This window comes from Acidimicrobiales bacterium, assembly GCA_016716005.1.
Classification (GTDB): Bacteria; Actinomycetota; Acidimicrobiia; order Acidimicrobiales; family JADJXE01; genus JADJXE01.
The window spans coordinates 1018253-1131555 of the sequence record JADJXE010000001.1 but is presented as its reverse complement, the minus strand read 5'-3'; the positions used below and the strand labels follow the sequence as shown (position 1 = coordinate 1131555).

The 113303-nt window shown below is 74.5% G+C and carries 109 protein-coding genes and 3 pseudogenes (2 of these 112 running past the window's edge); 71 read left to right on the top strand and 41 right to left on the bottom strand.

Annotated elements, in window-relative coordinates:
- Window positions 1–247, top strand: partial view of a MaoC family dehydratase N-terminal domain-containing protein gene (locus IPM45_05470; protein ID MBK9179013.1) — the 3' end only. The gene continues 614 nt to the left of window position 1, outside the view; 247 of the gene's 861 nt are visible here — the last part of the coding sequence; its start codon lies beyond the left edge, outside the window; the stop codon is at window positions 245–247.
- A gap of 33 nt (window positions 248–280) precedes the next feature.
- Here the strand turns inward: IPM45_05470 and nucS are convergent, their stop codons facing one another.
- Window positions 281–940 carry an endonuclease NucS gene (gene nucS / locus IPM45_05465; protein MBK9179012.1) on the bottom strand — a complete coding sequence of 220 codons (660 nt, stop codon included), beginning with the start codon at window positions 938–940 and terminating at the stop codon, window positions 281–283.
- An 8-nt stretch (window positions 941–948) separates the two neighbouring features.
- The gene (locus tag IPM45_05460; GenBank protein MBK9179011.1) at window positions 949–2685 is read right to left on the bottom strand and encodes an AarF/ABC1/UbiB kinase family protein; all 1737 of its coding nucleotides are present in this window, start codon (window positions 2683–2685) and stop codon (window positions 949–951) included.
- A gap of 68 nt (window positions 2686–2753) precedes the next feature.
- On the opposite strand from IPM45_05460, the gene IPM45_05455 reads away from it, so the two are divergent.
- The 3 genes from IPM45_05455 to IPM45_05445 are packed head-to-tail and all read left to right on the top strand — an operon-like array spanning window position 2754 to window position 5973.
- Window positions 2754–3011, top strand: a complete 258-nt coding sequence (locus IPM45_05455; protein ID MBK9179010.1) for a hypothetical protein — start codon at window positions 2754–2756, stop codon at window positions 3009–3011.
- Between the two features lie 34 nt (window positions 3012–3045).
- Window positions 3046–4758: a phosphoenolpyruvate-utilizing protein gene (locus tag IPM45_05450; protein ID MBK9179009.1), complete on the top strand. Its 1713-nt coding sequence runs from the start codon at window positions 3046–3048 to the stop codon at window positions 4756–4758.
- 12 nt (window positions 4759–4770) lie between these two features.
- Window positions 4771–5973, top strand: coding sequence for a CoA transferase (locus IPM45_05445; GenBank protein ID MBK9179008.1), 1203 nt, complete (start codon window positions 4771–4773; stop codon window positions 5971–5973).
- Window positions 5974–5984: 11 nt separating this feature from the next.
- Here IPM45_05445 and IPM45_05440 read toward each other — a convergent pair whose 3' ends face one another.
- Both IPM45_05440 and IPM45_05435 read right to left on the bottom strand, forming a co-directional pair.
- Complete coding sequence (locus IPM45_05440; protein ID MBK9179007.1) at window positions 5985–6833, bottom strand: enoyl-CoA hydratase/isomerase family protein; 849 nt, start codon at window positions 6831–6833, stop codon at window positions 5985–5987.
- Between the two features lie 13 nt (window positions 6834–6846).
- Window positions 6847–7614 (bottom strand): 3'(2'),5'-bisphosphate nucleotidase CysQ, encoded by a 768-nt coding sequence (locus IPM45_05435; GenBank protein ID MBK9179006.1) that lies wholly within the window; start codon window positions 7612–7614, stop codon window positions 6847–6849.
- A gap of 137 nt (window positions 7615–7751) precedes the next feature.
- On the opposite strand from IPM45_05435, the gene IPM45_05430 reads away from it, so the two are divergent.
- Genes IPM45_05430 through IPM45_05420 form a run of 3 tightly spaced genes read left to right on the top strand, consistent with a single transcriptional unit; the run spans window position 7752 to window position 10489 of the window.
- Entirely contained in the window at window positions 7752–9053 is a 1302-nt protein-coding gene (locus IPM45_05430; protein ID MBK9179005.1) for a dienelactone hydrolase family protein, read from the top strand.
- A 12-nt stretch (window positions 9054–9065) separates the two neighbouring features.
- Entirely contained in the window at window positions 9066–9332 is a 267-nt protein-coding gene (locus tag IPM45_05425; GenBank protein ID MBK9179004.1) for a DUF1876 domain-containing protein, read from the top strand.
- Between the two features lie 5 nt (window positions 9333–9337).
- Window positions 9338–10489: a site-2 protease family protein gene (locus IPM45_05420; GenBank protein ID MBK9179003.1), complete on the top strand. Its 1152-nt coding sequence runs from the start codon at window positions 9338–9340 to the stop codon at window positions 10487–10489.
- A gap of 25 nt (window positions 10490–10514) precedes the next feature.
- On the opposite strand, the gene IPM45_05415 is transcribed toward IPM45_05420, so the two are convergent.
- The 3 genes from IPM45_05415 to ettA form a co-directional block, all read right to left on the bottom strand.
- Window positions 10515–10754: a hypothetical protein gene (locus IPM45_05415; protein MBK9179002.1), complete on the bottom strand. Its 240-nt coding sequence runs from the start codon at window positions 10752–10754 to the stop codon at window positions 10515–10517.
- A gap of 116 nt (window positions 10755–10870) precedes the next feature.
- A complete protein-coding gene (locus IPM45_05410; GenBank protein ID MBK9179001.1) occupies window positions 10871–11212 on the bottom strand; it encodes a hypothetical protein in 342 nt (113 codons plus the stop codon).
- Window positions 11213–11226: 14 nt separating this feature from the next.
- On the bottom strand, window positions 11227–12993 hold the full coding sequence (gene ettA / locus IPM45_05405) for an energy-dependent translational throttle protein EttA (GenBank protein MBK9179000.1): 1767 nt from the start codon (window positions 12991–12993) through the stop codon (window positions 11227–11229).
- 62 nt (window positions 12994–13055) lie between these two features.
- Between ettA and IPM45_05400 the strand changes: the two genes are divergently transcribed.
- The 3 genes from IPM45_05400 to IPM45_05390 all read left to right on the top strand — a co-directional run bounded on the left by IPM45_05400 (window position 13056) and on the right by IPM45_05390 (window position 17963).
- Window positions 13056–13799 carry a YceI family protein gene (locus tag IPM45_05400; GenBank protein MBK9178999.1) on the top strand — a complete coding sequence of 248 codons (744 nt, stop codon included), beginning with the start codon at window positions 13056–13058 and terminating at the stop codon, window positions 13797–13799.
- 124 nt (window positions 13800–13923) lie between these two features.
- A complete protein-coding gene (locus IPM45_05395; GenBank protein MBK9178998.1) occupies window positions 13924–17472 on the top strand; it encodes a multifunctional oxoglutarate decarboxylase/oxoglutarate dehydrogenase thiamine pyrophosphate-binding subunit/dihydrolipoyllysine-residue succinyltransferase subunit in 3549 nt (1182 codons plus the stop codon).
- A 38-nt stretch (window positions 17473–17510) separates the two neighbouring features.
- Complete coding sequence (locus tag IPM45_05390) at window positions 17511–17963, top strand: nuclear transport factor 2 family protein (GenBank protein ID MBK9178997.1); 453 nt, start codon at window positions 17511–17513, stop codon at window positions 17961–17963.
- 7 nt (window positions 17964–17970) lie between these two features.
- Here IPM45_05390 and IPM45_05385 read toward each other — a convergent pair whose 3' ends face one another.
- From IPM45_05385 to IPM45_05345, 9 genes are all read right to left on the bottom strand, one after another.
- Window positions 17971–18972: a VWA domain-containing protein gene (locus tag IPM45_05385; protein ID MBK9178996.1), complete on the bottom strand. Its 1002-nt coding sequence runs from the start codon at window positions 18970–18972 to the stop codon at window positions 17971–17973.
- On the bottom strand, window positions 18969–19961 hold the full coding sequence (locus IPM45_05380; protein MBK9178995.1) for a DUF58 domain-containing protein: 993 nt from the start codon (window positions 19959–19961) through the stop codon (window positions 18969–18971). The genes IPM45_05385 and IPM45_05380 overlap by 4 nt, the downstream gene beginning before the upstream one ends.
- The gene (locus IPM45_05375) at window positions 19958–21145 is read right to left on the bottom strand and encodes a MoxR family ATPase (protein ID MBK9178994.1); all 1188 of its coding nucleotides are present in this window, start codon (window positions 21143–21145) and stop codon (window positions 19958–19960) included. The genes IPM45_05380 and IPM45_05375 overlap by 4 nt, the downstream gene beginning before the upstream one ends.
- Window positions 21142–22371, bottom strand: a complete 1230-nt coding sequence (locus IPM45_05370; protein ID MBK9178993.1) for a trypsin-like peptidase domain-containing protein — start codon at window positions 22369–22371, stop codon at window positions 21142–21144. Before IPM45_05370 ends, IPM45_05375 begins: the two co-directional genes overlap by 4 nt.
- Before the next feature lie 861 nt (window positions 22372–23232).
- A complete protein-coding gene (locus tag IPM45_05365; GenBank protein ID MBK9178992.1) occupies window positions 23233–23748 on the bottom strand; it encodes a hypothetical protein in 516 nt (171 codons plus the stop codon).
- A gap of 1008 nt (window positions 23749–24756) precedes the next feature.
- Window positions 24757–25920, bottom strand: a complete 1164-nt coding sequence (locus tag IPM45_05360; protein MBK9178991.1) for a HAMP domain-containing histidine kinase — start codon at window positions 25918–25920, stop codon at window positions 24757–24759.
- Complete coding sequence (locus tag IPM45_05355) at window positions 25917–26609, bottom strand: response regulator transcription factor (protein MBK9178990.1); 693 nt, start codon at window positions 26607–26609, stop codon at window positions 25917–25919. Before IPM45_05355 ends, IPM45_05360 begins: the two co-directional genes overlap by 4 nt.
- A gap of 50 nt (window positions 26610–26659) precedes the next feature.
- Window positions 26660–27307, bottom strand: a complete 648-nt coding sequence (locus IPM45_05350) for an HAD-IA family hydrolase (protein ID MBK9178989.1) — start codon at window positions 27305–27307, stop codon at window positions 26660–26662.
- A gap of 10 nt (window positions 27308–27317) precedes the next feature.
- Complete coding sequence (locus tag IPM45_05345) at window positions 27318–28772, bottom strand: M20/M25/M40 family metallo-hydrolase (protein ID MBK9178988.1); 1455 nt, start codon at window positions 28770–28772, stop codon at window positions 27318–27320.
- Between the two features lie 213 nt (window positions 28773–28985).
- On the opposite strand from IPM45_05345, the gene IPM45_05340 reads away from it, so the two are divergent.
- The 3 genes from IPM45_05340 to IPM45_05330 all read left to right on the top strand — a co-directional run bounded on the left by IPM45_05340 (window position 28986) and on the right by IPM45_05330 (window position 32249).
- Entirely contained in the window at window positions 28986–30590 is a 1605-nt protein-coding gene (locus IPM45_05340; GenBank protein ID MBK9178987.1) for a S1 RNA-binding domain-containing protein, read from the top strand.
- Between the two features lie 106 nt (window positions 30591–30696).
- The gene (gene xth / locus IPM45_05335; protein ID MBK9178986.1) at window positions 30697–31506 is read left to right on the top strand and encodes an exodeoxyribonuclease III; all 810 of its coding nucleotides are present in this window, start codon (window positions 30697–30699) and stop codon (window positions 31504–31506) included.
- Window positions 31503–32249, top strand: coding sequence for a PaaI family thioesterase (locus tag IPM45_05330; protein MBK9178985.1), 747 nt, complete (start codon window positions 31503–31505; stop codon window positions 32247–32249). The genes xth and IPM45_05330 overlap by 4 nt, the downstream gene beginning before the upstream one ends.
- A gap of 57 nt (window positions 32250–32306) precedes the next feature.
- On the opposite strand, the gene IPM45_05325 is transcribed toward IPM45_05330, so the two are convergent.
- The 3 genes from IPM45_05325 to IPM45_05315 all read right to left on the bottom strand — a co-directional run bounded on the left by IPM45_05325 (window position 32307) and on the right by IPM45_05315 (window position 35258).
- A complete protein-coding gene (locus IPM45_05325) occupies window positions 32307–32621 on the bottom strand; it encodes a hypothetical protein (protein ID MBK9178984.1) in 315 nt (104 codons plus the stop codon).
- Between the two features lie 112 nt (window positions 32622–32733).
- Window positions 32734–33225, bottom strand: a complete 492-nt coding sequence (locus IPM45_05320; GenBank protein MBK9178983.1) for a DUF2505 family protein — start codon at window positions 33223–33225, stop codon at window positions 32734–32736.
- Window positions 33222–35258, bottom strand: a complete 2037-nt coding sequence (locus IPM45_05315) for a UvrD-helicase domain-containing protein (protein MBK9178982.1) — start codon at window positions 35256–35258, stop codon at window positions 33222–33224. Before IPM45_05315 ends, IPM45_05320 begins: the two co-directional genes overlap by 4 nt.
- A 378-nt stretch (window positions 35259–35636) precedes the next feature.
- On the opposite strand from IPM45_05315, the gene IPM45_05310 reads away from it, so the two are divergent.
- The 5 genes from IPM45_05310 to IPM45_05290 are packed head-to-tail and all read left to right on the top strand — an operon-like array spanning window position 35637 to window position 38386.
- Entirely contained in the window at window positions 35637–35903 is a 267-nt protein-coding gene (locus tag IPM45_05310; protein MBK9178981.1) for a metallopeptidase family protein, read from the top strand.
- The gene (locus IPM45_05305) at window positions 35904–36440 is read left to right on the top strand and encodes an ACT domain-containing protein (GenBank protein ID MBK9178980.1); all 537 of its coding nucleotides are present in this window, start codon (window positions 35904–35906) and stop codon (window positions 36438–36440) included.
- Window positions 36424–36948 (top strand): peptide deformylase, encoded by a 525-nt coding sequence (gene def / locus IPM45_05300; protein ID MBK9178979.1) that lies wholly within the window; start codon window positions 36424–36426, stop codon window positions 36946–36948. The genes IPM45_05305 and def overlap by 17 nt, the downstream gene beginning before the upstream one ends.
- Before the next feature lie 56 nt (window positions 36949–37004).
- Entirely contained in the window at window positions 37005–37619 is a 615-nt protein-coding gene (locus tag IPM45_05295; GenBank protein MBK9178978.1) for a PH domain-containing protein, read from the top strand.
- Between the two features lie 14 nt (window positions 37620–37633).
- Window positions 37634–38386, top strand: a complete 753-nt coding sequence (locus tag IPM45_05290) for a cobalamin-binding protein (protein MBK9178977.1) — start codon at window positions 37634–37636, stop codon at window positions 38384–38386.
- 38 nt (window positions 38387–38424) lie between these two features.
- Here the strand turns inward: IPM45_05290 and galK are convergent, their stop codons facing one another.
- The 3 genes from galK to IPM45_05275 are packed head-to-tail and all read right to left on the bottom strand — an operon-like array spanning window position 38425 to window position 41743.
- Window positions 38425–39432: a galactokinase gene (gene galK / locus IPM45_05285; protein ID MBK9178976.1), complete on the bottom strand. Its 1008-nt coding sequence runs from the start codon at window positions 39430–39432 to the stop codon at window positions 38425–38427.
- Window positions 39429–40319: a galactose-1-phosphate uridylyltransferase gene (locus IPM45_05280; protein ID MBK9178975.1), complete on the bottom strand. Its 891-nt coding sequence runs from the start codon at window positions 40317–40319 to the stop codon at window positions 39429–39431. Before IPM45_05280 ends, galK begins: the two co-directional genes overlap by 4 nt.
- A 14-nt stretch (window positions 40320–40333) precedes the next feature.
- Window positions 40334–41743, bottom strand: coding sequence for a glycoside hydrolase family 1 protein (locus tag IPM45_05275; protein ID MBK9178974.1), 1410 nt, complete (start codon window positions 41741–41743; stop codon window positions 40334–40336).
- Window positions 41744–41859: 116 nt separating this feature from the next.
- Between IPM45_05275 and IPM45_05270 the strand changes: the two genes are divergently transcribed.
- A complete protein-coding gene (locus tag IPM45_05270; protein ID MBK9178973.1) occupies window positions 41860–42573 on the top strand; it encodes an SRPBCC family protein in 714 nt (237 codons plus the stop codon).
- Window positions 42574–42579: 6 nt separating this feature from the next.
- Here the strand turns inward: IPM45_05270 and IPM45_05265 are convergent, their stop codons facing one another.
- The gene (locus IPM45_05265) at window positions 42580–43503 is read right to left on the bottom strand and encodes a TIGR03560 family F420-dependent LLM class oxidoreductase (GenBank protein MBK9178972.1); all 924 of its coding nucleotides are present in this window, start codon (window positions 43501–43503) and stop codon (window positions 42580–42582) included.
- Window positions 43504–43573: 70 nt separating this feature from the next.
- Here IPM45_05265 and IPM45_05260 point away from each other — a divergent pair, with 70 nt between their 5' ends.
- From IPM45_05260 to IPM45_05240, 5 genes are read left to right on the top strand one after another with little or no spacing between them, the layout of a single operon-like run.
- Window positions 43574–44461 carry an alpha/beta hydrolase gene (locus IPM45_05260; protein ID MBK9178971.1) on the top strand — a complete coding sequence of 296 codons (888 nt, stop codon included), beginning with the start codon at window positions 43574–43576 and terminating at the stop codon, window positions 44459–44461.
- A gap of 51 nt (window positions 44462–44512) precedes the next feature.
- The gene (locus IPM45_05255) at window positions 44513–45661 is read left to right on the top strand and encodes a CoA transferase (protein ID MBK9178970.1); all 1149 of its coding nucleotides are present in this window, start codon (window positions 44513–44515) and stop codon (window positions 45659–45661) included.
- Window positions 45662–45677: 16 nt separating this feature from the next.
- Window positions 45678–46502: a PIG-L family deacetylase gene (locus IPM45_05250; GenBank protein MBK9178969.1), complete on the top strand. Its 825-nt coding sequence runs from the start codon at window positions 45678–45680 to the stop codon at window positions 46500–46502.
- The gene (locus tag IPM45_05245; GenBank protein MBK9178968.1) at window positions 46490–47044 is read left to right on the top strand and encodes a histidine phosphatase family protein; all 555 of its coding nucleotides are present in this window, start codon (window positions 46490–46492) and stop codon (window positions 47042–47044) included. The genes IPM45_05250 and IPM45_05245 overlap by 13 nt, the downstream gene beginning before the upstream one ends.
- A gap of 1 nt (window position 47045) precedes the next feature.
- The gene (locus IPM45_05240; GenBank protein MBK9178967.1) at window positions 47046–48164 is read left to right on the top strand and encodes an iron-containing alcohol dehydrogenase; all 1119 of its coding nucleotides are present in this window, start codon (window positions 47046–47048) and stop codon (window positions 48162–48164) included.
- Between the two features lie 20 nt (window positions 48165–48184).
- Here the strand turns inward: IPM45_05240 and IPM45_05235 are convergent, their stop codons facing one another.
- Window positions 48185–48421 (bottom strand): hypothetical protein, encoded by a 237-nt coding sequence (locus IPM45_05235; GenBank protein MBK9178966.1) that lies wholly within the window; start codon window positions 48419–48421, stop codon window positions 48185–48187.
- A 43-nt stretch (window positions 48422–48464) separates the two neighbouring features.
- On the bottom strand, window positions 48465–49214 hold the full coding sequence (locus IPM45_05230; GenBank protein MBK9178965.1) for an HAD family hydrolase: 750 nt from the start codon (window positions 49212–49214) through the stop codon (window positions 48465–48467).
- A gap of 6 nt (window positions 49215–49220) precedes the next feature.
- Here IPM45_05230 and IPM45_05225 point away from each other — a divergent pair, with 6 nt between their 5' ends.
- Together IPM45_05225 and IPM45_05220 are read left to right on the top strand one after the other, a co-directional pair.
- Window positions 49221–49556: an antibiotic biosynthesis monooxygenase gene (locus tag IPM45_05225; protein ID MBK9178964.1), complete on the top strand. Its 336-nt coding sequence runs from the start codon at window positions 49221–49223 to the stop codon at window positions 49554–49556.
- Complete coding sequence (locus tag IPM45_05220) at window positions 49553–49945, top strand: hypothetical protein (GenBank protein ID MBK9178963.1); 393 nt, start codon at window positions 49553–49555, stop codon at window positions 49943–49945. Before IPM45_05225 ends, IPM45_05220 begins: the two co-directional genes overlap by 4 nt.
- A 32-nt stretch (window positions 49946–49977) precedes the next feature.
- Here the strand turns inward: IPM45_05220 and IPM45_05215 are convergent, their stop codons facing one another.
- A complete protein-coding gene (locus tag IPM45_05215) occupies window positions 49978–50214 on the bottom strand; it encodes an Lrp/AsnC ligand binding domain-containing protein (GenBank protein MBK9178962.1) in 237 nt (78 codons plus the stop codon).
- 134 nt (window positions 50215–50348) lie between these two features.
- Here IPM45_05215 and IPM45_05210 point away from each other — a divergent pair, with 134 nt between their 5' ends.
- The gene (locus tag IPM45_05210) at window positions 50349–51449 is read left to right on the top strand and encodes a Zn-dependent alcohol dehydrogenase (GenBank protein ID MBK9178961.1); all 1101 of its coding nucleotides are present in this window, start codon (window positions 50349–50351) and stop codon (window positions 51447–51449) included.
- A 90-nt stretch (window positions 51450–51539) separates the two neighbouring features.
- On the opposite strand, the gene IPM45_05205 is transcribed toward IPM45_05210, so the two are convergent.
- From IPM45_05205 to IPM45_05190, 4 genes are all read right to left on the bottom strand, one after another.
- Window positions 51540–51977, bottom strand: a complete 438-nt coding sequence (locus IPM45_05205; protein MBK9178960.1) for an Hsp20/alpha crystallin family protein — start codon at window positions 51975–51977, stop codon at window positions 51540–51542.
- Between the two features lie 192 nt (window positions 51978–52169).
- A complete protein-coding gene (locus IPM45_05200; GenBank protein MBK9178959.1) occupies window positions 52170–53960 on the bottom strand; it encodes a phosphoenolpyruvate carboxykinase (GTP) in 1791 nt (596 codons plus the stop codon).
- Window positions 53960–54250, bottom strand: coding sequence for a hypothetical protein (locus IPM45_05195; protein MBK9178958.1), 291 nt, complete (start codon window positions 54248–54250; stop codon window positions 53960–53962). The genes IPM45_05200 and IPM45_05195 overlap by 1 nt, the downstream gene beginning before the upstream one ends.
- Before the next feature lie 78 nt (window positions 54251–54328).
- Window positions 54329–54538, bottom strand: a complete 210-nt coding sequence (locus IPM45_05190; protein MBK9178957.1) for a 50S ribosomal protein L28 — start codon at window positions 54536–54538, stop codon at window positions 54329–54331.
- A gap of 135 nt (window positions 54539–54673) precedes the next feature.
- Between IPM45_05190 and IPM45_05185 the strand changes: the two genes are divergently transcribed.
- Both IPM45_05185 and recG read left to right on the top strand, forming a co-directional pair.
- On the top strand, window positions 54674–56326 hold the full coding sequence (locus tag IPM45_05185) for a DAK2 domain-containing protein (GenBank protein ID MBK9178956.1): 1653 nt from the start codon (window positions 54674–54676) through the stop codon (window positions 56324–56326).
- Complete coding sequence (gene recG / locus IPM45_05180) at window positions 56323–58485, top strand: ATP-dependent DNA helicase RecG (protein MBK9178955.1); 2163 nt, start codon at window positions 56323–56325, stop codon at window positions 58483–58485. Before IPM45_05185 ends, recG begins: the two co-directional genes overlap by 4 nt.
- Here recG and IPM45_05175 read toward each other — a convergent pair.
- Genes IPM45_05175 through IPM45_05165 form a run of 3 tightly spaced genes read right to left on the bottom strand, consistent with a single transcriptional unit; the run spans window position 58467 to window position 60753 of the window.
- Window positions 58467–59837, bottom strand: a complete 1371-nt coding sequence (locus tag IPM45_05175; GenBank protein MBK9178954.1) for an AarF/ABC1/UbiB kinase family protein — start codon at window positions 59835–59837, stop codon at window positions 58467–58469. The genes recG and IPM45_05175 overlap by 19 nt on opposite strands.
- Window positions 59834–60007, bottom strand: a complete 174-nt coding sequence (locus tag IPM45_05170) for a hypothetical protein (protein ID MBK9178953.1) — start codon at window positions 60005–60007, stop codon at window positions 59834–59836. Before IPM45_05170 ends, IPM45_05175 begins: the two co-directional genes overlap by 4 nt.
- On the bottom strand, window positions 60004–60753 hold the full coding sequence (locus IPM45_05165; protein ID MBK9178952.1) for a crotonase/enoyl-CoA hydratase family protein: 750 nt from the start codon (window positions 60751–60753) through the stop codon (window positions 60004–60006). Before IPM45_05165 ends, IPM45_05170 begins: the two co-directional genes overlap by 4 nt.
- Window positions 60754–60792: 39 nt before the next feature.
- On the opposite strand from IPM45_05165, the gene rsmD reads away from it, so the two are divergent.
- From rsmD to smc, 10 genes are all read left to right on the top strand, one after another.
- Complete coding sequence (gene rsmD, locus IPM45_05160; protein ID MBK9178951.1) at window positions 60793–61332, top strand: 16S rRNA (guanine(966)-N(2))-methyltransferase RsmD; 540 nt, start codon at window positions 60793–60795, stop codon at window positions 61330–61332.
- Window positions 61333–61338: 6 nt separating this feature from the next.
- On the top strand, window positions 61339–61815 hold the full coding sequence (gene coaD / locus IPM45_05155; GenBank protein MBK9178950.1) for a pantetheine-phosphate adenylyltransferase: 477 nt from the start codon (window positions 61339–61341) through the stop codon (window positions 61813–61815).
- Window positions 61815–62372, top strand: coding sequence for a hypothetical protein (locus IPM45_05150; GenBank protein ID MBK9178949.1), 558 nt, complete (start codon window positions 61815–61817; stop codon window positions 62370–62372). Before coaD ends, IPM45_05150 begins: the two co-directional genes overlap by 1 nt.
- A 12-nt stretch (window positions 62373–62384) precedes the next feature.
- Entirely contained in the window at window positions 62385–62909 is a 525-nt protein-coding gene (locus tag IPM45_05145) for a DUF177 domain-containing protein (protein MBK9178948.1), read from the top strand.
- 38 nt (window positions 62910–62947) lie between these two features.
- Window positions 62948–63127 (top strand): 50S ribosomal protein L32, encoded by a 180-nt coding sequence (gene rpmF, locus IPM45_05140; protein MBK9178947.1) that lies wholly within the window; start codon window positions 62948–62950, stop codon window positions 63125–63127.
- 43 nt (window positions 63128–63170) lie between these two features.
- Window positions 63171–64157, top strand: coding sequence for a phosphate acyltransferase PlsX (gene plsX / locus IPM45_05135; GenBank protein MBK9178946.1), 987 nt, complete (start codon window positions 63171–63173; stop codon window positions 64155–64157).
- Window positions 64158–64251: 94 nt separating this feature from the next.
- Entirely contained in the window at window positions 64252–64509 is a 258-nt protein-coding gene (locus IPM45_05130) for an acyl carrier protein (GenBank protein ID MBK9178945.1), read from the top strand.
- Window positions 64510–64525: 16 nt separating this feature from the next.
- The gene (rnc, locus tag IPM45_05125) at window positions 64526–65242 is read left to right on the top strand and encodes a ribonuclease III (protein MBK9178944.1); all 717 of its coding nucleotides are present in this window, start codon (window positions 64526–64528) and stop codon (window positions 65240–65242) included.
- Window positions 65235–66071 (top strand): bifunctional DNA-formamidopyrimidine glycosylase/DNA-(apurinic or apyrimidinic site) lyase, encoded by an 837-nt coding sequence (gene mutM, locus IPM45_05120; GenBank protein MBK9178943.1) that lies wholly within the window; start codon window positions 65235–65237, stop codon window positions 66069–66071. Before rnc ends, mutM begins: the two co-directional genes overlap by 8 nt.
- A 181-nt stretch (window positions 66072–66252) precedes the next feature.
- Window positions 66253–69738: a chromosome segregation protein SMC gene (gene smc, locus IPM45_05115; protein ID MBK9178942.1), complete on the top strand. Its 3486-nt coding sequence runs from the start codon at window positions 66253–66255 to the stop codon at window positions 69736–69738.
- Between the two features lie 22 nt (window positions 69739–69760).
- Here the strand turns inward: smc and IPM45_05110 are convergent, their stop codons facing one another.
- Window positions 69761–70366 (bottom strand): TM2 domain-containing protein, encoded by a 606-nt coding sequence (locus IPM45_05110; GenBank protein MBK9178941.1) that lies wholly within the window; start codon window positions 70364–70366, stop codon window positions 69761–69763.
- Window positions 70367–70460: 94 nt separating this feature from the next.
- Between IPM45_05110 and ftsY the strand changes: the two genes are divergently transcribed.
- Both ftsY and IPM45_05100 read left to right on the top strand, forming a co-directional pair.
- Window positions 70461–71795 (top strand): signal recognition particle-docking protein FtsY, encoded by a 1335-nt coding sequence (ftsY, locus tag IPM45_05105; protein ID MBK9178940.1) that lies wholly within the window; start codon window positions 70461–70463, stop codon window positions 71793–71795.
- Between the two features lie 31 nt (window positions 71796–71826).
- Window positions 71827–72267, top strand: coding sequence for a BON domain-containing protein (locus tag IPM45_05100; GenBank protein MBK9178939.1), 441 nt, complete (start codon window positions 71827–71829; stop codon window positions 72265–72267).
- On the opposite strand, the gene IPM45_05095 is transcribed toward IPM45_05100, so the two are convergent.
- The 3 genes and pseudogenes from IPM45_05095 to IPM45_05085 form a co-directional block, all read right to left on the bottom strand.
- Window positions 72264–77657 (bottom strand): fused acetyl/propionyl-CoA carboxylase subunit alpha/methylmalonyl-CoA decarboxylase subunit alpha, encoded by a 5394-nt coding sequence (locus tag IPM45_05095; protein ID MBK9178938.1) that lies wholly within the window; start codon window positions 77655–77657, stop codon window positions 72264–72266. The genes IPM45_05100 and IPM45_05095 overlap by 4 nt on opposite strands.
- 21 nt (window positions 77658–77678) lie before the next feature.
- Window positions 77679–86233: pseudogene (locus IPM45_05090) on the bottom strand (SDR family NAD(P)-dependent oxidoreductase).
- Between the two features lie 58 nt (window positions 86234–86291).
- Window positions 86292–87953: an acyl-CoA dehydrogenase family protein gene (locus IPM45_05085; protein MBK9178937.1), complete on the bottom strand. Its 1662-nt coding sequence runs from the start codon at window positions 87951–87953 to the stop codon at window positions 86292–86294.
- A gap of 266 nt (window positions 87954–88219) precedes the next feature.
- Between IPM45_05085 and ffh the strand changes: the two genes are divergently transcribed.
- From ffh to IPM45_05045, 8 genes are all read left to right on the top strand, one after another.
- A complete protein-coding gene (gene ffh, locus IPM45_05080; GenBank protein MBK9178936.1) occupies window positions 88220–89566 on the top strand; it encodes a signal recognition particle protein in 1347 nt (448 codons plus the stop codon).
- A 38-nt stretch (window positions 89567–89604) separates the two neighbouring features.
- Complete coding sequence (rpsP, locus tag IPM45_05075) at window positions 89605–89871, top strand: 30S ribosomal protein S16 (GenBank protein MBK9178935.1); 267 nt, start codon at window positions 89605–89607, stop codon at window positions 89869–89871.
- Window positions 89868–90173 carry a KH domain-containing protein gene (locus IPM45_05070; protein MBK9178934.1) on the top strand — a complete coding sequence of 102 codons (306 nt, stop codon included), beginning with the start codon at window positions 89868–89870 and terminating at the stop codon, window positions 90171–90173. The genes rpsP and IPM45_05070 overlap by 4 nt, the downstream gene beginning before the upstream one ends.
- 64 nt (window positions 90174–90237) lie before the next feature.
- Window positions 90238–90657, top strand: coding sequence for a ribosome maturation factor RimM (locus tag IPM45_05065; GenBank protein MBK9178933.1), 420 nt, complete (start codon window positions 90238–90240; stop codon window positions 90655–90657).
- A complete protein-coding gene (gene trmD / locus IPM45_05060; protein ID MBK9178932.1) occupies window positions 90654–91442 on the top strand; it encodes a tRNA (guanosine(37)-N1)-methyltransferase TrmD in 789 nt (262 codons plus the stop codon). The genes IPM45_05065 and trmD overlap by 4 nt, the downstream gene beginning before the upstream one ends.
- Window positions 91439–91783: a 50S ribosomal protein L19 gene (gene rplS, locus IPM45_05055; GenBank protein MBK9178931.1), complete on the top strand. Its 345-nt coding sequence runs from the start codon at window positions 91439–91441 to the stop codon at window positions 91781–91783. Before trmD ends, rplS begins: the two co-directional genes overlap by 4 nt.
- A gap of 64 nt (window positions 91784–91847) precedes the next feature.
- The gene (locus IPM45_05050) at window positions 91848–92141 is read left to right on the top strand and encodes a DUF2469 domain-containing protein (protein ID MBK9178930.1); all 294 of its coding nucleotides are present in this window, start codon (window positions 91848–91850) and stop codon (window positions 92139–92141) included.
- A gap of 4 nt (window positions 92142–92145) precedes the next feature.
- Window positions 92146–92490 (top strand): YraN family protein, encoded by a 345-nt coding sequence (locus IPM45_05045; GenBank protein ID MBK9178929.1) that lies wholly within the window; start codon window positions 92146–92148, stop codon window positions 92488–92490.
- Between the two features lie 21 nt (window positions 92491–92511).
- Here IPM45_05045 and IPM45_05040 read toward each other — a convergent pair.
- A pseudogene (locus IPM45_05040) lies at window positions 92512–93722 on the bottom strand (IS110 family transposase).
- Between the two features lie 238 nt (window positions 93723–93960).
- Window positions 93961–94185 (bottom strand): hypothetical protein, encoded by a 225-nt coding sequence (locus tag IPM45_05035; GenBank protein ID MBK9178928.1) that lies wholly within the window; start codon window positions 94183–94185, stop codon window positions 93961–93963.
- A gap of 145 nt (window positions 94186–94330) precedes the next feature.
- On the opposite strand from IPM45_05035, the gene IPM45_05030 reads away from it, so the two are divergent.
- Complete coding sequence (locus tag IPM45_05030) at window positions 94331–95098, top strand: enoyl-CoA hydratase/isomerase family protein (GenBank protein MBK9178927.1); 768 nt, start codon at window positions 94331–94333, stop codon at window positions 95096–95098.
- Window positions 95099–95105: 7 nt separating this feature from the next.
- On the opposite strand, the gene IPM45_05025 is transcribed toward IPM45_05030, so the two are convergent.
- On the bottom strand, window positions 95106–96095 hold the full coding sequence (locus IPM45_05025) for a hypothetical protein (protein ID MBK9178926.1): 990 nt from the start codon (window positions 96093–96095) through the stop codon (window positions 95106–95108).
- A gap of 515 nt (window positions 96096–96610) precedes the next feature.
- Here IPM45_05025 and IPM45_05020 point away from each other — a divergent pair.
- Window positions 96611–97132, top strand: a pseudogene (locus tag IPM45_05020) (ATP-binding protein).
- Window positions 97133–97151: 19 nt separating this feature from the next.
- Complete coding sequence (locus IPM45_05015) at window positions 97152–98543, top strand: recombinase family protein (protein ID MBK9178925.1); 1392 nt, start codon at window positions 97152–97154, stop codon at window positions 98541–98543.
- Window positions 98544–98571: 28 nt separating this feature from the next.
- Here the strand turns inward: IPM45_05015 and IPM45_05010 are convergent, their stop codons facing one another.
- A complete protein-coding gene (locus IPM45_05010) occupies window positions 98572–98988 on the bottom strand; it encodes a hypothetical protein (GenBank protein MBK9178924.1) in 417 nt (138 codons plus the stop codon).
- Between the two features lie 109 nt (window positions 98989–99097).
- Here IPM45_05010 and IPM45_05005 point away from each other — a divergent pair, with 109 nt between their 5' ends.
- The 19 genes from IPM45_05005 to tsf form a co-directional block, all read left to right on the top strand.
- Window positions 99098–99274 carry a helix-turn-helix domain-containing protein gene (locus IPM45_05005; protein MBK9178923.1) on the top strand — a complete coding sequence of 59 codons (177 nt, stop codon included), beginning with the start codon at window positions 99098–99100 and terminating at the stop codon, window positions 99272–99274.
- Window positions 99271–99435 (top strand): hypothetical protein, encoded by a 165-nt coding sequence (locus IPM45_05000; protein ID MBK9178922.1) that lies wholly within the window; start codon window positions 99271–99273, stop codon window positions 99433–99435. Before IPM45_05005 ends, IPM45_05000 begins: the two co-directional genes overlap by 4 nt.
- Window positions 99436–99762: 327 nt before the next feature.
- Window positions 99763–99984, top strand: a complete 222-nt coding sequence (locus IPM45_04995; GenBank protein ID MBK9178921.1) for a hypothetical protein — start codon at window positions 99763–99765, stop codon at window positions 99982–99984.
- Window positions 99981–100604, top strand: coding sequence for a hypothetical protein (locus IPM45_04990; GenBank protein MBK9178920.1), 624 nt, complete (start codon window positions 99981–99983; stop codon window positions 100602–100604). Before IPM45_04995 ends, IPM45_04990 begins: the two co-directional genes overlap by 4 nt.
- On the top strand, window positions 100601–101668 hold the full coding sequence (locus tag IPM45_04985) for an AAA family ATPase (GenBank protein ID MBK9178919.1): 1068 nt from the start codon (window positions 100601–100603) through the stop codon (window positions 101666–101668). Before IPM45_04990 ends, IPM45_04985 begins: the two co-directional genes overlap by 4 nt.
- A gap of 182 nt (window positions 101669–101850) precedes the next feature.
- The gene (locus IPM45_04980; GenBank protein MBK9178918.1) at window positions 101851–102492 is read left to right on the top strand and encodes a hypothetical protein; all 642 of its coding nucleotides are present in this window, start codon (window positions 101851–101853) and stop codon (window positions 102490–102492) included.
- Window positions 102489–102686 (top strand): hypothetical protein, encoded by a 198-nt coding sequence (locus IPM45_04975; protein ID MBK9178917.1) that lies wholly within the window; start codon window positions 102489–102491, stop codon window positions 102684–102686. The genes IPM45_04980 and IPM45_04975 overlap by 4 nt, the downstream gene beginning before the upstream one ends.
- Before the next feature lie 155 nt (window positions 102687–102841).
- On the top strand, window positions 102842–103138 hold the full coding sequence (locus tag IPM45_04970) for a DUF4326 domain-containing protein (GenBank protein ID MBK9178916.1): 297 nt from the start codon (window positions 102842–102844) through the stop codon (window positions 103136–103138).
- Window positions 103135–103449, top strand: coding sequence for an HNH endonuclease (locus IPM45_04965; GenBank protein ID MBK9178915.1), 315 nt, complete (start codon window positions 103135–103137; stop codon window positions 103447–103449). The genes IPM45_04970 and IPM45_04965 overlap by 4 nt, the downstream gene beginning before the upstream one ends.
- Window positions 103450–103629: 180 nt before the next feature.
- On the top strand, window positions 103630–103854 hold the full coding sequence (locus IPM45_04960; protein MBK9178914.1) for a hypothetical protein: 225 nt from the start codon (window positions 103630–103632) through the stop codon (window positions 103852–103854).
- Window positions 103855–103966: 112 nt separating this feature from the next.
- Entirely contained in the window at window positions 103967–105310 is a 1344-nt protein-coding gene (locus IPM45_04955; protein MBK9178913.1) for a phage major capsid protein, read from the top strand.
- A gap of 224 nt (window positions 105311–105534) precedes the next feature.
- Window positions 105535–106071: a WhiB family transcriptional regulator gene (locus IPM45_04950; GenBank protein ID MBK9178912.1), complete on the top strand. Its 537-nt coding sequence runs from the start codon at window positions 105535–105537 to the stop codon at window positions 106069–106071.
- A 98-nt stretch (window positions 106072–106169) separates the two neighbouring features.
- Window positions 106170–106799, top strand: a complete 630-nt coding sequence (locus IPM45_04945) for an ATP-binding protein (protein MBK9178911.1) — start codon at window positions 106170–106172, stop codon at window positions 106797–106799.
- Window positions 106796–107932 (top strand): DNA-protecting protein DprA, encoded by a 1137-nt coding sequence (locus IPM45_04940; protein ID MBK9178910.1) that lies wholly within the window; start codon window positions 106796–106798, stop codon window positions 107930–107932. Before IPM45_04945 ends, IPM45_04940 begins: the two co-directional genes overlap by 4 nt.
- Complete coding sequence (locus IPM45_04935; protein MBK9178909.1) at window positions 107880–108830, top strand: tyrosine-type recombinase/integrase; 951 nt, start codon at window positions 107880–107882, stop codon at window positions 108828–108830. Before IPM45_04940 ends, IPM45_04935 begins: the two co-directional genes overlap by 53 nt.
- A 7-nt stretch (window positions 108831–108837) precedes the next feature.
- A complete protein-coding gene (gene whiG / locus IPM45_04930; GenBank protein ID MBK9178908.1) occupies window positions 108838–109620 on the top strand; it encodes an RNA polymerase sigma factor WhiG in 783 nt (260 codons plus the stop codon).
- Window positions 109621–109793: 173 nt separating this feature from the next.
- Window positions 109794–111545, top strand: a complete 1752-nt coding sequence (locus IPM45_04925; GenBank protein MBK9178907.1) for a peptidoglycan DD-metalloendopeptidase family protein — start codon at window positions 109794–109796, stop codon at window positions 111543–111545.
- A 132-nt stretch (window positions 111546–111677) separates the two neighbouring features.
- A complete protein-coding gene (gene rpsB / locus IPM45_04920; GenBank protein ID MBK9178906.1) occupies window positions 111678–112595 on the top strand; it encodes a 30S ribosomal protein S2 in 918 nt (305 codons plus the stop codon).
- Between the two features lie 5 nt (window positions 112596–112600).
- On the top strand, window positions 112601–113303 hold the 5' portion of the coding sequence (tsf, locus tag IPM45_04915) for a translation elongation factor Ts (protein MBK9178905.1). The gene runs 92 nt beyond the window's last position; the window shows 703 of its 795 coding nt (coding positions 1–703); the start codon lies at window positions 112601–112603; the stop codon falls past the right edge of the window.

The following is a 113303-nucleotide window of genomic DNA, read 5'->3' as shown; positions in this document are numbered from 1 at the left end:
CCTCCACGGGCTGTGCTCGTACGGGTTCACGGGCCGGGCGCTGCTGCACACGCTGTGTGACAGCGACCCGGCGCGGTTCCGCAGCATGGAGGGGCGCTTCTCGTCGCCGGTGTTCCCCGGCGACAGCCTCACCGTCCGCATCTGGCGCACCGGCGACGGCGAGGCCGTGTTCACCACGTCGCGCACCGGGCACCTGGGTGCCGTCGACCTCACGGTGATCGACCAGGGCCGCTGCACCTTCGCCTGATCCGGCCGGGCCGGGCCGGGGCGGCCGGTGCCGCTAGAAGAGGCGCAGGTCGCCCCGGTCGACCCCCCGCAGCTCGTCGTAGTCGACCTGCACGCAGCGGAGGCCCCGCTCGCCGGCCAGCACCCGCGCCTGGGGCGTGATGACCTGGGCCACGAACACACCCCGCACCGGTTCCAGGCGGGGATCGAGGCGGAGCCGCTCCACGTAGCGGGTGAGCTGCTCGACGCCGTCGATCTCCCCCCGCCGCTTCACCTCGACGGCGACGGTCGTGCCGTCGGCGTCGACGCACAGCAGGTCGACCGGGCCGATGTCGGTGGGGTACTCGCGGCGCACCAGGGTGACGCCCGGACCCATCACCTCGGGCCGCTCGGCGAGCAGCTCCTGCAGGTGCGCCTCAACGCCGTCCTTGCGGAGGCCGGGGTCGGCGCCCAGGTGGTGGCTCGAGTCGGTCAGGACCTCGTGGAGGGTGATGACGAGGCGCTCGCCCCTCGGGTTGGTGACGGTCCACCGCCCGTCGTCCTGCTCGAGGTGGTTGGGTGCGTTCATCCAGTTCAGCGGCTTGTAGGCGCCGCCGTCGGCGTGCACGGCGACGCATCCGTCGGCCTTCACCATGATGAGCCGGACGGCCCGCGGCAGGTGGGCGGTGAGGCGACCCTCGTAGTCGACCGAGCAGTCGGCGATCAGCAGGCGCACCCGGGCCCTCAGGTCCTGAGGGTGCGGCCGTGCTCGCGCAGGCGCCTGTTGATGAGGTCCCGGCGAGCCTGCAGCTCCCGGTACGTGAGCCGCTCGGTCGACGGGTCGACGCCGAAGCTGGCCTTCATGCCCGACAGGTCGATGGCGGTGGCGTCGACCTCCACCCCGATGTCGCGCGCCAGCCGGTCGGCGTGGGTCGTGGCGAAGTGCGTCGAGATCTCGGCGATCTCGGCGAACAGGTCGATCTCGGGGGCGAGGGTGGCGATGGCACCGTCGAGGAAGACCATGTTCTTGACGAAGAGCATGAGCTCCTTGGGCATCCGGGCGCCGTAGCCGAGCAGGGCCTTCACGGTGCGCTGGATCTCGGAGACCAGCTCCTCGGGGGTGAGGGTGGTGGGGTCGACCGAGGCCTGGTCGAGGCGCAGGTCGCGGATGACCGCGTCGAGGTCGGTGTCGGCCGGCAGCGCCCCCAGGTCGCGGAGCGCCGCGAGCTGGCCCGAGACGTCGTTCACCGTGCCGCCCACCAGCAGGCGCAGGAAGGCGAGCCGGCGGGGCTCGTCCAGCCGACCGGTGATCCCGAAGTCGAGCAGCGCGGTGCGTCCGTCCGGCCGCACGAACAGGTTCCCGCCGTGGAGGTCACCGTGGAAGACCCCGTAGAGCAGGGCGCCCTCCAGGAAGGCGACCATCCCGGTGCGGACCACGGCAGCGGTGTCGACGCCGGCCTCTCGCATGCCGGCCACGTCGTCGAAGGCGAAGCCGTCGAGGCGCTCCATCACCAGCACCCGCCGCGTGACCAGCTGCGGGTGGGGCCGGGGGATCACGTACCCCCGCTGGCCCAGCTCGGCGAGCACCGCGGCCAGGTCGAGCATGTTCTCGGCCTCGAGTCGGAAGTCGAGCTCCTCGACGATGGTCTCCGCGAACACCTCGACCAGCGCCGGCGGGTTCGCCAGGGCGGCGATCGGGATGCGGCCGACGAGGAACGGGGCCACCCACGACATGGCCCGCAGGTCGGCGCGCACGGTGCGGCCGATGTCGGGGCGCTGCACCTTCACGACCACGTCGCGGCCGGCGCCGTCGGCGATGTCGGTGCGGAGGACGGCCTCGTGCACCTGGGCGATCGAGGCCGCGGCCAGCGGGGTGGGGTTGAAGCTCGAGAACACCGCCTCGAGCGGCCGGGCCAGGTCGGCCTCGACCAGCGACCGGACGACGGAGAAGGGCTCGGCCGGAACCTGGTCGCGGCACAGCCGGAACTCGGCGACCAGCTCCTCCGGGAAGAGCCCCTCGCCGGACGAGATGATCTGCCCCAGCTTGATGTAGGTGGGGCCGAGGCGCTCGGCCGCCCGGCGGAGGCGCCGCGACACCCCGGCTCGCGAGGCGTCGCGCCCGTGGCGGCGGTCGATGGCCCACCATGCCGCGACGGCACCGCCCAGGTCGGCGGCAACCCGCACGACCCGCAGGCCCGGTGGCAGGCGGCGGGGTCGCGTCAGCTCGGGGACCTCGCCCCGGGTGGCGGCGCGCACCTGATCGAGACCGCGCCGCCAGGTGAGGCCGTCGCGGTCGAGGACCCAGGGCGGCTCGTCGGAGAAGGCTCCCCAGGTGACGTCGGTCGGGGCGGTCACGGCCGCGGCGCTACCGGGGCCGGGGCCGGGGCCGGAACCAGGCGGCGCATCGGGCGATTGTCGCACCGGCTGGACGGTACCGGGAACCGGGCGGGACCCCACCGCGGCCGGGCGGCACCGGGGCATCTCCCCCGCTACTGTGCCCGCGGCCCCGGCTGCGGGGGTGCCGGACGGTGGGCGCAGGGGAGGTGACCATGCCCCAGGGGTGGATCTGCGACAACCCACCGAGCGAGCGGTACCCGATCTCCACGCGGGGGGACATCGGCGGGTTCGACCCGGAGCCGGTCACCGCGAGATCGGTCACCGCGAGCTCGGTCACCGCGAGCGCCGTGATCGTGAGCCGCGCGCTCGGCATCCCGTGCGTCGTCTCCGTCACCGACGCCACCCGCCGCATCGCCGACGGGGCCACCGTCACCGTCGACGGGACCAACGGCACCGTGACCATCGCCTGACCTGGAGGATCCCGTGACCCTGCCCGACCGTTGGATCACCGATTGGGAGCCCAGCCCGCGGTTCCCCGTCTACACCCGGGCCAACGCCGGCGAGGTGCTCCCCGAGCCGGCGAGCCCGCTCGGCTGGACGTTGGTGTGGGAGCCCGGTGTGCTGCTGGGCTGGCGCGACGCCAACATCTCCTTCGGGACCTTCGACCCCGACGAGCTCGACGAGGTCCACCCGGAGGTGGTCGGCTCGTTCGGCGGCTACCTGTACATCGACGCGTCGACGGCCAGGGTGTTCGGCGTGCGGGCCCCGGGCATGAGCCCCGAGCTCATCGACGCCACGTACTTCGGCGACCACCCCGACGTGCCGCCCTACGTGCCCCGTCCGGACGACGAGAAGCCCGAGGCGACGGCCCGCGTGGCCGAGACCCTGGCGTGGGTCCTGACCGCCGACGACCTGCCGGAGCTGCGCGACGACCGCAGCCAGGGCGATCGGGCGCGGATCGAGCGCCCCGACCTGGCCCGCCTCACCGACGTCGAGCTGGTGCAGCGGGCCCGTGGGTTCGTGCCGTTGGTGCGGCGCCTCTTCGAGCGGCACCTCAGGGTGACGGCGGCGGCCTCGATCGGTCCGGGGGCGCTGGCCGCGGTCGCCGCCGCCGTCGGCGATCCCACCCTGCCGGTGCGCCTGGTGGCCGGGATCGGCGATGTCGACTCGGCCGCTCCCTCGTGGACGATGTGGGACCTCGGGCGCAAGGTGGCGTCGTCCCCGGAGCTGGGAGCCACCTTCGACGAGGGGATCGACGCCCTGCCCGCCCGCATCGCGGCCCTCGGCACCGCGGAGGCCGGCGCCTTCCTCTCCTCGTTCGACTCCTTCCTGGAGCGGTTCGGGTCGCGCGGCCCGAACGAATGGGACATCCGCTCGCACACCTGGGAGACCAGGCCGGAGCTGGCCCTCGCGGCCATCGACCGCATGCGCCTGGCCCCCGACGTCGAGTCGCCCCAGGCCCGCCACGACCGGCTGGTGATCGATCGAGAGCAGGCCACCGAGGGCGTGCGCGCCGCCCTGGCCGGTGTGCCCGAGGCGGCGGCCCAGTTCGAGGCCGCACTCCGCTCCTCCCACCTGTTCCTGGCCGGGCGCGAGCGGGCCAAGACCACGATCATCAAGGTCATCCACGAGGTGCGGATGGCGGTGTGGGAGCTCGGCCGGCGGGCCCATCAGGCCGGCTACCTGGCGAGCCCGCAGCAGATCTGCATGCTGCTCGACGCCGAGGTCGACGAGTTCGTGGCCGGCGCAGGGGCGCTCACGGCCACGGTGGCCGACCGCGAGCGGCAGTACCTCGAGCTGTTCGACCTCGAGCCGCCCTTCATCGTCAACGGCGTGGTGCCCCCCCTGACGCGGTGGCAGCGGCGCTCGGCGTCGGTGCTCCCCCCGCTGGCCGCCGGGGGCACGATCCAGGGCATGGCCGGCTGCCCGGGCGTGGCCGAGGGCCGGGCCCGGGTGGTGCTGGATCCGGCCGACCCGTCGGCGCTCGAGCCCGGCGACGTGTTGGTGGCGCCCCTCACCGATCCGGCGTGGACGCCGCTGTTCGTGCCGGCCGCGGCCGTGGTGGTCGACGTCGGCGCGCTGGTGAGCCATGCGGTGATCGTGAGCCGCGAGCTGGGCATCCCCTGCGTCGTGTCGGCCACAGCGGCCACCCGCACCATCCCGGACGGGGCGTGGGTGCGGGTCGACGGCACCAACGGCACGGTCACGGTGCTCTAGGCGACCGGTCTCGTGCTGCAGGGGATCAGCGTCGTCGAGCTGGCCGTGTGGGTGGCCGGCCCGTCGGCCGGCGGGGTCCTGGCCGACTGGGGTGCCGACGTGGTGAAGGTCGAGCCCCCGGCCGGCGACCCCATGCGGGAGCTGTTCGGGGCGCTCGGTGGGGGCAGCCTGGCTGGGTCCCCGCCCTTCGATCTCGACAACCGGGGCAAGCGGTCGGTGGTCCTCGACCTCGCCGTGCCCGAGGCGCGCCAGGCGCTCGACCGGCTCCTCGGTGGCGCCGACGTGTTCCTCACCAACCTCCGCCCGGCGGCGCTGGAGCGGCTCGGGCTCGGCCCGGAGGCGGTCGGGTCCCGTCACCCCCGGCTGGTCTACGCCGCGGTGAGCGGCTACGGCCCGGCCGGCCCCGACCGGGATCGGGCCGGCTACGACGTGGGGGCGTTCTGGGCGCGCACCGGCATCGCCCGCACCCTCGTCCCCGAGGGCGAGGATCCCCCGGGGATCCGGAGCGGGTTCGGCGACCACGTCACCGGGATCACCACGGTGGCCGGCATCCTCGCCGCGCTGCTCGACCGGACCCGCACCGGCACCGGGCGGGTGGTGGAGACGTCGCTGCTCCGCACCGGGATCTGGTGCCTGGGTTGGGACCTCGGCATCCAGCTCCGCTACGGCAAGCTCGCGCCCACCCTGCCCCGCACCGAGGCCGCGGCGCCGCTGGTCAACTCCTACCGGGCCGGCGACGGCCGGTGGTTCTGGCTGCTGGGCCTGGAGGCCGATCGCCACTGGCCGGGCGTGGTCGCGGCCGTCGACCGGCCCGACCTGGCCGCGGACCCGCGCTTCGCCGACGCCCGGGCCCGCCGCAAGAACGCCCCGGCCCTGATCGCCGAGCTCGACCGCGCCTTCGCCGGGCGGACCAGGGGCGAGTGGGTCGAGCGCTTCGACGCCAACGACGTGTGGTGGGCGCCCGTGCAGACGGCCGAGGAGGTGGTGCGCGACCCCCAGGCGCTGGCCGCCGGTGCGTTCGTCGAGATCCCTCCGGCCGACAGGGACGGGCGAGCGGTGTCGGCGGTGGCCTCGCCGGTCTCGTTCCGGGGCGTCGACACGGGCCCCAGCGGCCCGGTGCCGGCCCTCGGCGCAGCGACCGAGGAGGTGCTGCGGCAGGTCGGGTACGACGACGCGGGCCTGGACGCGCTGCGGCGGTCCGGCGCGCTGGGCTGATCCCGCCGGGCTCAGTCGGGTGGCCAGGGCGGGCGGGGCCCGGCCGGTCCGAACCTCGGGGGGCGCCGCTGGAGCAGGGCGGCCACGCCCTCCCGGTAGTCGGGCTCGGTGACCATGGCGTCGAGCAGCCGCTTCGAGCGCTCGACGGCGGCGCCCACGTCGCCGTGCAGGTCGACGTAGAGCTGGCGCTTGGCCTCGGCCAGCGAGGCCGGCGCCACCTCGGCGGCCATCCGGCGGGCGTACGCCAGGGCGGCGGGCAGCAGCTCGGCCGGCGGCACCACCCGGTTCACCAGGCCCATCGCGGCGGCCTCCTCGGCGAGGACCACCCGGCTCGAGAGCAGCAGGTCGGCGGCGTGCCCGATCCCGACGAGGCGGGGCAGGACCCACGACAGCCCGTACTCGGCGGGGAGGTTCAACCGGCCGGCCGAGGTCGTGAGCTTGGCTCCGGCCGCCGCGAACCGCAGGTCGCAGAAGCAGGCGAGCACGAAGCCCACACCGGCGGCGGGGCCGTTGACCGCCGCGATGACGGGCACCGACAGACCGAAGTGCCAGGCGAAGTCGTGGTCGAACTCGGGGCGGACGCCGTAGCCGGGCCGGGCGGCGTCGTCACCCATGCCCGGGTCGTAGCGGCCGGCCTCGGCGTGCTTCTCGAGCGCGGCCGAGTCGGCCCCGGCGCAGAACCCCCGGCCGGCGCCGGTGACCACCACCACGCGCACGTCGGCGTCGCGGTCGGCCTGGGCCAGGCACCACCGGTACTCGGCGTGCATCCGCCCGGTCCAGGCGTTCAGCCGCTCCGGTCGGTCGAGGGTGACGAGGGCGACGCCCTCGGTGACCTCGTAGCGGACGACCTTGCGCTCCACGGCCCCTCGCGGCTCAGCGGCCGGCCGCGGCCAGGGCGGCCGCCGCCAGCTCGGGACGGCAGATGAGCAGGTCGGGCAGCCACGGGTCGGCCCGGTTGTAGCGCAGCGACGAGCCGTCGAGGCGGCTCACGTGGAGCCCGGCGGCGCGCGCCACCGCGGTCGGGGCGGCCGAGTCCCACTCGTACTGCCCCCCGGCGTGGGCGTACACGTCGACGTCGCCGGTCACGACAGCCATCGCCTTGGCGCCCGCCGAGCCCAGCCGCACCAGGTCGGCACCGAGGGCCTCGGCGATGGCCAGGGCCGCGTACGGCGCCCGGCTGCGGCTCACCACCACCCGGGGGCGCCGGCCGTCGAGGGGCGGGGGAGGTGGCGGCGCGGGTTCGGTGGCGTGGGTGAGGCCCACCGCCGGCAGGGCCACCGCGGCGGCCACGGGCGCGTCGCCCACCACCAGGGCGACGTGCACCGCCCAGTCGATCCGGCCGGGCTCGCCGTACTCGTTGGTGCCATCGAGGGGGTCGATGATCCAGACCCGCTCGTCGGGCGCGCCGCTGCGGTGGCGGTGGGGCGCGCCCTCCTCGGACAGGATCCGGTCCGCCGGCCGGGCGGCCGCCAGCCCGCTGATCAGCAGCTCGTTCGCCCGCCAGTCGCCCTCGTCGCGGACCGCCCAGGGGTGGGCGCCGGCGCCGAGCAGGTCGGCCCGCAGATCCACCAGCAGCCGCCCGGCCTCGTCGGCCAGACGGGCCGCGAGCCGGTGGTCGTCCTCGACCTCGGCAGGCGTCATCCCCCCAGGGTGGCACGGAGACCGCCCCACCCTCGACCGGGCCCCCGCGACGCGGGACCTCGGGCCCTTCCCCGAGGGGCTTGATCGCCGTACGGTCGAGGTGGGCGTCGTGGGACGCCGCCGAGGAGGTGCCTGGCGTGCCTGCCCGTGGCGAGGGTTGGGGGAGGTGGCGCTCGGTCACGCCGCACCGCTTCCGCGATCGGCGGGAGGCGGGCCGGTTCCTGGCCGTCGAGCTGGCCGAGCGGGGCTTCCGCGACCCCGTCGTGCTCGGTCTGCCCCGGGGCGGCGTGGTGGTGGCCGCCGAGGTGGCCGCCGCCCTCCACGCGCCCCTCGACGTGGTGGTGGTGCGGAAGGTGGGCGCCCCGTCGCAGCCCGAGCTGGCGATCGGCGCGGTGGGCGAGGGTGGTGTGGCGGTCTGGAACGACGACCTGGTGCGGGCCCTCCGGCTCGACCCCTCGTCGCTGGATCGGCTCGCCGCCCGCGAGGCGCAGCGCGTGGACGAGCGGGTGCGCCGCTACCGCCCGGCCCGCCCCGGGGTCGAGGTCGCCGGGCACGACGTGGTCGTGGTCGACGACGGCCTGGCCACCGGGGCCACCGCCCGGGCCGCCTGCCAGGTGGTGCGGGCGCGGCACCCGCGTCGGCTGGTGCTGGCCGTGCCGGTCGCGCCGCCCGACACGGCTGCGGCGTTGGCGGCCGACGTCGACCAGCTCGTCTGCCCCGTCCGGCCGGAGGCCTTCAGCGCCGTGGGGCAGTGGTACGACCACTTCGGCCAGACGTCGGACGACGAGGTCGTGTCGCTCCTCGAGGCCGCGCCGGTGCACCTCGTCGCGGTGCAGGGGGCGACGCTCACCGCCGAGCTCGTCGTCCCGGCGGGCGCCGCCGGGCTGGTGGTGTTCGTGCACGGCAGCGGGAGCAGCCGGCGCAGCCCCCGCAACCAGGCGGTGGCGGCCGCGCTGCGCGAGCGGGGGCTCGGGACGCTGCTGTTCGACCTGCTCACGCCGGCCGAAGCCGTCGACCGGGCCAACGTCTTCGACGTCTCGCTCCTGGCCCGGCGGCTCGTCGACGTCGTCAGGTGGGCGGGCACGCGCCACGACGCCGCGGGGCTGCCCGTCGGGCTGTTCGGCGCGAGCACGGGTGCAGCCGCCGCCCTGGTGGCGGCACCGCTCCTGGCGGGGGTGGCCGCGGTGGTCTCGCGCGGAGGCCGTCCCGACCTGGCGGGCGAGGCGCTGGCGGCCGTGCGGCAACCGGTCCTGCTGGTGGTGGGTGGCGCCGACCGTGTGGTGCTCGACCTCAACCGGGCTGCGGCCGAGCGCCTGGGCGGGCCGGTGGAGGTGGCCGTGGTGCCCGGTGCCGGGCACCTCTTCGAGGAGCCCGGGGCGCTCGAGGAGGTGGCCCGCCTCGCGGGCGACTTCCTGGTCGAGCACCTCCGGCCGAGATGACAAGGAGCACGCATGCGAGAGCCCAAGACCTGGACCGTGACGATCACGCTGGTGGAGGACGAGGAGAGCACCGACGCCACCGCGCACCTGCTGGTGGGCGAGACGACCTACGGCGGCTGGGGCCGCGCCCGCCGGAACCCCATCGACCCGGACATGCCGCGGGTCGGTGACGAGCTCGCCGTGGCCCGCTCGCTGAGCGACATGGCCCACAAGCTCCTCGACGACGCCGCCCGCCGGATCGAAGAGGTCGAGGGTCGCCCCGTCCGGCTGCACGAGTAGGGGCCATGCGCGAGAGCGTCCGCCTGGGCCGGGTGTTCGGCATCCCCGTCGGGGTGCACTGGAGCCTCCTCGTGGTCTTCGGCCTGCTCTGGCTGGGCCTGGCGGCGGGCGAGCTCCCGGCCGCGCACCCGGGGGAGCCGGCGGCGCTCTACTGGCTCGCCGGCCTGGTGGCGGTGGTCGCCTTCTTCGCCGGCCTGCTGGCACACGAGCTCGCCCATGCGGTCGTGGCCCGTCGCGAGGGGCTCCCCGTCGAGGGGATCACCCTCTGGCTCCTCGGCGGGGTGTCCCGCTTGGGCGGTGAGCCCGCCACGCCCGCCATCGAGCTGCGCGTGGCGGTCGTGGGCCCGGCCACGAGCATCGGGCTGGCCGCGGCCGGGGGCGTCCTGTGGCTGCTGCTCAGCGCGGTGGAGGCGCCCGGGCTGGTCACCGTCCTGGTCGCGTGGCTCGCCACGATCAACCTGGTGCTGGGCCTGTTCAACCTGCTGCCGGCCCTGCCGCTCGACGGCGGGCGGGTGCTCCGGGCGATCCTCTGGCGGCGGTGGGGCGACCAGCGCCGGGCCACGGCCGCGTCGGCCGGCGCAGGCATCGCGACCGGCGCCGTGCTCATCGGGCTCGGGCTGCTCGGGGTGGCGGCCGGCGTTCTGGTGGGTGGTGTGTGGTTCGTGCTGCTCGGGTGGTTCCTCCTCGACGCGGCCAGGGCCGAGGTGTCGGGCGTGGACGTGCGCCGGCGGTTGGCGGGCGTGCGGGTCGGCGACGTCATGAGCCCCCACCCGGTGGCGGTCCCGGCCTGGGTCACGGTCGACGAGCTGGTCCGCCACCACGTGGCGGAGCATCCCTGGTCGACGTACCCGGTGCGTGACGCCGACGGCTCGGTCGTCGGTCTCGTCACCCGGTCGCAGCTCCAGCAGGTGCCGGGCGACGCCTGGCCGTGCACGCTGGTTCGCAGCGTGGCCCGACCCCTCGGGCAGGTGGCCACGGCCGCGCCGGGCGACGCCCTGCTGGCGGTGCTCCCCGCCCTGGCGACCAGCCCCGATCGGCGTCTGCTCGTGCTCGACCACGGTCACCTGGTCGGGATCGTGACCCCCACCGACGTCAGCCGAGCCCTGGAGCTGGGTGCCCTGACGGGGCCGGGCGGGCGCGCGGACACGGCCGCGTGACCGCCTCGAACCGACGGTTGCCGCGTCAGGCCGCGGCCGTGCCGTACGGCTGGCCGGCCGTCCGGTAGCACTCCGCGTGGTAGTGCTCGACGCGGTCCCACTTCCCGTCGATGTACACGTTGCAGATCACTTGGCGGCGCTTGTCGCGCGCCGAGAACTTCACGGGATCGCCGCACGCGGCGCAGGTCGCCGACGTGCCCGCTTCGACGATGCGTTCGACGGCGCGCGAGCCGAAGGTGGGCTTGCGGACCTTGCGTGTTGCCACGGGTCCAGTATCGGGGCTCGAACGTCGGTTTGTAAGGCAACCCGGCCCGTTTGTGACGGACGACCGAACCGAAAGGGCCGAACGGCACCGGCGCGCGATGGTGCAGGCGCGCGGGGTCAGCGCCGGGTCCGACCCAGCCGCACGGCGTCGCCGACCAGCTCGCGCACGGCCCGCTCGTCGGCCCCCGCGGCCACGAGGGCCTGGATCCGGTCCTCGACCCTCGCCGCGACGAGCTCGCCGTCGTCCTCGGCGTGAGCGGCTCGATCCGCCGGCGGGCGCTCGAAGGCGGCCGGACCGGCCACCGCGGTGACGACCATCAGGCTGATGACCGCGGCCGCGGTGACGAGGCCGAAGGTGGCCACCGCCCCGGTGACGTCGGCGATCGAGGCCACGATCATGCCGACGACGCCCACCGCGCAGACGGTGACCACCACCCACCGGACGACCCGGGCCGTCATGGTCGTGGCCGCCGTCAGCCCCGGGCCAGGGGCTTGTAGCGGATCCGGTGGGGCTGGTCGGCCTCGGCCCCCAGCTCCTTGTGGCGCAGGGCCTCGTACTCGGTGAAGTTGCCCTCGAACCAGCGCACCTGCGAGTCGCCCTCGAACGCCATCACGTGGGTGGCCACGCGGTCGAGGAACCAGCGGTCGTGGCTGATCACGACCGCGCAGCCGGCGAAGGCCTCCAGCGCGTCCTCGAGGGCGCGCAGGGTGTCGACGTCGAGGTCGTTGGTCGGCTCGTCGAGCAGCAGGACGTTGCCGCCGGTGCGCAGCACCTTGGCCAGGTGGACGCGGTTGCGCTCGCCGCCCGACAGCTCCCCGACCTTCTTCTGCTGGTCGGCGCCCTTGAAGTTGAACGAGGCGACGTAGGCCCGGCCGTTGACCACGCGGTTGCCCACCTTGATCTCGTCGGTGCCGCCCGTGATCTCCTCGTAGACGGTCGCCGAGGCGTCGAGGGTGTCGCGGCTCTGGTCGACGCAGGCCAGCTCGACGGTGGGACCGACCCGCAGCTCGCCACCGTCGGGCGGCTCCTGCCCGGTGAGCATCCGGAACAGCGTGGTCTTGCCGGCCCCGTTCGGGCCGATCACCCCCACGATCCCTGCGGGCGGGAGGGAGAACGACAGATCCTCGATCAGCAGCCGGTCGCCGAAGCCCTTCCGGAGGTGCTCGGCCTCGATCACCAGGTCCCCGAGGCGCGGCCCGGCGGCGATCGAGATCTCCAGCCGGTCACCGGGGCCGCGGTCGGCCTGGGCCTCGGCCAGGAGCTTCTCGTACGCGCTCAGCCGGGCCCTGCCCTTGGCCTGGCGGGCCTTGGGCGCCATGCGCACCCACTCGAGCTCGCGCTGGAGGGTGCGCTGCCTCGCCGACGACTGCTTCTCCTCGCGGGCCAGGCGCGCCTGCTTCTGCTCCAGCCACGAGGAGTAGTTGCCCTCGAAGGGGATGCCCCGTCCCCGGTCGAGCTCCAGGATCCAGCCGGCCACGTTGTCGAGGAAGTAGCGGTCGTGGGTGACGGCCACCACGGTCCCGGCGTACTCCTGCAGGAAGCGCTCCAGCCAGGCGACCGACTCGGCATCCAGGTGGTTGGTGGGCTCGTCGAGCAGGAGCAGATCGGGCCGGGCCAGCAGCAGCCGGCACAGGGCCACGCGTCGCCGCTCGCCACCGGACAGCGTCGACACGTCGGCGTCGCCCGGGGGGAGCCGCAGCGCATCCATGGCGATCTCGACGTTGCGCTCGAGGTTCCACGCGTCGGCCGCGTCGATGCGGTCCTCGAGCTCGGCCTGCTCCGCGCCGACCTTCTCGTAGTCGGCGTCGGGCTCGCCCCACGCGGCCAGGACCTGCTGGTAGCGGTCGAGCAGCTGCTGGACGGGGGCGACGCCGTCCATCACGTTGCCGAGCACGTCCTTGGCCGGGTCGAGACGGGGCTCCTGGGGAAGGAAGCCCCGGGTGGACCCGGGTGTGAGCCGCGCCTCGCCCGAGTAGCCGTCGTCCTCGCCGGCCATGATCCGCAGGAGCGACGACTTGCCGGCACCGTTCGCCCCGAGCACCCCGATCTTGGCGCCGGGGAAGAACGACAGGCTGATGTCGGCGAGCACCTGGCGGTCGGGCGGGTGCACCCGGCCGAGCTTGCGCGTGGTGAAGATGAACTGGGGTGCCACGCCCGGGGAGGCTAGGGGCCCGCCATCGCGGCCGCACCCCGGGGTCCGACCCTGCTCGTCGGCGCGGGCTCCCTCCCGACGAGGCATCCGGGTGCGCGCCCGGCATGCTGTGGTCCCGGCGAGACGGGCTCGACGGCGCGGGAGGGACGATGACGGGCGAGGGTGGCGGCAGGTCGAGGCGGGTGCTGGTGTGGGTGCTGGCCGCGGTCGTCGGGGTCGTGGTGCTCGTCGCCGGCGGCACCTGGGTCTACATCAACGTGATCCGCGACGACCCACCGCCGCCGCTGTCGCTCGACGCCGCCACGACCACCAGCACCGCACCGGCGGGGGCGTCGACCACCACCCCGGCCGGCGGGCCCGACGAGGGGGCCGGCCTGGACGGGGTCTGGGACGCCTCCGGCGACTCCGTCGTGGGCTACCGCGTCGACGAGATCCTCTTCGGCCAGAACGCCACGGCCGTCGGGCGCACCAACGCGGTGACGGGGTCGCTCACCCTGGAGGGCGGCCGGGTGACCGAGGCCTCGTTCGAGGTCGACATGGCCACCGTGACCTCCGACGAGAGCCGGCGCGACGACCAGTTCAGGGGGCGGATCATGGACGTCGCCACCCACCCCACGTCGGCCTTCGTGCTCACCGCCCCCATCGACCTGGGCTCGGTCCCCGCCGAGGGCGAGACGGTCTCGGCCGAGGCCACCGGTGACCTCACCCTGCGGGGCACGACCGCCTCGGTGACCTTCCCCGTGGAGGCCCGCCTGCAGGACGGGACGATCCAGGTGAGCGGGACCATCCCCATCGTCTTCGCCGACTGGGGGATCCCCAACCCCAGCGGTGGCCCCGTCACCACCGAGGACAACGGCCAGCTGGAGCTCCTCCTGGTGTTCGTCCAGGGGTGATCGTCTCCCGGGGCCCGCGAGGGGGCCGGCGGTAGGCTTCGACCTCGTGGCCGGCGAGCGGGGCAGCGAGCGAGAGCAGGGGGCCGTCGGGCGGTTCGGGCCGAACGCCTGGCTGGTCGACGAGATGTACGAGCGCTTCCGGGCCGACCCGGGGTCGGTGAGCCAGAGCTGGCGGGACTTCTTCGCCGACTACCGGCCCGACGGCCCGAGGGTGGCGCCGGCGTCCGCCGTGGCCACCCCGCCGGTCGTGGCGGCCACCCCCGAGCCGGCCGCCGTCCCCACCGAGCCGGCCGCCGCCCCCGCCGAGCCGGCGGGGGCGCCGATCCGCGGTGCCGGCGCCCTGATCGTGGCCAACATGGAGGCCAGCCTCGAGGTGCCAACGGCCACCTCGTTCCGGGTCGTGCCGGCCAAGTTGCTCGAGGTCAACCGGGGCGTCATCAACGGCTACCTCGAACGGGTCGGCGGCGGCAAGGTGTCGTTCACGCACCTCATCGGCTACGCCGTCGTGCGCGCGGTCGCCGACGCCGTGCCGGTCATGAGCTCCACCTTCGTGCGCGGCCCGGACGGCGCGCCCCGGGTCGTGCGCCACGAGCACGTGAACCTGGGCCTCGCCGTCGACGTGGAGAAGGCCGACGGCTCCCGCACCCTGCTGGTGCCCGTGATCCGGGCGGCCGACACGCTCGACTTCCGTGGCTTCTACGCCGCCTACGAGGACGTGATCCGCAAGGTGCGGGCCAACCGGCTCAGCGCCGACGACTTCGCGGGCGCCACGATCACGCTCACCAACCCGGGCACCATCGGCACCGTGCAGTCGGTGCCTCGGCTGATGCCGGGCCAGGGCGTGATCGTGGGCGTGGGCGCGATCGACCACCCGGCCGAGTTCCAGGCCGCCGATCCCCACCTCCTGGCCGACCTCGGCGTGTCGAAGGTCGTCACGATCACGTCGACGTACGACCACCGCGTGATCCAGGGCGCCGAATCGGGCCTCTTCCTGAAGCGGGTGCACGAGCTGCTCACCGGAGCCGAGGCCTTCTACGAGGGGGTGTTCCGCTCGGTCGGCGTGCCGTACGAGGCCGTCGAGTGGCGGCGCGACGTCAACCCGGTCGATCACGAGCAGTCGATGCTGGAGAAGCAGATCCGGGTGGGTCAGCTCGTGAACGCTCACCGGGTCCGCGGTCACCTCATCGCCGACCTCGACCCGCTCTCGGGCGGCGAGCCCCACGTGCACCCGGAGCTCGATCCGTCCACCTACGGCCTCACGATCTGGGACCTCGACCGCGAGTTCCTCACCGGTGGTCTCGCCGGGCGGGAGCGGATGAAGCTCGGCGACATGCTGCGCGTGCTGCGCGACGCGTACTGCCGCACGGTGGGCATCGAGTACATGCACATCCAGGAACCCGGGGAGAAGCGCTGGATCCAGGAGCATGTCGAGGGGGTCAGCGTCGAGCTCGGCCCGGACGACAAGCGCCACATCCTCTCGCGGCTCAACGCCGCCGAGGCCTTCGAGCGGTTCCTCGCCACCAAGTATGTCGGGCACAAGCGCTTCGGCCTCGAGGGGGGCGAGAGCGCCATCGCGGTGCTCGACGCCATCCTGTCCGAGGCCGCCGACGAGGCCCTCGACGGCGTCGTGCTGGGCATCGCGCACCGCGGCCGGCTGAACGTGCTGGCCAACATCGTCGGCAAGAGCTACGACCAGATCTTCCGGGAGTTCGAGGGCTTCGTCGACCCCGACTCCACCCAGGGCTCGGGTGACGTGAAGTACCACCTGGGCGCCTCGGGCACGTTCGTGAGCCCGTCCGGGCGCCCCATCCCGGTGGAGCTGGCCGCCAACCCCTCGCACCTCGAGGCCGTCGACCCCGTGGTGGTGGGCATGGCCCGGGCCCGACAGGACCTGATCGACCGCCCCGGATCGTTCTCGGTGCTCCCGGTGCTGGTGCACGGCGACGCCGCCTTCGCCGGCCAGGGCGTGGTGGCCGAGACGCTCAACCTGTCGAAGCTCGCCGGCTACCGCGTCGGCGGCACGGTGCACCTCGTGATCAACAACCAGCTGGGGTTCACCACCCCGCCGCACGAGGCCCGCTCGTCGTACTACTGCACCGACATTGCCAAGATGGTCCAGGCGCCCATCTTCCACGTGAACGGCGACGACCCCGAGGCCTGCGTGCGGGTGGCGCGCCTGGCCTACGCGTACCGGCGGCGCTTCAACAAGGACGTCGTGATCGACATGCTGTGCTACCGCCGGCACGGGCACAACGAGGGCGACGACCCCTCGTACACGCAGCCCGGGATGTACCGGCGGATCGACGAGCGGCGGTCCGTCCGCAAGCGCCACACCGAGGCGCTGGTCCGCCGGGGCGACATCGACCTCGACGAGGCCGAGCGCGCCCTCGACGACTTCCAGGCCCGCCTGCAGGCCGCCCTCGACGAGACCCGCCAGGCCGCGCCGGACGCCGAGGTGATCGCCCTGCCGGCGCCCGAGCCGATCGGCGTGCTCCCCCACGTCGACACCGGCGTCGAGCGGGCCGAGCTCGATCGCGTCTTCGCCGCGCTCAGCACCTACCCCGAGGGCTTCACCGTCCACCCCAAGCTGGCCAAGCAGTTCGAGGCGCGCGCCCAGCTGTACGAGGTGGACGGCGACGTCGACTGGGCGACCGCCGAGGCGCTCGCCTTCGGCACCCTCCTGGTCGAGGGGACCGACATCCGCCTGTCGGGCCAGGACAGCGGTCGGGGCACCTTCTCGCAGCGCCACAGCGTGCTCGTCGACCACGTGAACGAGGCCGAGCTCGTCCCGCTGCAGCGCCTCGAGCCCCGGCGCGGCAAGTTCTGGGTGTACGACTCGCTGCTGTCGGAGTACGCGGCCCTTGGCTTCGAGTACGGCTACTCCGTGGTGCACAAGGACGCCCTGGTGCTGTGGGAGGCGCAGTTCGGCGACTTCGCCAACGGTGCGCAGATCATCATCGACCAGTTCGTGGTGGCCGCCGAGGACAAGTGGGGTCAGACGTCGGGCCTCGTGCTGCTGCTGCCCCACGGCTACGAGGGCCAGGGGCCCGAGCACTCCTCGGCCCGGGTGGAGCGCTTCCTCACCCTGGCCGCCGAGGACAACCTGCAGATCGTGTACCCGACCACAGCCGCGCAGTACTTCCACGCCCTGCGCCGCCAGGTGCACCGCGAGGTCCGCAAGCCGCTGGTGGTCTTCACGCCCAAGTCGCTGCTGCGGGCCAAGGGCGCGCGGTCCCCGGTCGTCTGCCTCGAGCCGGGCACGGCGTTCCAGGAGGTGCTCGACGACCTGGGGGTCGCCGACCGGGGCGCCGTCCGGCAGGTCGTGCTGTGCTCGGGGAAGGTCGGCTACGACGCCATGGCCCGCCGGGACCAGATCGGTGCGCCGGTGGCCGTGGCGCGCGTGGAGCAGCTCTACCCGTGGCCCGGCGACGAGATCGTGCGGTTGCTCGACACCTTCCCGAACGCGGCCGAGGTGGTCTGGCTCCAGGAGGAGCCCGAGAACATGGGGGCGTGGAACTTCGTCCACGGCCGCCTGCACCGGATCCTGCGCGACGGGTTCCACTCGCTGCGCCACGTGAGCCGGGCCGCGTCGGGCAGCCCCGCGACCGGCTCGGGGAGGATCCACGCCCAGGAGCAGGCGCAGCTCCTCGACGACAGCGTCGGCAGGCTGTAGCAGACTCCTCGCACCGTCCTGCCAGCGAGGGAGCACCGATGGACCCGCGAGCCATGGCCACCGCCGAGATCGACGCGTACAACGCCAGGGACGTCGACGCGATGCGCTATGCCGACGACGTGGTGGGCACCTGGCACATGGGCGCCGAGCCGATCGTGTACCGGGGCCGCGTCGAGGTGATCGGCCATTGGCAGCGCGAGTGGCTGGGATGGCCCGACGCCCACGTCACCGTGCACCGGGTGCTCGTCGACGGCGACACCTCGGCGGTCGAGTTCACGTGGTCGGCCACCAACACCGGCCCGCTGTCGCTCGACGCGGGCGTGCAGGTCCCGCCGACGGGTGCGCACGTCGAGATGCGCGGGGTGAGCATCTCCACTGCCCGCGACGGCCGGATCGTGGCCGTCGACAACTACTGGGACGACCTGTCGATCATGGTCCAGATGGGGATCCTCGCCGACCCTCTGGGGGCGATGACCCCGCCGCAGGCCTGACGAGCCGCTACGGCAGGCGGCTGAACCAGACCAGCGAGCCGGCGGCCGCGCCCAGCAGCAGGACCAGCGCAGCGGCGAGGAACCACCCGCTCACGTCGCGCTCCTCGGTGGTGGTGCCGGCGGTGCGGCCCAGGCCCTCGAACACGTCGGTGAGCTGCTCGGCCGACGCCGCCGCCGCGAACGTGCCGTCGGTGGTGCGGGCCACCCCTCGGAGCGCGGCCGTGTCGACGGGCACGGGGACCGTCTGGCCGTCGATCTCGATCGTGCCCCGGTCGGTGCCGAAGGCCACCGTCGAGACCGGCACGCCGGCTTCCTCGGCGGCCCGGGCGGCCTCGGCCTCCGAGCGGCCCGACGTGGTCTCGCCGTCGGAGAGGAGCACGATGCTCCCGGGCGAGGTGTCGCCGTCGGCCACCCCCTCGGTCGCGTCGGCCGAGCCGGACCCTCGGGTGCCGTCGGCGGTGACGGCTTCGGGGAGCACGGCCAGGCTGGCGTAGATCGCCTCGCCGATCGCCGTTCCCGGCCCCAGGCGGAGCCGGTCGATGGCGGCGACGAGGGCGTCGCGGTCGTCGGTGGGCGCCACGCGGACCTGCACGGTCTCGGAGAACGTGACCAGGCTGATCTGCACGCCGTCGGGCACGAGGTCGACGAAGCGGGTGGCGGCGTCCTTGGCCGCGGCCAGCCGGCTGGGGGCGACGTCGGTGGCCTGCATGGAGTTGGACACGTCGAGGGCGAGCACCACCGTCGCCAGCGGCTGGGGGACCTCCTCGGCCCGGACCGGCTTGGCGGTGGCGAGCACGAGGGCCATCACGCCGAGCAGCAGGGCCAGCGCGGGCAGGTGGCGACGCCATCCCGGCCGGTCGGGCGCGACCTTGGCCAGCAGGTCGAGGCCGGTGAAGCGAAGGGTGTAGCGGGGTCGTCGGAGCTGGAGGACCACGTAGGCCACCAGCAGCACGGCCGGCAACAGGAGCAGCCAGAGCCGCAGGCCGTCGAGGAACCGGAGGCCGTTCACCGGGCCACCGCCGACGTGATGGGGGTGGGTGCAGGGCCGGCGGTGCCCCCGGAGCGGGCGGGGGCACCCAGCCGTTGGCGGCGTCGGACGGCGAGGTGGCGGGCCAGGTCGCCGACCCAGTCGCGGTCGGTGCGGAGCTGCACGTGACCGGCGCCGGCGCCACGGAGGGCCGCCGCGACGTCGGCCCGGTGGCGGGCGGCGGCGCGGGCGTAGCCCTCGCGGAGCCCGGCGCGCCCGGTGTCGACGCGGCGCTCGGCCCCGGTCTCGGGGTCGGAGAAGACCACGAAGCCCACGTCGGGGAGCTCGACCTCCCGGGGATCGACCACCTCGACGGCGAGCACGTCGTGGCGGGCTGCGGTGGCGCGCAGCGGGCGGGCCCAGGTGGGGGGGCCCAGGAAGTCGGAGACGACGACCACCAGCCCACGACGCCGGACGAGGCCGGCCAGCGCGGCGAGGCCCGCACCCAGGTCGGTGGGGCCGTCGCCCGTCGGCTCCTGCTGGAGGCGGTGCACCAGCGCGGCCAGCCCGGTGCGGCCGCCCTGGGGTGGCAGCCACTGCCGGCGTTCGCCGGCCACCACCAGGGCACCCGTGCGGTTGGCGCCGCGGGCGGCCAGCAGCCCGATGGTCGCGATGGCGTCGAGGGCCAGCTCGCGCTTGGTGCAGCGCGCCGTGCCGAAGTCCATGCTGGCCGACAGGTCGAGCACCACCAGCACCTGCAGGTCGTGGTCGGCGACCCGTTCGCGGAGGTGCAGGGTCCCGGTGCGAGCGGTCACGGGCCAGTCGATGCGGCGCACGTCGTCACCCGGTTCGTACGGGCGGGCGTCACCGGGCTCCGAGCCTGGCCCCGGCAGGACGCCCTGGTAGTCGCCGTGGAGCAGCCCGTCGATGCGCCGCAGCACGGTGAGCTCCACGCCCCGGAGGCCGTCGACGGGCCTCTGGACGAGGCGCGGGAGGTCGCCGGGCGCGGGCTCGCCGCGGCGGCGCCTCACGGTCGGCCCGGCCACGGGCCGGTGGGCGGGCCGACCGGCGTGGCGATCCCGACCGGTTGGGTGGCGGTGGTGGCCGTGTCGGCCGTGGCGGCCGTGGCGGCCGTGGCGGCCGGCGGGGGCGCGGCCGGCCGGCCCGGGGCGGCGGGCCCGGCCGCGTCCCCGGCCGGCGTGGCCGGTGCGGTGGCGGCCACCGGGACCAGCCGCGGAGCCGGCACGGTGCGCAACAGGTCGACGAGCACGTCGTCCAGCGTGATGCCGTCGGCGAGGGCGGTGAACGACAGCGTCACCCGGTGGTTCAGCACGTCGTAGGCGACGTCGTACACGTCCTGCGGGAGGGCGTGGGCCCGACCCCGGAGCAGGGCCAGGGAGCGCGCCGCGCGCACGAGGCCGATCGACGCCCGGGGGCTGGCGCCGAAGGCCAGGAGCCCGTCGAGGTGCGCCATGCCGTGGGCGGTCGGCTCGCGGGTGGCGAGGACCAGGCGCAGCGCGTAGTCGACCACCGGGCCGTCGATCTGCACGCGCCCGGCCAGGGCCTGGAGGGCGAGCAGGTCGCCCGGGTCGAGCAGGCGGCTCACGGTCGCCGGGCCGGCCCCGTCGCGGCGCACCACCTCGACCTCCTCCGCCGGCGTCGGGTAGTCGACGGGCACGCGCATGAGGAAGCGGTCGCGCTGGGCCTCGGGGAGCGGGTAGACGCCCTCCGACTCGATCGGGTTCTGGGTGGCCAGGACGAAGAACGGCTCGGGCACCCGCATGGTGACGCCGCCGATGCTGACCTGGTGCTCCTGCATGACCTCGAGCAGGGCCGACTGGGCCTTGGCCGGGGCCCGGTTGACCTCGTCGGCCAGCACGACGTTGGCGAACACGGGGCCCCGCTCGACCTCGAACGACTCGGCCGAGGGCTTGTAGATGCGGGTGCCCACGACGTCGGCGGGGAGCAGGTCGGCGGTGAACTGGATCCTCGAGAACGACCCCCCCATCACCTTGGCGAGGGTGGCGAGGGTGAGGGTCTTCCCGAGCCCTGGCACGCCCTCGAGCAGGCAGTGCCCGCCCGCCAGGAGGGTCGTGAGGATGCGCTCGAGCACCCGGTCCTGCCCGACGATCACCCGCCGGATCTCGAAGAGCAGCTGGTCGAGCTGGGCCGTGGCCCGGGTGAGCTCGTCGCGGGTGATGGGCCCCGCGCTCACGAGCGCACCTCCAGCGCCTCGGCCAGCGCCACCAGGTCGTCGGCCGGGGTGCCGGCGGGAGCGGTGATCACGACCACCACGGGCGATCCGCCGTCCTCCACCCAGGCGAGGGTCACGTCGCTGCTCCCGTCGATCAGCACGCCCTCTGCCGTGCGCACCTCGACGGGGTCACCGCGGCCGGCCAGGTCGTCGAAGGCGGCCTCCACGTCGGGGCCCTGCTCGGCCTGGATCGTGACGGTGCCGTCAGGGCCCTCGAGCTCGACGACCTGCTCGACGGTGTCACCCGACGTGCGGATCTGCGACGACACGACCTCGTAGGCCGACGGCAGCCCGTCGGTGCCGAGGAGGCGGTCGGGGGCGGCCGACGGGTCGGACGGCTCGGACGGGTCGGACGGCTCGGACGGATCCGCGGGGGCAGGCTCGTCGAACAGGCCGCCGTCGCCGAGGAGCCAGTCGAACAGCTCGCCCAGCCCGGGCAGGATCTGGTCGAGGTCGCCCAGGTCGGGCAGCTCGGGGAGGAGCTCGTCGAGCCCGCCCAGGCCGCCCGGGTCGTCGGCCGGGTCGTTCCCGATGCCGTTGCGGAGGTCGGTCGCCACCTGCAGGGCGTGGCCGATGGGGATGGCGAAGCCGAGCCCGTCGCTGCCGCCCGACTGGGTGGCGATGGCGGTGTTCAGCCCGATGACCCGCCCGTCGCCGTCGGCGAGCGGACCACCGGAGTTGCCCGGGTTGATCGGGGCGTCGGTCTGCAGGAGGCCCGTCAGGGTGAGGTCGGGCATCTCCAGGGTGCGGTCGAGGCCCGAGATGATGCCGGACGTGACGGTCTGGTCGAAGCCGAGCGGGCTCCCGATGGCCACCGCAACCTCGCCGACCTCCACGTCGTCGTCCCGCCCGAGCTCGGCGGTGACCAGCCCGGGGGTCGCCGGGTCGACGGCGACGACGGCGACGTCCTCGGCGCGGTTCGCACCCGTCACCTCGCCATCGATCTCGGTGCCGTCGGAGAGCCGCACGGTGACGGCGTCCGACCCGCCCACCACGTGGGCGACCGTGAGCACGTAGCCGTCCTCGTACACGAAGCCGGCACCCATGGCGCCCGCGTCGGTCTCGATCTGCACGACGCTCGGGAGGAGAGCGGCCGCAGCCCGGGCCGCCGGCTCCTGGGACGCGGCGGCGGCCGCACCGGCGCCGGCCCCGGCCGTGCCGTCGCCGCCGAAGGGATCGGTGAGCACGAGCAGGCCACCGCCGATCGCGACGACGAGGAGCGCCCCGACGGCGCCGAGCACCAGGCCCCGGCGAGACCGCCGGGGGGGTGCCGGGGGCGAGGGCGGGCCGCCGGCCGCGAGGCCCGGCGGGGGGCCCGGTGGGCGGGGCGGCGCGCCGGGGGGCTGCAGCGGGGGCGGGGCGTCGACGACGGGCGGCGCCACCGGCAGGTCACGGCGGGTGAGGTGGCGGCGATCGGCCAGCTCGGTCGGGTTGCTCACGCGTCCTCCTCGGGTCGGAGCAACCCCGACGGTACGGAGAAGGGGCTAAAGGAGGCCTTTCGGCGGTGTAAGGCTCGGTTAAAGGGCTCAACCGTCGCTGTCGGGGTCGCTCCATGCAACCATGCTGGTTCGCCGGGAGCGGGCCGTGTGGGGCTGCCACCGTGCGGGCAGGTCGGCCCGGCGCCCTGACCGCCATGCCAGACGGGTCTGGACGCCAAGAGGCAAGAGCGCCCGCAGCGTGGCCGCCCGACGGACCGCGTTCCTCGCCGCGAACCACGTCCGCCACGGCGTGTGGGGCGCCACCAGCGAACGCCAACGGCGCCGCATCCGCGCCGCCCGACGCAAAGGCACCGCCGCGTGAGCTGGTGGCGCTTCTCTACCCTGAGTCCAGAGAGGCGGGCACGGACCCAGGGGTGGTCGAGCCTCTCTCCGATCGGATCTGACGCCGCTCGTCGGAATCCCCAGGGGTTGCTCATCGAGATTCCTCCCCCTGGGCGAGCTGGATTCCAGGTGGCGCCTTCTTCGGTGAGCTTGCGGGAGCGGGCTGGGTGGGCGCGCATGCCGCTGACTCGACTCGATCTACTGCCGAGTGGTGACCGATCTCGGCTGTCAGCCGACTGGCAGGCCACATTCGGCGGAGACGTCGCGGAACGCCTGGTCTGACTCGACGGGCATGTCCACGCCGAAGTTGCCCGCCGCGACGAAGTCGCGGAGCACATCCTCGGGCAGGTTCTCGGCGACACAGTCCGCCACTTCGTCGCCGACGTCGGGGGCGAGGTTGGCGACGATCACCCGACGGACGTCGACACAGTCGAAGTACACGTCGACCATCGTGTCGATCTCCTCGTCGGTGAAGGCAGCGCCTTCGATCATGTCCACGTCGTCGGGTGTGAAGCCGAGCTCTTCGATCCGATCCTCGCCGAGACCGTCGACGAAGCCGCCGGCGACACATCGGGCTTCCTCTTCATTGGTGACCCCGCCTCCCTGGAGGAACTTCTCGGTGAGGGCCTGGCCGATCGGCGTCTCGGCAGCGTCGTCGTCCCCCGATGAGCAACCCACCAGCGCGATACCCGTGAGGAGGAGCGCGGCAACACCCATCGCCCTGATGACCGTGTGAGTCGTCATGCTCCCTCTCCCTTCTCTCGTGCGGCTCCCACCATGCGACATTCATCCGCAGCGGCGAAGCACCTCCACCGTCATGATGCGCTGCCAGTTTCGACAGAGCCAGAGCATCAGTCCGTTGCGGGCTCACGGATACGCATTGGCTGGATGTGCACACGATGTGCACAGAACTGGACGACACGGCGCATCACGGGAGCGCACTGCACGGACGGGACGGACGGAACGTCCAGATCAAGTGAAGGCGGATCAGCCAGCCGCCGACACGAGCGCGTCGCGCCAGCGGGCCCACGGGGCGTCGCCACCGAGGAACAGCCTTTCCGCGACGTGCCGCACGACGCCGACGTTCACTGCGTTGCCAAGTTGGGCGGTAGATGGGCTTGTCTGCCACGCCGGAGCGCGGGCCAGGTCGTCGATGTGGACGCCCGCCGCTGAGCTACCGGGGAGCCGCCGGTGTGGGGCTGCCAACCGTGTGGGCAGCTGCGCTCGGCACCCTGAACGGCGTGTCGCAGCAACCCCCCGCAACCGGCAGCAACCGACCTGCGTGATCGCCTCCGACCTGGCCGAGCTGGCCGCCCCCACCGACACCCTCTTGCTGCTGGCCGGCAACCCGCGCCGCGGTGACGTCGACGCGGTCGCCCGGTCGCTGGCCACGTTCGGGCAGCGCAAGCCGATCGTGGCCCGCCGGTCGGACCGCACGGTGATCGCCGGGAACCACACGCTGCTGGCCGCCCGCCAGCTCGGCTGGACGGACACTGCGGCCAGGCGAGGACGATGTGCCCGCGGCGGCGCCTCCGACGAGCGCCACGGGCGACCTGTGGGTGCTGGGGGAGCATCGGGTGCTGTGCGGCGACGCCACCCGGCCCGCGGAGGTGGAGCGGGTGATGGCCGGCGGGCTGGCCGACATGGTGTGGACCGACCCGCCCTACGGGGTGGGCCACGTCGGCAAGACCTGCGACGCGTACCTCCCCTGGGCGACAGCGTCAGGACCCCCGACAGCGTCAGTTGTTCCGGTCAAAGGGCGGGGGGAGGCGCCGGCTTCGGGTCGGTGCCGAGGTCGCCCAGCGGGTCGCTGTGGGGAGGGTCGGCTCCGCTGGCGGGCCCCATCGGCATCCGCTCGCCGGCGGCCGGGAGCCACAGCACCACGTGGGTGCCGACGCCCTCCCGTGAGTGCAGGCGGACCAACCCGCCGTGGCCCTCGGCGACCTGGCGGACGATGGCCAGCCCGAGCCCACCCGGCCGCCCGTCGTGCGGCCGGGTGGTGCCCTGCCAGCCCCGCTCGAACACGTGCGGCTGCGCCTCCGCCGGGATCCCGGGGCCCTCGTCGGCGACGCCCGTCCACACCCAGGCTCCCCGGACCCCGCTCGCGCACCGGACCGTGGAGCCGGACGGGGCGAGGCGGACCGCGTTGGCGACCAGGTTGGCGAGCGCTCGGCGGAGGGCGAGCCGGTCCCCCCGCACCGTGGCCCCGGGCCCGCCCTGCACCTGCTCGACGCTCACCCCCCTGGCCCCGGCCAGCGGGCCGAACTCCTCGACGACGCCGGCCGTGACGGCGTCGATCGCGACCGCCGGCCGGGTGCCCGGCGAGGCCGGGTCGAGCGTGCCCGCCGCCAGCCCGTCGAGGGTGGCCGCCATCCGGCGGGCGGCCCGTTGGGCGGCCTGGGCTGCCTGCCGGGTGGCCGCGGGGTCGTCGCTCGGACCCGACGACGCCACCAGGTCGAGGTTGGTGGTGACGACGGCGAGCGGGTTGCGGAGCTCGTGGGAGGCCTCCTCCACCAGGGCGCGGAACGCCGCCCGCGCCGTCGCGTCCGGATCGACGGGCAGGGCCGGCAGCGCCGCGTCGCGCCGTCGCTCCCACCATCCGGCCAGCAGCCAGCCGGTGGCCGCGCTGGCGGGCAGCAGGGCGGCCAGCGCCCACCACGAGCTGGAGCGGACCCGGGCCAGGGCCCGCTCGTTGGCCCGCCGCTCGAGGGCGGCGAGGACCTGGGTCACGGTCTGGAACGGCAGCACCGCCTGCTCGCCGAGATCCGCCTCGATCTCGCCCACCACGCCGCTCGTGACCGGGGTGCCCTGCAGGGCGCGGGCCGCGGCCAGGTTCACAACGGCCAGGGTCAGGCAGCCGGCCGCCACCAGCCCCGCTGCGATCCAGGCCGCCAGCCGGAGCCGGGTGCTGCTCACGCCGGGTCGGAGAGGCGGTACCCCCGGCCCACCACCGTCTCGATGGGTTGGCGCCGGTCGGGGTCGGCGGCGGCCAGCTTGCGGCGGAGGTTGGACACGGTCACCCGCACCGTGTTGGAGAACGGGTCGACCTCGCCGTCCCACACGTGCTCGAGCAGGCGCTCGGGGGTCAGCACGTCGCCCGAGTGGAGCATGAGGTAGCGGAGCAGCGCGAACTCCTTGGGCGTGAGCCCCAGGGGCCGGTCGTGCCGGCGGGCCTCGAAGCGGGCGGCGTCGAGCTCGAGGGCGCCGACGCGCAGCAGCCCGGAGCCCCGCTGGAGGTCGCGCCGCAGGAGCGCCCGCACCCGGGCGGTGAGCTCCGGGAAGCCGAACGGCTTCACCAGGTAGTCGTCGGCGCCGTCGTCGAGCCCGGCGACGCGGTCGTCGAGCGAGGTGCGGGCCGTGAGCATCAGCACCCTGGTCCTGGTGCCGTCGACCGACCCCGACGCCCGGAGCGAGCGGCACACCTCGCGTCCGTCGCCGTCGGGCAGGTTCAGGTCGAGGCACACGAGGTCGTAGGCGGTCGTGGTGAGCCGCTCCAGGGCCTCGCCCACGGTGCCGGCCAGGTCGACGGCATAGCCCTCGCGGCGCAGGCCGAGGGCGACGGCCCCGGCCAGATCCTCTTCGTCCTCGACGACCAGCAGGCGCATGGCGAGAGCCAGGGTAGGGCGCGTCGGCGCCCCGGCGGGCGCGGTCGGTGTCAGCCGAGCGGGAAGCCGACCACGGCCTCGAGCTCGGCCAGCGCCTGCCCGGGATCGACCACCTTGATGGTGGTCATGCCCATGGCCCGCGCCGGCTTGAGGTTCACCCCCAGGTCGTCGAGGAACACGCACTCCTCCGGCGCCACGGCGAGCAGCTCGCACGCCAGCTCGTAGAAGCGCGGATCCGGCTTGCGCACCCCGACCTGGCTGCTCTCGACGACGGCGTCGAACAGGGCCATGACCTCGGCCATCTCGAGCTCGCGGTCGACGTGGGCGTGGCTGCGGCCGGGCCCCGCCGGCGCGGTCACGAAGTTGTTGGTGAGCAGCCCGGTCCGGAGCCGCTCACCGCAGCGCCGCACCGCCTCGACCATGGCGGGGCGGAGCGAGCCGGAGAGCAGTGCGATCACGCCGCGGGCGTCCAGCTCGCGGCCGGCGGCTCTGGCCTCGTCCTCGAACAGCGCGCAGAAGCGGTCTAGGTCGACCTCGCTGCGCTCCAGCCGGGCCCAGGCGTTGGTGTCGGGGTTGGTGGCGTTGAGGCCCCGGATGAAGCCGTCGGGGAGGCCGTTCGCCTGCTCGTAGCGGGCGAAGGCCTCGAAGGGGCTGGAGAGGATGACCCCGCCGAAGTCGAAGAGGGCCGCCCGGATCATGACGGCGACGCTATCCGAGGAGGTCGCGGGCCACGGCGTCCCACAGCTGGGTGGAGAGCTGCAGCGACTCGACGTCGACCCGCTCGTCGTCGCCGTGGAACATGGTGGCGTAGTCCTCGAAGGTCATCTTGCGGCTGAACAGCCCGTAGCCGTACGAGGTCACCCCGAGCCGCCGGAAGAAGCGGGCGTCGGTGGCGCCGACGGTGAGGAACGGGACGAGGTGGCCGTCGGGGTGGAAGCGGGCGCTGGCGCGCTCGAGGGTGTGCCACAGCGGGGTGTCGATGGGCGAGGCGGTCGACGGGTCGTCGTGGTACCGCGCCAGCTCGACGCTCGCGGCCAGGTCCCCGAGCGCCTCGTCGAGCAGGGCCCGGACGTCGGCCTCGCCCTGCCCCGGGAGCGTGCGGATGTCGACCTCCAGGTCGACGACGTCGGGGATCACGTTGGTCTTGGTTCCGCCGTGCACGACCGTGGGCGCGAACGTGGTGTGGGTGCAGGCGTGGGCGGTGCGGGAGAGCCCGAGCGGCAGGGCCTCGCACAGCTCGACGAACCCCTCGGGGCGGGTCAGGGCCGCAGCCAGCTCGGGGTCCATGTCCATGCCCTCGACGAAGCGCCGCCACGTCTCGTGGATGTCGGTCCGGGGCCGGAACTCGGCCAGGCGCCGCACGACCTCGGCGGCCTTCACCAGCGCGTTGTCGGTGCGGAACGGCTGCGACGCGTGCCCCGGCGTCCCCCGCACCCGCAGGGTGCACCAGAAGCTGCCCTTCTCGGCCACGATCACGGGGAGCCGCATCCCGCCGCCGAGATCGAGGGGGATCCCGCCCGACTCGGTGATCACGTAGTCGGCGCGCACGGCGTCGGCCTCGCGGTCGACGAGGTGCGCGGCGCCGTAGGTGCCGAGGGCCTCCTCGTCGGCGACGGCCAGGTAGATCAGGGTGCCGCGCGGCCGGAAGCCCGACCGGGCGAGTCGCCGCGTGGCGACGGCCATCGACGCCGTGAGGTTGAGCATGTCGACTGCGCCACGCCCCCACACCTCGCCGTCGACGAGCTCGGCGCCGAAGGGGTCGCGGCTCCACCCGTCGGGGTTCACCGGCACGACGTCGGTGTGGCCCATGAGCAGGAGGGTCGGTGCCTCGGGGTCGGAGCCCTCCAGGCGGGCCACCAGGTTGGCGCGGCCGGGCGCGGCCTCGAACCGCTCGAGGTCGAGGCCAGAGCCCTCGAGGTACGTGGCCAGCAGGTCGGCGCTGCGGGACTCGTGGCCGGACCCGACCGACCCGTCGTTGACGCAGGCGTTGCGGATGAGGTGCTGCAGGAGATCGGTGACCTCGTCGCTGGTGTCGGGCACGAGCGGAGCGTAGGGCACGGCACGTGGCGTCCGACCGGCTGCCGAGCCGTCCCCGGCCCTTCCCGCCGTCGGTGGCGACGATCCGGCCGGGTGTCCCGCCGTCGGCGTCGGCCCCGACACCATCGACGGGGTCTGGCCCGACGCCCGGGCGCGCGCCACCGCCTGGTGCGAGGCCTGGGGCACGCTGACCTACCTCATGGACGCTATGGACGCAGACGGCGCCTTCGTCCCCTCTTGACACCGGCCCGACTCCTCCGGCGTCTGCAAGCCTGAAGGTGAGCGAGGGCCCCCTGTGCACGGCTCGTGGCCCGGATGGTGCTTGACTGAGTGGTCGACATGAAGCACCGAGTGGTCGTCGTCGATGGCTCCAACCTGGCCACCGAGGGTCGTAGCGCACCGAGCCTCCGTCAGCTGGACGAGGCCGTGCGCGCCTTCCTGGCGGAGAACCCCAACGACAAGGTGATCGTGGTGGTCGACGCCACGTTCGGGCACCGCATCGACCCGTCCGAGGCCGCCGAGTACGAGGCCGCGGTGGTGAACGCCGAGCTCGTCACACCGCCCGCCGGCGCCATCGGTCGCGGCGACGCCTTCGTGCTCCAGATCGCCGACAAGGCCGACGCGACCGTGCTCTCCAACGACTCCTTCCAGGAGTTCCACGGCGACTACGACTGGCTGTTCGACGACGGTCGCCTGATCGGCGGCAAGCCCGTCCCGCACGTGGGGTGGGTCTTCGTCACCCGCGCGCCGGTTCGGGGGCCCACCAGCCGCCGGGCGGTGCGGGACGCCAAGAAGACCAAGAGCCGCCCCGCCGCCCCGGTGCCCGCCGCGCCGGCGGCGCCGGCGGCCCCGAAGCCCCGCCGCGCACCCAGGCAGCGCACCGCCAGCCCCGCAACGTCAGAGGTCGGGGCGGGGGCGGCGCTGGCGCCGGCGCCGGCCGACACCGACGGGCGGGCGCGGCGGCGCGGCACGCTCGTCAAGCCGGAGCCGATCAACCAGCCGCTGCCCTTCATCGAGTTCATCGCCGAGCACCCGCTGGGCACCGTCGTCGAGGGAGAGGTGGAGTCGTTCTCGTCCCACGGCGCCTACGTCCAGGTCGGATCGGCCCGGTGCTACGCGCCGCTCCGCAACCTCGGCGAACCGGCACCCCGGAGCGCCCGCAGCGTGCTCACCCTCGGCGAGACGCGGTCGTTCGTCGTGGTCGCCCTGGAGCCGACCCGGCGCAGCATCGACCTGGCGCTCCCCGGTGTGGCCCGGGTGGAGGTGCCGGTGCCCGAGCCGGTGGCGCCCATGACCAAGGCAGAGGCCAAGCGGGCCCGGAAGGCCGCCAAGGAGCTGGAGGCGGTCGGTGGGACCGGCTCGGACGAGGCGCCCGCGGGCGAGGTGCCGCCGGCCGGTGCACCCGAGGAGCGCGCCGTCGCCGGCGAGGCGGCCGCGCCGGCACCGGTGGAGCGGATCGCCACGGCGAGGCGGCCGCGACGGGCGGCGGCCGAGAAGGTGACGGTCGAGAAGGCGACGGCCGAGAAGGCTCCGGCCAGGAAGGCGCCGGCGTCCAGGAAGGCGCCGGCCAGGAAGGCCGCGGCCACCGAGGCGCCGGCCGCCGCGACGGCACCGACCGAGAGGGCTCCGGCGGCGGCCGCCAAGAGGGCCGCCAAGGCGCCCGCGGCGAAGGCGCCGGCCGCCAAGAAGGCTCCGGCCGAGAAGGCGCCCGCGGCGAAGGCGGCGGCCGAGAAGGCGCCAGCGGCGAAGGCGCCGGCCAAGAAGGCGCCCGCGGCGAAGGTCGCGGCCAAGAAGGCGCCCCCGGCGAAGGCGCCGGCCGCCAAGAAGGCGCCGGCCAAGAAGGCGACCGCGGCGAAGGCGCCGGCCAAGAAGGCGCCCGCCGCGAAGGCGCCGGCCCCGCCGACGGGCGCCGCCGAGGAGCAGGCCGGCTCCCCGCCCGACTGACCTCGCGGTCCAGCCGGGCCGTCGGAGTCGAAGCGGCGGGCCGGGCCGGAGCAGGCGTGGGACGGCCGACCGGCACCCGGACGGCCCGGCGGTAGGGTGCCCCCCCGTGCGGATCGCGACCTGGAACGTCAACTCGCTCAAGGCGCGCCTGGCGCGGGTGGAGGAGTGGCTGGAGCTGGCCCGGCCCGACGTTCTCTGCATGCAGGAGACGAAGCTGGCCGACGCGGCCTTCCCCGCCCTGGCCTTCGAGGCCCTGGGCTACGCCAGCGCCCATCACGGCGAGGGGAGGTGGAACGGCGTGGCGATCCTCAGCCGTGTGGGGCTCGACGACGTCGTCGCCGGGTTCGCCGACGCCGAGGCCCCCGACGCCGAGGCCCCCGACGCCGAGGCCCCCGACGCCGAGGCCCGGCTGCTGTCCGCCACCTGCGGCGGGGTGCGGGTGGTCAGCGTCTACGTGCCCAACGGCCGGTCCCTCGACCACGAGCAGTACCGCTACAAGCTGGCGTGGCTCGGCCGTCTGCGGCGCCACCTGGCCGCCACCGTCGACCCGTCGGGCGACGCCGTCGTGTGCGGCGACTTCAACATCGCTCCTGACGACCGTGACGTGTGGGACCCGGGCCACTTCGTCGGGGCCACGCACGTGAGCGAGGCAGAGCGGGCCGCGCTCGGTGATCTCGAGGCGTGGGGCCTGGTCGACGTGTTCAGGCGGCACTTCGACGCCGACGGGCTGTTCTCCTGGTGGGACTACCGCGGGGGCGACTTCCACCAGAAGCGGGGGATGCGCATCGACCTCATCCTGGCGACCCCGTCGATGGCATCGCGCTCGGTGTTCGCGCTGATCGACCGCAACGCCCGGAAGGGCCAGCAACCCTCCGATCACGCACCGGTGATCGCCGACTTCGAGGAGCGCCCGTGACGGACGGCGGCGAGCCCGGGATCACGATGCCCTACTCGGTCCCCGGGGGCGACTTCGGCGAGCGGATCGCCGAGCGCTTCCGCCGGGCGAGGGAGAGCGACAGCCCGCGCCGGGCCGAGCTCCGCCGCTTCGCGAGCGCGGCCCGGCTCGCGATCGATCGGGTCGTGGCCACCAACGCGCCGCCGGAGGTGATCGCTGCGGTCGCCGACCGTCTCGAGGAGGCCGCGGCGCTGCTCGAGGGCCATGGGCAGGGGCGGCTCTACGAGGGCTGGTCGGAGTCGGCCAACGCGGGGGATCCGCACGCCTTCTTCGACTTCAGTCCCACGATCGGCGTCGCCAACCCCCTCGCCCCACCCATGGAGCTGTCGGTGGTCGACGGCCACATCGAGGGCCGCGTGGTGTTCGGCGCGGCCTACGAGGGACCGCCCGGCTGCGTGCACGGTGGACACGTCGCCGCGGTGTTCGACGAGCTCCTCGGCATGGCGCAGTCGCTCGGCGGCAGCCCCGGGATGACCGGCAGCCTCACCGTCCGCTACCGCAGGCCGACGCGGCTCCACGTCGAGCTCCGCCTCGTCGGCCGGCTGGTGCGCACCGAGGGTCGGAAGCTCTTCACCGCAGGCCAGCTGTACGACGGCGACGTGCTCACCGCCGAGGCCGAGGGCCTGTTCATCTCGGTCGACTTCTCGCGCATCGGCGAGCTGATCGCCCGGCGCGACACCCCGCCCCGCGACGTCCCCTCCTGACGGCCCGCGGCCACGCCGGCGCGCGTCGGAGGCGTGCGGAGCCCGACCCGGAGGCGCTCAGCCGGCCAGGTGCTCGCGGAGCTTGCCGAGGGCGGTGCCGTAGGCCCGGCGGAGGTCGTCCCTGGGGACGCCGAGCTCGTGGGACAGCTCTCGCAGCGTGAGCGTGGGGGTGCCACCGAGACCGAACCGGGCCTCGACGACGCGCCGCTCCGTGGCGTCGAGCCCATCGAAGAGGTGCTCCTGCGCCGCGTGGAGCGACACGATCTCCTCGTCCAGATCGCTGCTCGGGTCGATGGTGGTGTCGTCGGGAGTGCCGTCGCCGTCGGGGTAGGGCCAACCATCGTCACTGGGCCATACGAACGTGCGCGACATCGGCTCTGTCATCGCGCCGCATCACGAAACCGTCAACCGGCCGATCGGCCCGGCTGCCGGTGCGTTCCGGCTCTGGACCGGCGCCGGCGCCCGGCCGGGGCCCGCGTGGTCGTCAGCGGGAGATCCACCGCTCGACGGCCGCGGCCTCGGCTTCGGCGTTCTCTCGCAGCCCGGACACGATGGCCCGCTCGATGGCGCCACCCACGAGTGGTGCCCGCACCGAGATCTCGGCGCTGGCGACCTGGCGGGTGCACCCCGGCCCGTCGGCGGTGAGGACGCGCACCCCCGAGCAGGTGAGCCGGTCGGGGTAGTGGTCGGGCAGGAAGCGGAACCGGGCGCGGCGCGCCCGCCGGTCGATCACCGACGAGTCGACCCACGTGAGCTTGGCGGGGTCGAGCACGGCCCGCACCGCCGCCGAGAGGTTGCCGCTGAACCGGAAGCGGATCTGCTGCTCCACCACGTCGCCGTCGACGTGCTGGGAGAGGAAGTCGATCCCCCCGACGGCCGGGAGCGTGGTCAGCTGGGCGTAGAAGTCGGCGTCGAGGTACGTGGCCTGCACGGCGTCGACGTCGGCGGCGTAGCACTGGACGATCTCGAACTTCATGACGCGCCTCCGCGGGCGTCGGCGACGAGCGCAACGAGACGCTCACCGTAGCGGGCGGCCCGCAGGGGCCCGATGCCCGGCAGGTCTCGCACGTCGTCGACGGTGGCTGGCCGGGCCGCGACCAGCACCGCCAGGGCCTCGTCGGGCAGCACGATCTGCGGTGCGACGTCGGCTGCCCTGGCCTCCGCTGCCCGCCACCGCCGCAGCGCCGTGAGCACGCTGTCGTCGCCCGCGAACCCGCCGGCCACCGGCCGCGGCGACGGCCCGGCCTCGGCCAGCCGGTCTCGCGCCGAGGCCAGCCCGGAGCGCCAGCCGTGACCGCGACCGGCGGCCGGCCGGGTCGTGCCCGCGAGGCGCTGCGCGGCCGCGTCGAGCAGGGCGAGCAGCGGCGACGGCGACCGCTCCACCGTCCGGGTGCCGAAGGTCCGGGTGCGGGCCCACGAGCAGTGCAGCTCGTGCTCGGCCCGGGTGGCCGCGACGTACAGCAGGTTCCGCTCCTCCCGCAGGGCGTCGTTGGTGGTGGCGTGCGAGACGGGCACGAACCCCTCCTCGAGGCCGGCGAGGAACACCACCGACCACTCGAGGCCCTTGGCTGCGTGGAACGTGGCCAGCTCGACGGCATCGGCGCCGACGCTCACCGTCTCGGACCGTACGGTCGCGGCCAGCCACGGCCCGAAGCCCGCCGATGACGCGGCCGGATCCACGTCGAGGTACTCGTGGCCGAGCCGCACGAGGGCTTCGAGGGCGCCGCGCCGCTCGCCGGCAGGGTCTCCCTCGGAGCCGACGGCGCCCGACGCGGCCAGGCCCAGCTCGAGGTCGGCGAGGCGGGTGGCGAGGGGTGCCGGGTCGGTCCCGTCGGTGAGGCGAGCGAGGGCGGCGCGGATCTCCTGGCGGTCCAGGAGCGGCCCGGCTCCTCGGACCCGGTAGGGGACCCGCGCGGCGCGCAGCGCCTCCTCGAGCACCGCAGCCTGCGCCCGGGTGCGGGTGAGGACGGCCAGGTCGGCCCAGCGGCGGCCCGGCCCTCGGGCGTCGCGGAGCGCCTGGGCGATGGCCGCGGCCTCGTCGGCGTCGGACGCGTAGGCCCGGACCGTGGGTACGGGGCCGGGCGGTCGGGCAGGCACGAGCGGGGTCGCCCCGGCCGCCCGGCCGCCCTGCACCGCCTGGGCGCACACCAGGATCTCGGGGGACGACCGGTAGCTGCGCGCGAGCCGCACGACGCGCGCGCCGGGATGGTGTCCGGCGAAGCCGGTGAGGTAGCCGGCGTCGGCACCGTTCCAGCCGTAGATGGCCTGGTCGGGATCACCGACCACGCACAGGTCGTCGCGGCCGCCGCGCCAGCCCTCGAGGAGCCGGTGCTGCAGGGGGTTCACGTCCTGGAACTCGTCGACGAAGAGGTGGCGGAAGCGCCAGCGCTGCCGCTCGGCGAAGGCGGGGTCGTGCTCGATGGCGGTCGCGCAGGCGGCCAGCAGGTCGTCGAAGTCGACCAGGTGCTTGCGCCGCTTCACGTCGCGGTAGCGCGCGAACACCTCGGCCACGGCCTCGGCCGCCAGCGGGGGTCTCCTCCCGGCCCGGGCCGCGGCGGCCACGTAGCCCTCCGGTGCCACGAGGCGGGCGCTGGCCCACTCGATCTCGGCGGCCACCTCCGCCGGCATCGTGCCGGTGCCGCTCACGAGCGGGGCGAGCAGTCGGGCCTTGCGTTCGACCAGGGTGGGTGCGGCCCGGCCGTCCTCGGCCCAGCGCTGGCGCAGCTGGGCATAGGCGACGGCGTGGAAGGTGCCGGCGGTGACCCGGTCCCGGAAGCCGAAGGCGGCCAGGCGATCGACCAGCTCGGCGGCCGCCTTGCGGGTGAAGGTGAGGACGAGCACGTGGCGGGGGTCGGCCCCGCCGGTGGCGATGCGATGCGCGACCCGGCGGGTGAGCACCCTGGTCTTGCCCGAGCCGGCGCCGGCCAGGATGCAGAGGGGCGACGCCGGCGTGCTCACGGCCTCGGCCTGGTCGGGGTCGAGCCCGTCGAGCAGCGCGGCGGGATCCACACGGTCACCGTAGCGGTCGCCCGGGGCCCCGGGGCGGGAGCGGGGCCACGCCCCGGCGCGGCCGGGGTCGGAACGCGGCGAGGCCCCGAGTAGCCTTCCGGCTCGCGCCGTCCAGTCTCCTCGGGGCCCACGCCCTCCGGAACCAGCGCGTTCGCGAACCTCGGGGCGACCCACCTGTGGCGGGACCGAACCCCCTCAGCCCGGCTCCGGCGCTTGCGTTCCGGCAGAGGCATCTTCACCCCATCGGCCCCACCCGTCAAGGGGTTTTCTCGCGTCGTGGCCCACTAGCGTGAGGCGGTGGACGACATCCCCCTCGATCGGTTCGAGGACCTGGTGGCCGAGGCCCTCGACGGCCTCCCCGAAGGCCTCGGCGAGCGGATGGACAACGTGGCCGTGTTCGTGGAGGACCGGCCCCGCCAGCGTGGGCTGCTGGGGCTGTACCACGGGGTTCCCCTCACCGAGCGCGACGGCGGCTACGCCGGGATGGTCATGCCCGACCGGATCACGATCTACCGGGAGCCGATCCTCGAACTGTGCGGGAGCGAGGCCGAGGTGGTGCACCAGGTGCGGGTCACGGTGGTGCACGAGGTGGCCCACCACTTCGGCATCGACGACGACCGTCTGCACGAGCTGGGCTGGGGCTGAGTGAGCCGGCTCGCCGTCACCGCCATCGGCGCCGACCGTCCGGGGATCGTGGCCGCCGTGACCCGGGTGCTGGTCGACCACGCCTGCAACCTCGAGGACACGTCGATGACCATCCTCCGCGGGCACTTCGCCATGATGCTGGTCGTCGCCGCTCCCCAGGGCGTCACGTCGACGTCGCTGGAGGCGGCCCTGGCGCCGGTCGCCGACGACCTGGGCCTGGTGGTGGTGGTGCGGGCCCTCGGCGACCCGGCCGGCACCCCCGCGGAGGCGGCAGGGTGGCGGGTGAGCGTGCACGGGGCCGACCGCCCCGGCATCGTGCACCGGGTCGCCGCGGTGTGCGCCGGGCACGGCGCCAACGTGGTCGACCTGAGCACGCGCGTGGTCGGGCCCGACGACAGGCCGGTGTACGTGCTGCTGCTCGACCTCGCCCTCCCGCCCGGGCTGGCGGTCGACCGGCTGCGCGCCGATCTCGAGGCGGCCGCGGCCGAGCTCGACGTCGACTGCGTCCTCCGGCCCGTCGATCCGGACATCTTCTGAACCTGGCCCCGTGATCCGCCCGGTCGTCCTCCTTCCCGATCGCGTCCTGGCGCGCCCGGCCGCACCGGTCGGCGAGATCGAGGCCGCCGCCCGCAGCCTCGCCCAGGACCTGCTCGACACCATGCGTGCCCATACCCACTGCGTCGGTCTGGCCGCCCCGCAGATCGGCGTGGCGACACGCGCCTTCTCGCTCGACGTCACCGGCCACCGCAAGGCCCGGTCGTGCCACGGCGAGCTCGTGCTGTTCGACCCCGAGCTCGTCGCGTGCGAGGGCCGCGAAGTCGCCCGCGAGGGGTGCATGAGCGTGCCCGACCTCACCGGCGACGTGGCCCGTCCCACCTCGGTGGTGGTGCGGGGCCGCACCCTCGACGGCGAGGACCGGGTGATCCGCGCCGACGCCTTCGAGGCCCGCGCCCTGCTGCACGAGCTCGACCACCTGGACGGCCTGCTGTTCCTCGACCGGGTGGTGTCGCCCGACCGGGTCTTCCGCCGGCGCGTCTACCGCTAGCCGCCGGCACGCGACCGTCACCCGACGGCGGAGGAGATGCTCGGTAGGCTCCGCCCATGGCCTTTCCCCGCAAGCTCCTCAACGAGGGCGAGGACATCGTCCTGGACATGCGGCCGCACTGGTGGTACGTGGCCGGGCGCAGCGCCTTCCTGATCCTGGCGGTGGTCGTCGCCATCGTCCTGTACAGCGTGGTCGGCGGCGACGTCTCGGCCTATGTGGGGATCGCGCTCATCCTCGTGGCCCTGGCCCTGGCCGTCTGGCGCTACTACCAGTGGCTCACCAAGGAGTTCGTCGTCACCACCGACCGCGTCATCTACCGCCACGGGGTGTTCGCCAAGCAGGGCATCCAGATCCCGCTGGAGCGGGTGAACAACGTCATCTTCCGGCAGAACGTCATCGACCGCCTGCTCGGGGCCGGGAGCCTGCTCATCGAGTCGGCGTCGGAGTTCGGCCAGCAGCAGTTCTCGTTCATCCGCAAGCCGGACACGGTGCAGAACGTCATCTTCCGGGAGATGGAGCAGAACGAGAACCGCAAGTTCGACCGCGTGCGGCAGCCGTCCGCCGACGGCGTCCCCGATCAGATCCGCAAGCTCGACGAGCTCCGGCAGGGCGGCGTGATCACCGAGCAGGAGTTCCAGGAGAAGAAGGCCAAGCTGCTCGGCCAGATCTGAGCCGCCGGCCGGCCGTGCGCGTGGTCAGCCTGGTCCCGTCCGTCACCGAGACGCTCCTCGCGTGGGGCGTCAGCCCGGTCGGGGTCACGCGGTTCTGCGAGGCGCCGGGCGCCGAGGTCGTCGGCGGCACCAAGGATCCCGACGTGGCCGCGGTCGCCGTGCTCCGCCCCGATCTGGTCGTGGTCTGCGACGAGGAGAACCGGCTCGACGACGCCCAGTCGCTCGCCGCCGCCGGCCTGGCCCTCGAGGTGCTGTCGGTGCGTGCGGTGGCCGATGTGGTGCCGGCGTTGGTGCGGCTGGCCCAGTGCGTCGGTGCCGCGTGGCGCCCGGACGGCGGCTGGCGGGAGCTCGACGTGGCCGCGCCGCACGGTGCCCTCCGGGCGTTCGTGCCGATCTGGCGCCGGCCCTGGATGACCCTCAGCGGCGACACCTACGGGTCGTCGCTGCTCGGCCTGGCCGGGGCCTCGAACGTGTTCGGTGCGTCGCCGGTGCGGTACCCCGAGGTGACCCTGCCCGAGGCGGCTGCTCGCCGGCCGGACGTGGTCCTCGCGCCCAGCGAGCCGTACCCCTTCGGCGGGCGTCACCGCGCCGAGCTCGAGCAGGTGGCCCCCGTCTCGTTCGTGGACGGCCGGGACCTGTTCTGGTGGGGCGTCCGCACACCGTCCGCCCTGCGGCGCCTACGGGCCGCTGTGGGCCGTCTCAGCGGCCGGGAAGCCGGACGAGGCGGAGCGGGCGGTCCTCCTCGTCCGGACGGCCGATCGGCCTGAGGCGGGTGGGCCCGTGGCCGCCCGGCGGCCGGCAGGGGTCATGTCGTGCCGGTCGCCACCGAGGCGCCCGCCGACGCGCGCACCACCCGACCCTCGATCGGCGCACCGGGCTCGCAGAGGGCCACCACGCAGCCGCCGAAGCCGGCCCCGGTGAGGCGGGCGCCGTACACGCCGGCCGTGGCCGACAGGCGGGCGACCAGGGCGTCGAGGACCGGCGTCGACACCTCGAAGTCGTCGCGCAGGCTCACGTGGCTCTCGGTCATCAAGCGCCCCGCCGCGGCCAGGTCGCCGCGGGCGAGGGCGTCGGCGAAGGCGAGGACCCGTGCGTTCTCGGTCACCACGTGTCGGGCCCGGGCGCGCACGACGACGTCGGCCAGCCGGGCCACGTCGGCCGGGCGGGCCTCGCGCAGCGGACCGATCTCGACCGCGGCTGCCTCGCACTGGGCCCGCCGCTCGGCGTAGGCCGAGCCGGCGAGGGCCCGCGGCTGGCCCGACGGCACCACCACCACCTCGACGCCGGGGGGGAGGGGGACCGGGCGGACCTCGAGCGTGGTGCAGTCGACGAGGAGGGCGTGGCCGGCCACGCCGGCGGCCGACGCCAGCTGGTCCATCACGCCGCAAGGCACCCCGCTGGCCCGCTGCTCGGCCCGCTGGCAGGCGAGGGCCAGGGCGAGCGGCGAACCCTCGAAGCCCAGGGCGAGGGCGACCGACACCTCGAGCGCCGCGCTCGACGACAGCCCCGAGCCGACGGGCACGGTCGAGCGGACCCGGCCCACGAGCCCGACCCGGGGCCGGACCTCGGCGACCACGCCGGCCACGTAGCGCGCCCAGTCCGGCTCCACCGCCGCCGGGTCGCCGACGTCGAGCGCGACGCGGGCCGGGTGCGGCCGGGCGTCGGAGTGCAGCTCCACCACGTCGCCGGTGCGCTCGCCCTCCACCACCGTCTCGAGGTCGATCGCCATGGGGAGCACGAGCCCACCCGTGTAGTCGGTGTGGTCGCCGATCAGGTTGACCCGGCCGGGCGCGCGGGCCACCACCGTGGTCACGGGCCGAGGCCGCGGAGCTGCTCGGCGGCGTCCTCGGGCACCACCGGGTTGAAGAACATGCCGGACCCCAGCTCGCCGGCGGCCACGAAGCGCTGCACGCCCGCGGCGCGGTAGGGCGACACCAGCTCGAGGTGCAGGTGCGCCTGCGGCCACGGCGCGCCGTCGGTCGGGCGCTGGTGGATCCAGAGCATGTAGGGGAGGGGCGCGTCGAACAGCCGGTCGAGACGGGCCAGCACGTCGACGAGGAGCGCGGCCAGGGCGGCGCGGCCGGGGTCGTCGAGGCCGGGGAGGTCGGGCAGATGGGCCTCGGGCGCCATCACCAGGCCGTACGGGTACGACGACGCGTGGGGCACCCACGCCCTCCAGCCCTCCGAGCGGGCGACGAGCCGGGCGCCGGGCTGCTCGGCGCAGAGCGGGCAGCCGAGCTCGGCCGCCCGCTCGAGCTCACGACGGGGGACGTCGGGCACCACGTCGAAGGCGTAGATCTGCCCGTGGGGGTGGGCGATCGTGGCGCCGACCTCCGGCCCGCGGTTCTCGAACACGAGCACGTAGGCGATGTCGGGGCGGCCGCCGAGGGCAGCCGTGCGGTCGGCCCACAGATCGACCACCCGCCGCGCGCCGTCGACCCCGAGCGACCAGAAGGTGGCGTCGTGCTGGGGTGTGTACAGCACCATCTCGCACCGGTCGTCGGGCATCGCGGGCCACCGGTTCACGAACCAGAACGTGTCGTAGGGCGCCGGCGCCTCGAGCCCGCCCGGACAGAACGGGCATCCGGCCGCGGGCAGGTTCGGCCGGCCCTGCCGGCTCCCCACGATCACGGTCGTGGCCCCGGTCAGCGGATCGACGCGCGCCTCGCTGGCCCGGCGCGGGGCGGGCTCCTCCGTCACGGGGCGCCCGTCGGTCAGCCCAGCACCGAGCGGTCGCCGGCGCGGAGGCCGTCGGCGATGCGGCGGAACGCGCCGGCCGCGTCGCCGCCCATGGCGTCCGAGTCGGTCCATCGCAGGCCGCGGGACCGGTCGACGCCGTACAGGCCGAAGCGCGGCTCGTAGCTGCCCCACTCGTAGTTGTCGGCCAGGCACCAGTGGTAGTACGCGCCGACGGGCACGCCCCCGTCGAGGAGGCGCACCACCTCTCTGAGGTGCTCCCGCAGGTAGCGGACCCGGTCCCAGCCGTCGAGGCGGGGGTAGGAGCGGCCCCGCCGCACCCGGTTGCAGAGGCCGTTCTCCACCACCCAGACCGGGAGCCCGGGCTCGACGTTCATGCGCACGTACCGGGAGAACCCGGTGGGGTCGGGCGGGTCGTCCCACAGCCTCCGGGCCGGCGTCCAGACCCGGCCGCCGGCCGTGCGATGGCCGGGCAGCCGAACGTGGGAGGCCACGAGGGGGTTGTAGTAGTCGACCTGGGTCACGTCGAGGGTGCACGGGTGGGTGCTGTCGAACACCGCCGACACGGCGCGGGGGAGCGCATGCTCGAGCGGCACCGCGGACCGGGCCCATCGCCGGAGGACGGTCTCGGTGCCGGCCGTGGTCGCGGTCGCCAGGTCGTGCGCGTCGCGACGGGCGAGCAGCCACGGGCCGAGCTCGTCGCGGGCCACGTCGTGGTGGCGGGCGAGGAGCACGTCGATGGCGAGGCGGTCGAGCTCGTAGACGGAGAACGAGTAGTTGTTGGTGGCGACCACGCTCTCCGGCTGCAACGCCTTGATCTCGGCGTACCCGAGCACGTGCGCAGCCAGCAGGTGGTCGATGGCACGGGTGGCCTCGTTCGTCTTCAGGCGCCGGCCCGGTGGGAAGTCGCCGGTGACGTACGTCTGCAGGGCCAGGATGTTGATCTCGTTGATCGTCACCCAGCTGCGGCAGTGTGCCCGGAGACGGCTCACGGCCGTGCGCACCCAACCCGCGTACCGCTCGGGCGAGTCGGCGTCGAGCCAGAGGTCCGGCCCCATCCAGTGGGGGTGGGTGAAGTGGTGCAGGGTGACGAGGGGCTCGAGGCCCCGCTGGTGGCAGGCGTCGAGGATCGCGGCGTAGCGGTCGAGGGCCGTCGTGTCGACGTCGCCCTCGTGTGGCTCGCACCGGGCCCACTCGACGGACAGCCGGAAGGCGTCGCAGCCCGCCGCCACGGCCCGGTCGAGGTGGTGCTCGTACTCGTCCCAGAAGCGGAGGGCGTCGCCGGAGGGCTCGACGCGACCGGCCGCCTCCCAGTCGAACCAGTTGTTGCGGGGCTCGCCCGGGCCGTTGTAGCCGCCCTCGGTCTGGAACCCGGCGGTGGCCACACCGAACCGGAACCCCTCGGGAAGGGTGAAGGGTTCGCTCATCGAGCGCACGGTAGACCCTCGCCGCGGGCCCGGCTGGCGCGCCGCCGTCCGCCGGGACCTCCGGCTCTGGCGGGGCGCGCCGCGGCGGGGCAGGATCGGCACGGAGGTGGTGCCCGATGCTCCGCCGCATCGCTCGCTCCGTGGCGACCAGCGCTCCCGGCACGAATGCCGCCTACCTGGCCTACGGCCTGGCCCGGCCGGCACTCCTGCGGCCGAGCGTCACGCCCGCCGAGGCCCGTCTGGCCCTGCCCGGCGACCATCTCGTGCCCGTGCCGCAGTGGGTGGCCACGAGGGGCGTGACCATCCAGGCGCCCCCGCACGCAGTGTGGCCCTGGCTCGTGCAGATGGGGTTCGGGAGGGCCGGCTGGTACAGCTGGTACCGGTTCGACGACGACGGCCGCCCCAGCGCCGACCACCTCGAGCCCGCCCTGCAGCAGCTGGCCGTGGGCGACCCGATCCCCGACGGGCCCCGCGCCGACGAGGGCATGGGCGTGTGGCGGGTCGCGGTGCTCGAGGCCGACCGGGCCCTGGCGCTGTACTCGTGCCGGCACCCCGTCACCGGCCGGGAGGTCGATCCGCTCGACCCTCACGTCGGCCCGTACGTGGAGTCGAGCTGGGCGTTCGTGCTCCGGCCGGGGGAGCACGGCGACACCCGGCTGCTGGTGCGGGTGCGGGCAACCGTCGCGCCCCGGTGGGCCCGGCCGCTGTTCGGCCTGGTCGGCGCGGCCGACACGGTGATGGAGCACACCATGCTCGACGGGATCCGGCTGCGGGCCGAGCGGCGGGTGCCCTCGGCCAGCCCGGGACCGGTGCACGCCGGCGATCTGTGACGAGGGTCAGCCCGCTGCCGGCCGAGCCGCCGGGGTGAGGGCGAGGGCGTCGGCCAGCCGTTCGAGGGCCTCGCCGTCGAAGGGGGCCCGCAGCGCGATGTTCACCTGTTCGGCGCCGGCCTCGACGTACTCGCCGATGCGCTCGAGCACCTCCTCGTCGCTGCCCCCGAGCACGCCGGGGCGCACGAGCTCGGCGATGCCGCCGAACTGGTGGAGCAGGCTCTCCTCGGTCCAGGCGAGCCCCACGTTGACCGCGCACCGGATCTCGCCCGGGTCGCGACCGACCTCGTCGCAGTGGCGGAGCAGGACCGCGCGCTTGGCCGCGAACTGCTCGGGGGACACGAACGGCACGTTCCAGCCGTCGGCATGGCGGGCGACGATGCGCAGCGTGCGCTTCTCGCCGCTGCCCCCGATCCAGATCGGGAGGTCGGCCTGCAGCGGGCGGGGCTCGCAGCGGGCGTCGTCGAGGCGGAAGTGCTCCCCCGAGAAGGTGGTGCGCTCGTCCCGGAGCAGGCCCCGGATGCAGGCCGCCGCCTCCTCGAGCATGTCGAGGCGCACCTTGGCCGCCGGGAAGGGGATGCCGAAGGCCTCGAACTCGGGCTGGTGCCACCCGGCACCGAGCCCGAGGTCGGCCCGGCCGCCGGAGAGGTGGTCGATGGTGGCGATGGCGTTGGCCAGCACGGCCGGGCTCCGGTAGAGCACGCAGTACACCAGGGAGCCGCAGCGGACCGTGGAGGTGTCGCACGCCAGCGCGGCGTGGGTGGCGACGGCCTCGAGGCAGCTCCCGCCCTCGGCGGCCAGGTCGGCCGAGTAGAAGTGATCCCACACCGAGATCCAGCCGTAGCCGAGCTCCTCGATGCGTCGCCACAGCGCCCGCAGCGTGTCGGTGTCGGTGTTCTGGAGCCCGGCGTGCACCCCGAAGACGGTCATGGGCGGACCCTATCCGGGCTGCCGGCACCGTCCCTTGACCATCCGGTCAAGTCCCGCCAGGATGCCCCGCATGCCGCGCGCCGCCGCCAACGGGATCGAGCTGGAGTACGAGACGTTCGGGGACCCGGCCGACCCGCCCGTGCTCCTGGTGATGGGCCTGGGCGCCCAGCTGACCTCCTGGGACGCGGACCTGTGCCGGCTGCTGGCGGACCGCGGGCGGTTCGTGATCCGGTTCGACAACCGCGACGTCGGGCTCTCCACCAAGCTCGACGGCGCCCGGGTCGACGTGTTGGCCATGGTGGCCGCGGCCCTCGGCGGCCAGGTGATCGACGCGCCGTACACGCTGTCCGACATGGCCGCCGACGCTGTGGGCCTGCTCGACGTGCTCGGCCTCCCCGCCGCCCACGTCGTGGGCGCGTCCATGGGCGGGATGATCGTGCAGACCATCGCGATCGAGCATCCCGACCGGGTGCTCACGATGACGTCGATCATGTCGACCACCGGCAACCGGGCCGTGGGCGGCGCCCAGCCGGAGGCCATGGAGGTGCTGCTCAACCGCCCGCCCGCCGACCGGGAGGGCGCCATCGAGGCGGCGATCGTCGCCTCGAGGATCATCGGGAGCCCCGCGCTCTTCGACGAGGCCCGGGCCCGCCGGCGCGCCAGCGAGGCCTACGACCGCTGCTTCTACCCGGCGGGCACCGGTCGCCAGCTCGTGGCGATCATGGCGTCGGGGAGCCGCGACGACCGCCTGCCGGGCGTGACGGCGCCCACCCTCGTGATCCACGGACGTCTCGATCCGCTCGTGGGCGTGTCGGGCGGCGAGCACACCGCCGAGCTCGTGCCGGGCGCGGAGCTGCTCGTGTTCGACGAGATGGGCCACGACCTGCCCCAGCCGCTGTGGCCGGCGATCGTCGACGCCATCGTGCGCCACACCGAGCGGGTCCCCGCGTCCGGCTGACGCCGACGCGCCCCCTCGCTAGCCTCATCCCAACCAGTCGAGGAGGTCGCCGTGGGACCGCTGTCAGGCGTGAAGGTCATCGAGGTGGCAGGCATCGGGCCCGGTCCCTTCTGCGCCATGATGCTGGCGGACATGGGCGCCGACGTGGTGCGCGTCGACCGGGCCCAGTCCGTCGTCGGGGGAGACCCGGAGCGTCCGCCGGCCGACGCGCTCATGCGGGGCCGGCGCTCGATCGGGGTCGACCTGAAGAACCCCGGCGGGGTCGAGGCGCTGCTCCGCCTGGTGGAGTCGGCCGACGCCCTCGTCGAGGGGTTCCGGCCCGGCGTGATGGAGCGCCTCGGGGTGGGTCCCGAGGTGTGCCTGGCCCGCAACCCGAGGCTGGTGTTCGGTCGCATGACCGGCTGGGGCCAGGACGGGCCCTACGCGCAGGCCGCCGGTCACGACATCAACTACATCGCGCTGGCCGGTGCCCTGGCGCACGTGGGTCGCTCGGGCCAGCCGCCCACACCGCCCCTGAACCTGGTCGGCGACTTCGGCGGCGGCGGGATGCTGCTGGCCTACGGCGTGGTGTGCGGGCTCCTGGAGGCCCAGCGATCGGGGCGCGGGCAGGTGATCGACGCGGCCATGGTCGACGGCGCCGCCGTGCTGATGACGATGTTCCACGCCTTCCGGGCCATGGGGATCTGGAGCGAGGAGCGGGGAACCAACCTCCTCGACACCGGCGCCCACTTCTACGACGTGTACGAGTGCGCCGACGGCGAGTACGTGTCCATCGGGTCGATCGAGCCCCAGTTCTACGCCGAGCTCCTGGCTCGCACCGGGCTGGCCGACGATGCCGACCTGGCCCGCCAGATGGACCGCTCGGCGTGGCCCGCCCTGAAGGAGCGCCTGGCCGAGGTGTTCCGGTCGAAGACGCGAGCCGAGTGGTGCGAGGCCATGGAGACCACCGACGTGTGCTTCGCCCCGGTGCTCACCATGGCCGAGGCGATCGAGCACCCCCACAACCGCCATCGGGGCACCTTCATCGAGGTGGCGGGCGTCGCGCAGCCCGCGCCGGCGCCGCGGTTCTCGCGGACGGAGGTGGAGGTGCAGCGGCCGCCGTCGCACGCCGGCCAGCACACCGACGAGGTGCTGGCCGACTGGTGCGGCCTCTCGACCGAGGAGATCGCCACGCTGCGCGGCGCCGGTGCCGTCAAGTAGGGCGCGGGCCGATCGCGTGGCCACGCTGGTCTGCTTCCACGCCCACCCGGACGACGAGTCGATCGCCACCGGCGGCACGATGGCCAAGGCGGCCGCCGCCGGGCACCGGGTGGTGCTGGTGGTGGCCACTCGGGGGGAGCACGGCGAGGTGGCCGACGGCTTCCTCGACGACGGCGAGCCGCTGGGCGAGCGCCGCGTGCAGGAGACGCTCCGATCGGCTGAGCTCCTCGGGGTCCAGCGGGTCGAGTTCCTGGGCTACACCGACTCGGGGATGATGGGCGTGCTCGAGAACGACCTGCCCGGGTGCTTCTGGCGGGCCGACGTCGACGAGGCCGCCGGCAGGCTGGCCGCGATCCTCGCCGACGAGCGGGCCGACGTCCTCACCGTCTACGACGGGCACGGAGGCTACGGGCACCCGGACCACATCCAGGTGCACCGGGTCGGGCTGCGAGCCGCCGAGCTGGCCGGTACCGCCCGCGTCTACGAGGCCACCATGAACCGCGACGAGATGCGGCGCCTGCAGGCGGCGGCGCGCGAGGCGGGCCTGGACGTGCCCGACCAGGCGGCCGACCCCGACGACGACCCGATCGACCCCGACTCGTTCGGGCTGCCCGAGGCCGAGCTCACCACCGCGGTCGACGTGCGCGCGTACCTCGACGTGAAGCGGGCGTCGATGCGCGCCCACGCCAGCCAGATCTCGGAGGACTCCTTCTTCCTCCAGATGCCCGACGAGGTCTTCGCCAGGGCATTCGGCACCGAGTGGTACCGGCGTCGCGACCGGCCCGGCGGCATCGTCGAGGACGACCTGTTCGGGGCCGGTCGAGCGCCGTGGCCCGGCTGATCCTGGTGCGCCACGGGCGGGCGTCGGCGGGCTGGGACGTCCACGCCGACCCCGGGCTCGACGGGCTGGGGCGGGCCCAGGCCACGGCCCTGGCCGACGAGCTTGGCCGTCTCGAGCCCATGGCGATCCGCGTCAGTCCCCTCCGGCGCACCCGCGAGACGGCCGCGCCGCTCGAGGCACGCTGGGGCGTGCGCGCCGAGGTCGATCCGGGCGTGGCCGAGATCCCGTCGCCGGTGGGGGTGCCCATGCAGGAGCGGACCACCTGGCTGCGCGCCGCCATGGCCGGCACCTGGGCCGACCTGGCCGCCGACTACGGGGCGTGGCGCGACGCCGTGGTCGAGCGCGTCCTCTCGCTCACCTCCGACACGGTGGTGGTGAGCCACTTCGTGGCCATCAACGCGGTGGTCGGGCGGGCCCTGGGCGACGACCGGGTGGTGGTGTTCGCGCCCGACAACTGCTCGCGCACGACGGTCGACCACGACGGCCGGCGGTTGCGGGTGGTCGAGCTGGGCACGTCCGCCCCCGACACCCTGGTCCGCTGACGTGGACGGGGCCGCCGACCACCCCGTGGTCCACACCGGCCTGGCCCAGCAGGTCGTCGCCGGCGCGGGGGCGCTGCGCGCCCTCCCCGAGCTCCTGCGGGTGCTGGGGGTCCGCCGGGTGCTCCTCGTCACCACCGAGGGCCGGCTGCGCTCGCCCGACGGCGAGCGCCTCACCCGGCTCCTCGGCCGCCTCCTGGTGGCCGCCGTGGCCGACGCGCCGCCGCACGTGCCGGCGAGCGCGGTGCAGGCGGGGGTGGTGGAGGCCCGCCGCGAGGCCGTCGACGGTGTCGTGTCGTTCGGGGGCGGCTCGGCCGTCGATCTGGCCAAGGCCGTCTGCTTCTTCGTCGAGCAGCAGGGCGGCGGCACGGCCGGCACCTTCGCCGACCGCCCGCAGCTGCCCCACGTGTCGGTGCCGACCACCTTCGTGGGCGCCGCCGTCACCCCGTTCTTCGCCATCACCGACCAGCGGTCGCGGGCCATGCGGCCCGCCGGCAGCCCGTCGTGCGCACCGTCCGCGGTGGTCGCCGATCCCGCGTTGAGCCGCGACGTCCCGGCTCAGCTGGCCGCCGCGACCGGGCTCACCGCGCTCGCTCACGGGGTCGAGGCGGCGTGGGCGCCCGACCGCTCGACCGAGGCCCAGGCGGTTGCTCTGGCGGCGGTGGCCGCCGCCGGCCGCGGCCTGGCGGCGCTGGCCGACGGCGACGAGGGGGCCCGCGACGAGCTGCTCGTTGCGGCCGTGCTCGGCGGGCGGAGCCTGCACAACGCCCCCGCCGGCCTGCACCACGCCCTCGCCCAGCTGGTGGCCGGCCGCACCGGCGTCCCCCACCGGCTGGCGGGTGCCGCGCTGCTGGCGCACAGCGTCCGGTTCACGGCCGAGGCCATCCCCGTGGACGCGGCCACGGCGATCGCCGCCGCGCTGGGCGGGTCCGGCGACCCGGCCGAGGCCGTCGCGGCCGTGGTGTCGCGCACCGGGCTGGACGCCCGCCTGCGGGCGCTGGGCGCCGCCGACGAGGATCTCGACGCGGTGGCCAGGCTGTCGCAGGCGGACCCGCGGGTGCAGCGCAGCCCGCGGCCCGCCGGCGAGTCCGACGTGCGCGCCCTGCTCGACGACGCGTCCTAGCGCCCCGGGAGGGGCCGGGCTCAGTCGGTGGTGTCGGTGATCGACTCCTCGACGATCGTCTCCGCGGCCTCGGTGACGCCACCGTCGCCGTTGGGCCCGGTGGTCTCGGCGGGCGGGGTGTACGTGGGTGTGTACGACGTGGTCGCCGAGTAGTCGACCTCGGCGCTGCCCCCGCCGAGCTTCTTGGCCACGACCACGGCCACGCCCACGACGAGTCCGAGCAGGATCAGGTTGCGTGGGCGGAAAAGCTTCCTCATGGTGGCCTCCCTTGTCCGCCGGCCGCCGGCGGCGAGACCGGGATCATACCGGTGGGCCGGGCGGCCGCTTCCCGTCGGAGCCGTCGGCGACGAGCAGGGCGTCGACCAGGGCCACCGCGGCGTCGACGTCGGCCAGGTCGGGGAGCACGGCGTCGGCTCCCGAGCCGGCCAGCTCGGCCATCGTCCAGCGCCCGGTGGCCACGGCGAGGGCGCAGGCGCCGGCGGCGTGGGCCGCGGCCACGTCGAGGGGCGTGTCGCCGACGAGCACCGTCGAACGGTCCGCCCCGGCTCCACGCCCGCCGGCCGCTCGGCGCGCCTCGACGACGAGCTCCGCACGCCCGGCCGCCCGGTCGCCGAAGGCGCCGAGGCGGAACAGCGCGCCCACCCCGGCTGCGCCCAGCTTGGCCTCGGCGACCCAGCGGTTGTTGCCGGTGAGGACGCCCACGGTGTGGCCCGTGGCCGCCAGCCGCTGGGCGGTGGCCACCACGCCGGGCAGCACCCAGCCGACGCGGTCGCCGGGCGCCACCGCCGCCCCGTACCGCTGGCCCATCTCCCGCATGAGCTGGTCGAGCCGCTCCTCCACCAGCGCGGTCGGGAGCCGATGGGGGGCGAGGGCGAGGCGGGCCAGCTGGCTGTCGAGCATCCCGCCCAGCTCCAGCCCGTCGAGCGAGGCCGGCACGCCGTACACGGCCCGGAGCGCCTCGTCGAAGGCTCGCCGGTGGTCCGGATCGCCGGCCCGGATGATGGTGCCGTCGATGTCGAAGAGGATGAGCGCGGCCACGGGCGCCATCATGGGGTCATGGCACTCGTGAAGATCAACGCGATCACGATCCCCGAAGATGGCGGCGAGGAGCTGGCCCAGCGGTTCGCCGGGCGAGCCGGCGCCGTCGACGGGGCCGACGGGTTCGAGGGCTTCGAGCTCCTGCGGCCCACCGACGGTCGCTCGACGTGGCTCGTGGTGACGCACTGGCGCGACGAGGAGGCGTTCGAGGCCTGGGTCTCGTCGCCCGCCTTCGCCCACGGTCACCGGGGTCCCGACGCAGGGGCGGCCGCCCCAGAGCGACCGGTCTCGGTGTCGAGCGAGCTGTGGTCGTTCGAGGTCGCCCAGTCGGCCCCGCCCCGCCCGGCGGGGTGAGCCCCCGTCCCGTCGCCCTCGGGCTCGTCCTGCTCGACCTGCACACCAGCTGGTCCTGGTTCGTGGTGATCGGCAACGGCCTGGCGGGCCTGTGGGCCCTCGGCGCCAGCTGGCTCGAGCCGCTGCGGACCCGGGCGCTGTGGTGGTTCACGGCCTTCGTCGAGCTGGCGGTGTTCGTGCAGGTGGCCATGGGTGTGGGCCTCGTCGCCGGCGAGGGGATCGAGGCGCCGCAGTTCCACATGTTCTACGGCTTCGTGGCCATCATCGCCGTCGGCATCCTGTACTCGTACCGCCACCAGCTCCGACACCGGCTCTACCTGCTGTACGGGCTGGGCGGCCTGTTCGTGATGGGTCTCGGCATCAGGGCGATGCTCGTGGGCCAGGTCTGACCACCGGCCGCGGCTAGCGGACCGCCCGCCGGCTACAGGTGGACGACGGGGCAGGTGAGGGTGCGGGTGATCCCGTCGATCATCTGCACCCGGCTGACGACCATCTTGCCCAGATCGTCCATCGACGCCGACTCGGCCCGGGCGATCACGTCGTACGGCCCCGTCACGTCCTCGGCCGAGACCACGCCGGGCACGGCCCCGACCTGGGACGCGACCCGGGCGGCCTTGCCCACCTCGGTCTGGATGAGGATGTACGCGCTCACCTGCATGGCGACCCCCTGCGCACACCCGGCTCTGCCGGGCACCGTGGGCGCATGGTAGACGTCCCCGGCCGCCGGTTCCCCGGCCGGCCCGGCTCGGCTAGGTTCCCGCCGCCGTCTTGGCGCGAACCGAAGGGGGAGCCGTGCGTGCTGCGCTGGTCGAGGAGCCGGGCCGTCCGCTGAACGTCGTCGACGACGTCGACCTCGATCCTCCCGGCGAGGGGGAGGTGCTGGTGCGGGTGGAGCACTGCGGGCTCTGCCACTCCGACCTCCACTTCATCGACGGGAGCCTGCCCGGCCCGCTGCCGCTGCTCCTGGGCCACGAGGCCGGCGGGGTCGTGGAGGAGGTGGGCGCGGGGGTGCTCGGCCTCGCGCCCGGCGACAAGGTGATCCTCACGCTGCGCCCGCCCTGCGGCCGCTGCTACTGGTGCGTCCGGGGCGAGTTCTCCCAGTGCGGCCCCGGTGCGGCGCTCACCGCCGGCATCTTCCCCGACGGGGGCACCCGGCTCTCTCGCGGTGGCGCACCCGTGTACCGCAGCGGTGTGGTGCTGGCCGCCTTCGCCGAGCGCACGGTGGTCCCGGCCGAAGCGGCCGTGAAGGTGGCGGCCGACACGCCCCTCGAGATCGCCGCGGTGCTGGGCTGCGCGGTGCAGACCGGCGTCGGGGCCGTCATCAACACGGCCAAGGTGCAGGTGGGCGACACGGTGATGATCGTGGGCCTCGGCGGGGTCGGCATCTCGATCGCGCAGGGGGCCCGCCTGGCCGGTGCCTCACGCGTCATCGGGGTGGATCCGATCGCCGGCCGGCGCGAGCAGGCGCTGTCCTTCGGGGTGACCGACGTGGTCGATCCCGCCGCCGGCAGCCCGAGCGAGGCCGCGCTGGCCCTCACCGTCGGGATCGGGGTGGATCACGCCTTCGACGCGGTCGGGCGGGCGTCGATCGTGGAGTCGCTGTTCCCGGCCGTGCGCAACGGCGGAGCGGTGGTGATGGTGGGCGTGCCGCCGATCCAGGACGTGGTGAACGTGCACGCCATCGGCTTCGGCCTGGTCGAGAAGAAGCTCGTCGGCTGCTTCCTCGGCTCCGCGAACCCCCACCGGGAGTTCCCCCGCCTGCTCGAGCTGTGGCGGGCCGGCCGGCTCGACCTGGAGGGCATGGTCACGGCGCGCCGCCCCCTCGCCGAGATCAACCAGGCCGTGACCGACATGCAGGCGGGGGTGGGGCTGCGCACCGTGCTCTCGCTGTGAGCTCGGTCGGGCTGCCCCCGTCCCCCGGATCGGCCGGCGAGCGCTGCCCGCCGGCCGTCCTCGACGAGGTCCGGGCGGTGATCGGGCCGATCAGCCCTCGTGGGCGTTGGTCTCGATGGGCGTGACGCCGCCGCCGGTGGTGACGGCCACCTTGCGGGGCTTGGCCTGCTCGGCCATCGGCACGGTGACGGTGAGCACGCCGTCGACGTAGGCCGCCTCGATCCCGGCGGTGTCGAGGTTGTCGCCGAGGAACAGCTGTCGGGTGAACGCGCCGTAGCTCCGCTCACCGATGATGACCTCGTCGCCCTCGAGGCGCTCGGGCCGGCGCTCGGCCTTCAGGGTGAGGCTGTTGTCCTCGACGGTGAGGTCGACCGACGCCGGGTCGACGCCGGGCAGGTCGAAGGAGATGACGATCTTCTCGCCCCGCCGGACGGCGTCCATGGGCACGCGGCGCGCGCCGGTGACAGGAGCGAACGCCTGCTCGGCGAGCCGGTCGAGGTCGCGGAACGGGTCGAAGCGCAGCAACACGGGTGATCCCTCCTCGGGCTCCAGGGTGAACCTTCATCCTCAGTCTAGAGAGATCCTGTGTCGTTCACACTCAAGGAAGCGGAGCGTTCCATGAGGATGTCGGTGGACCGTCAGCGCTGGCCCGGGTCCGCGCGCGCCGGTGCCCGGCCCCTGGGGGCCGGGCACCGTGTGCAGACCTGGGAGCCGGCGCCGCTACCCGATGAGGCGCTTCGCCAGCTGGTCGAGCTGGTCGCGGAGCTCGGCCGGGAGCCGGTCGCCGAAGTTGGCGAAGTGCTCCTCGACCAGGGCGATCTCCTCGCGCCACCCGTCGAGCTCCAGCTCGAGCAGGGTGTCGAGCACGCCGTCGGGCAGGTCGAGGCCCGTCACGTCGATGTCGGCCGGCCGGGGCAGCACCCCGATGGCGGTGTCGACGCCCTCGGCCGTGCCGTCGAGGCGCTCGAAGATCCACTTCACGACCCGGCTGTTGTCGCCGAACCCGGGCCACATGAACCGGCCGTCGTCGTCCTTGCGGAACCAGTTCACCGAGTAGATCCGCGGGAGCTTGCTCGGCTCGACGCGGTTCCCCATGTCGAGCCAGTGGGCGAAGTAGTCGCCCATGTTGTACCCGCAGAACGGCAGCATGGCGAAGGGGTCGCGGCGGAGGACCGACTGGGCGCCGGCCTGCGCCGCGGTGGTGCGCGACCCCATGATCGAGCCGATGAACACGCCGTGGTGCCAGTCGTGGGCCTCGAACACGAGCGGGATGGTCTGGTAGCGGCGGCCCCCGAACATGATCGCCGAGATGGGCACGCCGGTCGGGTCGTCCCACTCCTGGGCCATCGAGCGGGCGTTCACGGCCGGCACGGTGAAGCGGGCGTTGGGGTGGGCGGCCGGCGTGCCCTTGTCGGGCGTCCAGCGCTCGCCGCGCCAGTCGGTGCACTCGGCCGGGGGCTCGTCGGTGAGGCCCTCCCACCACACGTCGCCGTCGTCGGTGAGGGCGGTGTTGGTGAAGATGCAGTCCTTGCGGAGGGAGTCGACGGCCACGGGGTTGGTGTCGGCGCCGGTGCCCGGGGCCACGCCGAAGAACCCGGCCTCCGGGTTGATGGCGTGGAGGCGGCCGTCCGTGCCCACCTTCATCCAGCAGATGTCGTCGCCGATGGTCTCCACCGTCCAGCCGGGGACCGTCGGCACCATCATCGCCGTGTTGGTCTTGCCGCAGGCCGACGGGAAGGCGCCGGCGATGTAGCGGCTGTGGCCCTGCGGGTTGGTGAGCTTGAGGATCAGCATGTGCTCGGCGAGCCAGCCCTCGTCGCGTGCCATGACGGAGGCGATCCGCAGGGCGAAGCACTTCTTGCCGAGCAGGGCGTTGCCGCCGTACCCGGAGCCGTACGACCAGATCTCGCGCGTCTCGGGGTAGTGGATGATGTACTTCGTGGGGCTGCAGGGCCACGGCACGTCGGCCTGGCCCTCGTCCAGCGGGGCGCCCACCGAGTGGACGGCCGGCACCCAGTCACCGTCGCCGAGCACGTCGAGGGCGCCCTGGCCCATGCGGGTCATGATCCGCATGCTCACGGCCACGTAGGCGGAGTCGGTGAGCTCGACGCCGATGTGGGCGATCGGGGAGCCGAGCGGCCCCATCGAGAAGGGCACGACGTAGAGCGTGCGGCCCTTCATCGCCCCGTCGTAGAGGGAGCGCAGCTCGGCTCGCATCTCGTCGGGCGCCCGCCAGTTGTTGGTGGGCCCGGCGTCGACCTCCCGCTCGGAGCAGATGAAGGTCCGGTCCTCGACCCGGGCCACGTCGCTCGGGTCGGAGCGGGCCCAGAAGCTGTTCGGGCGCTTCTGCGGATCGAGCCGGACGAACGTGCCCGCGTCGACGAGCAGCCGGCACAGCCGCTCGTACTCCTCCTGGGAGCCGTCGCACCACTCGATCCGGTCCGGCTTGAGGATGCCGGCCCACTGGTCGACCCAGTCGAGCAGGCGCTTGTTCGTCGTGGTCGCGCTCATCACCTCTCCGTTGAGGTCGGGCCCGGCGACGTCGCCGGGCCGGTCGGGGGGAACCCGGGGGTGCCGAGGTCGATCTCGGAGCCCAGGCGCAGCTGCGTGGCCCGGCCCTGGCCGTCGAGGTCGAAGACCACACGCTGGCCCTGGCGGAGCATGCGGAACACCGAGCCCGCCAGCGCGTCCGGGGCGAGCTCGAGCTCCGCGAGATCGGTGTCACGCAGGAGGGAACCGGCCCGGGTGCCCGGGTCGTAGGACTTGATCACGCCTTGCACCGACGACGCCTCCGTGCTCACCCAGGTGTGATGGGCCGAACGGTACCAGCAGGGCGTCGGCGCCGACGAAACGCGCGAGGGGCGCCGCAGGTGTGGCGGCTAGCCCTGGGGGAGCGGGCGCGGGACCTTGGTGACCTTGCCCGCCTTGATGCACGAGGTGCACACGTGCAGCCGCCGCGGAGCGCCGTTGACGAGCGCCCGGACCCGCTGGATGTTGGGGTTCCAGCGGCGCTTGGTGCGCACGTGGGAGTGGCTGACCCGCATGCCGAACGACGGATGCTTGCCGCACACCTCGCACACCGCTGCCATGGACGCCTCTCGTGATCTGCTTGCTCCGGGCTCGCGCCCGGCCCGCGGGCCGGCCCCGGGGACGAAGGACGAGGTTACCAGCGGCGGGGGCCGTCCCACCAAGCGAGGAGGTGGGCGCCGGTAGCATCGTCCCCCGTGGCCACGCTTGAGCACCTCACCGCCGAGCACGTGCGGCAGGTGATGGTCGGCTACCGCGACGCGCTCCGAGCGCACCAGGCGGCCATCAACCGGCTCAACGTCTACCCGGTCCCCGACGGCGACACCGGCACGAACATGGCGCTCACCCTCGAGTCGGTGGTGGCCGAGCTGGGCCACGCCGAGTCGGGGATGGTGCCCGTCTGCAAGGCCATCTCCCACGGATCGCTCATGGGTGCGCGCGGCAACTCCGGCGTGATCCTCTCCCAGATCCTGCGCGGGCTCGCCGAGGTGATCGCCCCGTCCGACCCGGCTGGTCCGGGCGTGCTGGCCGAGGCCCTCACCGAGTCGGCCGCAGCGGCGTACCAGGCGGTCATGCGTCCGGTCGAGGGGACGATCCTCACGGTGGCGCGCGCCGCGGCCGAGGGCGCGTCGAGCGCCGCAGCGGGCGGGGCGACGCTGGTCGACGTCCTCGACGCCGCCCGGGAAGCGGGGGCGGTGGCGCTCGAGCACACCCCGGAGCTGCTGCCCGTGCTGGCCGAGGCCGGGGTCGTGGACGCCGGGGGCGCGGGCTTCGTCCTCCTGCTCGACGCCGCCCTCGCGGTGGTGGCGGGCCGGCCGGTCCCCGAGGCGCCCGCTGCGCCCGGCCCCGAGGCCCTGCTGCCGGCGACGGTGCTGGCCGGTCACCACGGGGAGGGCGACCTGCGCTACGAGGTGATGTACCTGCTCGAGGCCCCCGACGAGTCGATCGCCGCCTTCAAGGACGTGTGGGCCGGCCTGGGCGACTCGATCGTGGTCGTGGGCGGTGACGGGCTCTGGAACTGCCACATCCACACCGACGACGTGGGTGCGTCGATCGAGGCTGCGTTGGACGCCGGCCGCCCCCGCAACATCCGGGTGACCGATCTCCACGAGCAGGTGGAGGAGGAGCGCTGGGTGCGCGAGGGCGCCGTCGAGGGGGGCCTGGTCGAGGAGCCGCCCCACGTGCACCAGCCGGTGCCGACGGCCGTGGTGGCGGTGGGCTCGGGCCCGGGGGTGCGCCGCATCTTCTACTCCCTGGGGGTGCAGCAGATCGTGGCCGGCGGGCAGTCCATGAACCCCAGCACGGCCCAGATCCTCGAGGCCGTTCTCGCCACCCCGGCCGACGAGGTGGTCGTGCTGCCGAACAACAAGAACATCGTCCCCGTCGCCGAGCAGGTCGACGCCCTCACCGACAAGGTGGTGCGGGTCGTCCCCACCAAGGGGATCGCCGAGGGCTTCGCGGCCCTCATGGCCTACGACCCGCAGGCGAGCGCCGACGAGAACGCGGCGGCCATGGGCGCGTCGGCGGAGCACGTGGTGGCCGGCGAGGTCACGCGCGCAGTCCGCGACTCCACCTGCGACCTCGGGCCGATCGCCGAGGGCGACTGGCTGGGCATCTGCCGCGACGGCATCCGGGCCATCGCCCCGTCGGTGCACGACGCCGCCTGCGCCCTCCTCGACGTGCTCGTCACCGAGCAGCACGAGATCGTCACGATCATCGAGGGCGAGGGGGCCTCGGCGGCCGACACCCGGCGGATCACCGAGTGGCTCGCCGACCAGCGGCCGGGTGCCAGCGCCGAGCTGCACCACGGCGGCCAGCCCCTCTACCCCTACCTCTTCGGCGTGGAGTGAGCGGCTCGGCGCCCCTCACCCTGCGCGACCTGGAAGCCATCCCGATCGGGCGGCTCCACGGGGTCGGGCCCAAGAAGGAGGCCGCCCTCCGCGGGTTCGGCATCACCGACGTGCTCGGCCTGCTGCAGCTGTACCCCCGCCGCTGGGTCGACCGCACCAACGAGGCGCGGGTGCGCGACCTGGTCGAGGGCGAGCAGGCCCTGGTGCTGGGCCGGGTCGAGCGCATCAGCGGGCGCCCCCTGGGCGGCTCGCCGGGCCGGAGGGGCGGACGGTCGATCGTGACCGCCACTGTGTCCGACGGCTCGGGCCGGATGCGGGTGACGTTCTTCAACCAGCCGTGGCGTGAACGCCAGCTCGCGGTCGGCACCAACGCCGCCTTCTGGGGGAGGGTCGAGCAGTACCAGGGGCAGCCCCAGATGACCAACCCCGTCGTCGATCTCATCGGCGACCGCACCGGCCGGATCGTGCCGATCTACCCGCAGTCGGAGAAGGCCGACCTGACCACGTGGGAGATCGCCGGACTGGTGGAGGAGGCCCTCCGGCGGGCGGCGCTCCGCGGGTTCGCCGACCCGGTGCCCGCCCCCGTCCTCGGCCGGCTCGGGCTATGCGATCGCGGCACGGCGCTGCACAGCATCCACGCCCCTACCAGCATGGCCGACGTGGCCGCGGCCCGCGCCCGCCTGGTGTTCGACGAGCTCCTGCGGGTCCAGGTCGCGCTGGTCGCCAGGAAGCAGGAGCTCGGTGCCCGGTCCGTCGGCCACCGCCACGACGACCGCTCCCTCGTCGAGCGGTTCCTCCCCGGGCTGCCCTGGCAGCTCACCGGGGCGCAGGAGCGCGTGATCGAGGAGGTGCTGGCCGACCTGGCCCGACCCCACCCGATGCACCGCCTCCTGCAGGGCGACGTGGGCTCGGGGAAGACGGTGGTTGCGGTGGCCACCCTGCTGGGGGCGGTGTCGAACGGCGGCCAGGGGGCCCTCATGGCGCCCACCGAGGTGCTGGCCGAGCAGCACCACGAGTCGGTCGGCGCCTTGGTCGAGGGGCTCACGGTGCCCCATGCCGAGGGCCTGTTCGACGAGCGCCCGGTGAGGGTGGCGCTGCTCACCAACCGCACGACCGCGGCCGAGCGCCGAGAGCTGCTCGACGGCCTGGAGGCCGGGCGCGTCGACATCGTGATCGGCACCCACGCCCTGATCCAGGAGGGCGTGCGGTTCCGCCGGCTCGGAGCGGTGGTGATCGACGAGCAGCACCGCTTCGGGGTGGAGCAGCGGGCCGTGCTTCGTGAGGGCGGCGTCGACGACCAGGGGCAGGGGCGCGTGCCCGACGTGCTGGTGATGACGGCCACGCCCATCCCGCGCACGGCGGCGCTCACCGTCTACGGCGATCTCGACACCTCGACCCTCGACCAGCTGCCACCGGGTAGGAAGCCGATCACCACGCGGTGGGCCGCGGGTGCCGACGCCGAGCAGGAGGTGTGGGCCGCCGTGCGCGCCGAGGTGGCGGCCGGGCGGCAGGCCTACGTGGTGTGCCCCCTCATCGAGGAGTCGGTGAAGCTCGAGGCGTCGGCGGCCACCGAGGTGCACGACCGCCTCGCCGGCGGCGAGCTGGCCGGGCTGCGGCTCGGGCTCCTCCACGGCCGGGTCCTGCCCCGCGACAGGCAGCTGACGATGGACGCCTTCCGCGCCGGCGGGCTCGACGTGCTCGTGGCCACGACGGTGATCGAGGTGGGCGTCGACGTGCCGAACGCCAGCGTGATGGCGATCCTCGACGCCGACCGCTTCGGGATCGCCCAGCTCCACCAGCTGCGCGGGCGGGTCGGACGCGGCGCGGACCACTCGCGGTGCTTCCTCGTGACCGGCACCGAGCTGGGCCCGGAGGCGACGGCCCGGCTCCGGGCCGTCGTCGACCACGCCAGCGGGTTCGAGCTGGCCGAGATCGACCTCGACCTCCGGGGGGAGGGCCAGCTGCTGGGCGATCGCCAGAAGGGCCGCACCGACTTCCGCCTGGCGTCGCTGCGGCGCGACCGGGCCTGCGTCGAGACGGCGAGAGAGGTCGCCGTGGAGCTCGTGGGCGACGACCCCGCACTGGCGGCCCATCCGGGCCTCGCCGACGAGGTGGCGCTGCTGGTCGAGGACTCGGCGGACTACCTGTTCCGGTCCTGACCCGCGCTGGTCGGGCGCTCGGCCGCCTCGGCGGCTCGCGGGCCGGGGTCCGCAGCGGGTCGGGTGCGGCCGACCCCGGCCGCGTAGGGCACCAGCAGGGTCATGAAGTCGAAGTCGGGGTCCAGCCGGACCGCGACGCCCTCGCACATCACGACCGTCTTCAGCAGGAGGGCGAGGTCGCGCGGGAGCCGCAGCCGGTGGGCCCGCACGACCGCCATCAGGTCCTCGAGCACCGGGCCGAGCTGGAGCTGGCCCAGCGTGGCACCCGTGTAGCGGGCGACGAGGTCGTCGAGGTCACGGTGGAGGGCCGTCCGGTCGATGCTCGGCCCCGCCACCCCCAGACGGAGGAGCGCGACGCCGAGCCGCTCGGAGTCGTACGTGGCCAGGCCCAGCAGCACCGCCGACAGGCCGTCGCGCACGGTCGGCCCCACCAGGCCCACCATGCCGAAGTCGACCATGCCGATCCGCCCCCCGGCTTCGACGAAGAAGTTGCCGGGGTGGGGATCGGCGTGGAAGAAGCCGTGCTCGAACACCATCTCCAGGTAGAGCAGCGCCAGGTGCCGGGCGAGGGCCTGGCGCTCGACGCCCAGCCGGTCGAGGCCGGGAAGGTCGGTGATCTTCACCCCCCGCACCCGTTCGAGGGTCAGCAGGCCCGGCGTGGCGTGGTCCCACACCACGCGGGGCACGTGCACCCAGCCGTGGCCCCCGAGCAGGCGGGCGAAGCGCTCGGCGTTGAACGCCTCGCGCACGTAGTCGAGCTCGGCCCGCAGGGTGGACGAGAACTCCTCCACCAGGCCGACCGGGTCGTAGCGCCGGCCGAGCTCGCCGCGGTCGACGGCGCGCGCCAGCCGGTGGAGCAGGTCGAGGTCGAGCTCGACCTGCTCCACGATGCCCGGCCGCCGCACCTTCACCGCGACCTCGCGCCCGTCGTGGAGGGTGGCCGCGTGCACCTGCCCGATCGAGGCCGCGGCGAGCGGTGACCAGTCGAAGCGGGCGAACGCCCGGCCGGGCCGGTCGCCGAGCTGCTCGGCCAGGCAGCGCTCGAGCACGGCGGTGGGCACGGGCGGCGCGGCGTCCTGCAGGCGGGCCAGCTCGGCCTGGTACGCGGGCGGCAGCAGGTCCGGCCGGCTCGACAGGACCTGGCCCAGCTTCACGAAGGTGGCGCCGAGGTCCTCGAGCGTCCGGCGGAGGCGCTCGGGGCCCCACGTCCCCACCACCGGGCCGGGCCGGCGGGAGCGGGTCCGCACGGCGTCGCCCGCCCAGCCGAGGCTCGCGCCGGTCAGCACAGAGGCGACCTGGGCCGCTCGGGCACCCACGGTGCCGGCGGGCCGGGCGTGGCCGGCCGGGGTCACGGCTCGCCGAGGTCGGGGACCACGACGTCCCACCGGTCTCGGCAGTCGCGGCACCGGTACACCACCACCTCGCCCGGGTGGAAGATGCCGGTCTCGTCCGGCTCGCTCAGCAGATGGGCGTCGCCGCCGCAGTCGACGCAGACGATCACCGCCGGGACGAGGTCGCTCACCCCCGCCCCCGCCGGTCGCGTTGGTGGGCGTCGAACCGGGCGACGCCGGCCCCGAAGCCGGGCGAGAGGACCACGGCGCGCCCGTGGCGATCCTCGTTGGCCAGGCCCTCGGCCAGGCCCAGGCCGAGCCCCTCGTACACCGCGGCGCGGTCGTGGAGCACGCAGCCCCAGGGGAACGACGCGATCTCGTCGGCGAGCGCGACGGCGACGTCGAGCGCCTCCCCGGCCGGGACCACCCGGTTCACGAAGCCGATGGCGAGGGCCTCGTCGGCGTCGAACTCGCGGCCGGTGAGGATGAGGTCGAGGGCGCGCCCGAGCCCGACGATGCGGGGCAGGCGGTACGTGCCGCCGTCCATGAGCGGCACCCCCCAGCGGCGCTCGAGGCAGCCGAAGCGGGCCGAGGCCCCGGCGACCCGGAGGTCGCACCAGGCCGCCAGCTCGACCCCGCCGGCCACGCACCAGCCCTCGACGGCGGCGACGACCGGCTTGGACAGCTGGAGCCGCGTGGGGCCGAGGGGGCCGCTGGGCCGCAGCCGGGGCAGGTCCCTGAGGTTCGCGCCGGCGCAGAACGCCTGGTGGTCGCCGGTGAGCACGGCCACCCTCGCGTCGGGGTCGGCCTCGAAGGCCAGCAGCTCGTCGTGGAGGCGCTGGGCCGTCGCGCCGTCGATGGCGTTGCGGACGTCGGGCCGCCCGATCCGGACCACCCGGACGGGCGCGGGAACCGAGGCTGCGGCGCGGTCGCTCATGGGTGCCACCGTACGCCGCTGCTCACGTACGGTGGCCCGGTGCGGGTCGTCGCCGGGTCTGCTCGAGGGCGCCGCCTGGTGGCCCCGCGCGGCCGGGGGGTGCGACCCACGACCGACCGTGTCCGGGAGGCGGTCTTCAACGCGCTGGGGAGCCTGGGCGCCGTCGAGGGTGGTCGCGTGCTCGACCTGTTCGCCGGCAGCGGCGCGCTCGGCATCGAGGCGCTGTCGCGGGGCGCGGCCTCGGCGGTCTTCGTCGAGCGCGACCCGGTCGCGCTCGCCGCGCTGCGCACCAACCTGGCCGGCACGGGCGTCGCAGGGGCCGAGGTCGTGGCCGCCGACGCCCTGGCCTGGCTGGCCGCCGACCACGGGCCGTTCGACCTGGCGCTGCTCGATCCCCCGTACGAGTTCGATCGCTGGCCCGAGGTGCTCGCCCGACTGCGCGCGTCCCTGGTGGTGATCGAGTCGGACCGGGCCATCGGGCCCGGTCCGGGGTGGGAGGTCGTTCGGGCGCGCCGCTACGGCGGTACCGTGGTGACGTTCGCCGTGCCGGCCGGGCAGCCGGCCGAGGAGATGGAGTGACCGCCGTTGGCCAGGGTGCTCTACCCGGGGACGTTCGACCCCTTCCACAACGGGCACCTCGAGATCGTCGAGACGGCGCACCGGCTCTTCGACGAGGTGGTCGTGGCCGCCATGCGGAACCCGCAGAAGGGTGAGCCGCTCTTCACGCTCGACGAGCGTGAGGCCATGCTCGAGGAGGCGCTGGCCCATCTCGACAACGTCACCGTGACCATGTTCTCCTCGCTCGTCGTCGACCTGGCGCGCGAGGTCCGGGCCGACTTCATCGTGAAGGGGCTCCGGGCGGTGTCCGACTTCGAGACCGAGCTCCAGATGGCCCAGATGAACCACGCCATCGGCGGCATGCACACCGTGTTCCTGCCGTCGGCGTCGTCACACTCGTTCCTGGCGTCCAAGTTCATCCGGGACATCGCGCGCTTCGGTGGCGACGTGTCCTCGATGGTGCCGGTCGCGGTGTCGCGCCGGCTGAAGGAACGGATGAGCTGATGAGCCTGCCGCCCGACGAGCACGTCCCCGCTGCGCCTGCCGACACCGAGGCGATCCTGCTCCGCGTGGTGTCGATCATCGCAGGCGCCAAGACGATGCCGCTGTCCTCGTCGGCGATGCTGCCGAACCGCGACGAGGTGCTCGAGCTCCTCGAGGAGGCGGTGAGCCGCCTGCCCGAGGAGCTGCGCCGGGCCCGCTGGATGCTGCGGGAGCGCGACGACTTCCTGGTCAAGACCAGGCGGGAGGCCGACGCCCTCCTCGACGCGGCGCGGGCCCAGGCCGAGCGGATGGTGTCGCGCTCCGAGGTGGTTCGGGCCTCGGAGCTGCGTGCCCGCCAGACCCTCGAAGCGGCCTCCGACGACGCCCGCCGGATGCGTCACGAGGTGGAGGACTTCTGCGACCAGAAGCTGGCCACCTTCGAGGCCGTGCTCGACAAGACGCGCAAGATGGTGCAGGTCGGCCGGGAGCGGCTCCAGGTGAACCCGATGGCGGCGGCGGCCAGCGAGCCGTCGCAGGCGGAGGAGGAGAGCTCCTTCTTCGACCAGGACGAGGGCTGAGGGCCGGCGCCGGTGGAGCGCCGACCCCTCGTGGTGAACGTCGCCGACCTGCTGCGCCGGCCGGCCTCCCGCCGGGAGGTGCAGGCCGACGTCGTGCTGCCGGGGCTGTCGGTGGGTGACGTGGCCGTCCCCGACGGGCATCCGCTGCACGTCGACGCCGTCCTCGAGTCGATGCACGAGGGCCTGGTGGCCAGCGGGGCGGTCGACGGCGAGTGGGCGGCGCCGTGCCGTCGTTGCCTCATGCCGGCCGCCGGCCGGTTCCGGGCCGAGTTCCGCGAGCTCTTCTCGCACCATCCGATCGAGGGGGAGAGCTACCCGATCGCCCACGAGCAGGTCGATCTCGAGCAGGTCCTGCGCGAGGTGGTGCTGCTCGAGCTGCCCCTGGCGCCGCTGTGCCGGGAGGGCTGCCTGGGCCTGTGCCCGGTGTGCGGGGCCGACCGCAACCTGGAGGCCTGCGACTGCGTCGCGGCCGCCGCCGACCCCCGGTGGGCCGCCCTCGACCGGCTCCGCTTCGACACCCCGGGTCCTCCGCAGTAGGCTTCCTCGGCTCGTCCTCCGACCCAGGACCTCCCACGATGGCCGTTCCCAAGAAGAAGACCTCGAAGGCCAAGAGCCGCAGCCGGCGGGCGTCGGCCTGGCGGCTCAGCGTGCCGCCTCGCAGCGTGTGCCCCCGCTGCGGTTCGGCCAAGCTGCCCCACGTCGTGTGCGGCTCCTGCGGCTGGTACGCCGGCCGTCAGGTGATCGACGTCGACTGAGTCCGGTCCGGCCCGCCCTCCCGACCCCGCGACCAGGTCCGTGCTGCCCATCGCCATCGACGCCATGGGGGGCGATCTCGCCCCCGGCGAGATCGTCGCGGGCGCCCGGCGGGCCGCCGAGGAGCTCGGGGTGCCGATCGTCCTGGTCGGCAGGGCCGACGCCGTCGGTGACACCGGCGGCCTGGAGCTGATCGAGGCCTCCGAGGTCATCGAGATGCACGAGGAGCCCGGCAGCGCGGTCCGGCGCAAGAAGGACTCGTCGCTCGTCCGGGCCGCCGAGGCCGTCCGCGACGGCCGGGCATCGGCCATGGTGAGCGCCGGCAACACCGGTGCCACGATGGCCAGCGCGCTGCTGCGGATGGGCCGCATCAAGGGTGTCGCCCGACCGGCCATCGCCACGCCGATCCCGTGTCCCGGCTCCGGTCACACCGTGCTCATCGACGCGGGCGCCAACTCCGAGTGCCAGCCGGAGTGGCTCGTGCAGTTCGCCCAGATGGGCGCGGTGCTCGCCCGCGAGCGCTTCGGGGTCACGGCCCCACGGGTGGGGCTGCTGTCGATCGGCGAGGAGCCCACCAAGGGCACCGGTCTGGTCAAGGAGGTCCACCGGCTGCTCGCCGACGAGGGCGACTGGGCCGTCGACCTGGGTGCCGGGTTCATCGGCAACGTCGAAGGCCGGGACGTGATGAGCGACGCGGTCGACGTGGTGGTCACCGACGGGTTCACGGGCAACGTCGTGCTGAAGACGCTGGAGGGCGCGCTCCGCGGCCTGATCACGGCCATCCTGGTCGCCTTCGACTCGTCCGACGAGGCCCGCGAGGGTGCCCGCCTGCTGGCCCCGGCCCTCGCCCCGCTCTACGACCAGCTCGATCCCGAGACCACCGGTGGCGCGATGCTGCTCGGGGTCGACGGCGTGTGCATCATCAGCCACGGGTCGTCGTCGGCCCGGGCCGTCGTGAACGCGGTGCGCGTGGCCGAGGAGATGGTCGAGGCCGATCTGGTCGCCAAGCTGCGGCAGGCGATCGCGTCCTGAGCCGGTCGGCCGGGCCGCCGGCGCTAGCATCGCCCCTCGCCGTCCGACCCCGGGAGCCACCGTGCCCGCCGAGACCCACGTGGAGCAGAGCCCCATGGATCGCCAGCAGGTGTTCGATCTCGTCCGCGACCGGCTGGCCGACATCCTCGAGATCGACCCCTCGGCGATCAGCGAGGGCGCGTCGTTCGCCGACGACCTGGAGGCCGACTCGCTGGCGCTGATCGAGCTGGTCGAGGCCCTCGAGGAGGAGCTGGCCGACCGCACCGTGGGGTTCCGCATCGACGACGAGGACCTCGAGGACCTGAAGACCGTCCGCGACGCCGTCGACTACGTCGTCGCCCGCGTGTCCTGACGGGGCCTCGACCCCGATCGTGACCGACGCGGCCGCCTCCCTCCTGGAGCGGCTCGGCTACGTCTTCACCGACCGGAGCCTGTTCCGCCTGGCGCTGGCCCACCGCTCCTGGTGCAGCGAGCAGGAGGAGGGCGACGAGCCGTCGAACGAGCGCCTCGAGTTCCTCGGCGACGCGGTGGTTGGCCTGGTGGTCGCCGAGCACGCCTTCCGGCAGTTCCCCGACCTCCCCGAGGGCGATCTCACCGACGTGCGCAAGTCGGTGGTGAACGCCGGGGCCCTGGCCGAGGTCGCAGCCGAGCTGGGGCTGGGGCCCGCCCTGCTGCTGGGGAAGGGCGAGGACGGCGCCGGCGGCCGGACCAAGCAGTCGATCCTCGCCGACGCCTTCGAGGCCCTGGTGGGCGCGCTGTACCTCGACGGCGGCCTGCCGGTTGCCCGGCGCGTGGTCCTGGGCCTGCTCGGCCCTCGCATCGACGCGATCGCCGCCGGCGCGGCCGTGCACGACGCCAAGACCGCGCTGCAGGAGCTGGGGGTCCAGCGCCACGGGGTGGGGCCCGTCTACCGGATCGCCCAGGAGGGCCCCGATCACGACCGCCGCTTCTTCGCCACCGTCACCCTCGCCGGAGAGGAGCTGGGCCGGGGCGAGGGTCGGTCGAAGAAGCAGGCGCAGCAGGCTGCGGCCCGGATGGCGCTGGCGCGGCTCTCGGGGGGTTCGGACCCGGCCGGCGATGCCTGAGCTCCCCGAGGTGGAGACGGTTCGGCGCGGGCTGGCCGAGGCCCTGGGCGGGGTCCGCGTCCGCCACGTCGAGGTGTCGGGGGCCCGCACCGTGCGGCGCCAACCGGTCGAGGAGCTGGTGGCGCGCCTCGGCGGAGCCCGGGTCGAAGGGGTGCGCCGGCGCGGGAAGTACCTGCTCGTGCCCCTCGACACCGCCGAGGTGCTGGTGGTGCACCTGCGGATGAGCGGCCAGCTGCGCCTCGCCCGGGGTCCCGCCGAGGCGAGGCCACCCCACACCCGTGCGGTGCTCACCCTCGACGACGGCCGCGAGCTGCGCTTCGTCGACCCCCGCACGTTCGGCGAGCTGTTCGTGTCGGTGCCCGCGGGGCGGCGGCGGCTGCCGCCGGAGCTTGCCGGGCTGGGCCCCGACGCCCTGGACGAGCTCCGCACGCCGGGCCAGCTGCGCGCCGTGCTCGGCCGCAGCCGCCGCCGGCTGAAGGACGTGCTCACCGACCAGCGGGCCATCGCCGGGCTCGGGAGCATCTACGCCGACGAGGCGCTGCACGCCGCCGGGCTGCGCTTCGACCGGCGGGCCGACACCGTGTCCGGCGACGAGGTCGCGACCCTGCGCCGGGCCGTCCGCACGACGCTCCTCGCCGCCATCCGCGCCGGCGGCTCCACGCTGGGAGACGGCCAGTACGTCGATCCGGTCGGTCGACCCGGGCGCTACCAGCAGCGCCACCGGGTGTACGGGCGGGCCGGGCAGGCCTGCCGGCGCTGCGGGACGCCCGTCGAGCGGGCCCGCTGGTCCGGTCGCTCCGCCTACTTCTGCCCGACCTGCCAGCGCTGACGGCCTGCGGTCGGGCCCCGCCCCTCGGGCGCGTGCCCGCCTCCGTCGGGCGCCACCCGTCGAGCCGGTGCCGGCCGGCGGCCAGCCGGGGCCGGTGCGGGGTCGTCACCGCAGGTCAGACCGGGTGCGCGCCTCCCTCGGCGGGGGTGGCTAGCGTCGGTCCACTGGCCCGACACCGGGAGTGCGCTTCGTGTTCCTCAAGTCGCTGACGCTCAAGGGGTTCAAGTCGTTCGCCGACCCGGCCACCCTCGAGCTCGAACCCGGGGTCACCGTGGTCGTGGGCCCCAACGGGAGCGGCAAGTCCAACATCGTCGACGCCATCGCCTGGGTGCTGGGCGCCCAGGCGCCCAGCACGGTGCGCTCGCAGAAGATGGACGACGTCATCTTCGCCGGCACGGCCCGGCGCCCGGCGCTCGGGCGGGCCGAGGTGGCCCTCACCATCGACAACTCGGCGGGCCTGCTCCCCCTCGAGCTCTCCGAGGTGACGATCACCCGCACGCTGTTCCGAACCGGCGAGAGCGAGTACGCCATCAACGGCGTGCCCAGCCGCCTGCTCGACGTGCAGGAGCTGCTGTCCGACGCCGGCGTGGGCCGCCAGCAGCACGTGATCGTGTCGCAGGGTCAGATCGACGCGGTGCTCAACGCCCGGCCCGAGGAGCGCCGGCTGATCGTGGAGGAGGCGGCGGGCGTCCTCAAGTACCGGCGGCGCAAGGAGAAGGCCGAGCGCCGGCTCGAGGCGACCGAGGCGAACCTCCTCCGCGTGCAGGACCTGCTCCGCGAGGTGCGCCGCCAGCTCCGGCCGCTGCAGCGCCAGGCCGAGGCGGCCCAGCGCCACGGGGCTCTCGTGGCCGACCTCACCGCCGTGAGGCTCCACCTGGCCGGCCGGGAGCTGGCGGCGCTGCGGGGGCGTCTGGCGGCCGCTGCCGGCCAGCGGGCCACGCTGGCCGCCGACGAGCGGGCGCTGAAGGCCTCCCTGGCAGAGCTCGACGCCCGGGTGCTCGCCTGCGAGGCCGAGCTGTCGGGTCTGGGCGGCACCGACCTGGGCGACGCCCTCGCCCGGCTGGAGGCCCTGCGCGAGCGGGCCCGGGGCCTGGGAGCGGTGCTGGTCGAGCGTCACCGCACCCTCGAGCGCGAGCGCGGCGCCCTGATGGACCAGGCAGTGGTGGCCACGCTCGAGGCCGAGGCGGCCCGGCTGGCCGCCGAGCTGGCCGAGGTGGAGGCCGAGGCCGAGGCTCTCGTCCCGCGTGCCGCCGAGCTGGCCGAGGCCGAGGCGGCCCTGGCCGCCGACCGTGCCGGCTTCGAGGCCGCCGGGGTGGCGGCGGTGGCGCCACCGTCCGGCCGGGCCGCCGAGGTGCGGGGCGAGCTGGCGGCGCTGCGCGACGCCCTCGGCAGGGCTGACGCCGAGCTGGGGCGCGTGCAGGGCCGGCTGGCGGCGCTCGACGGCAAGGCGCAGCGGCTGGCGGCCGAGGCGGAGCGGCTGCGTGCGCAGCTCCGGGTCACCGAGGCGGCCGAGCTGCCGCTGGTCGCCGAGCTGGAGCAGGCCGAGGCCCGCCGGATCACGGCGGAGGCGACGGCCGAGGCGGCCGAGGCGGCGCGGCGAGCTGCGGAGCGCGAGCGCCACTCCGGGGCGGCCCGGGTGGAGGCCCTCGCCCTGGCCCTCGACCAGGCACGGGCCCGCGCCGGCGCGGAGCGCCTGGCCGAGGTGGACGGGGTGCTCGGCACCCTGCTCGACCTGGTGGAGGTGGACGAGGGCTGGGAGGCCGCGTTCGAGGCGGCCGCCGGTGAGGCCCTGGCCGCCGTCGTGGTCGAGGACCCGGGCGCCGCTCGCCGCGCGCTGGGCGCCCTCGATGCCGGGGGCGCCGCCGGTGCGGTGCTGGCCGCGGGTCGCGGTCCGCTCGGCTCGGGGCCGAGCGTCGCCGCGGCGGGTGGCGTGCCGGTGCGCGCCCACGTGCGGGCGTCGCGTGCCGGCGTGGCCGCGCTGCTCGACGCCCTCCTCGGCGCGGCCGTGGTGGTCGACGGTGGTTGGGTCGAGGCCCTCGACGCCGCGCTGGCCCACCCGGGCGTGGTGGTGGTCACCCGCGCGGGTGACCGCTTCGGCCCTGGCGGCTGGCGGCTGGGTGCGGGCGGCGGGGGCGCCACGCGGGCCGCCCTCGAGGAGGCCGAGCAGCGCGCCGACGCTGCCGCCCACGCCCTCGTCGTGGCCGAGCAGGCCGTCGCCGCCGCCCGGGCCGAGCTCACCGCGGCACGGGCGGCCGAGGCCGACGTGGCCCGCCGTCTCGACGACAACGACGGCCGCCTCACCGCGGCTGCCGACGCGCTGGCCCGGCTGTCGGCCGACCAGCGCGACGTGGGCACCGAGACCGAGGCGCTCCGCTCGCACCTCCACGAGGTCGCTGGCCGGGCCGAGCGGGAACGGCGGCGCATGGAGGAGCTGGAGCAGGAGCTGCCCGCCCTGGAGGCCGACGAGGGCGCCGCGGCCGAGCAGGCGCGCGCCGCGGCGGCCGCCCGGTCACGGCTGGACGAGCGGGCCGCGGCCGTGGGGGCGCTCCGCACCGACCTCGAGGTGCGGGCGGCCGGCCTCGACGAGCGGCGGCAGTACCTGCGCCGCCGGCTGGACGAGGTCGAGCAGCGCCTGCAGCACGACACCGAGCAGCGCCACGAGGCCGAGCTCCGGCGTCGCCGGCTCGACCAGCGACTGGTCGCCCTCGACCGCCTGGCGGCAGTGGTCGCCGGCCACGCCACCGTCGTCGACGGCGAGCTCACCGAGCTGCGCGACCGGCGGCGCCGGCAGTCGGAGGCCGCTCGGGTCGCCGCGGAGGGCCTCGACCGAGCCCGGCGGGAGCGGCTCGACACCGAGCGCCGGCTGGAGGAGCTGCGGGAGCGCAGCCGTCGGGGCGAGATCGAGGAGGCCGAGACCCGCCTGCGGCTCGAGGCGGCCGTCGAGACGCTCCGCCGCGAGCTCGACGTCGACCCCGACGTGGCCATCGCCAGCCCGTGCCCGGACCTGGCCGAGGGCGTCTCGCCGGCTGCCCGGGCCCGCGAGCTCGACCGTGAGCTGAAGCTGCTCGGCCCGATCAACCCGCTCGCGCTCGAGGAGTACACGGCGCTCGAGGAGCGCCACGCCTTCCTCGAGGCCCAGCTCGAGGACGTGCGCTCCACCCGCCGCGACCTGGCCCGGGTGATCCGCGCCGTCGACGCCGAGATCGTGAGCGTGTTCACGGCGGCCTATGCCGACGTGGCCGCCAACTTCGAGCAGCTCTTCCAGACGCTGTTCCCCGGCGGCAGCGGCTCGCTGCGCCTCACCGATCCCGAGGACCTGCTCGACACCGGCATCGAGGTCGAGGCCAGGCCGTCGGGCAAGAACGTCCGGAAGCTGTCGCTCCTCTCGGGCGGCGAGCGCTCGCTCACGGCCCTCGCCTTCCTGTTCGCGGTCTTCCGGAGCCGGCCGTCGCCGTTCTACGTGATGGACGAGGTGGAGGCCGCGCTCGACGACGTCAACCTCCACCGGTTCCTCGACCTCGTGCACGAGTTCCGCGACGAGGCGCAGCTGCTGATCGTGAGCCACCAGAAGCGCACGATGGAGGCCGCCGACTGCCTGTTCGGCGTCACCATGCAGCCCGGCGGGTCGTCCCGGGTCGTGTCCGAGCGGGTCGCCAGCCCGGCCTGACGCCCGGGGGCGGGCGCGCCCATCAGTCGGTGAGCGGTCGCCCCTCGGCGTCGCGGTCGATGCTGCCCACGAGGATCATGATCCCCTCGATGAAGCCCCACAGGGAGCCCAGCCCGCAGGTGAGGATCGTGACCACGATCTGGACGACGCCGATCCCGGTGTAGCCCAGGTAGAAGCGGTGCACCCCGAGGCCGCCGAGGAAGATCCCGAGCAGGCCGGCGGTGAGCTTCGACCTGGCGCCGGCGGCCCCCAGCCGGGACCCGCACGCCGTGCAGATCGTGGCCGTCGGATAGGTGGGCGCCCCGCAGGTCTGGCAGTAGCCGGCGCCGGCCCACGGGGGCGCGCCGCACGTGCTGCACACCAGCGCGTTGGACGGGAGCAGGGTGTCGCAGGTGCGGCAGTGCACCGTGCCGGGCGTCCACCCCGGCGGCCCGGCAGGCGCCGCCGGCAGGGGCTCGCCGGCGGCCGGCGGCGCCCACGGGGCCGAGGGCGGGGGTGGGGGCGGGGGCGGAGGAGGCGGCGGAGGAGGCGGCGACCCACCGGGCGGGGGTGGGGGTGCGGCGCCGGCCCCGGGCGGCGGGATCCCCGGGGTCGCCCAGGGTGACGGGTCGGCGGGCTGGTCGCTCATCGCGCACTCCTCTGGCCGGTGGCGGGCATCGTACGCCGCCGGCGGCGCCCGCCGGCCGGGTCCACCGCGGCCCCTGGCTAGGCTGCCGGGCGCCATGGAGGTCCTCTTCCTCGTCCTCGCCCTGCTGGTCCTCGTGTTCGGGTTCGGGGTGATCATCGTCCGGCGGCGGCGTGCCCCGGGCGTCGAGCCCCCGATCACCCGCCCACCCGCTCGGCCGGTGTCCCCGCCGCCGCCCTCGCCGGCGGCCCCACCGGTCGCCGAGGCCCCGCCCCTCGAGGTGCCACCGGTCGCCGAGGCCCCGCCCCTCGAGGTGCCACCGGTCGTCGAGGCCCCGCCCCTCGAGGTGCCACCGGTCGTCGAGGCGCCGCCCCTCGAGGAGGTCGTCGAGGCGGCGGCCGTCGAGGCGCTCGAAGTGGAGGCGCCTGCGGTCGAGGTGCCACCGGTCGTCGAGGCCCCGCCCCTCGAGGAGGTCGTCGAGGCCGCCGCCGTGGAGGTGGTCGAGGCCGAGGCGGTCCCTGTCGAGGCGCCCGCCAAGCCTCGGTTCCGCGACCGTCTGTCCAAGGCTCGGACCCTGCTCGCGACCTACGTCGGTGCCATCCGCTCCCGCTCCACCATCGACGAGGACACGTGGGACGAGATCGAGGAGGCCCTGATCCGCGCCGACGTCGGGGTGACGCTCACCGGCGCCCTGGTCGAGGAGCTGAGGGCGACCGTGAGGGAGCGGGGCATCGTCACGCCCGACGAGCTCCTCGAGGCTCTCAAGGCCGAGCTCGTCGACCGCCTCGGCGATGCCGACCGCTCCCTCGCGTTCGAGGACGGCAGGCCCAACGTGTGGCTCTTCGTCGGGGTCAACGGCGTCGGCAAGACCACCACGATCGGGAAGGTCGCCAAGCAGGAGATCGCCGGCGGGCGCACCGTGGTCATGGCGGCGGGCGACACCTTCCGTGCGGCGGCCGGCGAGCAGCTCGAGGTCTGGGCCGAGCGGGCAGGAGCCGACCTGGTGCGCGGCGCCGAGGGAGGCGACCCGAGCGCGGTCATCTTCGACGCGGTCGAGCGGGCGGGCTCGCGCGGCTACGACCTCGTCCTGGCCGACACCGCCGGCCGCCTGCACACCAAGGTCAACCTGATGGAGGAGCTGAAGAAGGTCCGCCGGGTCGCCGACCGGGATCCGGGCCGGGTCACCGAGGTGCTCCTCGTGCTCGATGCGACCACTGGTCAGAACGGCCTCACGCAGGCTCGCCAGTTCACGGACGCGGTGGACGTGACCGGTGTCGTGCTCACCAAGCTCGACGGGTCGGCCAAGGGCGGCATCGTCCTGGCGATCCAGGGCGAGCTGGGCATCCCCGTGAAGCTGGTGGGCCTGGGGGAGACGGTCGAGGACCTGGTGCCGTTCGATCCGGTCGAGTTCGTGGACGCCCTGTTCGCGTGAGCGGGGCCTGGCCCCGGGGGAGGGGACGGCGATGAGGTTGCTGGCACGGATCGCCCTGCTGCCGGCCCGGGTCGCGGGCGCGACCCTCGGGGCCAGCTACACGGCCGGGGTGCGGGCCGGGAGGCTGGTGGGCTACCGCCGCCTGGCCCTGATCGGCATGGGGGTGCTCATCGGCCTGCTGGTGGCACCCGTGCCGGGCCGTCAGCTGCGCGCCCGGCTGCTGGCGCTCGTGGGCCGGGGCCGTGTGTCCGACGACGAGCTCGCCGGGGCGGTGGAGCGGGAGCTGTCGCAGGCCCCCCGCACGTGGCACCTCCCCCAGCCGGCCGTCGACGTGCGCGACGGGGTCGTGGTGCTGCGGGGCGACGTGCCCCACGAGACCGCCCGCCGGGATCTCGAGCAGGCCGCGTCGGCCGTCGACGGCGTGGTGCGGGTGGAGAGCCGGCTGTCGCTGCCGGACGGGGTCCCGGGCTAGCGGTCGCCAGCCGGGGGTCCGGACGGACCGGGCTCGGCCGCCATCCCCCGCTCCAGGGCATCGATCAGGTACGGGCGGATCGCCGCACCCGCGATGATGCGGTCGACGGAGCCCATGCGCAGGGCCCGGTTGATGTCGTGGATGTGGTCGTACTCGTCGGCCACCTCGCCGAGCTTCTGCGAGCGGACGGTCTCGACGACCTCGGCCAGCTCGCGGCGGAGGGCGGCGGCCTCGGCGCCGGAAGCCGACCCGAGCCGCTCCCGCACCGCCGCGACCTGGGGGTCGGCCTGGGTGCGCTGGTCGACCTCCTTGGCGAAGACCACTGCGGCCGCGGGCGCACCGCCGATCACGGACGCGTACGAGCCCTCGACCGCCGCGATCTCGAGCCGCTCGTTGAGGGCCTTGGAGAACACCACGAAGGCGCCCCCGTGGTAGCGGGACACCACCACCATCACCATCGGACCCCGGAAGTTGGTGACCGCCCGGCCGATCTCCGCCCCGTACTCCAGCTGCAGGGCTCGCATCGACTCGGGTGAGCCGTCGAAGCCCGACAGGTTGGCCATGACGACCAGCGGGCGGCTGCCGCTCGCCGAGTTCACGGCTCGGGCCAGCTTCTTCGACGAGCGAGGGAAGAGGGTGCCCGAGGTCCAGAAGGGCGGCCCGTCGGCGGGCACGAAGCCGTCGCGAGGGAGGGCGTGGGCCTCGATGCCCACCATGCACACGGGGATCCCACCGACGTGGGCGTCCCACACCACGACGGTGTCGGCCTGGGCCATGCGCGCCCACCGCTCGAGCGGCGCGCGGTCGCGATCGGTGGCGGCGTGCATGACGGCGCGGATGTCGAAGGGCTTCTTGCGGCCCGGGTTCGACGTGTCCGAGAAGATGTCGCCCACCCGGGTGAAGTCGCTGCCGGCGACGGCGGGGTGGGGCGAGTCGCGCACGTCCCGGTCGAACGGGTCGGTGGTGTCGGCCCGCCGGGGGAAGCGCTCGCCGGGTGCCACGTACGCGTGCTCGTAGTGGTGCAGCAGCAGTCGCGCCGCGGCCGGGAGGTCGGGCGCCCAGTACTGGGCCTGGCCGTTCGGCCCCATCACCCGCTCGAAGCCACCGATGCCGAGGTTGTCCTCGGCCGACACGCCGCCCGAGAAGTCGAGGGACTGCTTGCCGGTGAGCACCATGGCCGACTCGGGGATCATCACCAGGATCCCGCGGGTGTGCATGAGCATCGTGGCTTCGGCGTTCCAGTAGGGCTGCGCCCCCACGTTGATCCCGCACACCACCACGTTCACCTCGTGCCCCGCCTGGGTGAACTCGATGAGGCGCCGGAGGACCGCCCCGATCCAGTCCATGTTCTCGGTGCCGGTCTCCATCGAGATCCGGGCGCCCGACGACAGGGCGAACCACTCCAGGGGCACGCGCATGGACTCGGCCAGGTCGACCGCGGCGTTGATCCGCCGGCACTCGGCCTCGGCCAACGAGCCCAGGCTGCGGCTGGGATCGCCCAGCACGATGACCCGCCGCATGCCCTCGGGGTGCTTCTCGGTGTGGTTCGTGATCACCCCCACCACGAGGTTGGCCGAGTTCTCGCCCGGCGGCCGCACCACCGGCACCAGGCGGTGCTCTTCGTCGAGGTCGTGCTCGACGAACTCCCCGGCGGGGAACCCGGTGGCCGCGGAATCGTCGACCGACGGGGCGATCATCCGGACGAGGTCGTAGGGGTACGCGAGCCCGCGTCGCGCCAGCAGGGCGACCCGCTGCCGGTACGGGGTCAGGGGCTCGATCGGCTCGGCCGACGGCGTGTCGTCGCGCACCACCACGTCGCGCCCGTTGGGGCTGGCCAGCACCAGCTCGCGGTCGAGCGGGTCGCCGCCGCCCGGATCCGGGATCTGCACCCGCAGCACCACCGCCTCGAGGCCGAGGCCTCGGGTGGACGGCGCCACGCGTCGGGCCACGTCGCGGGTCTCGCCGGGTGTGAAGTCCCAGAGCGGCCGGGCGAAGAGGAGCAGGCGGTTCCACACTGGACGCTTGGAGGGCGGGAGGGGCGCCAGGGCGCGGCGGAGATCGGCGACCACGGCGGCGAGCACACGCTCGAGCTCGGGCACGGCGTCGACGTGCCCGGAGTGGTCGCGCACCGGGGTGAGGTCGCGGACCTCGGCCAGGGCGAACACCCGCTCGTCCTTGGGTTGGTCGATGGCGACGGCATGGAAGAGCGACACGCCGGCCTGCGAGGGGAGCCGGGTGAGCGAGAAGCGTGAGAGGCGCCACAGCTCGAGCCGCTTGGCCAGCATCGGCTGGAGGTCCCGGTAGAGGCGGTCCTCGACGAAGCCGCCGTCGCCGGGCCGGAAGGTGAGGTAGCGGCTCCGGTCGCGGGCGGGGGTGGCGCCGAGGTTGGTGACCGCCACCACCACGCGCCGGATCCGTGGCGGGAAGCCGGCGTCGTCCAGCGCGCTCCGGACGATCTCGATGAACGCGTCGGTGTCGTCGAGCGGCGCCGGCCCGTCGAGGTACAGGTCGAGGACCCACTGGGGCCCGGACGGGCGGCGGCTCAGCTCGTCGCGGAGGCGGGCCAGCAGCAGGCCGAGGTCGCCGAACGCGCCCGCGGTGGCGAGCAGGCCGATGACGGAGCCCTCGTGGCGGTACGTCGAGCGGGCGAGGGCGAGGCCGTCGTAGACGCCGACCTCCAGGTACTCCAGGTCTCGGATGCGGTAGTAGCGGCGGGTCAGCGCCTCGACCTCGAGGGCGCGCGCCTCGGGGCCCTTCCCCGCGGCCCACCGCTGGAGCAGGCCGTGCAGCGGGTACGGGCAGCTGACGAGGGCGGCGATGCGGTCTTCACGGTCGTCCTCGCCGGGGTGCGCGGCGAGCCGATCGAGGTGCTCCACCACGTCGTGCTCGACCGCTTGGCGGGTCGCCTCCAGCACCGGCAGGTCGACCCAGTGGTAGCGGACCTCGCGCGCCAGGTCGCCCACGGTGGGGTGCCGACCCTCGCTGGCGAGGATGAGCCGGTCGAGGAGGGCTCGTTGCTCGTCGGTGGCCCGGGGCCCCAACAGCTCGGCCTGGTCCAGCCAGCGCTCGAGCACCGCGGCGATCACCGGCAGCTGCTGGTCGGCCCGCTGCTGGGCGCGGAACAGCCAGTAGGCGGCCTCTTCGAGGGCCGGGGTGCGGTCGAGCGTGGCGATCCCGTAGTGGGCGAGGGCGCGGCGGAGCCGCGCGAGGAACTCGAGCGGCAGGGTGTCGCGGGCCCGCTCGGGGCTGCGCAGGAAGGCGAACAGGTGCTCCTGGGCGCTGCGCGCGTGCTCGTCACCCTCCTCGTCGACGGCGGGCTGCCGGCGGGCGACCGCGGCCACGTCGGCGAAGGCGTCGAGCACATCGGTCTCCAGCCGCACGAGCGGCGGATCGTGCGGGGGGAGCGCGGCCACCACCGCGGTGAGCTCACCCGACAGGACCCTGGCGCGGCTCGCGCTCACGTCGTAGCCGAGCACGAGAGCCCGCAGCTCCTCGGCCAGGCGCTCCAGGCGCTCCCGGGGGTCGACGGGCACGACGGGGGAGGCGGCCGCCTGGAGCCGGTCGGTGTGCTCCTCGCTGGCCCGGTGCAGGGGGTCGAGCTGCACGAGCGGTGCCCCGCGGTCGACCTGCTCGTTGGGGCGGACCAGCACGGTGCGGACGCGGCCGGCTCCGGGTGCCGACACGGCCAGCTCCATCTTCATCGTCTCGATCACCGCCAGCGGGTCGCCGGCCTGCACCTCGTCGCCCGGTGCGACCGGCACCGTGACCACCACGGCCGGCGCCGGTGCCCGTACCACGCCGCCGTCGTCGCGCTGGAGGTGGTGGGGGACGCCCTCGACCTCCACGTCGTGGTCGGGCCCTCGCACCGCGGCGAGGGTGCGCCAGGTGCGACCGCCTACGGTGAGCCGTCGCTCGTACGGGCCCAGGTGCTCGACCCGCAGGTCGACCGGACCGGTGTCGGTGGTGACCGTGTAGAGGACGTCGCTGCGCTGGGCCACGGCCAGGCGGTATCGGTGGCCGCCGAACCGGAGCTCCACCGTGCGCCCGTCGCCGGGGGCGACCTCGGGCCGTCCGCGCGCCGCGCTGGCCAGGAACCGCTGCTGGTCGGCGCCGCGGTCGACGTCGCTGGCGTCCACCGCCGCCTGGAGGAGCGCGACGTCGGCGTGGTGGCGTGACCGCAGCTCGCCCGCGGCCAGCAGCCGGTCGAGCCAGCCGGTGTCGAGGTCGCCCGACCGCAGCTCGGGCCGGTCGAGCAGCTCGAGCAGGAAGCCCTTGTCGGTGGCCCCGCCCTCGAGGAGCACCGCCGTGTCCCGGATGGCGCGCCGCAGGCGGGCCATCGCCTCGGCGCGGTCGTGGCCCCAGGCCACGATGCTGGCGACCAGGGGGTCGTCGAGGTCGCCGGGCACCGGGTCGCCGAGGCCCGCCCCGGGGTCGACGCGCACGCCCGGCCCGGCCGGTGTCCGCAGGAAGAAGAGCCGTCCGGGTGCCGGTGCGAAGTCGCGCGAGGGGTCGAGCGCCGAGATCCGCACGGTGACGGCGTGCCCCCACGAGGCGGGCGGCGCGCCCCCGAGCCGACCGCCGCCGGCCAGGTGCAGCTGGAGCTTCACCAGGTCGACGCCCGCCACCGCCTCGGTGACCCCGTGTCCCACCTGGAGGCGGGGGACGACGCCGTGCAGCCACCACGCGCCTGACTCCGGATCGACCAGGAAGCCGACGCTCCCGACGCCGACCAGCCCGGCGGCGCCGACGAGCCGGCGAGCGGCCTCGGCCAGGTCGTCGCCACGGGCCGGCTCGAGGGTCGGGCACGCCGACTCCACGAGCACGCGGAACCCCCGCCGCTGCACGGTGCGGTCGCGGACGCCGAGCGTCCACACGGTGCCGTCGGCGTCGGCCACCACCGGCACCTCCACGTGGCGGAGGCGCCGGGACGGGTCGAGGTCGGCCGGAGCCGTCGCCACGTCGGCGCTCTCGGCCAGGGTCCTGACCACGGCCGGGTCGGCCAGGCGCGACAGGACGGCGGGCGACGGGCCGATGAAGGTGATGCCCATCGCCTCGCACCGCTCGGCGAACCAGGCGGCCTCGGCCACGAAGCCCCAGCCGGGCCACGCCGCGTCGGCCCGCGACTCGAGCAGCGCCGCTTCGAGGCGGGCCGGGTCGACGTAGGCCGGCCGGGGCGGCCCACCCGCCGGGTCGGGCACGGTGGCCGGGCCCAGCCCCACCGCCTCGTCGGCCCGCCTGACGAACAGGGCGTGGCGGTCCGGTTCGGTGTAGAGGGCCACGGTCCGCAGCGACCATCCGGGCTCGCTGTTGAGCTCGGTGACGGCGTCGACGAGCCGGGTGGCGGCCTCGCCGCGGTGGACGATGGCGATGCGATGGATCTGCTGGGCCACGGTGCCTCCGGTGCCGGTCCGTCAGCCCATCGCTGCCGCGAGGGGCTCGAGCAGCTCGCCCGCCGGGCCGGCCGGCAGCTCGACCGTGCGGTAGCCGCGCATCCGCAGGAACACGGTGCCCTCGCCGTCCACGACATCGGCGTCGAAGGTGGAGCCACCCTCGGCCTCGTGCGGCGTCACGACGGCGAACAGGTCGCGTCCGTCGGGGGGCGGGCCGAGCACCTCCACCCGGTCGAGATGGGTCGGGAGGGCCATCCGACCGCTCCGGCCGAGCTCCCACATGCCCGCGGTCTGGAAGCACAGCTCGAGCTGGCGGGGCGCGGTGGTGAGCGGTGCGTCGGGCTCGTGGTTGGGCGGCAGCGCCGCGGCCTGGCGGCCCACGGGCCCGTCGCCGGCCCGCCAGACCTCGCCCAGCACCTGGTAGGCGGGGCCGTGGAAGTAGACCGCGTAGATCGCCTCCGGCCCGGCGGTGGCCGCCTCGGCCCGGCCCGGTGCGGCGCCGGGGGCCGGGGTCGGCGCCTCGGCGGCCAGTCGCACCCGCCCGGTGAAGTGGGTGGTCACCTGGGGGGCGTCCTGGCCGGCGAGCAGGCGGCTGCCCTCGAGGCGGCACTCGGCCACCAGGCCGTCACCCTCCGGCCGCACGACGGCGCGCACCGTCACGGTGCGAGGCTCGTCGCGGAAGAGCTTGAACGGCGCGAGGAAGTCGACGTCGTCGACCCCCACGACGTGCCAGCCGGGTGCGGCCAGGCGGGCAGCTTCGGCGAAGGCCTCGACCCCCATCACCCCCGGCAGCACCGGGGTGCCGTCGATCCGGTGGTCGGCGAGGAACGGCTGGCGGGCCGGGTCGAGGTCGGCTTCGACCGTGACGCCGCCGATCGGGCTCCAGGACGTGAGCCGCTGCGCCATGGGCCCGGCGCCGGCCAGGTCGACGGCCGACGGGTCGAGCCCGCCCGCCGGCGCCCGGTCCTGGAGGAGGATCCCGAGCCGTCCGGCCACCACCACCTCGCCGCGGGTCCCGCCCGCCGTGAGCTCGCGCCGCACCGTGGCGATGCCGGCGTCGGGCGGGAGCATGTCGATGCCCGCCAGCTCCATCATCTTCGGGATCGAGCCGCGGGTGGCCATGCCGATGCCACCCCAGGCGGTCCAGTCGATGGCGATGCCCCTGGTGTCGGGCCGGGTGGTGCGCAGGTTGGACACGAGCTTGCACAGCAGGTCGTTGGCCGCGCTGTAGTCGGTCTGGCCGCCGTTGCCGAAGCGGCCGGCGATCGAGCTGAAGGCGACGACGGCGCCGACCGGCAGGTCGGCCGCGGCCCGCAGCAGGTTGTGCCAGCCGTTCGCCTTCACGTCGAAGACGAGGTCGTACTCGCGGGGTTCCTTGTCCTGCAGGAAGCGCGAGATCTCGAGGCCGGCCGCGTGGACGATCACGTCGATGCGGCCGTGCTCGGCGCGCACCGACGAGACCACGGAGGCCACCGCCTCGGCGTCGATCAGGTTGACGCTGTGGTAGCGCGCGGTGCCGCCCGCCGCTCGAACCGCCTCGATTGCGGCCAGGGCGGCGTCGAGGCGCTCGAACCGGGCCAGCTCTCGCTCGACGGCCGCCGGGGTGGCGCGCTCACCGGCCTCCTTCAGGCGGGCGAAGATCTCCCGCTTCAGGGCCTCCTTGTCGGTGGCGAACAGAGCCAGGTCGGGGTCGGCCGGGTCGGGTTCGGGCGTGAGGTCGAGCAGGTGGAACGTGCCGCCGGAGTGGGCGGCGAGGTCGGCGGTGATGGCCGAGGTGATGCTGCCGGCGGCGCCGGTGACGACCACCACCGAGTCGGGCCCGAGCACCAGGCCCGGCCGACCGTCGTCGGCGGGGAGCTCCACGAGCGACACCGTCCACCGCCGGCCGTCGCGGTGACCGACCTCGACGGCGCCGGGGTCGGTGAGGGTCTCGGCGATCAGCAGCTCGGCCAGCCGGGCCGTCTTGCGGCTGGGCTCGAGGTCGACGGCCTTCGCCAGGGCTTCGCTCTGCTCGCGGGCGTATGCCTTCGTGAACCCGACGACGGCGCCGCCCAGCGGATCGACCGCGCCGGCGTCGTCGTAGCCGTGCATCCCGCCCAGGCGTGTGGCCGAGACCAGGAACGGGGAGGCGTCGGCGCGGACCAGGTGGCGCATGGTGGCGTACAGCAGCTTCACCCGCAGCCGCAGGGCCTCGGTCCACGCCGCGTCGTCGAGGGCGTCGACCGGGCCCGCCTGGTCGAGCGCTGGCAGCCAGTACACGCCGTGCACCGGGCCCTCGGCGAGCCAGCCGTCGAGGGTGGCGGTGAGCTCGTCGGCGGCTGGAGCGCCCGCAACGACCAGGGTGGTGACGCCCCGCCCCTCGAGCTGCTTCACGAGGGCCTTGGCCACGCCTCCGGCGTCGGGCATCACGACGATGCGCGTGCCCTCGGCGAGGGTGACGCCGGTCGGGGCACACCACTCGAGGGCCGGGCGCAGGGCCGGCACGGGCACCCGCCGGGGCATGGCGTCGGCGGCCTCCAGCGACCCGACCAGCAGCGGCCGGCCGTGCGCGGCCGGGGTGGCCGGTGCCTCGGGGGCCGCTGCTGCGGTGGGGGCGGCGGGGAGGTCGGGGGCGCGGTCGCGCACGAAGCCGGCGACGTGGTTGAGGGTGGGGTAGTCGCGCAGCTTGAGGGTGTCGTCGCGGGGGATGGCGTAGTGCTCGCGGATGGTGGCGAACAGCTCGGCCTGCTTGACGGTGTCGACGCCGAGGTCGGCTTCGAGGTCGAGGTCGGGGTCGAGCATGTCGGGCGGGTAGCCGGTCTTGTCCGCGACCAGGGCGAGGATGGTGTCGAGGACGGGGTCGCCGCCGGTGCCACCTGCCGGGGCCGTGGGGGCCGCGGCCGGGGTGGCCGGTGCCTCGGGGGCCGCTGCTGCGGTGGGGGCGGCGGGGGGGTCGGGGGCGCGGTCGCGCACGAAGCCGGCGACGTGGTTGAGGGTGGGGTAGTCGCGCAGCTTGAGGGTGTCGTCGCGGGGGATGGCGTAGTGCTGTCGAGGACGGGGTCGCCGCCGGTGCCACCTGCCGGGGCCGTGGGGGCCGCGGCCGGGGTGGCCGGTGCCTCGGGGGCCGCTGCTGCGGTGGGGGCGGCGGGGAGGTCGGGGGCGCGGTCGCGCACGAAGCCGGCGACGTGGTTGAGGGTGGGGTAGTCGCGCAGCTTGAGGGTGTCGTCGCGGGGGATGGCGTAGTGCTCGCGGATGGTGGCGAACAGCTCGGCCTGCTTGACGGTGTCGACGCCGAGGTCGGCTTCGAGGTCGAGGTCGGGGTCGAGCATGTCGGGCGGGTAGCCGGTCTTGTCGGCGACCAGGGCGAGGATGGTGTCGAGGACGGGGTCGCCGCCGGTGCCACCTGCCGGGGCCGTGGGGGCCGCGGCCGGGGTGGCCGGTGCCTCGGGGGCCGCTGCTGCGGTGGGGGCGGCGGGGAGGTCGGGGGCGCGGTCGCGCACGAAGCCGGCGACGTGGTTGAGGGTGGGGTAGTCGCGCAGCTTGAGGGTGTCGTCGCGGGGGATGGCGTAGTGCTCGCGGATGGTGGCGAACAGCTCGGCCTGCTTGACGGTGTCGACGCCGAGGTCGGCTTCGAGGTCGAGGTCGGGGTCGAGCATGTCGGGCGGGTAGCCGGTGGTGGCCGACACCAGCTCGAGGATGGTGTCGAGGACGGGGTCGCCGGTGCCCGCCGGCGCGGGCGCCTCGGCCGGTGCCGGTGCCGGTGCGGGTGCGGGTGCGGGTGCGGGTGCGGGTGAGAGCAGGGCAGCCGGGACCACGGCGGCGACCGGCGCGGCGGGCGGGGCGGGAACGGCGCGGGCGGCGGCCGGCACGGCCGATGGCGGGCCGGCGTCGACGACGCGGAGGCGGCGGTGGTCGACCTCCAAGCGCGCGCCGGCGTGGCCGCTGATCCGATCGAGCCAGGCCTGCCAGGCCACCGGGTCGCTCACCCGGTACGCGTAGCCCAGCTCGTGGGGCGCCCGGCGAGCGCCTCCGGGGGCGGGCACCCGGCGCAGGAGCAGCATGCTGATCTGCGAGCCGAAGCCGGCCGCCAGGCGGAGCGCGTACTCGATCGGGTAGGCGCCGCCCTTGGAGAGGTTCAGGGGGCCGAGCTCCGGGTCGACGTCGCGGAAGTTGGGGATGGGGGGCACGATCCCGGTCTCGAGGCTCTTCACCGCCACCACGTCCTCGATGCCCACCCCCATCGGGTGGCCGGTGAGCCCCTTGGTGTTGGCGATCACGATCTGGTCGGCATCGGCGCCGAACACGTGCCGCAGGGCGTGGATCTCGGCCGACGCGCTGCCCCCGCGCGCCGGCGTGTACGTCTCGTGGGAGACGAAGACGGTGTGAGGCGCGATGGCGTGACGGTCGAGGTGGCCGCGGCGCTCTGCCGCCGCGACGACGTCCTCCATGACCTGGCTGATGTGGGTCACGTCGAGCCTGGTGCCGTGGAAGGCGCTGTTGGCCGTGACGGTGGAGAGCACCTCGCAGATCGGGCTGATCCCCCGCTCGCGGGCGGCCGAGGCCGCCTCCACGACCAGGCCGGCGGCGCCCATCCCGATGATCATCCCGTGGCGGCGGTTGTCGAACGGGAGGGCGGCCTCCTCGACCACCTCGTCGGTGGCGGCGGCCCCCGTGGCGAGGAACCCGGCGCCCACCCACTCCATGAGGTGCTCGGCCGTGACGTCGTCGCCCGCGATCACGAGCACGCGGCGGCAGCGGCCGGTCCGGATCCAGTCCTCGGCGATGGCCACCGCCTGCGTGGTCGACGCGCACGCGGCGTTCACCTGGGTGTTGGGCCCGCGGGCTCCGATGATCTCGGCGAACTGCGAGTGGCCCATCGAGAGCACCCGGAACAGGAAGCGCCGGTCGAAGGTGTAGGGCTCGGCCGCGAGCAGGCCCTCCAGCTCGTGGATGCGCCGGTCGATCTCGGGCGTCAGCGGGTTGGCGTCGTCGACGCGGCCGCGCAGGGCCCGCAGCACGTCGAGCTGTTCGACCCGGGCGCGGTGGCGGTGGTAGCGGTCGATCTCGGCGGCGAAGTTGTCGTTGCCGGGGAAGGCCGAGCCGAAGATGATCCCGGTGTTGTCGCGCAGCTCGTCGGGCAGCAGCCAGCGGTCGGGCAGCTGCGTGCCGATGGTGGTCTCGCGGTAGTGCTGCACCAGGGGGATGCCGGCGTCCCGGAGGGCGTCGAAACCGGCTCCGACGGCCAGCCTGGTCACCACGTCGAGGGCCTGGTCGCGGTCGGCGTCGATGCCGAAGTCGGCCACCACGTCGAGGTGGCCGGCGCGGGCGGCCAGCTTGATGACCTCGGAGGGGTCGTCGATCGTCACGAACTCGGGGTCGGCGTCCTCGCGCTTGACCAGACGGTTGATGTGCTTGTCGAGGATCGCCTTGCGGAGGTGCATCGGGATCACGTCGATGAGCTGCTCGCCGTCGAGGAGCCGGCGCAGGTTGTCGTCGTCGAACACGCGCTCGACGCCCGGCAGGCCCAGCGCCGCTCCCGTGATGACCACGGGCTCCTCGGCGATGCCGGCCGGTCCGGGGGCCGAGGACCGGCCCTCGTAGATGCGGCGGCCCTGGTCGAGGAAGTCGGCGAAGAGGCGGCCGAGCTCCACGTACGTGTCGGTGCCGAGCGGTGCGCCGGCGGCCGGCGCGGCGGCCGGCGGAGCCGCGGCCGCCGGGGGCGCGGCCGCGCGGGGCGCGACCGCCGGGGCGGTGACGGGGGGCGTGGTCATCGGGGCCTCGTCGCGGGCCCGGCCGAGACCGGCCGAGTAGAGCCCGCAGAGCGCCTGGTTGAAGGCAACGACGTCTCCCTGCTTCGGGTGGTTGGTGAAGAGCGCCAGCACGTCGTCGTGCTCCGCGCCGAGCACGTCCTCGACGAACCCGTGGAGCGCACGCTTGGGCCCGACCTCGACGAAGAGGCGTGCGCCGGCGGCGTACAGGCTCTCGAGGCCCTGCACGAACTGCACCGGGGACGCCACCTGGCGGGCGAGGAGGTCGAGCATCTCGCCCTCGACCCCCGGCCCGGTGGGATAGAAGCGGCCGGTGACGTTGGTGATGATCGGCCGCTCCGGCGGCCGCACCCCCAGGCGGCTGAGGGTGGCGCGCAGCGGTTCGCTTGCCGGCGCCACGATCGACGTGTGGAACGCGTGGCTCACCGGGATGCGGATGGCGGTGAAGCCGGCTTCCTGCAGGCGCGCGACCGCACCCTCGACGGCCACCGTGGCGCCGCCGATCACCGCCTGCGACGAGCTGTTCACGTTGGCCACGACCACGTAGCCGTCGCTCTCGGCGACGATGCGCTCGATCTCGGGGAGTGGGGCCATGACGGCGGCCATCGCCCCGTTGTCCTCGACGCTCAGGCTGGCCATCTCGTGGCCGCGCGCCGACACGGCCTCGAGGGCCTCGTCGAAGCCCAGGGCGCCGGCGGCCACGAGGGCTCCGTACTCGCCCAGGCTGTGCCCCATCACCATGTCGGCCTCGACCCCGTAGGCCGCCAGCAGGTTGGTGAGCGCCAGGTCGGTGCTGAGCACCGCGGGCTGGGTGATCTCGGTCTGCAGGAGCTGCTGCTCACGCCGGGCCAGCTCGTCGGGATCGGCGCTGTCGGTGAAGATGAAGTCGGTGAGCGGCCGGCCGAGCAGCGGGGTCATCACCCGGTCGGCCCGTTCGAAGGCGTCGGCCACGAGCGGCTCGAGCTCGCGCAGCTCGCGGAGCATGTTGACGTACTGGGATCCCTGGCCGGTGTAGAGGAAGGCCACCTTGGGCGCGGGGCCGCGACCGAGGAACACGCCCCTGCCCCGCAGGGCGCGCCACGCCGCCGGCACGCCGCTCTCGAGGGCCTGCACGGCGCGCCCCGCCTTGTCGGCCAGCTCGGCGGCGTCCAGGTAGTCGATGGCCACGCGCACCGGTGCGCGGAGGTCGGCCAGCGCGGGGGCGGCAGGCGCCGGAGCGCGGCCGGCCACGGCGTCGGCGGTCACGGCGCGCAGGCGCTCGGTGAGCTCGGCGTCGTCGGCGGCTCCGACCACCAGCGCCCCGCGGAGGGGAGCCTTGGCCGGTGCCGCGGCAGCTGCGGCGCCGACCTCCTCGGCAGACGGCAGCCCGCCCACGGCGAAGGTGCGGCGGGCGCCCTCGGCCTTCAGCATGCCGGGCACGTGCTCCTCGAGGACCACGTGGAAGTTGGTGCCGCCGAAGCCGAACGCGCTGACGCCGGCCCGGCGGGGGACGCCGTTCGGCGTCGTCCACGCCTCCAGCTCGTGGACGACTCGGAACGGGGAGCGCGAGAAGTCGATGTTCGGGTTGGGGACGGTGGCGTTGAGCGACGGCGGTAGCACCTTCTCGTGCAGGGCCATCGCCGTCTTGAACAGGCCGGCTGCCCCGGCGGCCCCCTTGAGGTGGCCGATGTTCGACTTCACCGACCCGAGCCCGACGGAGCCCGGTCGCAGCGACCCACCGAAGCCGGCGGTCAGGCTCTCGACCTCGACCACGTCACCGACGCGGGTGGACGTGCCGTGGCCCTCGACGTAGGTCGCCGTCGACGGGTCGAGCCCGGCCTCGGCCCAGGCCCGCTCGACGGCCAGCACCTGCCCGACGGGGTTCGGGGCGGTGATGCCCTTGCCCTTGCCGTCGGACGCGCCGCCGATGCCGCGGATGACGGCGTAGATGCGGTCGCCGTCGCGCTCGGCGTCGGCCAGCCGCTTGAGGAGGAACAGGCTGCCGCCCTCGCCCATCACGAAGCCGTCGGCGCCGTCGCCGTAGGGGCGCGTGCCCGTGGCCGACAGCGCGCCGATCTTGCTGAACTTCACGAACGCCGCCGGGTTCATGTTGCGATCGATGCCGCCGCTGATGGCCAGGTCGAACTCGTTCTCGATCAGGCCCTCGACGGACGCGGTGATGGCCGCGAAGGCCGAGGCGCAGGCCGCGTCGGTGACGAAGTTGGGCCCGTGGAGGTTGAAGACGTTGGCGACCCGGCCGGCGATGATGTTGCCCAGCTCGCCGGGCATGGTGTCCTCGGTGATCTCGCCGATCAGCTCGTGGATGCCCGTGCGGGCCTCGGACACGATGGCCTCGCGCACGCCGCCGGGCAGCGCTGCGAAGCTGGGTGACGCCGTGAGCTCCCGGGCGAACTCGGGGAAGGAGATCCGCAGGGCCGTCAGGTAGTGCTTCTCGCCGGCCAGGGCGTTGCCGATGATGACCGCGGTGCGGTCGCCGTCGATGGCTCGTTCGGGCCACCCGTTGTCGACCAGGGCGGCGCGGGCGCAGCTGAGCGCCCACTGCTGGCCGACATCCATCTGCTGGGCGACCTTGGGCGGGATCGGCATGCGCCAGCCCATCGGGTCCCACTCGAAGTCGCGGACCCAGCCACCGACCTTCGAGTACGTCTTGTCGGGCGCCGAGGGGTCGGGGTCGTAGTAGAGCGCCGGGTCCCATCGGTCGGGCGTGACGTCGCTGATGCTGTACCGGCCCTCGCGCACGTTGCGCCAGAAGGTGGCCGCGTCGGGGGCGTCGGGCATGATCGCCGACACGCCCACGATCGCCACCGCCCGGTGCGCCGTGTCTTCCATCGCTGGTGCCACCTCCCGCACCCGCCGGAGGCGGGCGTCGTCGTCGCTCGTCGGTCCTTCAGCCGGCCCGGCCGTAGAGCAGGTCGGCCAGGTGGTCCATGTCGTCGATCAGGCCGCCCTGCACCCGGTGCACCTCGGGCAGCCGCAGGGCCGCCTCCAGCGCGCCCAGGCGGTCGTCGGCCGCGCCCCCGGCGCCCCGCACCCAGCGCAGCCCCTCCTCGGCCACCTTCAGCGCCGCTCCTCGCCCGAACACCCGGGAGGCGGTGGCGATGCCGCCGGCGTCGAGGCGGCGGTCGCCCTTCTCGGGCAGGGTGCCCTGGGCGGCGCGAGCGGCCCGCCGGGCGGCCGCGGCCGCGCCCTCGGCCTGGGAGATGAGCTCGCCCAGCCGGAACAGGATGTGCTGGTTGCGGGTGAGCTTGCCCACCCGGCACCACTCGAGCACCTCGGCCAGCGAGTGGTTCGCCAGGGCGGCGGCGTCGGCGCCCACGTGCGGGAGCTGCGCGTGCAGCGCCTCGAGCTGGCGGGCGGCGTCGTGGTAGTGCTGTCCGCGGGTCTTCAGGTGCTGCTGCCACCGGTCGCGGCTGATCGTCATCTCCATGATCTCCGAGGTGCCCTCGTAGATCGTGGTGATGCGCACGTCGCGCTTGATCTTCTCCACCAGGTACTCGCGGGTGTAGCCGTAGCCACCGAGGGCCTGGATCGAGGCCTCGGCCGCGGCGCAGCCGGCTTCGGTGGCCAAGTACTTGGCGATGGCGCCCTCGGTGTTGAGGCTGCCCTCGCCGGCGTCGATGCGCTCGGCCGTCTCCTCGATCACGGCCCGGGAGGCCTCGAGGGCGGCGGCGTGGGGGACGATCAGCTTGTGGACGTAGCCCTGCTTCTCCGACAGGGGCCCACCGGCCTGGATGCGCTCGGTGGAGTAGGCGATGGCCCGGTCGAGGGCGGCCCACCCCCCGCCGAGGCCGAACGCGGCGACCATCAGGCGCGTGTAGCCGAACACCAGCTGGGCCTGCCACAGGCCCTGGCCCTCCACCCCGCCCACGAGGCGGTCGGGTTCCACCATCACGCCGTCGAGGTACAGCGCCGCGGTGTTGGAGAGCCGGATGCCGTGCTTGTCCTCGGGCTTGGCCGAGCTGAAGCCGGGCGTGTCGCGGTCGACGATGAACCAGGTGGGGCCGCCCGGCGCGTTGGCCAGGATCGTGCAGGCGTCGGCGATGCCCCCGTTGCTGATCCACTGCTTGCGCCCGTTGAGCTCGTAGGCGACGACCTCGCCGTCCTTCTCGACGGGCGTGGCCGTCGTCTTCAGCGCTGCCAGGTCGCTGCCGGCCTCCGGCTCGGTGGCGCCGTAGGCGAACAGCAGGCCCTCGTTGGCGATGCGGCCCAGCCAGAGGGTCTTCTGCTCCGGTGTGGCACCCACCAGGATGGGGTCGCTGCCGAGGAACGTGGCCAGCACGCTGGTGGCGACGCCCAGGTCGATACGGGCCATGGCCTCGCACACCCGGTACACGTCGATGGTGCCGCCACCCATGCCGCCGTACTCCTCGGCGATGAACAGCAGCTGGATGCCCAGGTCCTCGCTGCACATGCCCCGGACGACGTCCAGCGGGCACTCGTCCAGGTGGTCGAGCTCGAGGATGCGGGCGTCGGAGAGGTGACGCTCGGCGAACTGCCTGATGGCGTCGAGCGTCATCTCGAGGGTCTCTCGGTCCAACCCCGGCGCCATCTCTGTCTCCCCGCGTCATCGAATCCCGACCCAGGAGGCGGCCGCGTCCCCCCGGAGGCCCGGAGAGCCGGCAGCGCTGCCCGCCCGTGGTGCCCGCCGCCACGCTAGCCACCGCTCGCGGCATTGCGCGAGGGCCCTTCGACGGTGCCGGCGGGGACCTTCGCCACCCGGAGGGTCGCGCGGCGTGCCGGCCGGGCCGGCGGAGCGGGACGTCGTGGCCGGCCGGTGGGGCCGCCGGCCGGCCGGCGGGTAACCTGGGCGACCGCATGTTCGACGCACTGTCCGACCGTTTCGACGGCATCTTCAAGCGACTCCGCGGCAAGGGCCGCCTCGGCGAGGCCGAGGTCGACGAGACCCTCCGCGAGATCCGGCTCGCCCTCCTCGAGGCCGACGTCAACTTCCGCGTCGTCAAGGACCTGGTGGCGCGGATCCGCGAGCGTTGCGTCGGTGCCGAGCTCGGCAAGAGCCTCAGCCCGGCCCAGCAGGTCATCAAGATCGTCAACGAGGAGCTGGTCGCCACGCTCGGCGGCGACACCCTTCGCATCACGTACGCACCCCGCCCGCCCACGGTGGTCCTGATGGCCGGCCTCCAGGGCTCCGGCAAGACCACCAACTCGGCCAAGCTGGCCCGCTGGTTCAAGCAGCAGGGCCGCAACCCGCTGCTGGTCGGGGCCGACCTGCAGCGTCCGGCGGCCGTGGAGCAGCTGCGCACGCTCGGGCGCCAGATCGACGTGCCGGTGTTCTCGCAGCCGGGCGACCCGGTCGCCACCGCCGGCGCCGGCCTCGACGAGGCCCGCCGGCTCGGCCGCGACGTGGTCATCGTCGACACCGCCGGCCGCCTGGCGATCGACACCGAGATGATGGAGCAGGTCCGCCGGGTGTCCCAGCGGCTGTCGCCCCACTTCACGTTCCTCGTCGTCGACGCCATGACCGGCCAGGACGCGGTCACGGTGGCCGAGGCCTTCAACGAGGTCCTCGCCATCGACGGGGTGATCCTCTCCAAGCTCGACGGTGACGCCCGGGGCGGGGCCGCGCTCTCCGTCAAGGAAGTGACGGGCAAGCCCATCGCCTTCGCCTCGACGGGCGAGAAGGTCGCCGACTTCGAGCAGTTCCACCCCGACCGGATGGCGAGCCGGATCCTCGGCATGGGCGACGTGCTCACCCTGATCGAGAAGGCCGAGGAGGCCTACGACCGCGATGAGGCCGAGCAGGCGGCGGCCAAGCTCCTCGAGGGCGACTTCACGCTGGAGGACTTCCTCGAGCAGATGCAGCAGGTGAAGAAGATGGGGCCCATCTCCAACCTGCTCGGTATGATGCCGGGTCTGCCCAAGGAGCTCCGGAAGGCCGAGATCGACGACGGGGAGATCCGCCGCATCGAGGCCATCATCCGCTCCATGACCCCGGAGGAGCGCCGCAAGCCCGAGCTCGTCAACGGCTCGCGCCGGTTGCGCATCGCCACGGGCAGCGGCACCAGCACCGCCGAGGTCAACCAGCTCCTCAAGCAGTTCAAGGACGTCCAGAAGATGATGAAGCGGTTCGGAGGCCTCGGCACCAAGAAGGCCAAGGGCAAGCGGCGGCCCTCGCTGCCGCTCGAGCTGCCGACCCTGCGGTAGGCCCGAGGCCTGCACCAACCCGAGGAGGACACACCCCAGTGGCCGTCAAGCTCCGCCTGATGCGGATGGGCAAGACCAAGCAGCCGACCTACCGGGTGGTGGCGGCCGACAGCCGCTCGCCCCGCGACGGCCGGTTCATCGAGATCGTGGGCACGTACAACCCCCGCTCGGAGCCGTCGTTGGTGAGCATCGACAACGACAAGGCCGTGGCCTGGCTCCGCAAGGGCGCGCAGCCCACCGACACCGTCCGCAAGCTCCTCGAGATCTCGGGCGCCTGGTCCGACTTCACGGGCGCCACCCGATGACCGACGAGCCCACCCCCGGCGCCGGCGACGAGCTCGACGACGACGATCCCAACCGCATCGCGGCCGCCACCGCCCGGGCGGTGCTCGACCACCTGGTGTGCTCCATCGTCGACGATCCCGACGCCGTCGAGGTCGACGTGGAGGAGCGCAGGCGGGGTGTGGCCCTGCTGGTGCACGTGGCACCGGACGACATGGGCCGGGTCATCGGCAAGCGGGGCCGCACCGCGTCCGCCATCCGCACGGTGGTCCGGGCGGCCGCCACCTGCGACGGCGTGGAGGCCGACGTCGACTTCGTCGACTGAGCCTCCCGCCGGTGCCCGCCCCGACCGGCTGCTCGAGGTCGGCCGGGTCGGCCGGGCCCACGGCATGCGGGGAGAGGTGATCGTGGAGCTGGTGACCGACCGCGTCGAGCGGCTCGCCCCCGGGTCGCGCCTGCGCGCCGGCGACGCCGTCGTGGTCGTCGAGGCGGCGCGGCCCCACCAGCGTCGCTGGATCGTGTCGTTCGAGGGCGTCGCCACCCGCACCGGGGCCGAGGCGCTCCACGGCACGGTGCTCCGGGCCGAGCCGCTCGACGATCCCGCGGAGCTGTGGGTCCACGAGCTCGTCGGGGCCGAGGTCGTCGAGGTCGACGGCCGGTCGCGCGGGCGGGTGACGGCCCTGCAGGCGAACCCGGCGAGCGATCTGCTCGTGCTCGACACGGGGGCCCTGGTGCCGGTGCGCTTCGTGGTCGACCACGCCCCCGGCCGTGTGGTGGTGGAGGTCCCGCCGGGCCTGTTCGAGCTGTGAGGACCACGCCGGTCCGCATCCACGTCTTCACGATCTTCCCCGACCTGATCGAGGGCTACTGCTCGGCGAGCATCCTCGGCCGGGCCCGGCGCGACGGGCGGCTCGAGGTCGGGGTGCACGATCTCCGCTCGGAGGCCCACGACCCGCACCGATCCGTCGACGACGCCCCCTTCGGCGGGGGAGCGGGGATGGTGCTCATGCCCGAGCCGCTGTTCGCCTGTGTGGAGGCGGCCGCCCCGCCCCGGCCGCTCTACCTGCTGGGGCCAGCCGGTCGCCCCTTCGACCAGGACGTGGCCCGCGAGCTGGCGTCCCGACCCGGCTTCTCGCTGCTGTGCGGTCGCTACGAGGGCGTCGACGAGCGGGTGCGGGACCACCTGGTCGACGGCGAGCTGTCCATCGGCGACTACGTCCTGGCCGGGGGCGAGCTGGCGGCCCTGGTGGTCGTGGAGGCCGTGGCCCGGCTGATCCCCGGCGTGCTGGGCAACGAGGCGTCGGCGGTGGACGAGAGCTTCGCCGACGGGCTGCTCGAGGGGCCGCACTACACCCGGCCGGCCGACTTCCGGGGCTGGCCCGTCCCCGAGGTGCTGCGCAGCGGCGACCACGGCCGGATCGCCCGTTGGCGGCGGGCCCAGGCCCTGGTCCGCACCCGCACCGAGCGTCCCGACCTGTGGGCGGCACGGGGCGGGCTCACCGAGTCCGAGCGGGGCCTGTTGGAGGAGTTCGGCCTGATGGCCTATCCTGCGGAGTCCCCCCACGAAGACCCCGGCACACGAGGCGCGCCATGAACCCCACCGATCTCGTCGATCAGGCCACCAGGCGTGACGACATCCCGGAGTTCGCTCCCGGCGACACCCTGAAGGTGCACGTGCGGGTCGTCGAGGGCAACAAGGAGCGCATCCAGGTGTTCCAGGGCGTCGTCACCCGGCGCCAGGGCGACGGCATCCGAGAGACCTTCACGGTCCGCAAGGTGAGCTACGGCGTCGGCGTGGAGCGCACCTTCCCCGTGCACTCGCCGGTGGTCGCCAAGATCGAGCGCATCACGCGGGGCGACGTGCGTCGGGCCAAGCTCTACTACCTCCGTGACCGGGTCGGGAAGGCCGCCAAGGTCAAGGAGAAGCGCGACTGACGCGAGCCCCCGTCGCCGGCGCGGCAGGCGCCGGCCCCCACCCGTCGCCGGCCGGGGAGCGCCGATGAGCACCGAAGACCTCGAGGCCTACGAGGCCGAGATCGAGCTGCAGCTCTACCGGGAGTACAAGGACGTGAGTCCCATGTTCTCCTTCGTGGTCGAGACCGAGCGGCGGTTCTACCTGGCCAACGAGGTCGACGTGCAGGTGCGCGACGTGGGCGGCCGCACGTACGTCGAGCTCGAGCTGCGCGACGCGTGGGTGTGGGACATGTACCGCCAGACGCGCTTCGTGCCGTCGGTGCGGATCGTGACGTTCAAGGACGTCAACGTCGAGGAGCTCCCGCGCAAGGACCTGTAGGCCGGTGGCCGATCGCCGCCGCGCCCTCGGCGCCTCCGGCGAGGAGGCGGCCGCCCGCTGGTACGTCGAGCGGGGCTATGACGTGCTGGCCCGCAACTGGCGGTGCCGGAGCGGCGAGATCGACCTGATCCTGCGCCGGGGTCGCACCGTCGTCATCTCGGAGGTGAAGACCCGCTCGTCCGACGCCTTCGGGGCGCCGGTGGAGGCCGTCGGCCGGGACAAGCGGGTGAGGCTGCGGCACCTCGCGGCCCGGTGGCTCGAGGAGTCGGGGGTGCGGGCCGGCGAGATCCGCTTCGACGTGGTGTCCGTGCTCGCCGGGCAGGTCGAGGTGATCGAGGGTGCGTTCTAGACACCCCACGGCTGGAAGGGGTCAAGCGGCGACGGGGAGGTGGTGGCCCCAGGCGAGGTGCTCGTCGTAGAGCTCGTTGCGTTCGAGGCAGGTGTGGAGGATGCCGACCCAGCGGTTGGCGAGCTGGCGGAGCGCTTGGCGGTGCGTCTTGTTCCGGGCTCTGAGCTGGTCGTGGTAGCGGCGGGCCCCAGGTGAGTGGGTGAGGGAGCAGAAGGCCCACTGGTCGAGCGCGCCGGCCAAGCGGCGGGGTCGGGCGTGGCGTGCCAGCACGACGTGGGATCGGCCGGACGCCTTGGTGATGGGTGCGCTGCCGGCGAAGTTCTTGCGACACTTGGCGGTGGCGAAACGGGTTCGGTCATCACCGAACTCGCCCAGCACCCGGGCGCCGAGAACCGTCCCCAGTCCTGGCAGGGATCGGACGATCTTGGCGTCCGGGTGCTCGTCGAACCCCTCGCCGAGGGCCTCCTCCAGCGCGGCGATCTCCCGGGTCTGCGACACGATCACGGCCACCGTGGAGCGGGCCACGACGCCGTAGGCGGCGCTGAGCCGGCCGGGAGCAGCGAGCTGCTCGGACCGCAACGCCGCCTGGATCTCGGCGGCTCGAGCGTCGACGTTGCGTTGCCGGCCGCCGCGGCGCAACGCCGACGCGATCTTGGACCGGGACAGCAGGCGGCCCTGCTCGGGTGTCGGGGCGATGGCGAGCACCGACGTGGCGTCGCTGCTGGCCAGGTCGGTGCCGAACGCGATCAGCGCAGCCGGGTAGTACTCCCGCAACGCCGACCGGAGGCTGTTCAGATGACGTTGCCGGGACCAGATCGCCGACTGGTGGGCCCGGGCCACCACCTTCACCGCTTCCACCAGCTCAGAGTCACCGGCAATGCGGCGATGGTTGTGCCGGTCGGTGCGGACCAGATCGGCCAGCACCTTGGCGTCGCCCCGGTCCGACTTAGCACCCGACACCCCGTGGCGTTCCCGATAGCGGGCTGACGCCATCGGGTTCACCGCGAGACCTCGTAGCCCACCGTGACCAGCGCCCCGACCAGCAGGCCACGGTCCAGTTCGATCCCGACCGCCACGTCACTGGGGTCCTCGGCGTGTTCAGCCAGCAGCGCGCAGCCCGCGACACCGGCGACACCGTCGCTCACCCGGCGGCGGCCCAGCACAGCGCCCTGGTCGTCGAGCACGCAGACGTCGTGATGGGCCTCGGCCCAGTCGACGCCAACGAAGATCATCGGACCCCTCCTCTGCTCGATGGGTTGTTGAGCCTCGAGGAGTTCCGCAGCGACCTAATGGATCAGTGCTCAACGGCACGCCACCCCACAAGCTGTCGACCTCCTCACCGACCAGCAGGGGCACGATCTAGAACTAGAGCTCAAGGCTCGGGCCGAAACAGTGCTGCCCTGCTGGCGGCTCGGTGACCAGCCTGCCCGAAGGCCGAACCGATCGGACCCCATTAGGCCGGCCTGGCGGTCAGCGGGGCCGGGGCTCCGGGCCCGGCCGGCGGCGGTGCCGGTACCGCCAGCAGGGGTGGTGCCAGTGGCGCCGCAGCTCGGGGTCGGCCAGCGGCACCACCACCAGGTGGCCCGTGCCGGCGTCGATCTCACCGTTGCAGCCCGGGCACCGGTAGGCCTTCACGGCCTGGTAGGGCTGGATGCGGCGGACCTCGACCTCGTCGTCGCCCAGCGGCTCGAGCATGAGCGGCGCCGTCAGCCGAGCAGCGCCCGGACGACCAGCAGCGCGCACGCGACCGGCGCGGCCACGAGCAGGGCCAGGTCGGCGGTCGAGCCCTGCCGGCTGCGGAACGGGTCGAGGCCCACGGGCCTCAGTATCGTGCCCGCCCATGCAGACCCTCCAGACCGAGCAGGCCGACGGTGTCCTCACCGTCACGCTGAACCGCCCGCACCGCAAGAACGCCATCGACCAGGCGATGTTCGGTGAGCTGCTGGAGGTGTTCGAGGCGGCTGCCGACGACGACGGCGTCCGGGTGGTCGTCGTCACGGGCGCCGGTGGGGCGTTCTGCTCAGGTGCAGACCTGAGCCCCGAGGCGCTCACGCGCCACGGCCTGGCCCGGATGCGTCACGTGGCCGACGTCGCCCTCGCCCTGCACCGGCTGCCCAAGCCCACCATCGCCAAGGTGAACGGCGTCGCCGTCGGCGCGGGCGCGAACCTTGCGCTCGGGTGCGACCTGATCGTGGCGTCCAAGGACGCCCGCTTCTCGGAGATCTTCGCCCGGCGGGGCCTGTCGGTCGACTTCGGCGGCAGCTGGCTGCTGCCCCGGCTGGTCGGGCTGCACAAGGCCAAGGAGCTCGCCTTCTTCGCCGACATCGTCTCCGCCGACGAGGCCGAGCGGCTGGGCCTCGTGAACCGGGTGGTGCCGGCCGACGAGCTCGACGCCTTCGTCGACGGCTGGGCCCGGCGGCTCGTGGCCGGCCCGCCCATCGCGCTGTCGATGACCAAGACCATGCTGAACCACTCGCTCATGGTCTCGATGGACCAGGCCCTCGAGGACGAGGCCCGCTGCCAGACCGTGAACTTCTCCACCAGCGACACCGCCGAGGCGATGACGGCCTTCCTCCAGAAGCGCGAGCCCCGCTTCGAGGGGCGGTAGGCCCGGATCAGGGCGGGGCCGACGGGTCCCATGCGGGGCGGCCGTCCCGCACGCGGGCCAGCACCGCCGAGCGGAAGCGCTCGAAGGGCAGGGCGCTGCCTGCCGCCCCCTCCAGGTGCAGCGCGGGCGTGAGATCGCTCGGGGCGTCGGCGACCCAGCGACCGGCCGGCTCGTCGAGGCTGAGCGCGGCCGCCACCGGCCCCAGGTCGACCCGCGGGCGAGGCCGGCGGGACACCAGCTGCACCCAGCCCTCGTAGCGCTCTCGGAGCTCGTAGCGGGCGCCCTGGCGCGTCAGCACCCGGACGCACGGGCTCGCCCGGTGCACGGCCATCGGGTGCAGGGGCCCGTATCCGCCACCGAGGGCCCCCGTCAGCTCCAGGTCGTCGTCGATGTCGACCTCGACGAGATCGAGGTCGGGGTGCTCGGTGAGCCGGGCCCGGCCGTCGGCGAGGGCGCGCCCGCTGGCCTCCAGCCAGGCGTGCTCGGGAGCCCAGAGGTCGCGCCGGCGCTCGGGGTGATCGGTCAGCTCCGCCAGGACGCCGAGCAGCTCGCCGGTGAGGGCCGCCATGCCCAGGGGGTGGGGCAGGGCGAACAGCGACGGGTCCAGGGTCGAGCGCTCCCCGTCCATGAGGGCGGCCAGCGCGAAGGCGATCCGCGCGGCCTGCTCGTCGCGGGTGACCGCGAAGTCGCCGGCGCGGGCGACCTCCACCAGGCGGGCGCGGCGGGGCGTGGCCGCCACCGGGTCGACCAGCGCGAAGAGGCTCACCAGGCCGTCCTCGTCCAGGTGGTTGTTCGACACCGCCTCGGCGGCCACGTGCAGGTCCGGCCGGTCGAGGTAGCGGAAGGCGATCTCGGCGGAGAGGTCCGCGCGCAGCGCCGGGGGCGTGGCCGCCCCCGGCCAGTGGGAGAGGGTGAGCACGGTGTCCGGGCCTGCCGCCCCGTCGACGATCACGTTGGGCACGCCGGCCAGCTCGTGGTACGCGACGTAGCGGAGCACGACGAGCACGGTACCGGTGCCGCGCGGCGGTGCCGCGGGGCGGCGCCGCGTAATCGCCGGTCGTCGCGACACCCCCTCGCTACCATCGTCTCGGCTCGTCGGTGCGCCCCAGCGCCGTCCTCCTCCGGTCGTCGGTCGAGGAGGCCGCCGTGCTCGCCAGGGTCGCATCCGCCACCGTGCTCGGGGTGCAGGGAAGCCCCGTCTCCGTCGAGGTCCACGTGGCGGGCGGGCTGCCCGCCTTCAGCGTCGTGGGTCACCCCGACGCCTCGTGCCGGGAGTCGCGTGACCGGGTGCGGGCGGCGCTCCTGTCGAGCGGGTTGCCGTGGCCGCTCAAGCGGATCACCGTCAACCTGGCGCCGTCGTGGGTGCCCAAGGGCGGCGCCGGCCTCGATCTCCCGATCGCCGTCGCGCTGCTGATGGCCAGCGGCGATCTCCAGCCTGCAGAGGCCGTCACCGGCTTCGGGTTCCTCGGCGAGCTCGGCCTCGACGGGTCGGTCCGGCGGGTCCCGGGCACCGTGTCGCTGGTCGACGCGCTGCAGGCCGAGGTCGCGGTGGTGCCGGCCGAGGCCGCGGGAGAGGCGACCCTCGTCGGCCGTCACGTGGTGCGGCCCGTCCGCACCCTCGGGGAGCTCGTGGCCGCGCTCCGCGGCGAGGCGCCCTGGCCCGATCCGCCCGATCCACCCCGCCCGGAGCCCGAGCCGCCCCAGCCCGACCTGGGCGACGTGCGCGGGCAGGCCGTCGCTCGGTTCGCCCTCGAGGTGGCCGCATCGGGTGGGCACCACCTGCTGCTCGTCGGTCCGCCGGGCGCCGGCAAGACGATGCTGGCGCGTCGCCTCCCCGGGCTGCTGCCGCCCCTCGACCACGAGCAGACGATGGAGGTCACCCGCATCCACTCGGCCGCGGGCGTTCCCCTCCCGCCCGGCGGGCTGGTGCGTCAGCCCCCGTTCCGGGCCCCTCACCACGGCGCGTCGCCGGTCTCGCTCATCGGCGGGGGCACGTCCGCCATGCGGCCGGGCGAGATCAGCCTGGCCACGCACAGGGCTACAATTAGGTTTCATGAGGCGAGGGATCGTGTACGCCAGGATCAGCAGGAACCCGCGACGCGACGAGGTGGGGGTGCGCCGGCAGGCCCGAGAGTGCCGCGAGCTGGCCGAACGGCACGACGTCGAAGTCGTGGCCGAGCACCTCGACGACGACCGCTCGGCGTTCAGCCGGCGCCGCCGTCCCGCCTGGGAGCAGGTCGTCGCCGCCATCCGCCGGGGCGAGGCCGACGTGCTCGTCGCCTGGCACCCCGACCGGATCACCCGCGCCCCCCGCGAGCTGGAGGACGTGATCGACCTCCTGAACGGCAAGGACGCCGGCTCCGAGCGGATCGTGCGCCCACCGGTCGACGTGCTCACCGTGCAGACCGGGCTCTACGACTTGACGACCCCGGCCGGGCGCATGTCGGCCCGCCTGGTCGGCACGGTCGCCCGCTACGAGAGCGAGCACCGCTCGGCGCGGATCAGGTCGAAGCACGCCGAGATGGCGCGGGAGGGCCGCCCGTCCGGCGGTGGCACCCGGCCCTTCGGCTACGCCGACGACCGGGTGACCGTGATCCCCGCCGAGGCCGACGCCGTGCGCTGGGCGGCCGGGCGGATCGTCGCCGGGGACTCGCTCGGCGCCGTGATCCGCGGCATGCCAGTCCCGACCGTGACCGGCGGGCCGTGGACCCGCCAGGTCTTGCACCGGGTGCTCACCGCTCCCCGCACCGCCGGGCTGCGCGGCCACGAAGGCGAAGCGGTGGCCGACGGGACGTGGCCGGCTCTGCTCGACCGGCCGACGTGGGAGAAGGTGCGGGCCGTGCTCCAAGACCCGGCCCGCCGTCACCGCCGGCCCGCACGCCGCTACCTGCTCACGGGGCTGGTCTACGCGCCCGACGGCCGCCGGTTCGTGTCCCGCCCGAACGCCGACGGCACCCGCTGCTACGTGGTCCCGTCGCCCGACGGGTCGAAGGTGCTCGCCGAGCCGCTCGAGGATCTGGTGGTCGCCGCTGCGCTCGCCGCTCTGGACGAGGCGCCGTTCCCGTCGCCCGCCACCCCCGACGACCCGGCCGCCGACGACGTGGCGCGGCTCCAGGCCGAGCTCGACGAGCTGGCCGTGGTCCGCGGCGCCGGGACGATCACCCTGGCCGAGTGGCTCGCGGCACGCGAGGGGATCGTCGCCCGGCTCGACGCCGCTCGCACGGCGCTCGGGGCGGCCGGACGCCGCCCCGCCGTGGTCGAGCTGCTCGGCGCCCCCGGCGTGCTCCGAGCCCGCTGGGACGGGCTGACGGTCGAGCAGAAGCGCGACGCGCTCGCCGCCGTGGTCGCCCGCGTGGTGGTCGCCCCGGCGGTCCGCGGGCGCAACCGCTTCGACACCGACCGGGTGCAGATCGACTGGGCCGACCCGATCGATCGCATCGGCTGACAGGATCGACCCTGGGGGCCCGGGCCCCTCAGAGCCAGACGTCGCCTCTGGCGGCGAGGCCGATCAGCCGGCCGACCCGCACCCTGGGAGCGTGGCCGCACACCCGGCACGGCCCGAGCTGCACCGCGTCGCCACGGCGCGTCAGCGGCACCGCCCGGCTCTCCGCCAGCGCCGGCGCACGGCCGCCGAGCACCTCGAGCGGGTCGTGGCCGCCGACACCGGCCAGCCACGCCCGATGCGCCGACCGGGCCGTCCGCCGCTCCACCGGGACCAGCCGCCAGTCGTCGCCGTGAGCCGCGATCAGCTCGGCCGGCGCTCCACGCTCGACCAGCTCCCGGTCGAGGCCACGCTGCAGCTCGGCGAACGCCGGAGCGACCGACCCGGGCCGACGGCTGGCGCACACCCGGCACCGAACCGCCACCGAACTACACGCGTGTGATTTCACGGTGCTAGAGTAGCGCCCGTCAGTTAGAGGCCATGGGCTCCGCCCCTCGCAGGCCCGCCGCACCCGGGTAACCACTCCCGCTACCGGCTGGGCTCCGTGAGGCACGCCCATGCGACTCCTGACCACCCGAGAAGCCGCCGACGAGCTGCGCTGCTCCACCGGCTTCGTCTACAAGCTGATCCGCACCGGCCGTCTGACCACGACGACGATCGGCCGGAAGCGGTACGTCCCGGCCGACGCCATCGAGCAGATCATCGAGGCGGGCACGAAGGCGGCCGAGCGATGACCGCCGACCGCGCCGCCGTCGAACGCATCCTCGACCAGCGGGAGGCCACCGGCCGCCCCCGCACGATCACCGACCCGGCGATCCTGGCGCGGGTCGCCGCCATCCTGAACGACCGGCCCGACCCCGTGCGGGCCGGCTCGTCGCGTCTGGACGCAGCGTGATGCCCGCCATCCGTAACGCCGTGACGGCTGGCCACCGTTGCGCGTCCTGCGACACCACGTTCACGCCGTCCCGATCCGACGCCATCTACTGCTCGGGGGCGTGCCGTCAGCGGGCCCTACGCCAGCGCCGCCGCACCGCCCCGCAGGCCCGGGCCCGGGCCCCCCAGCCGGCGATGCCACGCCGCCCACGGCCAGGGCTCCACACCCTCGCCGCCCTCGTGGTCGAGCTCGAACGAGGCGTCGACACCTACGAGACCCGGATCACCAGCATCATCACCGAGACCTACAACGTGAACGAGCCCCGGGAGGCGGGTCCCGGGGCTCGCGGTGACGTTCTTCAGGCTGCTGGGCATGAAGGGCGGCGTCATGGGCAATCGTAACCGCGACCTGTTGCAGTACGTGGCGAACCGGGCTGCGGTGCGGGGCGACCTGCGCGACCCGGTGCGCACCGCCCAGCAGCTCGCCCATGTTCACGGCGGCCGTGAACGGGCCCGCCGGTTCCTGCTCACGGTCCTCGAGCTGCTCGACCGGCAGGGGGCGCAGCGGTGACCACGATCCCGTTCCCCGAACCGACCGTCGACCCCCTCGAGCGGATCGCCGCCGCCGCCGAACGCCAAGCCGAAGCCGCCGAGGACAGCGCAAGCCACCTCTACAGCATCGAGAAGCGGCTCGACGAGCTGTGCCGGCTCGGCGACGAGCTCGGCGACATCGTCGACCACGCCGCCGAACAGACCCAGTGGCTCGTCGAAGCCGTCAAGGAGCTCGCCCACGGCGACCGCCACAACCTCTACCAGGGGCTCCTGGCGTCGGCCCAGCAGATCGCCGCCCACACCGACCACATCGCCGACCAGGCGCAGGTGATCGCCCAGACGGAGATCCGGCGCCTAGAACAAGGAGAGCCCGCTGTCAGCGCCAGGACCGGCGTGCCACCCGCCCTGCTCATCGAACAGCAGGTGGGGCGGATCGTCACGTCGAAGGCCAAGGGGTACAAGCCGGCCAACACCCTGCAGCGCGCCCTCGACGCCCTCGTCGGCCACGTGATCGACGGGCGCACCACCCGCCACGACGTGCTCTCCGCGCTCATCCCCGCCGCCAAGCTCGCCGGTGTCGCCAAGCCAGACGTCGACGCCGCCGTCGCCGCCTTCGACCAGAAGGTCGGCAGGCCGTGAGCGACCACGACTATTGGAACGGCGACGGCGACGAGGACGCCCCCGCCACGTCGTGGGCCGCCGTCGACCTCACCGACGCCCTCGACGGCGGCGACCTCCCCGGCCCCGCCATGCTCACCCGCAGCGACGGCGAACACCTGCTCTACCGCGGCCGCGTCCACTGGTTCATGGGCGAATCCGAGTCGTGCAAGTCGTGGGCCGCGATGGCCGGCGCCGCCCAGGTCGTCGCCGCCGGCGGCCGGGTCCTGTGGGTCGACTTCGAGGACGACGAACGTGGGATCGTCGCCCGCCTGGTCGCCCTCGGCGCCACCCGAGAGCAGATCGCCGCCCACTTCGTGTACGTCCGACCCGACGAACCGCTCGCCGACCGGCACGGCACCCCCACCGGCGCCGCCGTCGACCTCGCCGGCCACCTCGCCCAGCCGTGGGACCTCGTCGTCATCGACGGTGTCACCGAGGCGATGGTCACCGAAGGGCTCGACCTCATGTCGAACGCCGACGTGGCCCGCTGGATGCGAGCCCTGCCCCGCAGGTTCGCCGAGCAGGGCGCCGCCGTCTCCTGCATCGACCACGTCACCAAGAGCACCGAGACCCGAGGCCGCTACGCCATCGGCGGGCAGCACAAGCTCGCCGGCATCTCCGGCGCCGCCTACCGGTTCGACGTCGTCAGGACGTTCGCCCGGCCCGTCGGCTCCGACCCGTCCGAAGGCGTGGTGACGGTCACCGTCACCAAGGACCGGCCCGGCCACGTCCGCGGGCGCAGCATCGACGGCCGGGTCGCCACGATGGCCCTCACCGGATGGCCCGACGGTGGCGTCACGATCAGCCTCGACCCGCCGGGAGACGAACCGGCCGACCATGCGCTCACGCTCCGCATCCTCGAGCACCTCTCCGTCTACGACGGGCTCGCCAAGGGACGCATCGAAACCGAGGTGTCCGGCAAGGCGACCGCCATCCGCGTCGCCCTCAAAGCCGCGGTCGAGCACGGCTGGCTCGTCGTGCAGACCGTCGGCAACGCCCACCGCCACTACCTCACGCAGGCCGGCCGGGAGCAGCTCCAATGAGCAAGTCTCGTCCCTCGTCCCGGTCTCGTCCCACCTCGTCCCGACAAGACGCGTACGGGTCTCGTCCCTCGTCCCTCTCGTCTATAGGACGAGAGGACGAGGGACACCACGGGGGGCACCACAAGAAAGAGACCTCGTCCCCGTCCCAGCAGATCGTCGCCCACGCGTTCCCCGGCCTCCACGTGCCAGAGCACCCCGCCACCTTCACGGCCGAGCTGCTCCCCATCCTCGCCTGGCAGCTCCGCGGCCGACGCCTCGTCCTCGACCCGTTCGCCGGGACCGGCGGCATCCACCGGGTAGCCCGCCTCGCCGGCTGCCAGTCCGTCGGGGTCGAGCTGGAGCACGAGTGGGCCGCCGCCCACCCCCGCACCGTCTGCGCCGACGCCACCCGCCTCCCGTTCGGGCCAGACACCTTCGACGCCATCTGCACCAGCCCCGCCTACGGCAACCGCATGGCCGACACCTACGACGGCCGCGACGGCTCCCGCCGCCACACCTACCGGACGGCGCTCGGCCGGCCCCTCACCACCGGGTCGGGCGCCGCTCTCCAATGGGGCGACGCCTACCGGGACCTCCACCACGCCGCCGCCGTCGAGATGCTGCGGGTCCTCCAGCCCGCCGGCCGGCTCATCGTCAACGTGTCCGACCACGTGCGCCGCGGCAAGGTCGTCGCGGTCGTCGACTGGTGGGCCGACCTGCTCGACCGGCTGGGCTGCACCCTGGTCGAACGCGTCGACGTGCCCACCCCCCGCCTCCGCCACGGAGCCAACGGCGACCTCCGCACCGACGTCGAGGCCGTCCTCGTCCTGGAGACTTCACGATGACCCACACCGCCACGATCCCGGCCCGCGTCCACACGGTGCCACCCGCCTGCCACGCCCCCGGCTGCCACCGGCCCGGCGAGTACCGCCTCGTCCTCGGCACCGTCGTCGTCGGCCGCTGGTGCGCCATCCACACCCGCGCCGGCGTACGCCACGCCCTGCTCGAGCTCGACCACGGAGCCGACCATGCACGATGACGTCAACCTCATCCTCGCCATCCTCGGCCGCGGCTGCTAGCGGGCCGGCCACACCGCCGACGCCCTCGCCCACCTCACCGCCGACGAACAGGACGAGCTGGCCCTGCTCGCCGCCCGCTCCCTCGCCTGGCGCACACCACCCGACGAGCACGAACATGCCTGAACGCATCCAGCTCCGCCGCGCCGCCGGCTGGCGCAAACCGCCCGACGCCATCGTCGTCGCCCGCCCCACCCGGTGGGGCAACCCCCACCCCGTCGCCAACGGCGACCGGGCCCACGCCGTCGAGCTCTACCGCCGGCACCTGGCCGAGCATCCCGAGCTCGCCGCCGCCATCCGCCAGCACCTCGCCGGCCACGACCTCGCCTGCTGGTGCCCACTGACCGAGCCGTGCCACGCCGACCTGCTCCTCGCCGTCGCCAACGACCACACCGACGATGAGGTGGTGTCGTGAAGCGGCCGTGCCTCGACTGCGGCACACTCACCCCCGCCAGCCGCTGCCCTGACTGTCAGCGCACCGTCGAAGCCCAGCGACGCGCCCGCCGCCGCTCCACCGGCCAGGGCTACGGCCGCCCGTACACCCGGCTCCGCCTCGCCGTCCTCGACCGCGACGGCTACCGCTGCCACTGGTGCGGAGGCCCGGCCGCCACCGTCGACCACCTGCTGCCAGTGTCCAAGGGCGGTGCCGACAGCGCCGACAACCTCGTCGCCGCCTGCACCCGATGCAACTACCGCCGCGGCGCTCGACCCGGCCCACCACCGTGAGAGGCCAGTTTGTTTGGTGGCGAACACTGTGGGTGAGCTATGCCAGCACGCGCCCGCTTACAAAGCCTGACCGGACGGGTCGTCTTTTCGCGTGCGAAGGCTTCCGGGTGGTCCGAAGCACCCTCGATCGCAAGGTGTGCGGGTTGGGTTGTACGGGCTCGACCCTGGTGACGGTGCCCGATGACTGACTTCTCCCACTTGCGCCGGGCTGCGGCCGGGCTGTCGGAGGGCGATCGGCGCTTGTGGGCGGCGGCGGTGTACCAGCGGTGGCAGTTCTCGGGCAGCTACGCCGAGGGCGTCGACGGGCGGCTGTCGATCGCGCTGGCGCTCGACCTGTTGGACGGGTTGGACGCCGAGCAGGAGCTGCTCGACCGGCTGGACGAGGAGCTGGGCGGCCGGTGGTGACTGTCGGCACCTGCTATGCCACAATGGGCGGGACGACTGAGGCCGGGCTCCGCCCGGCTAGGCACCGCCGCAAGGGTCGCCAGTGTCATCCCGGCGTAGAGCCTGGGTGTGAGTGCTCCGCACCGCCCGTATCGGCACCGCCGGACCTGAACCCTTCGACGCGCCCGACGTGGCGCAGGCGGTGAACACCATGAGCAAGACCATCACCTTCGACCTTCCTTCGACCGACGACCTGGACGCGATGGCCCGGGCCGGCCAGACGGGCCCTCTCACGGACGTGCGGGCCCAGGCGTACCGGGCGTGCCGGGACCTGTTGGACGGCGCCGAGCTGTCCGGCCGCGACCTGCTGGCATCCGAGCGCCGCGACTACGACCGGCTCATGCGGGCGTTGGACCGGATCGACCTGGCGCTCGGCGAGGCCCAGCGGGCCGTCGAGGACCGGGACCGTGCCCGGGCGCCCTACGAGCACATCGTCCGGCCGCCGTTCGGCCCTGTCGGTGTGGGTGGCAGCGGTGGCGGTGAGATCCGCCGGATGCTGGCCGAGGGCCGTGGGCTCGACCTGCCCTACCCGTCGGTCGAGTCCCGCGACCTGACCTACTACACCGGCTCGTCGGGCGCGAACCTGCTGCCGACGAGCATGGCCCGCCAGATCTACGCCAAGCTCGAACCCATGTCCGGTGTGCTGGCGGCCGGGCCGCGTCTGCTGGACACGGCGACCGGCGAGCCGCTGGTGCTGCCGACCTGCTCGTCGCACGGCACGGCCGCCCTGCTGGGCGCCGGCTCCGCGATCGCGGAGGCGGACCCGGCCTGGGGACAGGTCTCGTTGTCGTCCTACAAGTTCGGGCAGCTCGCGCAGGCTCCGCAGGAGCTGATCGCGGATGCGGGCGTGGACCTTGACGGCTTCCTGGCCTCCGACTTCGGGCATGCGATGGGCCGGGCGGTCGGCCAGAAGCTCACGCTCGGGACCGGCACGAACGAGCCGGGCGGGATCACGACGGCCGGGTTCGGGACTGCTGCTGTGATGGGTACCGGGGTGGCCGGGGCACCCAGCTATGCGAACCTGAACACGGCGGTGTTCGCGCTCGGGCCGGCCTACAGGACCAACGCCCGGTGGATCGTCTCCGACACGTTCCTCGCCTCGGTCATGGGCATGACGGACACGACCAACAGGCCGATCTTCCTGCCGCCCGGCCAGGTCGGCTCGCCTCCCACCCTGCTCGGCTACCCGGTGTTCACGGACCCGTGGCTCCCGGCGATGGCCACTGCGAGCATCTCCTGCTACTTCGGTGACTGGGAGTCGGCGTTCGTGGTGCGCCGGGTCGGGCAGATGCGCGTCGAACGCTCCGTCGAGTACGCCTGGGACCGCGATGTCGTGAGCTTCCGATGCCTCAGCCGATGGGACGCCGCGACGCTCGATCAGACAGCGGCAACGAGCCTCATCGGCGGGACTGCCTGAGAGGTCGCGTCCGACTTCCCCGGCGGCGGTCTCCTTTCGCCGCCGCCGGGTGGTCGGGCGTGCACCCTGGTCGCCTTCCTGGTCTGGGGCGGCCGGGTGCGCCGGTGCCGCTGGTCTGGCTGCTGGCGGCGCCACCTTGGGCCCCGTTCCCCGGTCGTGCTCCTCGTGGGCCGGGGGGCGGGGCCCTTCCACGTCCCGGCACCTGGGGTGCCACAATCGGGCCAGTGCTCGACGTCGACTGGTCGTCTGGTGTGGACCCGGCCGAGGTGCTGGCCGTCACGCTCGACCTGCGCCCGCCCTGGCACCGCGACGCCCTCTGCCGGGAGCCGAACTACGCCCGGGTCGACTGGCACCCACGCTCCGAGACGGAGGCGAGGTGCGAGGCGGCGATGGACGTCTGCTCGAGGTGCCTCGTCCGCGACGACTGCCTCGCCGACGCGCTGTCGACGCCGTGGCTCGTCGGCGTGCGGGCCGGGACCACGACGGCCGAGCGGTCACGGATGAGGGCCGAGCGCCGGGCCGACGAGGCGGCCGACCGGGGCGAGTGGACGGCGGCGAGCGTCATCGCGTTGCGGGCCGAAGGGCTGACGTGGCGTGCGGTCGGCGCGCTGCTCGGCATCACCGGCAGCCGCGCCCACCAGCTCGGCACCAGATCGCCCACGTTGCCCCGAGAGGCTCCCGGTTCGGTGAATGACCGAGAGCCCATGACCGGGATCGCGTCGCCTCACGCAAGCGCACAGGCACCACACGCGGCCGCCTGACGTCGAGGATCGGCCGCGGTGATCCGTGGGAGCGGTGATGGCTCTCGCGACCGCTCCCATTCTCGGGATACCGGATTGTCCTTCTGGCCACGCACGGCGTGCTCTTCCTCGACGAGCTGGGCGAGTTCCCCGGGTCGGTCCTCGAGCACCTGCGCCAACCGCTCGAGGACGGGCTGGTCCGGGTCAGCCGAGCCCGGGCCAGCGTCACCTTCCCGGCCCGCTTCCTGCTGGTGGCGGCCACGAACCCCTGCCCCTGCGGCGAGGGCGGGCCTCCGGGGTCCTGCCGCTGCTCCGACGGGGCCCGGCTGCGGTACGCCAAGCGCCTGTCGGGGCCGTTGCTCGACCGCTTCGACCTGCGCGTGGAGATCAGCCGACCGGCGGTCGACGAGCTCCTCGGCGAGGCCACGGCCGAGTCGACGGCCAGCGTGGCGGTCCGCGTCGCCGAGGCGCGCCAGCGGGCCCGCGCCCGTGGCGCCGAGACGAACGCCCGGCTCGACCCCGCCCGCCTGGAGCCGTCGTCGCCGCTCGATGCCGGCGCCACCCGGCTCCTCGAGCGGGCCCTGCGCGACGGGAAGCTCACCGGCCGGGGCCTGCAGCGGGTGCGCCGGGTGGCGCTGACCATCGCCGACCTGCGCGGCGACAGCGGGCGCCTCGGCGAGCAGCACGTGGCCCTGGCCATGCAGCTGCGCGTCGATCCGTCCACGGTCGCCCAGATCAGGTCGGCATGAGCGCCGTGCAGCTGCCCCAGGAGGCCTTCGCGGTCGCCCTCCTCGGGCTCCCTCGGATGGGCCCGGCCCGCCTCCTCGCGCTCACCGACGGTCGATCGCCGGCCGAGGCCTGGTTCGACGTCGTCGCCGGGCGGGCACTGGCCCGGCCCGAGGTGCGCGCCGCCTGCGCGGGGTCCTCGGCGACGCCCGACGAGGTGGCGGCGGGCTGGCGGGCGGCGGCCCGCGAGGTCGACGTGGGCGAGGTGCTCGGGCCCTACGGGCGCGTCGGGGCGGCGATCCTGCTCCGCGGCCGGGGCCGCTACCCCGAGGCGCTGGCCGACGATCCCGAGGCCCCGCTGGTGCTCTGCGCCCGGGGCGCCGTCAGCGCCCTCGAGGGTCCCCGGGCGTGCATCGTCGGGACCCGCCGGTGCACCTACTACGGCCGTCAGGTGGCGGCGGCGCTCGGGCGCGACCTGGCGGGCGCCGGGGTGCGGGTGCTGTCCGGGCTCGCGGCGGGCGTCGACGGCGCCGCGCACCGGGGAGCGCTGGCCGCCGCCGGCGCGCCGCCCGTGGCCGTGGTGGGCACGGGCATCGACGTGCCCTACCCGCGGGGTCATGTCCGGCTCTGGGAGCAGGTCGCGACCGAGGGGCTGCTGCTGTCGGAGGCGCCGCTGGGCGCACCGGCCGACGGGTGGCGCTTCCCGGCCCGCAACCGCATCCTGGCGGCCCTCGCCGACGTGGTGGTGGTCGTCGAGTCGCATGCCGCCGGTGGGTCGCTCTACACGGTCGACGCCGCCCAGGCCCGCGATCGGCCGGTGCTGGCCGTGCCGGGGCCGGTCACCAGCCCGGCCTCGGCCGGGTGCAACCAGCTGCTGGTCGACGGCTGCCACCCGGCGCGCGACGCCGACGACGTCCTCGTGGCCCTTGGGCTGGTGCCCGGCGGTCGGCGGCGTCGGCCCGACCGGCGGCCCGCGCCGTCCCCGCCCGACCGCTGCGCGCTCGATGCCCTGGGGGTCGGCGCGGCGAGCCTCGAGCAGGTCGCGCAGCGCTGCCGGATCACGCTGGGCGAGGCGGCCGCGGCGCTCTCGCGCCTCGAGGCCGATGGCTGGGTGGCGGCCCTGGGCGCCTTCTGGCAGCGGGTCGAGCGGCCGTGAGGGCTACCGTGCTGGCGTGGGTTGGCACCAGGACGACTTCGCCCGGTCGCTCACGTCGGTCGCCCCGGCCACCGTCGACGCCTACCGCCGAGACCTCGCCGGGTTCGTGGCGTGGGCCGAGCGGGCCGGGCTCGCCGGGCCGGAGGCCGTCGACCGACTGGTGCTGCGGCGCTACCTCGCCTACCTCGCCACCAGGCGGTACGCCCGGCGGTCCATCGCCCGCAAGGCGTCGTCCCTGCGGCGGTACTTCAGCTGGCTGCGTCACACGGCGGTGCTGGCGAACGACCCGAGCATCGGTCTCAGCGCGCCGCGGGGCGAGGCCCGTCTGCCCCGGGTGCTGCGCGAGGAGGAGATCCGGGTGCTCCTCGACGACCCGCCGGCCGCCGTCGACGGCGACGACGAGGCGGTCCGCCTCCGCGACGACGCCGTCCTCGAGCTGCTCTACGGCTGCGGTCTGCGGGTCGCCGAGCTCTGCGGGCTGCGGCCCGACGACGTCGACCTGGCCCGTCGGCTCCTCACGGTGTGGGGCAAGGGCGGCCGTCAGCGACAGGTCCCCCTGGGCGTGCCGGCCGCCGAGGCCCTCGCGGGGTGGCTCGAGCGCGGCTGGTCGCGGCTGGCCGGGCCGGGGAGCCCCGCCGACGCGGTGTTCCTCAACCGGCGGGGCCGACGGCTCGGGCCCCGGGACGTGCGGCGCATCCTCGACCACCGATCGCCGGTGCCCACCCATCCCCACGCGCTTCGCCACACCTTCGCGACCCACCTCCTCGACCACGGTGCCGATCTCCGCGCCGTCCAGGAGCTCCTCGGACACCGGGACCTGGCGACCACCCAGCTGTACACTCACGTCAGCAAGGAGCGGCTCCGGAACGTCTACGACGCGAGCCATCCGCGCGCCTAGGTCTGCAGTGGACGCATCCGAAGCCTCCGACGTCGATGGCCTGTGGGCCGACTACAAGCGCACAGCCCGTCGCGACCTGCGTGACCGGCTGATCCTCCACTACTCGCCCCTGGTGAAGTACGTCGCAGGCCGCGTGGCGGTGGGCCTGCCGCACAGCGTCGAGCAGGCCGACCTGATCAGCTACGGGATCTTCGGGCTGATCGACGCCATCGACAAGTACGACCCCGACCGGGGCTTCAAGTTCGAGACGTACGCCATCGCCCGCATCAAAGGCTCCATCCTCGATGAGCTGCGCTCGATCGACTGGGTGCCGCGCTCGGTGCGGGCGAAGGCCCGGGCCCTCGAGAACGCCTACGTGAAGCTCGAGAACCGGCTGCGCCGGGCGCCCACCGACGAGGAGCTGGCCGCCGAGCTCGACCTCACCGAGGATCAGCTGCAGTCGACCCTCAGCCAGATCTCGCTCGTCGGGCTCGTCGCCCTGGACGAGGTGCTGTCGGTGGGGGGCGATCGGGCCGACGTGGCCACGCTCGGTGACACCGTCGCCGACCGCAGCGACGGGCCGGTCACCCTCTACGAGGTCGAGGAGACACGCCACCTGCTCACCGAGGCGATCAACCGCCTGCCGGAGCGGGAGAAGATCGTGCTCATGCTCTACTACTACGAGGGCCTCACGCTGGCCGAGATCGGCGAGATCCTCGGGGTCACCGAGAGCCGCATCTGCCAGATCCACACCAAGGCCGTGCTCCACCTGCGGGCCCGGCTCGCCGCGGCCGAGCGCGAACCCGCCTGATCGTCCGCCGGCCCTCGCCGGCCTCGCCCGCTCCCGCCTCCACCGTCGCGCCCGGGCTGTCCTGAGCCCGGGGCGCGCCGCCCCGACCCCGCTGTCGGGCGAGCGGTCCCGCCGGCGCCACCGGCCCGCGGGCCTCCCTTCCCCCTCGTGTCCTCGTCCCGAGGGGGTGTGCCATGCCCGTGGCGTCGCTCCGGGCCCCCGCCCGCCACGCCGGTGCGCTGCTGTGCGCGCTGGCGCTCGTCGTGCCCGTGCTGGCGCACTCGGCATCCGCGGCCGCGGCCGAGCCGTACCGGCCGCCCGTCCCCGGCCCCGTGATCGATCCGTTCCGGCCGCCGGCGCTCCCGTGGGCTCCCGGCAACCGGGGTGTCGACTTCGCCACCACGCCGGGCGAGGCGGTCGTGGCCGCGGCCGACGGCGACATCGTGTTCGCCGGCGAGGTGGCCGGCGCTCTGCACGTGGTGGTGCTGCACGCCGACGGCATCCGCACGACCTACGCCTTCCTCGCCGGTGTCGTCGTGGTGCAGGGCCAGCGGGTGGCCGCGGGCCAGCGGGTCGGCACCGCAGGCGCGTCCGTCCACTTCGGGGCTCGGCTGGGCGAGACCTACCTCGACCCGATGAGCCTCATCGCGGGCACGGTCCGGGTCTGGCTCGTGCCCGTGCCCGAGCGTGCCCAGGCCGACCCGGTGGGTGACGTGCGCGCCCTCCGCCTGCTCGTGGCCGAGGAAGGGGGATCGGCGCTGGGAGCGCTGCGCGCCGGGGTGGCGTGGGTCCGGGGCGCCGGCGGAGCGGCGGCGCGCACCGTCGCGGGCGTGGCCGCGGGCGCCACCGGCGCGGCGGGCACGATCGTGGCCTCCGCCTCGACCCTCCTCGACACCGCCCGGCTCCGTCTGCTGCTGCTGTCCCGCCTGGCGCTGGGTGCGGCACCCCAGGTGCGCCTGGCCCGTCTCGCGGCCGCCGGCCTGGCGTGGCTGCGGGCCCGGGCCACGTGCACGCCCGTGTCGGCGGCCACGCCCCGCCTCCGGGAGCGGCGCATCCTGATCCTGGTGGGCGGGCTGGGCTCGTCGAGCAGCGGCCCGGGCGCGTCGATCACGCGGCTCGACACCGCCGCGCTCGGGTACGCGGCGACCGACGTCGTGCAGTTCTCCTACCGAGGCGGCCGCGTGCCCGACCCGACCGACGGCCTGGGCTCGGTTCCCTCGTCGCCCTACACGCCGGCCGACACCGAGGGCGACCTCGGGCTGGCCGCCTCGCGGCTGGTCGAGCTGCTGGTCGACGTGCGCCGCGCCGCGCCGGGTGTGGCGGTCGACGTGGTGGCGCACTCGCAGGGCGGGCTCGTGGCGAGGCTCGCCCTCGATCAGGTCACGCCCGGTGACCCCCGCTACCCGGACGTGGCCACCTTCGTCACGCTCGGCACCCCGCACGCCGGCGCGCCGCTGGCCACCGGCGTGCAGCTGGTCGACGGCACGTGGGGAGGGCGGGCGGTGCTCGAGGGGGCCGAGCGCCATCCCGACATGAACCTGCACCGCGAGGGCACCTCCCTGGCCCAGCTGTCCGAGGTCTCGGCCGTCGTACGCGACCTCGCGGGGCGGCCGGCGCCGGCCGGGGTCAGGACCGTGTCGATCGCGGCCCGGGGAGACCTGGTGGTGCCGGCGGGATCCACCCGGCTCGACGGAGCCGCGAACGCCACCGTGTCGCTGGTCGGCCTCCACGCCCACGACGAGCTGCCGGGCTCCCCGGCCGCGACTCGAGAGGTCGCCCTGGCCGTCACCGGTGCGGCTCCCTCGTGTCGCACCCTCGGGCAGGCCCTCGCCGACGTGGCCGTGCCCGACCTCGTCTCGGAGGCCGAGGCCGCCCTGGCCCTCGGGCTCGGGGGCGCCACCGGGCTCCTCGCGCCGGTCCCCACCCCACCCCGGCCCGCCCGCTGAGCCTGCCCTCGGCTCGGCTACACTGCCCGACGGCCCGGCGTCCGCCGGTTCGCCCGATCAACCCGCTCGCCTCCCACGGTCGCCCAGCAGGGCGCGGCGCGCGGGTCGACCAACCGATGGGGAGGAGCTCGCATGGCGCCAGTCGTCACCATGAGGCAGCTGCTGGAGGCCGGGGTCCACTTCGGTCACCAGACCCGCCGCTGGAACCCCAAGATGAAGCGGTTCATCTTCGGGGAGCGCAACGGGATCTACATCATCGACCTGCAGCAGACGCTGCAGCGCATCGAGACCGCCTACACCTTCGTGCGGGATCTCGTGGCCGACGGCGGCACGATCCTGTTCATCGGCACCAAGAAGCAGGCCCAGGATCCGATCCGCACCTACGCCGACCTCTGCGGCATGCCCTACATCAACGAGCGGTGGCTGGGCGGCATGCTCACCAACTTCGCCACCATCTCCGGCCGCGTGAACAAGATGGCCGAGTACGAGCGCATGCGGGCGGTGGGCGAGTTCGACGCCATGCCGAAGAAGGAGGCGCTGATCCTCTCGCGCGAGCTCGAGAAGCTGCAGCGCAACCTGGGCGGCCTCCGCACCATGACGAAGCTCCCCGACGCGGTGTTCATCCTCGACACCAAGAAGGAGCACATCGCCGTCACCGAGGCCAACAAGCTCGGCCTGCCGATCGTCGCCGTGGTCGACACCAACTGCGACCCCGACGTGATCCAGTTCGTCATCCCCGGCAACGACGACGCGATCCGCTCCGGCACGCTGATGTGTCGCGTCATGTCGGACGCGGTGGACGAAGGCCGGTTCATCGCGTCGCGCCGGAACCCCGCCGCGGCCGCCGGCCCCGCCGTGCGCACCACCGACGACGAGGCCCGCATCGCCGCCGAGCAGGCTGCCGCCCGTCGGGTCGCGGCGCAGGAGGCGGCGGCTCGGGAGGCTCGCGTCGCCGCTGCCCTCGAGGCCCCCGACGCCGTGCAGGAGGGTGCGTCGCCGGCCGCTGCCGAGGAGACGGCGCCCCTTCCCCCCGAGACCACCGAGGAGTAGCCGCGATGGCCGAGTTCACCGCCAAGGACGTCCAGGCCCTGCGTCAGGCGACCGGCGCCGGGATGATGGACGCCAAGAAGGCGCTGCAGGAGAACGAGGGCGACTTCGAGTCGGCCAAGAGGTGGCTGCGCGAGAAGGGCCTGGCCCAGAGCGAGAAGCGCGCCGACCGGGCCTCCGAGCAGGGCGCGGTGGCCGTGGGCGTCGCCGGCAGTGCCGCTGCCATCGTCGAGCTGCGCTGCGAGACCGACTTCGTGGCCAAGGCCGACGCGTTCCGCGACCTGGTCGCCGAGCTGGGCGAGCTGGTCGCGGCCGGGGGCGAGGAGGCCGCGGCCGAGCGGGCCGACGCCATCGACTCGCTCAAGGTCGGCCTGAAGGAGAACATCCAGCTCGGGCGAGTCGTGCGCTTCGAGGCTGCGCCCGGCGACGTCATCGACAGCTACGTCCACGTCCAGAACGACCGGGGCGTGAACGCGGTGCTGGTCGAGCTGGCCGGCGGCACCGTCGAGCAGGCCCACGAGGTGGCCGTCCACATCGCGTTCGCGAGGCCCGAGTACCTGTCGCGCGACGAGGTGCCGGCCGACGTGGTCGCGGCCGAGCGCGAGACCCTCGAGAACATCACTCGCAACGAGGGCAAGCCCGAGCAGGCCGTCCCCAAGATCGTCGAGGGGCGGCTCAACGGCTTCTACAAGGGGATCTGCCTCCTCGAGC

What these genes read in the sequence shown, in the direction of transcription:
- IPM45_05460 (MBK9179011.1), bottom strand. Translation starts at nt 2,685, where the DNA reads ATGCCCCGGTGCCGCCCGGCCGCGGTGGGGTCCCGCCCGGTTCCCGGT.
- IPM45_05455 (MBK9179010.1), top strand. Translation starts at nt 2,754, where the DNA reads ATGCCCCAGGGGTGGATCTGCGACAACCCACCGAGCGAGCGGTACCCG.
- IPM45_05435 (MBK9179006.1), bottom strand. Translation starts at nt 7,614, where the DNA reads ATGACGCCTGCCGAGGTCGAGGACGACCACCGGCTCGCGGCCCGTCTG.
- IPM45_05425 (MBK9179004.1), top strand. Translation starts at nt 9,066, where the DNA reads ATGCGAGAGCCCAAGACCTGGACCGTGACGATCACGCTGGTGGAGGAC.
- IPM45_05420 (MBK9179003.1), top strand. Translation starts at nt 9,338, where the DNA reads ATGCGCGAGAGCGTCCGCCTGGGCCGGGTGTTCGGCATCCCCGTCGGG.
- IPM45_05410 (MBK9179001.1), bottom strand. Translation starts at nt 11,212, where the DNA reads ATGACGGCCCGGGTCGTCCGGTGGGTGGTGGTCACCGTCTGCGCGGTG.
- ettA (MBK9179000.1), bottom strand. Translation starts at nt 12,993, where the DNA reads ATGCCTCGTCGGGAGGGAGCCCGCGCCGACGAGCAGGGTCGGACCCCG.
- IPM45_05400 (MBK9178999.1), top strand. Translation starts at nt 13,056, where the DNA reads ATGACGGGCGAGGGTGGCGGCAGGTCGAGGCGGGTGCTGGTGTGGGTG.
- IPM45_05395 (MBK9178998.1), top strand. Translation starts at nt 13,924, where the DNA reads ATGTACGAGCGCTTCCGGGCCGACCCGGGGTCGGTGAGCCAGAGCTGG.
- IPM45_05390 (MBK9178997.1), top strand. Translation starts at nt 17,511, where the DNA reads ATGGACCCGCGAGCCATGGCCACCGCCGAGATCGACGCGTACAACGCC.
- IPM45_05365 (MBK9178992.1), bottom strand. Translation starts at nt 23,748, where the DNA reads ATGACGACTCACACGGTCATCAGGGCGATGGGTGTTGCCGCGCTCCTC.
- IPM45_05355 (MBK9178990.1), bottom strand. Translation starts at nt 26,609, where the DNA reads ATGCGCCTGCTGGTCGTCGAGGACGAAGAGGATCTGGCCGGGGCCGTC.
- IPM45_05350 (MBK9178989.1), bottom strand. Translation starts at nt 27,307, where the DNA reads ATGATCCGGGCGGCCCTCTTCGACTTCGGCGGGGTCATCCTCTCCAGC.
- IPM45_05345 (MBK9178988.1), bottom strand. Translation starts at nt 28,772, where the DNA reads ATGGTGTCGGGGCCGACGCCGACGGCGGGACACCCGGCCGGATCGTCG.
- IPM45_05340 (MBK9178987.1), top strand. Translation starts at nt 28,986, where the DNA reads ATGAAGCACCGAGTGGTCGTCGTCGATGGCTCCAACCTGGCCACCGAG.
- IPM45_05325 (MBK9178984.1), bottom strand. Translation starts at nt 32,621, where the DNA reads ATGTCGCGCACGTTCGTATGGCCCAGTGACGATGGTTGGCCCTACCCC.
- IPM45_05320 (MBK9178983.1), bottom strand. Translation starts at nt 33,225, where the DNA reads ATGAAGTTCGAGATCGTCCAGTGCTACGCCGCCGACGTCGACGCCGTG.
- IPM45_05310 (MBK9178981.1), top strand. Translation starts at nt 35,637, where the DNA reads ATGGACAACGTGGCCGTGTTCGTGGAGGACCGGCCCCGCCAGCGTGGG.
- IPM45_05295 (MBK9178978.1), top strand. Translation starts at nt 37,005, where the DNA reads ATGGCCTTTCCCCGCAAGCTCCTCAACGAGGGCGAGGACATCGTCCTG.
- IPM45_05275 (MBK9178974.1), bottom strand. Translation starts at nt 41,743, where the DNA reads ATGAGCGAACCCTTCACCCTTCCCGAGGGGTTCCGGTTCGGTGTGGCC.
- IPM45_05270 (MBK9178973.1), top strand. Translation starts at nt 41,860, where the DNA reads ATGCTCCGCCGCATCGCTCGCTCCGTGGCGACCAGCGCTCCCGGCACG.
- IPM45_05265 (MBK9178972.1), bottom strand. Translation starts at nt 43,503, where the DNA reads ATGACCGTCTTCGGGGTGCACGCCGGGCTCCAGAACACCGACACCGAC.
- IPM45_05260 (MBK9178971.1), top strand. Translation starts at nt 43,574, where the DNA reads ATGCCGCGCGCCGCCGCCAACGGGATCGAGCTGGAGTACGAGACGTTC.
- IPM45_05235 (MBK9178966.1), bottom strand. Translation starts at nt 48,421, where the DNA reads ATGAGGAAGCTTTTCCGCCCACGCAACCTGATCCTGCTCGGACTCGTC.
- IPM45_05230 (MBK9178965.1), bottom strand. Translation starts at nt 49,214, where the DNA reads ATGATGGCGCCCGTGGCCGCGCTCATCCTCTTCGACATCGACGGCACC.
- IPM45_05225 (MBK9178964.1), top strand. Translation starts at nt 49,221, where the DNA reads ATGGCACTCGTGAAGATCAACGCGATCACGATCCCCGAAGATGGCGGC.
- IPM45_05215 (MBK9178962.1), bottom strand. Translation starts at nt 50,214, where the DNA reads ATGCAGGTGAGCGCGTACATCCTCATCCAGACCGAGGTGGGCAAGGCC.
- IPM45_05200 (MBK9178959.1), bottom strand. Translation starts at nt 53,960, where the DNA reads ATGAGCGCGACCACGACGAACAAGCGCCTGCTCGACTGGGTCGACCAG.
- IPM45_05190 (MBK9178957.1), bottom strand. Translation starts at nt 54,538, where the DNA reads ATGGCAGCGGTGTGCGAGGTGTGCGGCAAGCATCCGTCGTTCGGCATG.
- IPM45_05165 (MBK9178952.1), bottom strand. Translation starts at nt 60,753, where the DNA reads ATGAGCGACCGCGCCGCAGCCTCGGTTCCCGCGCCCGTCCGGGTGGTC.
- IPM45_05150 (MBK9178949.1), top strand. Translation starts at nt 61,815, where the DNA reads ATGAGCCTGCCGCCCGACGAGCACGTCCCCGCTGCGCCTGCCGACACC.
- rpmF (MBK9178947.1), top strand. Translation starts at nt 62,948, where the DNA reads ATGGCCGTTCCCAAGAAGAAGACCTCGAAGGCCAAGAGCCGCAGCCGG.
- IPM45_05130 (MBK9178945.1), top strand. Translation starts at nt 64,252, where the DNA reads ATGGATCGCCAGCAGGTGTTCGATCTCGTCCGCGACCGGCTGGCCGAC.
- mutM (MBK9178943.1), top strand. Translation starts at nt 65,235, where the DNA reads ATGCCTGAGCTCCCCGAGGTGGAGACGGTTCGGCGCGGGCTGGCCGAG.
- IPM45_05110 (MBK9178941.1), bottom strand. Translation starts at nt 70,366, where the DNA reads ATGAGCGACCAGCCCGCCGACCCGTCACCCTGGGCGACCCCGGGGATC.
- ftsY (MBK9178940.1), top strand. Translation starts at nt 70,461, where the DNA reads ATGGAGGTCCTCTTCCTCGTCCTCGCCCTGCTGGTCCTCGTGTTCGGG.
- IPM45_05100 (MBK9178939.1), top strand. Translation starts at nt 71,827, where the DNA reads ATGAGGTTGCTGGCACGGATCGCCCTGCTGCCGGCCCGGGTCGCGGGC.
- IPM45_05085 (MBK9178937.1), bottom strand. Translation starts at nt 87,953, where the DNA reads ATGGCGCCGGGGTTGGACCGAGAGACCCTCGAGATGACGCTCGACGCC.
- ffh (MBK9178936.1), top strand. Translation starts at nt 88,220, where the DNA reads ATGTTCGACGCACTGTCCGACCGTTTCGACGGCATCTTCAAGCGACTC.
- IPM45_05070 (MBK9178934.1), top strand. Translation starts at nt 89,868, where the DNA reads ATGACCGACGAGCCCACCCCCGGCGCCGGCGACGAGCTCGACGACGAC.
- IPM45_05065 (MBK9178933.1), top strand. Translation starts at nt 90,238, where the DNA reads ATGCGGGGAGAGGTGATCGTGGAGCTGGTGACCGACCGCGTCGAGCGG.
- rplS (MBK9178931.1), top strand. Translation starts at nt 91,439, where the DNA reads ATGAACCCCACCGATCTCGTCGATCAGGCCACCAGGCGTGACGACATC.
- IPM45_05050 (MBK9178930.1), top strand. Translation starts at nt 91,848, where the DNA reads ATGAGCACCGAAGACCTCGAGGCCTACGAGGCCGAGATCGAGCTGCAG.
- IPM45_05035 (MBK9178928.1), bottom strand. Translation starts at nt 94,185, where the DNA reads ATGCTCGAGCCGCTGGGCGACGACGAGGTCGAGGTCCGCCGCATCCAG.
- IPM45_05030 (MBK9178927.1), top strand. Translation starts at nt 94,331, where the DNA reads ATGCAGACCCTCCAGACCGAGCAGGCCGACGGTGTCCTCACCGTCACG.
- IPM45_05015 (MBK9178925.1), top strand. Translation starts at nt 97,152, where the DNA reads ATGAGGCGAGGGATCGTGTACGCCAGGATCAGCAGGAACCCGCGACGC.
- IPM45_05005 (MBK9178923.1), top strand. Translation starts at nt 99,098, where the DNA reads ATGCGACTCCTGACCACCCGAGAAGCCGCCGACGAGCTGCGCTGCTCC.
- IPM45_05000 (MBK9178922.1), top strand. Translation starts at nt 99,271, where the DNA reads ATGACCGCCGACCGCGCCGCCGTCGAACGCATCCTCGACCAGCGGGAG.
- IPM45_04975 (MBK9178917.1), top strand. Translation starts at nt 102,489, where the DNA reads ATGACCCACACCGCCACGATCCCGGCCCGCGTCCACACGGTGCCACCC.
- IPM45_04970 (MBK9178916.1), top strand. Translation starts at nt 102,842, where the DNA reads ATGCCTGAACGCATCCAGCTCCGCCGCGCCGCCGGCTGGCGCAAACCG.
- IPM45_04960 (MBK9178914.1), top strand. Translation starts at nt 103,630, where the DNA reads ATGACTGACTTCTCCCACTTGCGCCGGGCTGCGGCCGGGCTGTCGGAG.
- IPM45_04940 (MBK9178910.1), top strand. Translation starts at nt 106,796, where the DNA reads ATGAGCGCCGTGCAGCTGCCCCAGGAGGCCTTCGCGGTCGCCCTCCTC.
- IPM45_04935 (MBK9178909.1), top strand. Translation starts at nt 107,880, where the DNA reads ATGGCTGGGTGGCGGCCCTGGGCGCCTTCTGGCAGCGGGTCGAGCGGC.
- IPM45_04925 (MBK9178907.1), top strand. Translation starts at nt 109,794, where the DNA reads ATGCCCGTGGCGTCGCTCCGGGCCCCCGCCCGCCACGCCGGTGCGCTG.
- rpsB (MBK9178906.1), top strand. Translation starts at nt 111,678, where the DNA reads ATGGCGCCAGTCGTCACCATGAGGCAGCTGCTGGAGGCCGGGGTCCAC.